Raw genomic sequence first — 87,214 nt, 5'->3', positions numbered from 1 at the left:
GACAGACCGCAGCGTCTGCATCGCAGGCAAGCCTGCTCCCACAGGGTTTGTGGCAACCCACAAAATTCAAACTTGGCAGGGAACATTGTGGGAGCGAGCTTGCTCGCGATGGCATCACTGCGGTTCACCTGTCAGACCGCAGCGTCTGCATCGCAGGCAAGCCTGCTCCCACAGGGTTTGTGGCAACCCACAAAATTCAAACTTGGCAGGGAACATTGTGGGAGTGAGCTTGCTCGCGATGGCATCACTGCGGTTCGCCTGACAGACCGCAGCGTCTGCATCGCAGGCAAGCCTGCTCCCACAGGGTTTGTGGCAACCCACAAAATTCAAACTTGGCAGGGAACATTGTGGGAGCGAGCCTGCTCGCGATGGCATCACTGCGGTTCGCCTGACAGACCGCAGCGCCTGCATCGCAGGCAAGCCAGCTCCCACAGGTCTTGTGTCGTACACAAAACCCGATGCTTGCAGGATCAAATTGTGGAGCGGGTTCTACTCCAGAATGGTTACAGGCATCCCGACTTCCAGTACGCCGTTACCATCGTTGACCAGATTCTGGCCAAACATGGTGCCGTTTTCCTGTTTGCGATAGGTCATCAGGGTCGCCAGCGGTTCACGCAGCTCATCACGCACGCCGGTCTGCGGATCGACAGTGGTCAGGATGCAGCGCGAGCAAGACTTGACCAGCCGAAACTCGACATCGCCTATACGGATGCGCTTCCAGCCATCTTCGGCAAAGGCTTCGCTGCCTTCGATCACCAGATTTGGCCGAAAGCGCAGCATATCCAGTGGTCGCCCGACCTTGTGCGAAATATCATCCAGCGATGCCTGACCAATCAGCAAGAGCGGGTAGCCATCGGCAAACGCGACCTTGTCATCATCACGGCCATAGCCCGCCTCGGTGGTGCGCGCCCGTTCCAGCGGCACATGCACCAGGCGTACCGGCTTTTCGACAAAGCGGCTCAGCCAGTCGGCGGCGGCATCCCCTGCATCCGGCACCCGCAAAGTGTCACGCCAGATGGTCACGCCCCGCAAATCGCTATCCACCTCAGGCACTGCCACGTCCAGCGCTTCAAAGCCTTGAGCATTCAAGGTCAGGCCACCCGCCGCATTCCAGAGCGCAGACAGCTGGCTCATTTTAGGGTCGGCACGCTGGGTCAGAAAACGCCCGCTGGCTTCATCCACCAGCATCCAGCGTCGGTCACCGACCAGCCCCAGCTTGTCCAGGCGGGCCTGAGGCAGGCTTTCACCCTTGGCGGATTTCAGTGGAAAACGATAAAGCGCGCTTAGACGCAGCATGACTCAGGCTCCCTGCTGGGTAAAAAAAGCCACAGTATACGAGCCGCTCACAGAAGCAAAGATGAAGGCTTTCAAGCAGACACCAGATCCAGCAACAGCCGTTGACGAACCACATCCACCAGCTTGTCGGGCTGGAATTTGGAGAGGAAATTGTCGCAACCGACCTTTTTCACCATTGAATCGTTGAAACTGCCGGACAACGAGGTGTGCAGCACCACATACAAGCTGCGCAAACGCGGGTCGTTGCGAATTTCAGTGGTCAGTCGATAGCCGTCCATTTCCGGCATTTCGGCATCAGTGAAAATCATCAGTAGTTTGTCGGTCATGACCACACCGGTATCGGCCCAAGCCTTGAGCATAGTCAATGCCTTGAGGCCATCACTGGCGATATGCATCTTGATCCCCAGCTGCGACAGGGTTTCACGCAGTTGCGCCAGGGCCACGCTGGAGTCATCGACCAGCAGCACTTCACGCCCGCGCACCTGCTCAAAGATCGGATCAGCCAGCTTCTCCCGAGAGACCTTGGCGTTGTACGGAACGATTTCAGCCAGGACTTTTTCCACGTCGATAATCTCGACCAGTTGTTCATCAACCTTGCTGATGGCAGTCAGGTAGTGATGACGCCCGGCACTGGCAGGCGGCGGCAGGATGGCCTCCCAGTTCATATTGACAATACGGTCGACGCCGCCCACCAGAAACGCCTGCACCGAGCGGTTGTACTCGGTCACGATAATGGTGCTGTCCGGGCCCGGTACCAAGGCACGCATGCCGATGGCCTGGGACAGATCGATCACCGGCAGGGTTTTGCCACGAAGATTGACCACGCCGCACACGTGAGGGTGGCGGTGTGGCATCAGGGTCAGTTTCGGCAGTTGCAGAACTTCCTGCACCTTGAACACGTTGATTGCGAATAACTGCCGACCTGCCAGGCGAAACATAAGAAGTTCCAGTCGGTTGGCACCGACCAGTTGTGTGCGCTGGTCTACCGTGTCGAGAATGCCGGCCATGAGTAACTCCTGAGGGTAGGTACTTGATGCCTGACCTTATCGGCCGGTTTCCCGGGAGCTTGATATCGGTTAGCCATCAAATACCAGCAGGTACTTATTGCCCCAGCAACGGCGAGCCCTGTGGCAAATGCACCTTCAAGGCGCCTTTGCGAACAGCGAATCGCAGGGTGTCACTTTCCAGCGGCTCACCATCAAGGTTGATCGACAACCCCTCGGCGGCCTTGATTTCGACCCAGGGCAAGCGCGCCCGGACAAACAGGTTGTCCAGCCCCCAGCCGTCTGTCATCAGGCTTTTCAGGGTGCCGACGATTTCCTGGGGCGCTGGCAGGATACTGATATCAAGCATGCCATCATCGATCAGCGCCTCGGGACACAACACTTGCCCGCCCCCAGCCTGGCGACCGTTGCCGATACCCAACGCCAGCAACTCGCCTTTCCAGTGGAAGTCCGGCCCCTGCAATTCGGCGTAGGCCGCATGTAATTCACTGAATCGTGACAGCCCGGTAAACAGGTAGGCAGCGCCGCCCAAGACCTTTTTCAGGTCTTCGGAGGTGTTGGCCGTCACCTGGCTGCCAAAGCCGCCGGTAGCCATATTCAAAAACAGCTGCCCCCCGGCCTCACCCAGATCAATCCTGCGCGCGGGTACGTCGAGCAAGGCCAGGGCCTCGGCCGGCTCCAGCGAAACGCCAGCGGCCCGGGCAAAATCATTGGCAGTCCCCAGCGGCAGTAGCACCAGGCTGGCTTCGGTGTCGGCCAGCGCCATGGCTTCGCAGATATCGCGCAAGGTGCCATCGCCACCGCCTGCAATCAGATGGGTGTAGCCGGCATCCAGCGCCTCCTGTACCAGCCGCTGAGCATCTCCGGCCTCCCAGGTCAGGCGCACGGCCAACTCCCAGCCTGCGGCACGCTGCTGCTCCACGGCCGCACGCACGTCTTCATTGAGCGCCTGCTTGCCGTGCAAAATCAAAAAAGCCTTACCTGCACTCATGTTCCATCCCTCGACATAATCGGTCTGACTGCTTGGACAACAGCCAGACCAGAAAGGCCCATTTGCTCAATAATTAACATCCACGGGTCGATCAAAAGCACAGAACCCGTCAGACTTCAGCGCCTGACCGCAATCCAATGATTCTAGAGGCGTTTCAAATGAGCACACTGGTCCCCTGCATCATCGCCGGTGGCGCGGGTACCCGGCTATGGCCAGTGTCGCGAGAGGCCATGCCCAAGCCTTTTATGTGCCTGGCCGACGGCGAGAGCCTGCTGCAAAAGACTTTTAGCCGCGCCATCGGCCTGGGTAATGTTGGCCATTTGCTGACCGTGACCAATCGCGACGTATTTTTTCGCACACTGGATGATTACCGCCCACTGAACGAATCAGCCGTCGAACTGGACTTTATCCTTGAGCCCTTTGCCCGCAACACCGCCGCGGCCATTGCCGCAGCAGCCTTGCAGGTGGCGCAACGTTATGGGGACGATGCGCAACTGCTGGTGCTGCCCGCCGACCACCTGATTACTGACATCAGCGCCTTTGGCCTGGCTGTCGACAGTGCCCGGCAACTGGCAGACCAGGGCTGGCTGGTGACCTTCGGTATTCTGCCAACCCGCGCCGAAACCGGCTTTGGCTATATCGAGAAAGGCCCGATGCTGAACAGTGACGGGTTTGAAGTGGCCCGGTTTGTCGAAAAGCCTGACGCCCTGACAGCCCAAAGCTACCTCGACGGTGGCCTGCATCTGTGGAACAGCGGCATGTTCTGCATGCGTGTCGACAGCGTGCTGCGTGAACTCAAGAGTCATGCGCCCCAAGTGCTGGCCGCGGTGAGTGAATGCCTTGAGCGCAGCCAGGTGTTCGAGGGCAAGCAGCAGCGCCATCTTGAACTGGACAGCCAGAGCTTTGCTCTGGTGCCCGATATTTCCATCGACTACGCGCTGATGGAGCACTCACACAAAGTCGCCGTGGTGCCCTGCCAGCTGGGCTGGAGCGATATCGGCTCATGGCAGGCGGTACGTGAATTGACCCTGGCAGACGCCAATGGCAACCAGAGCACTGGCGAAACGGTGCTGCACGATGTGTATAACTGCTATATCGACTCGCCCACGCGACTGGTGGGCGGGGTCGGCCTGAATGACCTGATTATTGTCGATACCCCGGACGCACTGCTGGTGGCCGATGCCAGGCGCACTCAGGATGTGAAATATATCGCCCAGGCGCTCAAGCTTCAGGGCCACGACGCCTATCGCCTGCACCGCACCGTGACTCGCCCGTGGGGAACTTACACCGTGCTCGAGGAGGGCCCGGGATTCAAGATCAAGCGCATTGTAGTCAAGCCCCGGGCGGCGCTGTCCCTGCAGGTTCATCAGCAACGCAGCGAACACTGGATCGTGGTCAGCGGCATGGCGCAGGTGACCAATGGTGAGCGTGATTTTGCCCTCGACACCAACGAGTCCACCTTTATCAAACCCGGCAGCCCTCATCGGCTGAGCAACTGCGGGGAGGTTGACCTGGTGATGATCGAAGTGCAAAGCGGCGAGTATGTGGGCGAAGACGATATCGTGCGCCTGAACGATATGTACGGACGGGCGCCTGTGGCATAAACCCTTTGGAACAGGGCACAAAACCTGTGGGAGCCGGGCTTGCCCGCTCCCACAATGTACCCTGCAAGGCTCGGATTTTGTGGGCAAGCCTGCACCCACAGATGGTCCGACACTTTTAACCCAGCACTTCACTCAACGGAATAAAGCCCACCCAGTCGCCTTCAACCAGGGTGTGCTCTTCGAGTACTTCCACCAGCCCCTCGGCCCAGGCAGCACTGCGCAAAACGCCCGAGCTCTGGTTTGGGTAGATCACTGCCCGCCCCTGCTCCAGGCGCCCACGCAAATACTCGCGGCGATTACCCGGCTTGGGCCAGACAAAGCCTGCCGGCACCTGGAACTTCAGCGGCTCGACCGCTTGCACGCCCTGAAGCCGTAGCAGATAAGGCCGCGCCAGCAGCGCGAAGGTCACCAGGGTCGACGCCGGATTACCCGGCAAACCTATCACCGGCACGCCGCGAAAATGCCCGCAGGTCAGGGGTTTGCCCGGCTTGATCGCCAGCTTCCACAGGGCCAGCTCGCCCTCTTCGCGCAGCGCAATACCCAAAAAGTCCGCTTCGCCCACCGATACGCCGCCGGTGGACAAAATCAGGTCAACCGCCCCCAGTTCACCCAGACGCTGGCGAGTTGCAGGCAAGTCATCGGGGAGGATCCCCGCATCCACTACTTCACAGCCCAGGCGCGTCAGCCAGCTGCATAGCAATACACGGTTACTGTTGTAGATCTGGCCCGGGCCCAACGACTGGCCCGGCTCGACCAGCTCATCGCCCGTCGATAACACCGCGACCTTGACCCGTCGCACCACTTGCAACGTGGCGCACCCCAGGGACGCTGCCAACCCCTGCTCAATCGGCCCCAAACGGGTGCCTGCTGACAGGACTACTTCACCAACGGTAGTTTCCTGCCCTTGAGGACGAATGTTCTGACCTACCTGCAAGGGCTGGGTAAAGACCACACGACCGTCGGCCTGTACCTCAGCGTTTTCCTGCATTTCCACACAGTCCGCACCCACCGGAACCGGGGCCCCGGTAAAAATCCGCGCACAGGTCCCGGGAGCCAGAGGCTCGGGGGCGGCGCCAGCAAAAATACGCTGACTGACCACCAGCGGCTCGCCCGACCAATCGGCCACATTCAATGCATAACCGTCCATGGCACTGTTGGGCCAGGGCGGCAGGTCAAGGCTTGAAACCAGATCATGGGCCAGTACCCGGCCTTCACTCGCAGCCAGCAGCACCTGCTCGCTCTCGCGAATCTGCGCGGCCTCAGCCAGCGCCAGCAGACGCGCCAACGCCACTTCCACTGGCATCAGCTCGCCCGTGCGGCCCGGCTTACCCACGGCTTTCACAGGCCGCTGCCTGCTTCAAATGGGCGACGAAGTTGCACGGACGATGACGGGAGTCCAGCTGCTCGGCCAGGATCCCGTCCCAACCGGTGCGTACCGCGTTGGTCGAACCCGGCAGGCAGCACACCAGCGTGCCATTGGCCAAACCGGCCAGGGCGCGCGATTGCACGGTCGAAGTACCAATATCGGCCACCGAAATCTGACGAAACAGTTCGCCAAAACCATCCACCTGCTTATCCAGCAGGCAACTCACCGCTTCAGGGGTGCTATCGCGAGCGGTAAACCCGGTGCCGCCGGTAATCAGCACCACCTGCACCTCATCCTCGGCAATCCAGGTCGCGACCTGGGCGCGAATCTTGTACAGGTCATCCTTGAGCAATACCCGCGCCGCCAGGTTGTGTCCGGCTACGCTCAGGCGATCGACAAAAACCTGGCCAGAGGTGTCGGTTTCCAGGGTCCGGGTGTCACTGACAGTCAGAACAGCGATATTCAAAGGTACGAAAGGTGCGTCAACCTTGGCTTTCATCGGCGAGGTCCAGTTGTAGGAGAAACAGCCCGGTGTTATATCACAGGCCTTCTTTTGCCTGGTTGCACGGAGTCCCTTATGAGCCTGATTCGATGCTCCATCTTGCTGCTGGCGGGCGGCCGCGGTCAGCGCATGGGCGGCCAGGACAAAGGCCTGGTGTTGTGGCGGGGCCAGCCGCTGATCGAGTACGTGCAACGGGTCGCTCGCCCGCTGACCGATGACCTGATCATTTCGTGCAATCGTAACCACGAGCGCTACGCAGCTTATGCCGACCAGTTGGTCAGTGATGGCAATGAAGATTTTGACGGGCCTCTGGCCGGAATCCGCGCCGGGCTGGCTGCGGCCAGACACCCACATGTGCTGGTGCTGCCCTGTGATGTGCCCAATATTGACCCTGAGTTGCTCGACGCCCTGCTTCGTGCCGCCAGCGAACACCCCGACCAGCCGGTAATGCTGCGCCACGGCGAGCATTGGGAACCGCTGCTGTGTGTGATCCCGAAGGCGTTGGCTGGCACCTTTGAAGCAGCCTGGCAGGCAGGTGAGCGTAGCCCGCGCAAAATCATGCTCCAGCTCAATGCACAGGCCTGCCAATGGGTTGAAAATGATCCGCGCCTGAGCAATTTCAATACGGCGGATTTACTGAAATAATCAGTGCCGGTGTCCGTCTGACACTATCAATGGAACTTGCAGACGCTGTAAACGTCTCAGGGTCAGTAATCCAAAACAGCACATTCACTTGTTGGAGATACACCATGACTCACCGGACTCTCGCCGCCCTGATGCTCGCTGCTGGCCTGGCCGCCATTGCCGGCTGCTCCTCGCCTTCGGTGATCACGCTGAACGACGGCCGCGAAATCCAGACAGTCGACGCGCCGAAGTACGACAGCGCGTCGGGTTTCTACCAGTTCAAACAATTGGACGGCAAAGAAACCCGCATCAACAAAGACCAGATTCGTACTGTTAAAGAGCTGTAAGCCCCAGGGTTTGCGCTTTAAAACAAAACCCGCCTTGTGCGGGTTTTGTTTTTTAAAAGCCGAAAGACACGCGATCAGAATCGATACGTCACTGAACCACCAAAGCCGTTGGCGCTGTTTTCATATTTGGCGTCGTAGGTCAGGCCCAATGCAGGCTGGTTCTCACGGACCTTGATCGGCTCTTCCTTAAGATAGGAATAGGCGACGTCGAAGGTCAGGTTATCTACTGGCGTCCAACCGGCCCCCACGCTGAAAACAGTTCGGTCGCCCGTAGGAATACGAACCGAGCGGTCAGTATTGTTGGTTGGAGTCTCATCCACCGAGAAACCGGTACGCAAAACCAGTTGTTTATTGACCCGGTACGCAGCGCCGATGGCGTGCGACCACGTGTCATGCCAGTGCTGTTCTTCGGTGATGGAATCCAGGCCAGCCAGTCCGATGGCCGCGTCGGACACACCCGAGTTGTTGACCGTAATTTTCTTTAACTGGCTCCAGCGGGTGTAGGTACTACCCGCGTAAAGAGTCCAGTCATCGTTGAGTTGGTGAGTGACGGAGAAGTCTACCGACGACGGCGTGGTGATGTTCAGCTTGGCGTCATAACGCTGTGGCCCACCATCTACCAGATCTGTGAGAAAGCCTGAGGCGCTAGTGTTGCCATTGAGGTGATAAACCACTTGCGAGTGATAAGTCACGCCAATGCGAGTGCTGTCCAGCGCCTGGACCAACAGGCCAGCATTGAAACCGGTGGCCGTGTCGTCACCCTTGATCTTGACGTTTTCCGTGCCCAGGCCAAACGCCGGCACTTTAGAGTCCAGCTCGCCGCTGATGCGGTTGAACGTCGGGCCGAAACCCACCGAAACCTTGTCGTTGAAGGCATAGCTGACCGTCGGCTGGACCGTGATGACCTGAACTTTGCTTTTATTACCAAAGCCGTTGCCCTGGAAGCTGTGTTCATAGTCGGTGACCAGACCAAACGGGGCATAAATGCCCAGGCCGAACGCCCAGTGTTCGTCGACCGGCGTCACCAGATAGCCAAACGGCACACCAATGCCGGGCACCATGTCGCCCTTGTTGGTACCTGGGTTATCGCCACCAAACTGGGAAGAACTGGCGTCCTTGATAGTGGATTTGGCATCAAGGTAGGTAGCACCGAAACTGGCTTCGTTGTGCTTGATGCGGGACATGCCGGCGGGGTTGCCATACACAGTACTGGCATCGTCGGCAGAAGAGGAGCGACCGGCAAAACCGGTGCCCATACTGCTGACACTTTGTTCGTTGAGGGCAAAACCACCGGCAAAAAGTTGAGTGGAGGCAAGGGCAATGGGTAGCGCCAGAGCGCTTTTGAGAAATTTTTTATTCATTATTAGAACTCGAATGATTGGCTAGCACCAAGCAAGCTATCAATCTTCGAGCGGAGTGTTTATGAAGAGTTTTTCATTTCTGACTTTACCCGACATTCATCGTATTTTCGACGACCTTAGGTTGTTTTAAACAACTTGTTCAGACTTTAAAACCCGATTCTGACTACCCGGTCTGAGGAGAAATACAACCGCTACCAGTCGAGCTGAAGCCGACTCTCGAAGAAACGTTCTTCGCCCGTCAACGGATCGGCAAAGCGCAAGCTCTGGGCCAGCAGTTTCAACGGATTGGCGTAGTCATCGACGGCGTCCTTGATCACATCCGGGTAGAACGGGTCATTGCAAATCCCCGCCCCCAATGCCGCCATATGCACCCGTAGCTGATGCTTTTTTCCGGTCACGGGGTACAACGCGTAACGCCATAACTCACCATTTTTCTCACAAATATCGACCAGGGTTTCCGTATTGCTGACCCCCGGGCCTTCTTTCATGCGAAAAAACGGCTCGCCCTCCACCAGACGGCTTTTATGCACCAGTGGCAGCTCAAGCTCAGGCAGTGCCCGGGCGATGGCCTCGTAGCGCTTGTCGATTTTGCGTGTGGGAAACAACGACTGATACGCCGAGCGACTTTGCGGGTTGGCCGAAAACAGCACCAGCCCTGCCGTGTGCCGGTCGATACGGTGCAGCGGCACCAGATGCGGGTTATCCAGGGTGCGGATCAAGCGGCGCAACAGCGTTTGCTCGACATACTCGCCGCCCGGGGTCACCGGCAGGAAATGCGGTTTGTCCGCCACCACCAGATGCTCATCGGCATACAAGATAGCCTCCTGTACCGGGATCGGCGTTTCATTGGGCACTTCGCGAAAGTAATGAATACGCAGGCCTTCCTTGTACGCCAGCTGCAGGCTGATCGGCAGACCCTCGGCATCCAACACCCGACCACGGGCGATTCGGTCAAGCCACTGCTCGCGACTGATGGTACTGAAGTGCTCGCAAAGGCAGTCGAACACCGTCAGCCACTTGCCTGGCGGCAGGTGCAAGGTGCTGGCTTGATGCTCGGCGGCGATAAAAGGCTGGGATGACATATAGAAACTCGGGCGCAAAGTGCAGCCGGTGATTATGCCGGTTTATCCGAGAAAATTGACCACCTGTTCAGTATCAAACGGCCAACCCAGCTCCTGGCCCGTATCGACCCGGCGCAAAACGGGAATACGTAAACCGTAGCTTTCAAACAAGGATTCGCTGTCGGCAATATCGACCAGTTCGACCATCAGCCCGTGCTCCACCAAAGGCATCACAACTGCCTCGGCCAATTCGCACAGGTGACAACCCAAGGTGCCGAACAATTGACATTCGGGAGGCATAAATAACGACCTGAGTAATAAAGTGTCCATCTTAAGAGCCTTGCCCAAGGACGTCGACCCACAGCAGATACCTGCAGTCAGTTGATTGATTTACCAATACAATCGCTCTGTTGCGCCGCTTACGACTACGCTTGACCCACATCAGCGACAGCCCTTCGTAATTGCCGGATGCTCGCGCCCCTTTTCACGACCCGCCAAGGAAGTCTTTCGTGTTTGCCAATCTGTTAATCATCCTTGCCTCGTCACTGGTGGTCATTGCGGTGTTCCGCCGTCTGAAGTTGCCACCGGTATTAGGCTATTTGTGTGTAGGCCTGTTCGTCGGCCCAACCGCACTGGACTGGATCAATGACAGCCCTAATCTGCCGGATCTGGCCGAAATGGGGGTGGTGTTTTTGCTGTTTTCCCTGGGGCTGGAGTTTTCACTGCCCAAGATGCTCAAGCTGCGCCGGGTGGTGTTTGGCCTGGGCAGCCTGCAAGTACTGTGTTCGGCAGTGGCGCTTGGCGGCCTGCTGTATGCGTTCGGCATGAGTTTTAACGGCGCCTTCCTGCTCGGTGCGGGGCTGGCCCTGTCGTCCACCGCAATCGTGAGCAAGGAGCTCACCAGCCTGGGGGAAATCTTCAGCCGACACGGCCAGAACGCCATCGGCGTGCTGCTGTTTCAGGACGTGGTTGCGGTGCTGTTGCTGACCCTGGTACCGGTCTTCGCCGGCAGCAGTGATCAGGCCTGGTATTGGGCGTTGCCGATTACCCTGGGCAAGACTGTCATCCTGTTTTTGGGGTTGCTGTTTGCCAGCCGCTTTCTGCTGCCGCGTCTGTTTCACGAAGTGGCCGCATCCCGTTCGGCCGAGCTGTTCGTGTTGCTGGCGCTGGTGATCGTCCTGCTCACTGCCTGGCTTACCCACCTGCTCGGTCTGTCACCTGCACTGGGGGCCTTTCTGGCCGGGATGCTGCTGGGCGAAAGCCACTACCGGCACCAGATTGAAGCCGATATCCGGCCCTTCCGGGACATCCTGCTGGGGCTGTTTTTCGTCAGTATCGGCATGCTGATCGACCTGCAGTTGTTTGTTCACGATGGTTTCCTGATTCTGGGCCTGACCCTGGCCTTGATGCTGGTCAAGGGCGCCGTGGTCGCAATCCTGGTCAAGTTGCGTGGCAGCGACGGGGAAACAGCCTGGCGCAGTGGCCTGGCACTGGCCCAGGGCGGCGAGTTCTGCTTTGCGCTGATGGCACAGATGCAGCTCAACTCGCTGATCCCACCCGAATTTGCTGCCTACCTGCTGGCCGCTACCTTCTGCTCGATGCTGTTGACGCCCCTGTTGTTGCGCGCCGCGCCGCGCATCGCCGCCAGCCTGCACCGCCAATCCTATGAGGAAGCGGAACTGGAAGAAATCGCCACGCAAAACGCCGAACTGCACGGTCACGTGGTGATGTGTGGCTATGGCCGCGTGGGTCAGTCCATCGGGCGTTTTCTGCGCAGTGAGCACAAGGATTTTGTTGCCCTGGACTACGACCCCGACCGTATCGAAGAAGCAGCAAACGCGGACAGCTGCGTGCATTACGGCGACGCCCGCCGGGGTGATTTGCTGAGGGCTGTAGGCCTGGATCGTGCGCGACTGCTGGTGATTGCCGTGGACAACACCGAAGTGGCCATGTGCGTGCTCAAAGAAGCCCGACTGATCACCCTCGAAGTGCCCATCCTGGTCAGAACCCGCGACGACAGTCAGCTAGCAGAGCTCAAGACCGCGGGGGCCACTGAGGTAGTGCCGGAATTGCTCGAGTCGAGCCTGATGCTCGCCTCCCATGCGCTGATTTTGCTGGGTCTGTCAGAAAAAACCGTGCAACGCCGGGTAGACCAGGTTCGCCACGACCGCTATCACTTGCTCGAAGGCTGTTTTGAAAATGAAGACTCGCGCGACGCAGCAACATCCCGCGAAAATGACTGATTTAAGGTAAGGTTTTACCCCTGATCTATACAAACTTCTCTGGTATCTACGTATGAAACGCTTTTGTAATACCAGAGAAGCGAGTGAACCTTCGCCGAAGGCCTACACTCGAACGTTTATCAAGCCACTAATGGAGTAAATCATGGCCCGTAAAACAGCAAAGAATGCTCAAGAAATCCTGATGGCCGATTTCCAGACCCTGGTACTCGACGCCGAAAAGCTGCTGGAACACACCGCGACCCTGGCCGGCGATCAGGCTGAAGAGCTGCGCGCCCAGATCAAGGACAGCCTGCTTAAAGCCCGCGAAACCCTGGAAGAAACCAAGGAGTCGTTAAAGGATCGCAGCCAGGCCGCCGTGGTGGCCACTGAAGATTACGTCCAGGCAAACCCTTGGCAATCCGTGGGCATTGCAGCTGGCGTAGGCTTTCTGATTGGCCTGCTGGCAACACGGCGCTGATATGACTGACGAATCCGGTTCCCCCCGTTCCTCACCGCGGCGCCTGGGTGCTGCGTTTCTGGGTCTGCTGCACAGCCATGTCGAACTGCTGGGCATCGAACTGCAAGAACAGAAGGCGCGCACGGTCAGCCTGTTGTTGTTTGCCGGGCTGGCACTGGTGTTCGGCCTGTTGCTGCTGATTGGGCTGTCGGGGCTGGTGATGATCCTGCTATGGGACAGTTACCGCATCCCCGGCATCATCGGGTTATGCGTGTTTTATACCCTGGCCGCGGTGTTCTGCGGGTTACGCCTTAAAGCTGCGGTGTTCGATGAGTCCTCTCCTTTCAACGCCACGCTCGAAGAGCTGGCCAAAGACCGCGAGCGTTTGCTGCCATGAGCCTGCCTGAATTGCCAAAAAATGCCTCACGCCAGGAACTGCGCAAAACCCTGATTCGTTTGCGCATGGAAATGCATCGCCAGGAGATTCGGCATGAATCGCAACAATTGCTGCAACCCCTGCAAAAAATGCGCGGGATGACCAGCAACTGGCAAGAAACCCTCGGCATCAAGCACGCGCCCCTGTGGGGTGTAGGGATTGTCACCCTGCTCGGTTTTCTGACCGGGCGTGGTGCAAAAAGCAAAAACGCTGAGGGTGCGTCTCGCTGGATCGGCTTGACCACTGGCTTGATACCGCTGATCAAGATGGTGATCCAGGCTTCGCGCAAGCCTTGAGGCGTAAGGACAACCCTTCTTCTGTGGGAGCGGGCTTGCTCGCGATGGTATCGCTGCGGTTTACCTGACAAACCGCGTCGATTGCATCGCAGGCAAGCCAGCTCCCACAGTGAAGTCTCTGATAATGCTTGAAATCTGCCCCCCACTTGCGCCATCCGTTCTGAAGCGAGAAGCTGCACTCTCAATCACTAACGGAGCACTGCGCCTTGGATTGGCAAACCCTGCTTAACCGCGAGCGTCTCGGCAAACCTCACCACAGCCCCGAAGAGCTGGGGCGCAGCCCTTTCCACAAGGACCACGACCGGATCATCTTCTCGGGCGCATTTCGCCGCCTGGGGCGCAAGACCCAGGTCCATCCGGTCAACAGCAACGACCATATCCATACTCGCCTCACCCACTCCCTCGAGGTCAGCTGCGTCGGTCGCTCACTGGGCATGCGCGTGGGCGAAACCATCCGCAGCGCCCTGCCGCAATGGTGCGACCCCGCAGATCTGGGCATGGTGGTGCAGTCGGCCTGTCTGGCCCATGACATTGGCAACCCGCCCTTTGGTCACTCCGGCGAAGATGCCATCCGCAACTGGTTTGAGCAATCAGCCAAGCGGGGCTGGCTGGATGACATGAGCGACGTTGAACGCAATGATTTCCTGAGCTTTGAAGGCAACGCCCAAGGTTTCCGCGTACTGACTCAGCTTGAGTACCATCAGTTCGATGGCGGCACACGCCTGACCCATGCCACCCTGGGCACCTTTCTCAAATACCCCTGGACGGCACGCCACGCCGACTCGCTTGGCTACAAAAAGCACAAGTTCGGCTGCTACCAGAGTGAATTGCACCTGCTCGAAGGTATCGCCCACAAGCTGGGCCTGCCACAGATAGAAGACCAGCGCTGGGCCCGTCACCCCCTGGTCTACCTGATGGAAGCCGCCGATGACATTTGCTATGCGCTGATCGATCTGGAAGACGGCCTGGAGATGGACCTGCTGCAGTACAGCGAAGTCGAGGCCCTGCTGTTAGGCCTGGTGGGCGATGATTTGCCAGAGACCTACCGCCTGCTCGGCCCCGATGACTCCCGGCGCCGCAAGCTGGCAATCCTGCGCGGCAAGGCAATCGAGCATCTGACCAACGCAGCAGCCCTGGCCTTTGTCGAGCAACAGGAGGCGCTGCTGGCAGGCACATTGCCAGGTGATCTGGTGGAGCATATGCACGGCCCTGCCAAACGCTGTGTGCTAGATGCCAAAGACATGGCACGCAAAAGAATCTTTCAGGACAAACGCAAAACCCTGCATGAAGTTGGGGCCTATACCACCCTGGAAATCCTGCTCAATGCTTTTTGCGGCGCAGCGCTGGAGCAACATGGTGGGAAAACGCCATCGTTCAAGAGTCGCCGCATCCTCGATTTGCTCGGCCATAACGCCCCGGATCCGCACTGGCCCCTGCATCGCTCGTTTATGCGCATCATCGACTTTATCGCTGGCATGACCGATAGCTATGCCACTGAAATGGCAAGAGCAATGACCGGCCACTCCACCCCCACCTGACAACCCTGCCCGCTCTTGTACAAAAGGGTGGGCATTAAAACCAAACACACTCCGCTATTGCCTGCCTGCACGCTCAGCCAACAATCATATATCAAATTAAAATCAGAGCACCCAACCCACCCAAACAAACATTATGTTGATTACAATCATCATTACGTAGGATTATTCCTAGAGCAAAGGAAACATACCACCCCCAACAATAAACCAATGTTTCGATACTGAATCAAATCACCTACAACCCAGGTATAACTCGTGAGTCCACGCCTTATTTAACGTAGGACAATTCCCATACTACGTTTGTAGGCTGCTCGCTTCGTGCTCCGACTCTTGCATCTGAGATAAGGTGCCAACTTTCTATGCAGCGCATTATAGGGAGTCAATATGAGCAGCGTTTTTATTGTCGATGACCACCCGGTTATCCGCCTGGCAATTCGTATGTTGTTAGAACATGAAGGTTATGAAATAGTCGGGGAATCTGACAACGGCGTAGATGCCATGCAAATGATCCGTGAGTGCGTGCCCGACCTCATAATTCTCGATATCAGTATTCCAAAACTCGATGGGCTGGAAGTGCTGGCACGCTTCAATGCAATGAATTCAACCCTTAAAACGCTGGTCCTTACAGCCCAGTCGCCAGCGCTTTTCGCCATGCGCTGCATGCAGTCCGGTGCTGCAGGGTATGTGTGCAAGCAAGAAGAGCTAAGTGAACTTGTCAGTGCAATAAAAGCTGTATTCTCTGGCTACAATTACTTTCCGAGCCAAGCATTGACTCCTGAAAAAAATGAAATTAGCTGCTTTTCTGAAATCGAGCTTTTCAAACAAGTCAACGACAGGGAGCTGATGGTTCTCAAATTGTTTGCACAAGGTAAAACAAACAAGGATATTGCCGCCGGCATGTTTCTCAGCAACAAAACCGTGAGCACTTACAAAAAGCGCCTCATGCAAAAACTAAAAGCCACGTCTCTGGTTGAACTTATCGAACTGGCCAAACGCAACGCCCTGGTGTGAGAAATAGGATGCCCACGCGGTTAAACAAGTATCTGTCACTGCTCGCAGGTTGTGTTCTGTGCACCTCGGTGCTAGCCGAACCCTCCCGCCCCGAAAGCTTTTCATTGCTCAGCCGCTCGGGCACCTATCATGTGGAAGTCCTGCTGGACGAAGCGCAGCGTTACTGGCTCCAGAACAAGCGCGAACTTCTGGTGGGCACCTCTACTGCCGATTACCCGCCTTTTGACATGACCGACAGCGGTCAGGACTACGAAGGGCTTACCGCCGATTACGTCGGCATCCTGGCCAAAGCCCTGGGTGTATCCATAAAGATCCAGCGCTTTGCATCCAGAGACGCAGCCATCAAAGCACTTGAAGAGGGGCACATCGACCTGCTTGGCACTTCCAATGGTTTTGAAGCCGCCAACCAGAAGCTGCTGCTTTCCGCGCCATACGCCATCGACCAACCTGTGCTGGTGACCCGTGAGGGTGAAACACGCTCGTTATCACAAGGCCTTGAGGGCCTGCGCCTGAGCATGGTGTACCACTACTTGCCCCTGAATGAGGTCAAGGCGCTCTACCCCAAGGCAATTATTCAATCCTACCCGTCCTATCAAAACGCCATAAATGCAGTGGCTTTCGATCAGGCCGATGTGTTTCTGGGGGACACTGTTTCGACCCATTACATGATCAACAAGGGGTACCTGAAAAACATCAAGATGGCCAACTTCGGCAAACACGAAGCCCATGGCTTCAGCTTTGCCGTGCATCGTGACAATGCGCAACTGCTCGATATCATCAACGCCGCCCTCAGGGCGGTCCCCCAGAGCGAACAGCAAAGCATCGCCAAGCGCTGGAGCGCGGGCAGCGACATTCTGCTCTCCGACCAAAAGCTGCAACTTACAGAGCGCGAAGAGCGCTGGCTGGCGCAACACCCTGTGGTCAGGGTGGCGGTCAGCGAAACCATGGCGCCACTGACTTTCTTTGACGCCTACGGTAATTTCAGGGGCATTACTGCCGACCTGCTGGAGATGATCCGCCTGCGTACCGGGCTGCGCTTCGAGATACAGCGCGTGCGCGGCCTAAATAAAATGATGCAGATGGTCAACCAGCACGAAACCGACATTATTGCAGCCATCAGCCCGACGGCCCCGCGACAAGGCACCCTGAGTTTCAGCCGCCCCTATCTCGTCAACTCGTTTGTCCTGCTCACCGCAAAGGGGCGCAAGGCACCCGCAAGTCTTGAACAACTGGCGGGGAAAAAACTGGCCCTGAGCCAAGGCAACCCGCTGACCGAATACCTGCGCAGCCAATACCCACAAATAACACTGGTCGAAACAGAGAGTATCTACCGTGCCACAGAACTGCTGGCAGAAGGCGAAGTGCAAGGAGCGGTCAATACGCTAGTCATTGCCAACTACTTGCTTGCCTCGCAAATGTTTCAGGACCGTTTGCAAATCAGCGCCACTATTGGCACCCAACCTGCCACGTTTTCCCTCGCCACTGCACGGGATGCCACCGAGTTGAGCTCAATCCTCAACAAGGCGCTGCTGAGCATTGCGCCTGATGAACTGGGCATCATCAACAGCCGCTGGCGCGGGTACGCCCCGGCATCCGATAGCTACTGGCGTAATTACCATCGCCTGATTTACCAGATCATCATTGGCACCAGTGTCTTACTGTTGCTGTCACTGATCTGGAACGCCTACATGCGCCGCCAGATCCGCCAACGGAAAAAGGCCGAACGAGCCCTCAGCGATCAGTTCGAATTTATGCGGGCAATGGTCAATGGCACGCCCCATCCCATTTATGTACGCGATCGCGCAGGCATTCTGCAAACCTGCAATGACAGCTACCTAAAAGCCTTCTCTGCCAGACGGGAGGAGGTAATCGGCAAAACGGTGATGCAAGCCTGTGGCCTTCTGAGCAACGAGTGCGAAGCCCATGACTACCAGGCCGACTACATGCGCGTCATGCGTGAGGGGACCCCGCTCATCCTTGATCGCCCGCTCAATATCGGCGGTAAAACCTTCACCATCTATCACTGGATACTTCCTTTTCGGGACTCACTGGGCGAAGTCCAGGGCATTATCGGCGGCTGGATCGATATCAGTGAACGCCGCCAGCTTCTGGATGAGTTGCGCACGGCCAAGGAACTGGCAGATGACGCCAACCGCGCCAAAAGCACCTTCCTGGCCACCATGAGCCATGAAATCCGCACCCCTATGAATGCCGTGATCGGTTTGCTGGAACTCACCCTCAAGCGCGCCGATCAGGGGCATCTTGACCGCCCGTCCATTGAGGTCGCCTATAACTCGGCCAACGACCTTCTGGAATTGATCGGCGATATTCTCGATATTGCCCGCATCGAGTCCGGTCGCCTGAACCTGTCACCAGAACGGGTCAACCTGCGCAATCTGGCAAATTCCGTGATCCGCGTATTTGATGGTCTGGCCAGACAAAAAAGCCTGACCCTCTCCCTGATATTCAAAGCAGAGGGCAGCACACCCGATGTTCTGATCGATCCGCTGCGCTTCAAGCAGATCCTGACCAATCTGGTGAGCAACGCAATCAAGTTCACCGCCCACGGGCAGGTTACGTTGGAGATGAACCTGCTGCCTGCCAGCTCGCCCAACCAGGCAGAGCTGCAACTGAGCGTCAAAGACACGGGCATAGGCATCAGTGAACGCGATCAGGCGCGCCTGTTTGAACCCTTCGCCCAGGCAGAAAACAGCGGGCAACTGGCCCTCAATGGTGCAGGTCTGGGCCTGGTGATCTGCCGCAGCCTTTGCGAAATGATGGGCGGTACCCTCGAACTGAGCAGCCAGGTAAACGTTGGTACCCTGGTTCAAGTAAACCTCAAGGTGCCAACCCTGGAGCCCTGCCCGAACACCGCCGCGCAAGAGCCTTCGATCGACCCTGCGGCGCAGCGGTTGAACGTGCTGGTAGTGGACGATCACCCTGCCAATCGCCTGTTGATGTGCCAGCAACTGGGCTATCTGGGTCATCGTTTTACCACCGAACATGATGGCGCCGCCGGCTTTAAAACCTGGAAAGAAGGCACATTCGACCTGGTCATTGCCGACTGCAACATGCCCGTCATGAACGGTTATGACCTGACCAGGGCCATACGCCAGCATGAACAGGAATCCAGCCTGCGGCCATGCACCGTGCTGGGGTTTACTGCCAATGCCCAGCCTGAAGAGCTCCAGCGTTGCAAACAGGCCGGCATGGACGACTGCCTGTTCAAACCCATCAGCCTGACCCTGTTGAGCCAGCGTCTCACGGCACTTGTGCCGCTGTACACCAGCCAGGACAACTTCAACCTTGAATCGCTCAACGCCCTTTCCGGAGGCAATAACGAACAGAAAAAGCGCTTGCTGGAAGAGCTGCTGCGCAGCAACAGCGATGACCTCAAAACACTGCTTGAACTACCCGATAACGGAGCGTTGCAACCATTTGCCGATATTGCCCACCGGATAAAAGGCGCGGCACGCATTGTAGGGGCCGACGAGCTGATCAAACATTGCGAAATCCTGGAGCAAGCCACTCCCTCCAATCTCATCCAGGCACGTGATGAAGTTCGAGCCTCCATGCAATCTCTGGAGCAGGCATTGGCCAGGCAGTTGCAAAAACTGGCAAGGGACACCTGAGCCACAAACCGTAAAACCGGCCAATGGCCGAGCAGGTTGGCTCGATTTCACTATGCTAAAAGCATCGGCACGTGAATCTATTGCGGAGTAACTGCTCATGCGCAATGTTGCGCAATCCCGGAACCGTCAACTCCCGCTGCATGTTCACATTAGTGCGATGTTTACATTTTTGTTGCTCCTGCTGGGTATTGTGCTGGGTGTTTTCAACTATCAGCAGACCACCCAGATTATTCTCGGCAGCAGCCAGAAGCTGTTCGGCTACCTGGAGCAGGATGTACAGCGCGACTTGCTCAATGCCTACCAACCCATACGGCATGCCCTGAACCTGCTGACCCTCAACCCTGCTGCCATAACCGATCAAACCGAACTTCGAATGGGGCTGCTGCAGCCTTTCGTGCAAACCCTCGAAGACAACCACAGCTTGTCAGCGCTGTTCCTGGGGGATGACAACGGTAACTTTTTTCTTGTAAGGCCTTTGCGCAATATGGCTTTACGGCTCCAGCTCCATGCACCACCACAGGCGAGCTACGAAGTGTGGTCCATACAGCGTTCAGCGCAACAGAGCAGCGTTGAATCAAAAAAACTGTATTTGGATGCTTCACTGAAACAGCTGGAACAAAAAAATATCACCAATGAAGTCTACGACCCTCGCACCCGTAAATGGTTTATCCCGGGGCACGCCGAAAACAATCAAACCACCACCAGCCCTTATCTGTTTTTTACCACTCACGAGGTCGGCACAACATTGGCCAAACGCAGCGCCGCCAACACGGTGATTGGTGCCGACGTAACCCTTTCTCAGCTGTCCGCCACCCTCGCCGGGCATCTGACAACGCCCAGCACGCAAATTGTTTTGTACGGGGCCGATGACCGGGCCATTGCCTACCCGGATTTCAGCAAGTTACTGACCGCCAAGGACCCTGCAAACCTGCCCAAAATATCCGAGTTAAGCCCGGCCCTGAGTCATCTGGTCAGCCAGGGAGCAGGCACCCGCAAGCGCCTGTACGACGGCGAGCGGCAATGGATCGTTTCACGGTTCGAAGTAGACGATGGTGGGGCCAATGGCATGCAATTAGCCATGATGGTCCCGGAGGACGAGTTGCTGGCCGATGCCTATCGGCTGAGATGGCAAGGTGCCCTGGTGACATTGGCGGCTCTGCTGCTGTGCCTGCCAATGGGCTGGGTAACCTCCCGACTACTGGTCAAGCCCTTGCAGGCACTGGTACGCGAAGCCGATGCCATTCGCCGGTTCGATTTCAACTATCCCCTCAGCCAGAAATCGATCGTGCTCGAAATCGACCAATTGGAAGAGTCCATGGGGCGCATGAAAGAAACCCTGGCCAGTTTTTTTGAAATCACCTCCAGCCTCTCGGCCCACACTCATTTTGAGCCCTTGTTGCAATCGGTTTTGCTGGAAACGATCAAGATTGCCCAGGCCCAGGCCGGCCTGATTTACCTGACCAAAAACGACAGTACCCAACTAGAGTTGAAGGGGCTGATCATCAATGGCCAGCCCCAGGACCTGACAACCCTGCCTCAGTCTGGCCTGGACCCTGAAAGCAACCAGAATCCGGAGTGGCTGCGAGGACTGCTCGAAGGCAGTGACAGTATCGCCCGCTCACTCGAGCTTGAGCAGGCGGGCGATTTGCAACCGGTGATACAGGCACTGGGCAGCCAGAGTATCCACCTGATCGGTATTCGCCTGCACAACCGCCATGGCGAAACCGTGGGTATTTTGCTGCTGGTGCTCAACGACAGTGGTTCAAGTGACGACCAGGACCACTTGCGGGCTGACCGGATTGCCTTTATTCAAGCCGTGTCCGGCACCGCCGCCGTGGCAATTGAGAGCCAACGCCTGCAAGAACGCCAAAAGCAACTGCTGGATGCCTTGATTCAACTGCTGGCTGGCGCCATCGACGCCAAAAGCCCGTACACCGCCAGCCATTGCCAGCGGGTGCCGACCCTCACCCTGATGCTGGCCCGGGCTGCGGCAGCCAATCAAAGGCCGGAATTTAAGCACTACGATCCTTCGCAAGAGCAGTGGGAGGCCCTGCGCATCGCAGCCTGGCTACATGACTGTGGCAAGGTCACAACACCCGAATATGTGGTCGACAAGGCCACCAAACTGGAAACCCTGTACGACCGCATTCACGAAATTCGCACCCGTTTCGAAGTGCTCAAGCGCGATGCCTGGGTCAACTACTGGCAGGCACTCGCCCTGGGTGGAGACGATCAACAACTGTCTCCGTTGCGCGATATCTGCCTGGCAGCGCTGGATGACGACTTCGCCTTTGTGGCGCAATGCAACTTGGGCGGCGAGGCTATGAAAGAGACTGACCTGGAGCGCTTGAGCGCCATTTCCCAGCGTACATGGACGCGAACACTGGACGATCGGCTGGGGGTGTCCTGGGAAGAAAACAAACGCCAGGCCACCCGCGAGGAAAACGACTTGCCGGTCACCGAGCATCTGCTGGCCGACAAACCCGAGCACCTGTTCCTTCGCCCGGAAGCCGACCTGATTGACCCTGATAACCCCTGGGGCTTCAAACTCGAGGTGCCGCAATACAAGTTCAACCGGGGTGAACTGTACAACCTGAGTACCCGACGCGGCACATTGACCAACGAGGAACGCTACATCATCAACAACCACATCGTGCAGACCATCCTGATGCTTAACAGCCTGCCCCTGCCCGCTTACCTGAGCAACATTGCCGAAATTGCGGGTGGTCATCATGAAAAAATGGACGGTACCGGCTATCCAAAACGCCTGAAACGCGAAGAGATGAGCCTGGAGTCACGGATGATGGCGATTGCCGATATTTTCGAAGCCTTGACCGCCTCGGACCGCCCCTATAAACGCAGCAAGACGTTAAGCGAAGCGCTGAGCATCATGGCCACCATGTGCCACGATGCTCATATCGACCCACAGCTGTTCGCGTTATTTATGCGCGAGCAGGTGTTTATGCAGTACGCCCGGCAGTTTCTCGACCCTGAACAAATCGACACGGTCGATATCGATGCGCTGCTGCTCAAGGCCGGGCTAACCGCCTAGCGAGTTTTCAGCACTCGCTCAGGCGCAAAAAGATCGCGGCGAGGGCTTCAATGCCCTGCTGGTCCTGCTCGCTGAAGCGCCCGATGCTCGGGCTGTCCAGATCGAGCACAGCAATCAGGCGGCCATCCTTGATCAACGGCACAACCAACTCACTGTTGGAAGCACTGTCGCAAGCGATATGCCCGGCAAATGCGTGAACATCATCAACCCGCTGTGTCTGCCTGCTCGCCGCCGCAGCCCCGCACACGCCACGGCCAAAAGGAATGCGCACGCAGGCAATCTGGCCCTGGAAAGGACCCAGCACCAGCTCTTCGTTGCGGTTGAGATAAAACCCTGCCCAGTTCAGATCATCGAGCTGGTGGTACAAAAACGCCGAGAATTGCGCAGCATTGGCAATAAAATCTCGCTCATCCGCCAGCAATGACTCCAGTTGCGCCTGCAACAGGGTGTAGCCGTCAAGACCAGCACCTGTGGCGTTTAAATCAATCATTCACTTGCTCCAACAATTTCAGACCTACCCAATAACGCGCGAACTGATAGGCGCAACGACCATTGCGGTTGCCGCGCCCGGTCGCCCAGCGCACGGCCAGAATATCCAGTGCCTCGTCACGCTGCCACTCTAAACCGGCTTTGCTGGCCAATACTTCTATCCAGTGCTCGACCACACTCAAGAAATGATCCTGAGTAAACGGATAGAAAGACAGCCAAAGGCCAAAGCGGTCGGACAAGGCGATCTTGTCTTCCACCGCCTCGTTAGGGTGCAATTCACCGTCGACGTTCTTCCAGTTCTCGTTGTCGCTTTCCTTTTCCGGCACCAGATGGCGACGGTTCGAGGTGGCGTAAAGCAGGACGTTATCCGGCGCTTGCTCCAGCGAACCATCCAGCACGCTCTTCAGCACCCGGTAATCACTTTCACCGGCCTCGAAAGACAAGTCATCGCAAAACAGCACAAAACGCTGAGGCAAACCCTGCAACTGCTCGACCACTCGCGGCAGGTCGGCCAAATGATCACGTTCAATCTCGATCAGGCGCAGCCCCGCACTGCCATACTCGGCCAGCAAGGCGCGAATAATTGAAGACTTGCCGGTACCTCGTGAACCCCAGAGCAGGGCATGGTTGGCAGGCAGACCGTCAAGAAACTGTTTAGTGTTGCGTCCCAGCTGATCACGCTGGTTATCAACGCCGATCAAGTCTGAAAGGCGCATCTCAAGGCTGACTTGCAACGGCATCAAATAGCCTGAGCGACCTTCGCGCTGCCACCGGGCAGCCAGGCACTGGTCCCACTCGATCGATTCGCGCTGCGCTGGCAGCAGGGGTTCAAGACGTGCAAGGACCGCTTCGGCCCGTTCCAGAAAGGCATCCAGTTTAGAATTCACAACATTTCCTCAGACTGATACACAGTGATGGCACATTGCTATTGCCAGAATTCGACAGCCATCTTCAAAATGACTTACCCGCAACACTGCAATTACCGCAGTCAGGCTGCCGATTGACGCTCGAATCGACTACTCTTGCACCCCGCAAGGAAATGGAAACAGGTGCAGCACCCCATGGAAACAAAACTCACCCATCGCCTGTCTTTCAAGCAAGCCAAGCTGACGGTGCTGGTTGGGCTGGTGCTCGGGGCCATGCTTAGCCTGCTGCAAATCGGCATCGATTATGCCAGTGAAAACGCCGCCATCAATCGCGAAATCCAATCGCTGCTCGAGATCAGCCATAACCCGGCATCGCGCATTGCCTACAACCTTGACTCCGAGCTGGCCCAGGAACTCCTGCAAGGCCTGTTGCGCTCACCTGCAATCATCGGTGCACAGCTGATCGACAGTGACGGCGGGGTCCTATCGGCGGTGCAGGACCAACCTGAAAGCGGGCGTTACCGGGCACTGAGCGATTTCCTGTTTGGCTCCAATCGCTCCTTTGACCAACGACTGTACTTCAACCACCTGCCTGAACTCAGCATGGGCGTCCTGCACCTTGAAGTAGACACCTACCCCTTCGGCAAGCGCTTTTTACAGCGGGCTGAAGTCACACTGCTGAGCGGTTTTATCCGCAGCATCATCCTGACCTTTATCCTGATGGGTCTGTTCTATGTGATGCTGACCAAGCCGTTGGTGCGGGTGATAAGCGAACTCAGCCACCGCAAACCCGGGAACCCCACCCAATCGAAGATGCAGTGCCCTCCCGGCCACGAAGATGATGAAATTGGCGTATTGGTCAACGCTGCAAACCAGCAGTTCGAGGCCATGGCCCGTGAAATGGAACACCGCCGGCGCGCCGAAAACAGCCTGACCGACTACCTGGCACAATTGGAAACCATTGTTTCGCAACGCACCCAAGAGCTGGAGGCCATCAACGATCAACTGCGCCACTCCAATGAAGAGCTTGAAGCTGCGCGCAGTACTGCCCTGGAAATGGCCCAGGCCCGCGCGGCATTTCTGGCCAATATGAGCCATGAGATCCGCACCCCGCTCAATGGCCTGCTGGGCATGCTGGCGCTGTGCCTGGACAGCCCGCTGAATGCCGAACAACACCAGCAACTGTCCATTGCCCACGACTCGGGCAAGGTACTGGTCGAACTGCTTAACGACATTCTCGACCTGTCCAAATTCGACGCAGGCCAACTGGAGCTTGAGCATATTGCCTTCGATCTGGGCACTCTCATCGAAGACACCGCCAACCTGCTGTCGCAGAACGCCGCGCCCAGCGTGGAGCTGACCTGCCTGATCGACCCGGATTTCCCGGCTCTTGTACTGGGCGACCCGACCCGGGTGCGCCAGATCGTCAGTAATCTGCTGTCCAACGCCCTGAAATTCACCCGGTTCGGGCGGGTGGATGTGCGCCTCAGTGCGCAAAACGATCAGGTGCGTATCGAAGTGTGCGACACCGGCATCGGCATCGCCCAGGAAGCTCAGGTGCGAATTTTCAGACCCTTTACCCAGGCCGGGGCCGGTATCACCCGCCAGTTCGGTGGCACCGGGCTGGGGCTGGCGCTGACCAACAGCCTGTGCGAAGTGATGCACGGGCGGCTGACCATCAGTTCGGAAGTCGGTTTTGGCAGCCAGTTCTGCGCCGAACTGCCCCTGCCCTGCCATACCCCGGCCATCAAGCAAAAGCCCCTGAGCGGGCGAGTTATTGTGGTGAGCGCCGCGAGCAGCGGATTGAGCGAACTGCTCGGGAGCTATTTGCCACTATGGGGGCTGGATTTCAAGCGCTACTCCCTGGATGACTCATTGGCCGGCACCGATCCGCACCTGCTGATCACCGACTGCCCCGAGTGCCTGTTTGGCCTGCGGCCTGCCATCAGCGCGCCGATCTTGCTGGTGACCGCCTATGGCAACTTTATGCCAAGCGATCAGGTCAATGCGCTGGCGCCGCTGCAACAGAAAGCCAGGCCGCTGTCGCGTTATGCGCTGTATAAAACCTTGCAGCACCTGCTGCTCAAGGATGATGACCTGCACCCTGACATTACCAGCGACAACACACCTGTTACACGCCGCGCACGGATCCTGTTGGTCGAGGATAACCCGGTCAACCAACTAGTGGCCAAGGGCATGTTGAGCAAACTGGGCTGTGATGTGGTGGTTGCGGGGCATGGCGGCGAAGCACTGAGCCAGCTGGAGCAGAAGACCTTTGACCTGGTGTTGATGGACTGCAACATGCCGGTGATGGATGGCTACGAGGCCACCCGGCAAATTCGCCATCGCGGGCGCTGGCCCAAGCTGCCCATCGTTGCCCTGACCGCCAATGCCATGCCCGAAGAGCGCGAACGCTGCCGCTCGGCGGGCATGAACGACTACCTGGCCAAACCGTTTCGGCGCGAAGAGCTGGCCGCCCTGATCGATACCTGGGTGCCGCAAAAAACTTGAATCATGGTGCGCGGTACATTCCTGTGGGAGCGGGCTTGCTCGCGATGGGATCAATGCGCTTATCCTGACAGGCTGCAGCGTCTGTATCGCAGGCAAGCCAGCTCCCACTGGCTTTGCGGTGCATACCAAAGCGGGTGATGCTATCGCGAGAAAGTCGAACCCTCACACCGCTGTTACCACAAAGTTTGGCCAGTATTTACAACAACGCTTCGATATCCGCCTTCAGCGCCTCGGGCTTGGTGGCCGGGGCATAGCGCTTGACGCTTGTGCCGTCGCCACTGATCAGGAACTTGGTGAAGTTCCACTTGATCCCCTGCGAACCCAACACCCCTGGTGCACGTTTCTTGAGCTGGACAAACAGCGGATGAGCCTGGGGGCCATTGACCTCGACCTTTTTGAACAGCGGGAAGGTCACGCCAAAATTCAACTCGCAGAATTCGGAGATGGCCGCTTCGTCACCCGGCTCCTGCTTGCCAAACTGATTGCACGGGAACCCCAGAATCACCAGCCCCTGGTCCCGATACTGCTGCCATAGCGCCTCAAGGCCCTTGTATTGCGGGGTAAAGCCGCACTTGCTGGCGGTATTGACCACCAGCACCGCCTTGCCCGCGAAGTCCGCCAGGGTTTTTGGCTCGCCGCCAAGCGTGATGCATGGGGTATCGAACAGGTTGTCGCTCATGACGGCGCCTCCAAAGGTCAGTTGCGGGGAACCAGGTCCAGGCACACCGAGTTGATGCAGTAGCGCAGCCCGGTCGGTGGCGGACCATCAGGGAACACGTGGCCCAGATGCGCATCACACTTGGCACAGACCACTTCGGTACGCACCATGCCGTGGCTCACGTCGCGGATCTCGACCATCGCACTGTCACCAATCGGCTGGTAAAAGCTCGGCCAGCCGCAGCCGGAATCAAATTTGGCGCTGGAATCGAACAGCGCCTCGTTGCAGCAAATGCAGTGATAAACACCGTCGGTTTTGGTGCCGTTGTATTTACCCGAAAACGGTCGCTCAGTGCCCTTGAGCCGGCACACGTTGTACTGCTCCGGATCGAGCATGGCCTTCCATTCGTCCAGGGTTTTGTTCAACTTTTCCATGGTTCTGCCTCTGCAACTGAAAAACCCCGACCAGTGGCTTTTCCAGGGGTCGGGTGGCACGTATGATTGCGCCTCGTTAAACGCCAGTCTGGCACCCGCTCTAGCTGCATTCAAACGGATTCTTGAAGCAAAGCGGTGTTAGCCACTGTGTGCAAACACAGAATTTCCCAGAGCTGTGGTCATTACATTGCCTGGATCGTTCATTTTCGGGATCACATCGCCATGCAGGTCAGCAAATCAAACAAGCTCGCCAACGTCTGTTATGACATTCGCGGCCCAGTGCTCAAGCACGCCAAACGCCTGGAGGAGGAAGGCCAGCGCATCCTCAAGCTGAATATCGGCAACCCGGCGCCCTTTGGTTTTGAAGCGCCGGACGAAATCCTCCAGGACGTGATCCGCAACCTGCCGACTGCCCAGGGCTACAGCGATTCCAAAGGCCTGTTCAGCGCGCGCAAGGCAGTGATGCAGTACTACCAGCAAAAGCAGGTAGAAGGTGTCGGTATTGAAGACATCTACCTGGGTAACGGTGTATCCGAGCTGATCGTGATGTCGCTGCAAGCCCTGCTCAACAATGGCGACGAAGTCCTGGTGCCAGCACCCGATTACCCGTTGTGGACCGCTGCCGTGACCCTGGCCGGTGGCCACCCGGTGCATTACCTGTGCGATGAGCAAGCCAACTGGTGGCCTGATCTTGAGGATATAAAAGCAAAGATCACCCCCAACACCAAGGCCATGGTCATCATCAACCCGAACAACCCGACGGGTGCGGTGTACTCCAAAGAAGTGCTGCTGGGCATGCTGGAAATTGCCCGCCAGCACAACCTGGTGGTGTTCTCGGACGAAATCTACGACAAGATCCTCTACGACGACGCCGTGCATATCTGCACCGCTTCGCTGGCTCCGGACGTGTTGTGCCTGACCTTCAACGGCCTGTCCAAGTCGTACCGGGTGGCGGGTTTCCGCTCGGGCTGGATTGCCATTTCCGGGCCCAAGCACAACGCCCAGGGTTACATTGAAGGCATCGACATGCTGGCCAACATGCGCCTGTGCGCCAACGTGCCCAGCCAGCATGCGATCCAGACTGCACTGGGCGGCTACCAGAGCATCAATGATCTGGTCCTGCCCAACGGCCGCTTGCTGGAACAGCGCAACCGCACCTGGGAGTTGCTCAACGATATTCCCGGCGTCAGCTGTGTAAAACCGATGGGCGCGCTGTATGCCTTCCCGCGCATCGACCCGAAAGTGTGCCCGATCCTCAACGACGAAAAATTCGTGCTCGACCTGCTGCTCTCGGAAAAACTGCTGGTGGTTCAAGGCACGGCATTCAACTGGCCATGGCCCGACCACTTCCGTGTCGTGACCCTGCCCCGCGTCGATGAGCTGGATATGGCCATTGGCAGAATCGGTAACTTCCTGAAGACCTACCGTCAGTAATTTCTGAGCATGCTGTGCGACCTATGAAAAGTCGCACAGCATGTGTCTGATGAAACATTCTTCACACATCTGCTTTCGCGCTCTGCGCCCTCGGTCAAAAATCCCTGATATCTCCAATAGCCCTTTATTTACTGGCTAGAGGTGGAACTTTTGGCAAAAAAAAGCGCTCCTTCTTATTAGGAAATGTCAGGCATGCAACTAGAATCAGGCTGTAGGACACAGTTTGAAATAGTCACTCGGTTGAATAGCCACAGATAGCACCTTATATACCCGCATACGGCAACACCCTTAAGACGAGGAGATTCTTACAACCATGATGCGCATTCTGCTGTTTTTGGCCACTAACCTGGCGGTCGTGCTGATTGCCAGCATCACCCTGAGCCTGTTCGGCTTTGACGGGTTCATGGCGGCCAACGGGGTTGATCTGAACCTCAGTCAGCTGTTGGTGTTCTGTGCGGTCTTTGGTTTTGCAGGGTCTTTGTTCTCGCTATTCATTTCCAAATGGATGGCGAAGATGAGCACCAGCACCCAGGTGATCACTCAACCTCGTACTCGTCATGAACAATGGTTGATGCAAACCGTTGAGCAATTGTCCCGCGAAGCCGGGATCAAAATGCCTGAAGTGGGGATTTTCCCTGCCTATGAGGCGAATGCCTTTGCCACAGGCTGGAACAAGAACGATGCACTGGTCGCTGTCAGCCAGGGTTTGCTCGAACGTTTTTCGCCCGATGAAGTAAAAGCGGTACTGGCCCACGAAATCGGTCACGTTGCCAACGGTGACATGGTGACCCTGGCGCTGGTACAGGGCGTGGTGAACACCTTTGTGATGTTCTTCGCCCGGATCATCGGCAACTTTGTCGACAAGGTGGTGTTCAAGAACGATGAAGGCCGCGGCATTGCGTACTACGTCGCGACCATCTTCGCCGAACTGGTCCTGGGCTTCCTGGCCAGTGCCATCGTGATGTGGTTCTCGCGCAAACGTGAGTTCCGCGCAGACGAAGCCGGTGCCCAGCTTGCCGGTACTGCAGCCATGATCAGCGCCCTGCAGCGCTTGCGCTCCGAACAGGGCCTGCCGGTGCACATGCCCGACACCATGGCGGCTTTCGGCATCAACGGCGGCCTCAAGCAAGGCCTGGCGCGGATGTTCATGAGCCATCCGCCTCTGGAAGAACGTATCGATGCACTGCGTCGTCGCGGCTAACCCCACGGCGAATACGAAAAAGGGCGACTGAAGTCGCCCTTTTTTGTGCCCGCGATTTCGCTCAGGCGGTTTTATTCAGGCGATATACCCGCTCCACCAGACGCGTCACGCCGCCCTTGAGGAACTTCCACTCCTGATCCAGCACATCCGGCTGTTCGATGATCTCCAGCGTCCAGACAGGCGCCAGCAAACTCTGCACCTCGGCATCCGGCACCGAGAACGGCGGGCCGTTCATTTGCGACTGATCATAATCGAGGGTGATCAACAGGCCCCGGCAGCCAGGCGCAAGAATCCGGTTCAGATGCCGGGTGTAGGCTGCGCGCATCTCGGGAGGGAATGCGATGGTTGCCGCACGGTCATACAGCCCCACGCAGGAAGCCACGTCGGCAGCCGTCAGGGCAAACACGTCACCGCACAGGATCGTCACAGGGCCCGCCTCGTACACCTTGAAGGCGCCCTGCTGGCGAATCTGTGGCTCGACCTGCTGTTCACTGAAAAACTGCTCCACGGCCGTCTGCGTCAACTCCACGCCCAGCACTTCATGCCCGTTGGCCGCCAACCAGCTCATATCCAGGCTTTTGCCGCATAACGGCACCAGCACACGGCCGCCCTCCCCCACCCCCAGTGTCGGCCAAAGGCGCTGAAGGTAAGGGTTGACCTGCGACAGGTGAAAGCCGATCTGATTGCGGTCCCAGCGGTCGTGCCAAAATTCGGGCTGCATGATTCACCTTTAAATTCGATAGATAAGTACTAAAACTTATATTGGATTTAGATCAATGATCGGGATGAAGATGACGCATCTTAACTTTGAGGACGTCTTTCATGTTCCCCAGCCTGTTTATTTCCCATGGTTCGCCAATGCTAGCACTGGAACCCGGTGACAGTGGCCCGGCGCTTGAGCGTCTGGCAGCCGAGTTGCCCCGGCCAAAAGCCATAGTGCTGGTATCCGCACACTGGGAAAGCCCAGACCTGCGAGTCACGAGCAACCCGGCCCCGCAAACCTGGCACGACTTTGGCGGCTTCCCCCCTGAGCTGTTTGCCGTGCAATACCCGGCTCCCGGCGAACCGGCATTGGCAGCCCGTATCGCGCAAATGCTGACGGAGCATGGCTTGCCGGCACAACTGGACGCCAAGCGGCCTTTTGACCATGGCGCCTGGGTGCCGTTGTCGTTGATGTACCCGGCAGCGGATATTCCGGTGGTGCAGGTTTCATTACCTAGCCAACTCGGCCCGGTTGCCCAGACCAAAGTGGGGCGTGCACTGGCTGCCTTGCGCAGCGAGGGAATCCTGATCATTGGCTCCGGCAGCATCACCCACAATCTGCGTGAGCTGGACTGGCACGCAGGGCCCGAGAGCATTGAACCCTGGGCCAAGGCCTTCCGTGACTGGATGATCGACAAGCTGGCTGCTGATGATGAGACGGCGCTGCACGACTACCGCAAGCAGGCGCCCTTTGCTGCCAAAAGTCATCCCAGCGATGAGCACCTGCTGCCGCTGTACTTTGCCCGTGGCGCAGGAGGGGCTTTCAGCATTGCCCACCAGGGCTGGACGATGGGCGCGTTGGGGATGGATATCTATAAATTCGGTTAAACCCGAGCCCGTAGTCGCTGCCGAGGAACGAAGGCTGCGAGCTTTTATTACGCCCCCCAAAGATCAAGAGCTCGCAGCCTTCGTTCCTCGGCAGCGACTACGGGCACTCTTGACAGATTGCAGGCAAAAAAAATCCCCGAACCAGTCGGGGATTTTTTTAGTGATCAATCATTGCAAGCAATGATTAATCTTCGCGGTAGCGACGCAGCTTGAGCTGCTTGCCAGCAACGCGAGTGTCTTTCAGTTTGGCCAGCAAACCTTCCAGACCGGCTTCCGGCAGTTCTACCAGGCTGAAGCTGTCACGCACCTGGATGCGACCGATAGCTTCACGAGCCAGGCCACCCTCGTTGAGGATAGCGCCCAGCAGGTTCTTGGCAGCGATACCGTCACGCGCACCCAGCGCGGTACGGCAACGAGCACGGCCTTCAGCCAATGGAACCGGAGCACGACGCTCACGATCACCACGCTCCGGACGGTCACCCGAACGCTCGGAACGCTCACGCGGTGCGCTGTTCGGCACCAGTGGACGATCGCGTTCGATGGCCGCCAGGGTCAGGGCCTGACCGTTGGTTGCCTTGCGCAGCAGAGCTGCGGCCAGGGCACGCGGGCTGCAACCGATATCAGCAATCAGGCGATCCAGCAGATCACCGTGAGTGGCTTCAGCGTCAGCAACCAGCGGCGTCAGGCTGTTGGTCAACTTCTTGATGCGAGCATCGAGAACAGCTTGAGCATCCGGCAGGCGGACTTCGGCAACTTTCTGACCGGTTACACGCTCGATCACTTGCAGCATGCGGCGCTCACGAGGAGTTACCAGCAGCAGTGCACGACCTTCGCGACCTGCACGGCCAGTACGGCCGATACGGTGAACGTAGGACTCTGGATCGTAAGGCATGTCAACGTTGAACACGTGAGTGATACGTGGAACGTCCAGACCACGAGCGGCTACGTCGGTCGCCACAACGATGTCCAGACGGCCATCCTTGAGGGAGTCGATTACGCGCTCACGTTGGTTCTGGGCAATGTCACCGTTCAGCGCAGCAGCTTTGTAGCCTTTGGCTTCAAGGGCGCTGGCCAGATCCAGAGTCGCTTGCTTGGTGCGGACGAACATGATCAGGGCGTCGAAATCTTCAACTTCCAGCAGGCTCAATACAGCCGAGGTCTTCTGGTCAGCGTGAACCAACAGGTGAGCCTGTTCGATCGCGGTAACGGTCTGAGTCTTGGTCTGGATCTTCACGTGTTGCGGATCGCGCAGATGGCGCTCAGCAATGGCACGGATCGACTGCGGCAAGGTAGCCGAGAACAATACGGTCTGACGGGTTGGCGGAAGAGCCTTGAAGATCACTTCAAGATCGTCCATGAAACCCAGTTTCAACATTTCGTCAGCTTCGTCCAGAACCAGGTGGTTCACGGTCGACAGCACTTTTTCGTCACGACGCAGGTGGTCGCACAGACGGCCCGGAGTGGCGACAACGATCTGTGCGCCATTACGGATTGCTTTCAGTTGTGGACCCATAGGGGCGCCGCCGTAAACGGCAACAACTGTTACACCAGGCATTTGCTTGGCGTAGGTTTCGAAAGCGGTTGCTACTTGCAGCGCCAACTCACGGGTTGGCGCCAGGATCAGGGCTTGCGGCTCGCGCTTAGCAGGATCGATGCGGTGCAGGATAGGCAGGGCAAATGCGGCGGTTTTACCCGTACCGGTTTGCGCCTGACCAATCATGTCGTGACCGGCCATAATGATCGGGATCGATTGCTGCTGAATAGCCGAAGGTTCTTCGTAGCCAGTCGCGATGACAGCTGCAAGAATGTTCGGATTAAGATTAAAAGCGGCGAAGCCGCCGGTTTCCTGGGTCATGGGTCTGCCTCTAAGTGCATCCGCAAAGACCCATGCTCCAAAGCTGCGCATGCCGTGTAAGACTCAAGAGTCGCCCTGGCTGCTTTGTCGGCGGGGATTTGCGAAAACGTTAAATGAATGGAGCGTTCAGGGGTTGTCCGCGAAACGGACGAGCAGCCGAAGCGTGCTTCGGGAAATGCGACACCTAAACGTGGCCCGGCTAAAGGCCGGCGCGCACTATACCGGATTTATCAAAAAAAAGAAGGGTTTTTTTGCGACACAATCGTCTGTGCCCCTCTGTAGACCGGGCTTTAACGATATTTTCGACCTGAAAAAATCATCAAATGCCTGGCCACTCTGGGGCAAAGGCTAAAACGTTTCATCCTTGGGTCTCAAGTCGCCGGGCGAATCGCCTTGATCAGCGACTCCAGCGAATAGCCCAACCGCGGCGCCAGAGCCTGCGCCCGCGCAGCCAGCGCGTCGATATCCAGGGTCTGCTCAAGATCGGCGGGCACCATCAGGATGACATTGCCTTCCTTGACCGGCAGCTCCCAGTAATGGCGGTGATACAAGCCGCGCAGCAAGGCTGCACCCAGCGGCTTGCCGTCATCGGTGGCCCACTGGTTGATGATCAGCCAGCCATTGGCTGCCAGCTTTTTCTGGCAGCTTTCGAGGAAGGTCCAGGCCAGGTGACCGGCAGCCGGGCCCAGGTCGTTATAAAGGTCGACGAAAATAAGGTCCGCAGGCTCGGCGCTGTCGAGCAGTTCGAGCGCGTCGCCAATACGGATATACAACCGCGGATCATCGTCCAGGCCCAGGTACTCGATGGCCAGGCGCGGCACATCAGGGCGCAGCTCAATGGCTTCAACATCTTCAAGAGGCAGAAACTTGAGGCAGGCCTGGGTCAGGGTTCCGGCCCCCAGCCCCAAAAACAGCGCGCTCTCAGGAGCGTCATGGCACAGCGCACCGATCAGCATGGCGCGGGTGTAGTCGTACTCCAGCCAGCTGGGATCGGCGGTGAACACGCAACTTTGCTCGATCGCATCGCCAAATTCGAGGAAACGGTAGTCAGCCACCTCCAGTACCCGAATCATGCCGAAGTCATCATGGACCTCGGCGAGCAGACGCTCTACGCGCTCCTCAGACATTTCCTCTCCTTGCCGCGCCCCGGTACTACCCGCAACGCCATAAAAAACCGCCACTCGATGCCGAGCGCAAAGGCGCGATTGTCGGCCATTGCGCCGCAACAGGTCACGCACTAATTGCTGCTAACATGGGCCACCCCCTATAAATACTAGAGTCTGCGATGAGCCCAATCTGGACCCCTGACAGCTGGCGCGCCCTGCCGATCCAGCAACAACCCCACTACCCTGACGCGGCGCACCTGCAACGCGTCGAGCAAAGCCTGGCCAGTTATCCGCCGCTGGTGTTTGCCGGGGAAGCCCGCGAATTGCGCCGACAGTTTGCCGAGGTGACTCAAGGTAGGGCGTTTCTGCTTCAGGGCGGCGATTGCGCTGAAAGTTTTGCAGAATTTTCAGCAGCCAAGATTCGCGACACCTTTAAGGTGCTGCTGCAAATGGCCATTGTCATGACCTTTGCGGCGGGCTGCCCGGTGGTCAAAGTCGGGCGCATGGCCGGGCAATTCGCCAAGCCGCGCTCGGCCAATGACGAAACCATCAACGGCGTGACGCTGCCGGCCTATCGCGGCGATATCGTCAACGGTATCGGTTTCGATGAAAAAAGCCGCGTTCCCGACCCGGAGCGTTTGCTGCAGTCCTACCACCAGTCCACCGCCACCCTGAACCTGCTGCGCGCCTTTGCCCAGGGCGGTTTTGCCGACCTGCATCAGGTGCACAAGTGGAACCTGGACTTTATCGCCAACTCGGCACTGGCTGAAAAATACAGCCAACTGGCGGACCGTATCGACGAAACCCTGGCCTTTATGCGTGCCTGCGGCATGGACAGCTCGCCGCAACTGCGTGAAACCAGCTTCTTTACTGCTCACGAAGCATTGCTGCTGAACTACGAGGAAGCCTTTGTACGCCGCGACAGCCTGACCAACGACTACTACGACTGCTCGGCGCACATGCTGTGGATCGGCGACCGCACACGGCAACTGGACGGCGCCCATGTCGAGTTCCTGCGCGGGGTCAACAACCCGATCGGGGTCAAGGTTGGCCCGAGCATGAACAACCAAGACCTGATCCGCCTGATCGACATCCTCAACCCGGACAACGACCCCGGTCGCCTCAACCTGATCGTGCGCATGGGCGCCGACAAGGTGGGCGATCACCTGCCGCAACTGATCCGCGCCGTAGAGGGTGAAGGCAAGCAAGTGCTGTGGAGCTGCGACCCGATGCACGCCAACACCATCAAGGCCAGCAGCGGCTACAAGACCCGTGATTTTGCGCAGATCCTGGGCGAGGTGAAGCAGTTCTTCCAGGTTCACGAGGCTGAAGGCAGCTACGCTGGCGGGATTCATATCGAGATGACCGGGCAGAACGTCACCGAGTGCATCGGCGGCGCCAACCCGATTACCGAAGACGGTCTGTCGGACCGCTACCACACCCACTGCGACCCGCGCATGAACGCTGATCAGTCGCTGGAACTGGCATTTTTGATTGCCGAAACGTTGAAGCAGGTCAAGCGCTGACACTTGCCAGATACACAAAACCTGTGGGTGCGGGCTTGCTCGCGATGCAGACGGCGCGGTGCATCTGAATGACCGCGGCAATACCATCGCGAGCAAGCCCGCTCCCACAGGTTATCGAGGCCAGCGCACTCACTTGTTAAACGGATCATCCCAAAAAGCCCGATGGCTTTCAGTCTCGATATCCGCCCTGCTCAACCCGAGATCCTTCAGCGCTGCATCACTGATCTGCCTCAGCTGCGCCCTTTCTCGCGAAAGCTGATACCAGCGGGAAACCCGGTTAATCCACACCATACCTGTTTGACCTTTCATCACTTGAGCCCTCCTGGGGTATGGCTCAAGTCTCTGCGCGGGCATAAGATCAATCCAACGAATGTTTCTTATGCGATACATCTGCGAGATTGATCAATGGCCGAATTTCCCAGTATCGACACCGACCTGCTGCGCACCTTTGCCGCCATTGCCGATCACGGCGGTTTTACTCGCGCTGCCGAAGTGGTCAATCGCACCCAGTCGGCGGTCAGTATGCAGATGAAGCGGCTGGAAGAGGACGTGCTCAAATGCGCGTTGTTTCAGCGCGAGGGGCGCAATGTCAGTCTGACCTCAGAGGGCGTAGTGCTGCTCGGCTACGCCCGGCGCATCCTCAAGCTGCACAGCGAAGTGTTCAACACCCTGCGCCAGCCGCAGATGGTGGGCACGGTCAAGATCGGCTCGCCGGATGACTACGTGATGCGCTTTTTACCCGGCGTGCTGTCGCGCTTTGCCCAGGACTACCCGCTGATCAACGTCGAGGTGCATTGCGAGCCATCGGCCCTGCTGCTGCAACGCAACGATCTTGATCTGACTATCGTCACCCGCAAACCCGGCACTGAAATGGGCCAGATTTTGCGTCAGGAGCGCTTTGTGTGGATGGTGGCTCAGGGCTTCGCCCCCCACGAACAAACGCCCTTGCCGCTGGCGATGTTCAATACCGATTGTTTTTGCCGGACCTGGGCCTGCAATGCCCTGGATATCCAGCAACGCGAATACCGGGTTGCCTACACCAGCGCCAGCCTGGCAGCGATCAATGCCGTGGTCAGCACCGGGCTGGCCGTGACCGCCCAGTTGCAAAGCCTGCTGACCCCGGACTTGCGCATCATCGGCGAGGCGGAGAACCTGCCGCAGCTGCCCTCCGCCAGTATTGTGCTGCTACGCAAACCCAACAGCGCATCGTCGCCGATCATCGAGTGTTTTGCCGAGTACATCGTCGAAGGCTTCAAGCTTTGATTGCCAGCAAGGCGGCGCACAGCAGCAAAAAGGCGCAGTACAAGCCCCGCAACAAACGTTCTGGCGTGGCATAGGCAAGCCTGACACCCCAACTGATACTCAGCAGGCCGCCGATAGCCATCGGGATCCCCATGCCCCAGTTGACCTCGCCATGGGCGGCATAGGTCACCAGGGTGACGCTGGTACTCGGTGCCGCCAGCGCCAGCGACAGGCCTTGAGCCACCAACTGGGTAGTCCCGAACACACTGGTCAGCACCGGCGCAGCCACCACCGCACCGCCCACACCGAAGAGCCCGCCAGTTGTGCCTGCAAGCACGCCCAGCAAGCCAAACCAGGGCCAGCCAAAACGCGAACCTGCCGTCGGCTGACCGGATGAACCATACAATTTGAACAAGTTGTAGAACGTAATCGCCAGCAAGAACCCGATAAACCCCCAGCGAATAAAGCGTTCATCCACACCCACTGCCAGCATTGCGCCCAGCCAGGCGAAGGAAAAACTCATCACCACCAGCGGCAAAGCCTGGCGCAGGTCAATCCTGTTGCGCTGGTTATAGCGATACAACGCCAGAAACACATTGGGCACGGACATCACCAGCGCAGTGCCTTGCGCCATTTGCTGATCAAGACCAAACCACAACCCCAGCACCGGGATTGCGATCAGGGCGCCACCAATCCCGAACAACCCGCCCAATGCCCCCAAAACGACGCCCAGCGCCCCATACATTGCAAAATCGATCAGCATTGCCGCCCCTCTTCGTGAGCCCCCATGCTAACCAGTCGTCGGCGCCGGGCAAAGCGCTGGACCGGGGCTTTTCGCAGGTAAAAAAAACCCGGCCATAAGGCCGGGCTTCTTGTTGTGCGGTTAACGCAAGGTTTAAACCTTGGCGCGGCCCTTGTAGGAGCCACCGTCACGGGTATCGATTTCGATCCAGTCGCCGATTTCAACGAAATCAGCAACGCTCAGCTCGGTACCGTTTTTCAGTTTGGCAGGCTTCATCACCTTGCCCGAAGTGTCGCCGCGAGCGGAACCTTCGGTGTAGTCAACCTGACGCACGATAGTGGTCGGCAGCTCTACGGAAACCAGACGGTCTTCGAAGAAGATCGCTTCGCAAACGTCGGTCATGCCTTCTTCAACGAATGGCAGAACGGCTTCGATGTCTTCAGCGTTCAGCTCGTACATGGTGTAGTCAGTGGTGTCCATGAACGTGTAGGTGTCGCCGCTGATGAAGGACAGGGTCGCTTCTTTGCGATCCAGGATCACGTCTTCCAGCTTGTCGTCAGCGCTGTATACGATTTCGGTCTTGTAGCCAGTCAGCAGGTTCTTCAGCTTGGTCTTCATGATTGCGCTGTTACGACCGGACTTGGTGAATTCAGCTTTCTGAACCAACCAAGGGTCGTTTTCGAGCTTGATGACTGTACCGGGTTTAAGCTCTTTACCAGTTTTCATTACGAATATCCGAATTTGGATTGAGATTTACAAAAATCTAGGTCGCGTATCATATCCAATTTCTATAAAACAGTACTAGCGCTTGCGCAAGATCGGCCTGTAATGACTGTTCCAGACACCAGCGTTCGGCGTGTGCGGTGATCTCGGGCCAGAGTTCCAGCACACAATTCCAGCTTTGCGCCATATCGGCGCCAGCATTCCAGGCATGCCAAAGCCCGGTAAATGCCTGGGCGGCCTGCGGTGATAGGCCTTTGGCATACAAATCGAGAAACGCATTGAGCTTGACCCAGTGCGCATCTTCTTCCTGCTCATAGATATGCCAAAGCAGCGGCCGCCCCGCCCATTGCGCCCGCACAAACGAGTCTTCACCGCGCACCGCGTTGAAATCACAGCTCCATAGCAGGTAGTCGTAGTCCTGCTGACGGACAAACGGTAGCGTCTGGACAGTCAGCCCCCCACGCTGCTCAATATCGCCCGGTGCCAACTGAGCCACCCCGAGCCAGCGCAACAGATCACCCATGATCCGCCCCTGAGGCACCAGCAGATGGGTCGGTACACTGCCTGCCGCCATTGCATCCAGCCAACTGGCCAGGCCGGTATTTTCATAAGCGAACAATGAGATCAGCCGCGCATTATTTGCCGGGAATACCCCTAACCCCTGCAAAAATGCCTGTTTGGCCTGGGGATCCTGCTCAAAGGCACGGCGACGCTGCAGCAGATCGGCCTCACGCAACAGGCCTCCGGTACCAGCATCAAAGCCCGGGAAGAAAAACATCCGTTTCAGGCCGTCGGGTCGCAGGGAGGGCAGACCGTGGCAGCCACGGACCCAGTCTTCCGCGCTCAGATACTCCAGATTGATCCACAGCGCCGGAGCCTGGCGGGCTTTCATCGCCTGCAAGTAACCTTCAGGCAACTTGCAGGCAAAAGCCTCGACCACCACATCGGCGACCTCGGCCGGTTGCCACTGTTGAGGCCACTGGCAAACCTCGACCCCCTGCTGCCATTGGCGCGCCGCAGCGGCATCCGCCTCGGGGCACAACGGCACAAATGCGCGCAAGTCATCGACCCACAGCCGCACGCTCTGCTGATGCTCGGCCACCAATTGCCGGGCCAGGCGCCAGGTCACACCAATGTCGCCGTAGTTATCGACCACACTGCAAAAAATATCCCAGGAGGCTTTCATTCCGGGCTCCAACATTCAAAGGGCTGATTGTCCGCATAATTGAACGCGTACAGAAGGTATAAGGCGGATAAATCTGCGCGGCACTCGTGCGACAATCGCCGCTTGTCTCTCTCAAGCCTCGACCCATGAACAAGACCGCCGTGCACCTGCTGATGCTGGAAAAGCTCGAAATCGACCTCGACGTGCTCCAGCGCGCAGCGCAAACCGCTTACGAAGCTGCCACCCACGCGGAAAACATCGCCGAGAACAAATACGACACCCTTGGCCTTGAAGCCTCGTATCTGGCTACGGGGCAGGCACGTCGAGTTGAGGAAATCCGTCAGGCGCTGAAAAACTGCCGGGCCATGCCCTTGGCACCGTACAACCCGGCGCAGGGCATTCAGCTCGGCGCACTGGTCAATCTGGAAGCCGAAAACGCTAGCGAGCAATGGCTGTTGCTTGCCCCGGATGCCGCTGGACTCAAACTCGACCACGACGGACAGACCGTCACCGTCATCACCCCGCGCTCACCGCTGGGTGCCGCCTTGCTGGGCAAGCAACTGGATGACGAAGTGCAGATCAATGTGGGCGGTGCGGTGCAGGTGTTCAGCGTTTGCGATATTCACTGAGCAACTTGTGGGAGCGGGCTTGCTCGCGATACAGACGACGCGGTCTATTTGAATGACCGAGGTGATGCTATCGCGAGCAAGCCCGCTCCCACACTAGTCGTTTTGTGTCTGGATTACTTGGCAGCAGCCATCATGCGGTTCACTTCGCTGCGCACCATATTGGCGTACTCCGGCGGCGACATGGCGTCCAGTTCCGAACGCACCCATTCAGCCCACTTGCCCTTGCGCTTGGCGCGCTCACCGAACAAACGCGCCGCTTCGCCTTTGGCCTTGCCCAGGTTGCTCTGCCAAAGGTCATACAAACGGGATTTTTCATCTTCAAGCGCTGCACGCTCTGCGAGAGGCTTGTTGGCGAGGTTGAAGCTCATGTGAATTTCCTGCGGCGTAAATTAGGTGACATCTTACACCCTACAAAGAAGTGTCTCAGTCTGGTTTTTGACTACGCTGTCAGCTCAGGCGCAAATCAGATGCAACTTTTTAGCATTGGGTTGACTCCATTACTTATCACCCCTTTAACCTGCAAGGAGTACCGCAATGGCTCGAAAAAATGCCGTACAAGCTGAAGATCAAATCAAGGATCAAGCGTTCAGCGAGCTGCAAGACCTGATTGCCGAATCTGAAAAGCTGCTCAAGGACAGCGTGTCCCTGGTCGGTGAAGAAGGCGAAACCCTGCGTGCGCAGGTAAGCCTCAAGCTCAAGCAGGCACTGGATTCAGTAACCAACGTGCGTGAGCGCACCAAGCCTGTAGTAGATGCCACTGAAAACTATATCGGTGGCCATCCGTGGCAGACCGTGGCCATCTCGGCCGGTTTTGGTCTGGTTGTAGGCCTGCTGCTGGGCCGTCGCAACTAAAGTCGGCTGCAACGGTTGCAAACAAAGCCCCTGGTGTTTATCGCCAGGGGCTTTGTGGTTTATAAATTAAAATTGCCGACATATTCAGTGACATTCTTCGCTGGCATTCTAATACTTCGTCGCATTCCCATGCCAACGAGACAGCCAATGTCCGCGTCTACTACTGCCACAAAGCCTCTTAGCACTGCCCTGATCCTGCTGATGGCCACCGCCACCGGCCTGGCGGTTGCCAGCAACTATTACGCCCAGCCCTTGCTGCACACCATCGCCCAGGAACTGGGCTTGAGCATGGGCAGCGCCGGTACCGTGGTCATCACCGCACAATTGAGCTACGGCGCAGGTCTGTTGCTACTGGTGCCTCTGGGCGATCTGTTCGAACAGCGCCGCCTGATCGTCACCATGACCGTGTTGAGTGCCCTGGGCCTGCTGCTAAGCGCGTTCGCACCTTCGCTAACGTGGCTGTTGATCGGCACGGCGATGACCGGGATGTTTTCGGTATCGGCACAGGTGCTGGTGCCGATGGCAGCCAGCCTGACCGACCCGCAAAGTCGCGGTCGAGTGGTAGGTACCCTGATGAGCGGCCTGTTACTGGGCATATTGCTGGCCCGTACCGTGGCGGGCGCGCTGTCGTCGGCAGGTGACTGGCGCACTATCTACCTGGTGGCCGCTGCCCTGATGCTGGTCAGTGCCATCTCACTGTTCTGCGCCCTGCCCAACCATCACCAGAGCGCAGGCCTGAGCTACCCGAAACTGCTGAAGTCGGTGTTCACCCTGTTTGTCGAAGAACCAGTGCTGCGCCTGCGTGCCCTGCTGGGCCTGCTGACCTTCTCGCTGTTCGCCCTGTTCTGGACACCTCTGGCTTTTTTGCTGGCAGTTCCACCTTATAGCTATTCGGACGCTGTCATCGGCCTGTTCGGCCTGGCGGGCGCTGTCGGTGCGGTGGCGGCAAACTGGGCCGGGCGCATGGCTGACCAAGGCAAGGGGCAACAGGCGACTACCGCCGGCCTGCTGATTCTGCTGGCCTGCTGGCTGCCTATGGCATTTGCCGGGCATTCATTGATAGCATTGCTGATCGGTGTACTGGCCCTGGATTTTGCCGTGCAACTGGTCCATGTCAGCAACCAGAATGCCGTGTTCAAGGTTCGCCCTGCCGCACGTAACCGTCTGAATGCCGGATATATCACCTGCTATTTCATTGGCGGCGCACTGGGTTCACTGGTGGGCGCACAAACCTATCCGACCTATGGCTGGGACGGCATCGTAGTCGTCGGCGCCGTGGTTGCGACGCTGGCATTGGCGGTGTGGGGCTACAGCCTGCAGCGCGAAAGCAAGTTGCAGCCCGTCGCCTGAGTCGCTATATGGCGCTTTTCATCGTAATGCGAACTCGCTAGCATGCGAAAAATGCCCTGACGATCCGAGACGCCATATGATCCCTAAAGAATCCCGTAATGAACTGGCCCTGGATACTTTTATCAAGGCGCACCCTGAACTGATCGAAGAAATGAAAGAGCTGAGCGCAGAGGACCGCCAGCAACAGATTTTGTGGGCCTTTGAAGACGAGGCCGAAAGCCGCGGCCTGGAAGCCTGGGAACTGGCCCTGGAACTGATCGCCCGCTCCCCTGAAGAGCTCAAGAGCATGCGCCTTGAAGTGCATCAGGAAGTCGCCGAAGCACTGGACATGAGCTGGGAAGAGTACTGCGGTTTCAACGAAATCGCCGTGTGAGCCAACCCGCTTTGCAAACAACGCCCGGTCGGTCACTCACCGGGCGTTTTTACATATAAGGGATCAGGACTTGTGGTGGGCAGCCATCAGTCTTTGAGCCATCAGCAAATGCATCTCCAGCTTGGGCAGATATTTTTCGGCAAACGCCTGCAACTCCGGTGACTCGGCGTTTTGGGCCTGCTCCTTGTACAACTCAATGGCCTGCTCATGGGTCTTGACCTGATTGGCCGCATAGGCTGCATCAAATGAATCCCCCTCCTGCACTTGCAGCATCAGCTTCCTTGCCCTGTCGAGTATCTGTTCGTCACTGGAAACCTGCAGGCCCAGACGGCTGGCAAGATCCTTCAAATCCCGATTGGCGTTGGTATGGTCCTTGATGGCCTCCACGGCATAGCTTTCTATGTCTGTCGAAGAGGTTTTACTGATCGCCATACGGCTGGTTTCGATCTCGGCAATGCCTGCGGCATGGGCATCATCAACAAAGTCTGCCGGACTGGCTGCGACTGCTGTGGCCGCCACGATCAGGGAACAGACCAGGGCACAACCTGCCACAAAGCGTTTGGGGCCAATCAGGTGTTTCATAACGTCCTCCAGAAAAAGGCAGGTTTATTCCCTGCACAGAATCTGAAGGCACGTAATGGCAAAGGTTTAGATCAAAGCGGTTTTTTCTGACGAGTGGCAACTAAAAGCACTTCAGCAAACCCTGAGCCATACTGTCCAGCAGCACTTGCCGCCAAACAGGAGAAGCCTTATGGACGCCTTCAGGGCCATGCTCGACAACTGGGAATCCAGATCCCAGGAATCCAGTGAGCGGGTTGAATACAGACTTGCGCTGCACAAGCGCGACCTGGTCAAAATCAAGGCTTTCGCCCAAGCCTACGGGCTGGATGAAGCCACCATCACTCAAAGCCTGATCCATTGCGCGCTTGAACAAGCAGAACAAGCCATGCCCTACGTGAAGGGTTCCGAGGTTATCCGCATTGAAGAAGGTGAAGAGATTTATGCCGATGCCGGCAAGACACCAGCCTTCGTTAAAGCAGAACAGGCTATCTCCAAAGCGCTGGATGTGAACAGTCCGTCTTGCGAATGATGTCGCACCTGCTTGCCCCAGGCGCACGCAAACAAAATTTCTCGGAAACGTCGATAGATAAAAAGCGAAACGTCGCACGAAACGACTGAAATAGAATCTCGATCCCCCTGTAGCCGCTGTCGAAGGAACGAGGCTGCGGCTACAGGTCATCTCGTAATCAACGCGCCGTAAACGGTAACTTGTCCAAAGCACAGTTATTCTTCAGCGTTGACGGCTCGACCATACGTAGAGGCACGCCGGTGGCCTCGTCAAAAATCTTCACCTGGCAAGAGTCAAAAGTCTCAGGGTTCTCGATAATGCCGCCCTTGATCACATAGCGGGCACCCGGGGCGAACTGGCTGACGAATTCGATCCTGCAGGAGCGGCCGGCATTGGCCGAGCCATCTACCACCAAATGCAATGGTTTTAACGCCTCTACCGAGATAGAACCTGCTGGTCGGGAGGTTTTGTCGCGTACAGCGAACAATTGCCGACCCGGTTTCACCGCCACTGTTCTGCCATATTTGCAGCCCACTGTCGGTGCTTCGGTCAGGGTCAGATAGTTGCGATAATTGCTCAAAGCGTCCATTTCACTGCGGATCTGCGCCTGAGGCGCGCCGGGAGGTGGCGTGTACTGCTGGACCTGTGCGCAGCCTGCGCTCAGTAACAACAGCATGCCAAGGGGGAGCAGCTTCATAATCGTCTAAATCCATTTAAGTTCGAAGTGGAGCACTCAATGGGACGGCCCATGCACTCGGTCGTCCTTGATGATTGCCAGGGCACGATAGTAACGCAGCTCGCTGCTTCTGCGGCTTTTCAGCCAGACCGCGTCGCCTGAGTCGCGGGCAAGTCCGCTCCCACAGGGTGCTTGGCAGTGAGCACTGCAAAAACCTGCGGGAGCAGGCTTGCTCGCGATGGCATCACTTCGATGCGCTTGCCAATCAATCCCTGTAATCCGGTGCAATCCGATCAAGCATTCGCACTAGCGCAGCCCAGGCCAGTTGCATGGCATCGGGGTCGTCCAGTTCGCCCTCCTCCAGCGGCCTGGCGGGGTCGTTGAACTGGCGCTCGGTGTACTCGCAAATATCAGCGGCTGGCAACACCAGCTCACCGGCAGCCATCGCGGCCAGCTGGATTTCGCAGGCCTTGTCCAGGTAATACATGCGCAAAAAGGCCTGGCTCACGGTTTCCCCGACGGTCAGCAAACCGTGGTTGCGCAGGATCAGCACGGGTTTGTCGCCGATGTCCTGCACCAGCCGCTGTTGCTCGCTCAGGTCCAGCGCCAGGCCCTCATAGTCGTGGTAGGCAACGCGGCCGTAGAACTCCATCGAGATCTGGTTCACTGGCAACAGGCCACACTGCAGTGCCGCCACCGCACACCCGGATCGGGTATGGGTGTGCAACACGCATTGAGCGTCTTCACGGGCGCCGTGTATGGCACTGTGAATCACAAAGCCGGCCGGGTTGACCGGGTACGGCGAGGGCTCCACGGCATGGCCTTGCAGGTCTATCTTGACCAGATTGGAGGCGGTGATTTCCTCAAACATCAGCCCGTAGGGGTTGATCAGAAAGTGATGCTCCGGCCCGGGGATTCGCACCGAGATATGGGTGAAGATCAAATCAGTCATGCGAAAGTGCGCGATCAGCCGATAACAGGCCGCCAATTGCTCACGTAATTGCCGTTCTACCGGGTTCATGTCCGTTCGCCCTCTGTGATTGTGCATGCTTGCAACCCCTGCCCCAACGCATCCCAGCCATTGAAGCCACGCCGTGCAATAAACACCAACTGGCTGACGTTGGCCATCGCTTCATCGGTGGCCGGCGAAAACTGGCTACGACTGCCCACATGCTGCAACCAATGCGCGGCGCTGCCCTGGGCCAGCACCACCAGCCCCTTGACCCGGAATACGTCGCTTGGCAAGGCCTGCAACCAGCCACGCAGGCGCTCCACATTAAGGGTCGCGGTTTGCTGCCATGTCCAGCTGCTGAACATCTCGCTGTGATCGTCGCTGGAAACGGGAGTCAGCGGTTTCGCCGAGCGAGGTTCAGGCTCCGAATCCAGCCAGAGCGCATCGGGCAGTTGGGCCTGCACGCTTTCGTGTATCCGCGTCCTGTGGCCCAGGGCGTCATGCAGGGCTTGCAACTGCCCGGCGTCGACCAGATCGGTCTTGTTCAGCAACAGCAAGTCGCCAGCCCCCACTTGCGCCCGGGCCAGACGGGCGTACTCGCCCTCCAGTTGCAAATGGCGGGTGGCGTCGACCACAGTGATCACCATGTCCAGTTGCATCTGGCTGCGCAATTGCGGGTAGGCCAGGGTTTGCACAATGCGCTGCGGATCGGACACACCACTGCACTCAATAACAATGCGCTCAAGCCGCGGCTGCATTTGCGCCATGGCAGTCAGTTGCGCCAGCAGGTCTTCTTGAACCGTGCAGCAGATGCAGCCGTTTTGCAGGCTGACCACTGCATCCGTGACCTCGGATACAATCGCCGCATCGATATTCAGCTCGCCAAAGTCATTGACGATCACCGCCAGCCGACGCCCCTGAGCACGCTGTACCATGCGATTGAGCAAGGTGGTTTTGCCCGCACCGAGAAAACCCGAAACTACGGTTACTGCGATCCGTGGCGTACTCATGTTGCTTTACCTTCTAGCACCGGTGGCTCGCCCTGCCAGACGGCCTTGATGCCTGCCGGGGCCAATGCCCCATGGCGGTCGTAAACCAGTTGCCCCTCGACAAAGGTCAGCAGCACATGGGTGCGGTGGATGTAGTTGCGTGCAGGCGCGGCGAACAGGTCACGGTCGATGACAATAAGGTCCGCCGACTTGCCGACCTCCAGGCTGCCGGTGCTGTGTTCCAGGCCCATGGCCACGGCACCGTTGCGAGTGACCACATTCAACGCCTGCTCCAGGCTGATCGGATCGCCGAAACAAGCCGGGTCGTCGTTCCACGGGTTCTGCCGGGTGACCATGGTTTCCAGCGCCAGCCACGGGTCAATCGATGCTACCGGCCAGTCGGTACCCATCACCGCAGTACCGCCAGCTTCCAGTACGCCCTTGAAGTCATAGATGCGCTTGAGCCGCTCCTGGCCATAGCCCGAACGGGCGCCACTGGCGAACGGGGTCGGATACCAGGCCGCCGGGGAAAACTCGGCGATCACGTTCAGTTCCTTGAAGCGCGGCAGGTTGCCCGGGTGCAGCAAGGTACTGTGCGCGCATTGATGGCGCACGCCGCTGAAACCGTTGCGACGACGGGCCTCGGCTACAGCATCGAGGAACACGTCAGAGGCGCCGTCCCCGGTACAGTGGGCGATCACCCGAATGCCTTTTTTGTCCATATCCACCACCATGTCGGTGATGTGCTCCGGGGTCAGGTTGAGCTTGCCGCGCCAGCTCGACTCTTGCGGCCAGGGGGTCAGCAGGTACGAAGACTTGGGCTCGACCGTGCCGTCGAAGTGAAACTTCACCGCATTGGCGCTGAGGCGGGCGCTGCGGTAATAGTGCCGCTCGCCGCTGAGCAGCTCCCAGCGACGACGCACCGGGAATATATCGTCCTGCCAACTGATGGCGGCTTCGATGCGCACCGTCAGCTCGCCGCTGTCGTCGAGTTCTTTCAAGGCCTGCAAGCGTTGCTCGCAAACGTGGACGTATTTACTGGAGGTCACGCCGCGGGAACTCTGAAAATGCACGCCGTCGCGGTAGGCACGACGCAACACGCTGACCGGGGTGGGCGGCATGGCAGCGTGGATCATGGCGTAGGCGCCGTCGATCATCAGGCCGGTGGGCTCGGCGGTCAGTTCATCACGCTCCAGATAGCCGTTGCGCGGGTCGGCGGTATGACGGTCGATACCGGCCAGTTGCAGCGCTTTGGAGTTGACCATCATGGTGCCCCACATGCGGTCGAGCAGCGCCACCGGGCGGTCCGGCATCACGCTGTCGAGCCATGCACGGCCCGGCGTCAGTCCGGCTTCGCGGAAGGTGTAACGGACCCAGTACTGCCCATAAATCCAGCCGTCACCGGGGTGGCTGTCGGCATAGGCGAGGATGCTTTCGCGCAGTTGCTCGGGGGTCGGGTCTTCGATCCCCACATCCAGGTCATCGCTGTAGCGCGGTGCCAGCGCCAGGTCCGGATGGGTGTGCATATCATGCAGGCCCGGCATGCAGAACGCGCCTTGCAGATCATGCAACAGGGTGTTCGGCCCCTTGAAGGCTTCAAGCTGGCCCAGGTTGGAGACACCGATCAACTTGCCGTCGCGGATCGCCACGGCCTCGGCCCACGGGTTTGCCGGATCCTGGGTGCAGATGCGACCGTTCGCGAGGATCAGATCGGCATAAAGCCCTTGCGTGGAGTGGGTCGAAGTGAAGTTGTCGGACTCAGCCATGTAAGCCACCTTTTAGGTCAGTGCAAAAGAAAGGTCTTGGGGGGACCGGGAAATTTTTATTGTTGTAACGGACAGCTCGCGCCTGGAGCTGCCGAGGGACAAGTTGGGCTAGTATTGTTGAACCAAGCGATACAACAATCGATTTTTTTTGGCCTGACTGTTCAATTTCAATCACCATTTTCCGGGATGATTTATGCGCTTTCCTTCGATGACAGCCCTTCGCGCCCTGGACGCGGTCGCACGCCTGGGCAGCGTGTCGGTCGCCGCACGCGAACTGAACCTGACCCGCAGTGCCATCAGCCACCAGATCAGCAAGCTGGAGGAGTGCGTCGGCTTTACCCTGACCGAGCGCATCGGTCGCGGCATTGGCCTCACCTACCAGGGCGAACGTTATGCGCGAGAGGTCCACGGGATTTTGCTCAACCTGCTCGATGCCGGTCAGGTGGTCGATGATCAGGAAATCAGCGGCCGCCTGTGCGTCAGTTGCGCACCGGGGTTCGCCACCTACTGGTTATGCCATCACCTTGGCGCATTTTTGCGCCAGTACCCGCAAGTGCAACTGCAACTGATTACCCCCCGCACGCCCGGTGAGATCAGCAACCCGAGTGCCGACCTGTTTATCGCCTACGGCATTGGCGACTGGCCGGAAGTGACCGTGGAAGAGATCGTGGCATTGCGTTTTTTCCCAGTGTGCAGCCCGCGCCTGATCAATGCCCTGAGCGGTCTGAAAAGCCCGCAGGAGCTCAGTGATTTCCCGTTGCTGCACATGACCGATTACTCGGACTGGCGGGTCTGGTTAACCGCCGCAGGCGCCTCGGGGGTCAACGCGGTCAGCGGCATCCTGTTCTCCGACGCACACTGCGCGCAGTCGGCGTGCATAGCCGGCCAGGGTATCGCCATCGGCGACAATCTGATCAGCGGTGATGCCTTGTCCAAAGGGCTGCTGGTACGTCCGTTCGATATCACCATCGACCTGCACCGCGGCTACTACCTGGTTGCCGACCCGCAAAAAGCCGAGCGCGCAGTGGTGCAGGCCTTCAGTAGCTGGGTCAAAACCCAATTGCAGTCCTCACACCAGACCTGGCAGGACACCCTGTAGAAGCCGCTTTCAACCCAGTATTGAGTAAAAAAACTAACCAATACGAGCAAAATAATTCCATTGATGTAGCGATATTTTTAACAATAATAAGCCTAAAGCCCCCTGCCGGATTTACCTCCGTCGCCGCACGCCCTGGGGCAATAAAAAGAGGAATTCCTATCGTGGCCAGCGGTCCTGCAATCCAGCTCAGCGCACAAGGCATCAGCCAGTATTACGGTCGTTTTGCAGCGCTGGACAACGTCAACCTTGACGTTCGCCAAGGCGAATTCCTGACCCTGCTGGGCCCTTCCGGCTCGGGCAAAACCACCTTGCTGATGATTCTGGCGGGCTTTCTCAGCCCCACCTCGGGCAAGCTGATGGAGCAAGGCGTCGATATCATCAAACGCAGTGCCGAGAAGCGGAACTACGGCATGGTGTTCCAGGGCTATGCGTTGTTCCCGCACATGAGCGTGGCCGATAACGTGGCCTACCCGCTGCGTATCCGCAAAGTCGCCGCCGAGGAGCGCCAGCGCCGGGTCAAGCACATTCTCGAAGTGGTCGGTCTGGGTGCACATATGCACAAAAAACCCGCCGAGCTGTCCGGCGGTCAGCAACAACGGGTAGCCATTGCCCGCGCGCTGGTGTTCGAGCCGGAACTGCTGCTGCTCGATGAGCCACTGTCGGCACTCGACAAAAACCTGCGCGAGCAGCTGCAGACCGAACTGCAGCGCATCCATCGTCAGGTTGGTACCAGCTTCGTTTTTGTCACCCACGATCAGAATGAAGCCTTGGCGCTGTCGTCGCGTATCGCGATCTTCAACCACGGCAAGCTGACCCAGGTTGATACGCCGGAGAACATCTACAACCGCCCGGACAGCCGTTTTGTCGCCGAATTCCTGGGCAAGATGAATCTGTTCCCGCTGCTGGACATGATCCGCAACGGCCCAACCGCCAGTGGCCGCTGCGGCACCAGCGTACTGCACGCCCTCGCGCCCTCCCCGCTGAGCGCACAACCGACCGTACTGGCCGTGCGCCCCGAGCATATGGAACTGCACAGCAACTGCCCGCAGCGCGATGGTTACAACGTGATACCCGCACAGCTCACCGACAAGGTTTACCAGGGTTCCAGCACGCATCTGGCGCTCAAGGTCGGCGACGACGCATTGCCCGTCAACCTCTCCGTCCCCGGCAATCACCCGGGTGCGCTGATGCCCAGCGGGGCGCCGGTCTGGCTGAGCTGGCCGGTGCAGCAAAGTTTCCTGCTACAGGCCTGATGCCTGCGATCAACGCGCAACAAAAAGCTCTCTCCCAATGACAACAAAAACGGCCCGTGTCCGCTGCGACGCCGCCGATTGAGGACTTGCCCATGAGCCAGGATCACCAACGCGACTGTATTGAAGTACTGATCGAAAAAGCCCGCAGTGGTCAGATCAACCGTCGCTCCTTTATGCAGGCCATGGGCCTGATGGCTGCGGTGCCGCTGGCCCTGCGCAGCGGCATCAGCTGGGCGGCCGACAAACCGCTGGTGGTGGTCAACTGGGGCGGCGATGCACTGACCGCGTTCCGCTCGGCATGGACCGAAACTTTCAGCAAAAACACCGGGATCCAGGTGCGTATCGACGGTGCCGGCCCGACCGAAGGCGCAATCCGCTCCCAACTGGCGAGCGGGCGCCCAAGCTGGGACGTGGTCGATATCGAGAGCTACAGCGCCATCGTGCTTGGCCGCGAAAAGATCCTGCAACCGCTGGACTACAACGTCATCAAGCGTGATCAGGTGGCCCCGGCACTGTCCTCCGATTTCGGTATTGCCAGCTATCAGTTCAGCTATGTCATGGCTTGGGACAGCAAGAAATTCGGTGAAAACGGGCCAAAAACCTGGGCTGATTTCTGGAATGTGGAGAAATTCCCAGGCAAGCGCACGCTGTACAAATGGATGAACGGCATGCTCGAAGCCGCTCTGCTGGCCGATGGCGTACCCGTCGATCAGTTGTATCCGCTGGATGTGGCGCGGGCTATGGCCAAGATCGACGAGATCAAGCCCCATGTGCTGTCGTTCTGGAGCTCGGGTGCCGAAAGCCAGCAACTGATGGTCGACGGCGAAGTGTCGGTGGGTGCCATCTGGCACACCCGCGCCAAACTGCTCGCCGAAGACACCGACAACCGCGTGCGCTGGAGCTTCGACAACGGCTTTATCAACTCCAGCAGTTGGTCCGTGTTGCAAGACAACCCGGCCGGTACGCAACCGGCCATGCAGTTTATTGAGTACGCATTGCAGCCTGAAGGCCAGCTCAAACTGTTCGAACTGCTGGGCAACGGCCCGTCCAACAGTGCCACCGAAAAACTGATGTCACCCCAGCAGCTGGAAGCCAACTGCGCGTCTGCCGAGAACCTGAAAAAGCAGATTTCCCTGAATGCCCAGTGGTACGCCGACAACTACTCGAAAGCCTTGGAAACCTACCTGACGCGGCTGTCCAAGTGAGCCATCGACCATGACCATGACCCTGACTTCAACCCTCAGCAAGCCCAAGCCCCGGTTCAGTTCGCCAGGCCTTGAGCGCGGTTTGCTGCTGTTTCCGCTGCCAGTATTGCTGCTGGTGTTTTATGTGCTGCCCTTTATTGGCGTGGTGGGTTGGAGCTTTACCCTGCCCACACCCGGCATCGAACAGTACGAACGCATCGCCACCGACCCGGCGATCCACGACATGCTCTGGCGCACACTGCGCCTGTGCATGACGGTAAGCTGCCTGGCATTGCTGATCGGCTATCTGCTGGCCTACTGCTGGATATTCAGCCCGCCGTTCTGGCAACGGGTGGTGGAAATCTGCATCTTTATCCCGTTCTGGATCTCGGTACTGGTACGTGCTTTTGGCTGGTTGATCGCGCTGCGCAGCAATGGCGTGCTCAATGAAGGCTTGTTGGGCATGGGCCTGATTGATCAACCGCTACAGCTGAGCCGCAATGAAATCGGCGTGGTCATCGGCATGCTCCACGTCATGATCCCGTATGCCGTATTCCCGCTGCTGTCGAGCATGCGTCAACTCGATCAGCGCATCCTCATGGCATCACGCGGCCTGGGTGCCGGTGCCTTGCGCACATTCTGGCAAGTGCTGCTGCCGCAGACCCTGCCAGGCATATTGGGTGCGTTCATCATGGTATTCGTATTCTGCCTGGGCTTCTTTATTACCCCGGTACTGCTGGGCGGCGGGCAGACGGTGATGATCGCCGAATACGTGTTCCTGCAAATGTTCCAGACCAGTAACTGGGGCCTGGGGGCAGCGCTGAGCGTGGTGTTGCTGGCACTGGTCAGTGCATTGATCTGGGTGCTGCTGAAAATCACCCGCGTGAACCGCCTGGTCGGCTGAGGTTACTTATGAATACCCATCGCACAAGCCTGAGTACGCGGCTACTGGCCGTCATCGCCATGGCCTTTATGCTGTTCCCGCTGCTGACGGTCATTCCGGTGTCCTTCACCAGCAAACGCTTCCTGTCGATGCCAGAGGGCAACTGGTCGCTGCGCCATTACGAAGCACTGGCCAGCAACCCCGACTGGCTGCATGCCATCAGCCAGAGCCTGACCATTGCCTTCGCCACCAGCGTGGTCGCCACCTTACTGGCCGCCAGCTTCAGCCTCGGCATCTGGTATATGCGCTCAAAACTGGCCACGGCCCTGATCGGTCTGGTGCTGTTGCCGATGGCGATCCCGCCGGTCATCTCGGCACTGGTGCTGTACTTTATGGAAACCAAACTAGGGCGCTTCGCCCCGGGCATGGGTTATGACACCTTGCCAGGCGTGGTCATTGCCCACGTCATCATGGTGGTACCGTATGGCGTGGTGACCATGCTGGTTGCCCTCAGCCAGATTGACCGGCGCATCGAACTGGCGTCACGCAACCTCGGTGCCAGCCTGATGCAAACCACCTTTATGGTGATCCTGCCCAACCTGAAACTGGGCATCGCCTCCACCGCATTGCTGGCGTTTGCCCTGTCGTGGGAAGAGGTCGCGGTGACGCTGTTTATCACCAGCGTCAACGTCGACACCCTGCCCAAACGAATCTGGAGCGGCTTGCGCGACAACGTCGACCCGAGTGTTGCGGCCATCTCCGTGGTACTGATATCACTGACCCTGCTGGTTCTGATTGGTCGACTGGTGTTTGCCCATCTGGCCGAAAAACGCGCGCAGAAACTGCTGCACTCGTAATGCCCGAACAGAAAATAGCCGATGGACTTATATGCAGTCGGCTATTTTTCTGGCTTTTTTTCAGATGATTGAATGTAGGCGGTGTGGGTTCTACGGCAATGCTTCGGCGATTTGAACAGGGCTTTCTCTGACTTTTCGTGGATGTGAAGTGTCGTACGGATTTCCTGATTATCTATCAGTAAGCTCACACCTCTGATCATCTGCACCTATGCCTTATGCAGGCTAAACACCTGCGTTCAGAGCATCAGACGAGCTGTAGTAAACGCGATACCTGCCAGTACAACGGCCGTGGCTACAAACCATTTGGTCTGGTTGTTGAACCCTTCAATAACGCAGGTTTTCAACTCAGCCATCGATACTCGGAGTTCGCCCAAGTCCGTTTTTGTGGCCATGTTTTTTTCAATACCGTCCAGTTTGGTCTCTACCCGTACGATCCGTTCGCGGATCTCGGGGAGCGCTTTTTCCAGTGCATCAACCCGGCTTTGCAATTTATCATCTCCTGGAGGGCCTGGCGGCGCTCCACTGCCTTGGTTATCGTGGCCACTTTTCTTTCTGTCGCCGCCCTGGCGTCCAGAGTGTTTTTCACTCAAATAAACCCGTTCAAACGGCTTGATCACAAACACACTCCTGACCCGACGTTGCAGTCATTGGACTCATTTGACACTCCGTCCAATGCATCGCGGGCATGCAGGCGCCTGAAAACACAATAATTACCGTACAACAGCACAGCGAATGGGCCGTTAAGTGCCTTGCTGGCCTTGAGCCTGGATGAATCCGGCATGCTCTCTTCTCCATTGATCGCATAGTGTGGAGAACGCTAACAGGGGCAACACTGCAGTTATGCCGGACAATCACGTAATTACTGAAGGATTTTTCCTTTTATTAAGATGGCACTCAACATATAACCTCCTCCTATCAGCTTGGTGCAGGACTGCGGAAAAAAGACCTATTAGCCCGCAGGCGAGGTGGGGGGACGATGGCCCGCGCCTGGGCATAAAGCACGTCACTACCCCGAAGCGAGTCAAAATTGCTATCCGATAGCCTTCACCTGAGAGCCCTGTAGCCTGTATGGATGGCTCTAAAGTGCGACCGCCTTCCATCAGCACTAGCTGGAATAACTCCGGTGCGCTCGGCGCCTTTGATGGTCAGCTCCCAGATGCTGGCTGCGCTGAAATACAGGGTATTGACCTCATCGTCGATAAGCTGGGCAGCAGCCTTGGACAGTTTGTCGTCGCCGATCGCTGCCCAGATCAGGATATGAGTGTCGAGCAATAACCTCATGCCTTGCCCTCAAACAGCCCCTCTATTTCAGCATCGAGAGTGCCCGAAGCCTCGGTGCTGAATGTCACCCCAGCGAGCATCCCGCGGCGCTTGGGGGCTGTAATAGGAACCAGCTTGGCCACTGGCACGCCTGCCTTGGCGATGATGATGATCTCCCCGCCCGCTGCCGCATCAACAAGCTGTGAAAACTGCGTTTTCGCTGCATGAATGTTATGGGTCTGCATGTCGCAACCTGCCGATGGTGGCCAGCACAACCAGATTAGTTCACGTCATGGACTAAGCAAAGGGGGCTTGAGTACTACCGCTGGCAGGCCGTACTGACTGGGTGGAAGCCTAAGAATTTGCGGGAGTGAGGGGGCGAGGGCTACGAATCCCAACTATCGAGCATTGAGGTATTGACGGGTAAGGCAATGAAGCACTCAAGCCCCATATTGGTCCCATATCGCCCTTTTTCAGACGCCAGAAACCACAAACCCCCGACTTTCTCTAGGAAAATCAGGGGTTTGCGTTTACTTAATGTGGCGGTGAAGGAGAGATTCGAACTCTCGATACAATTTCTTGTATACACACTTTCCAGGCGTGCTCCTTAAGCCACTCGGACACTTCACCGTATCTCTTCAAACAAGTTCTGTCTGTCGAGGCGCGCTAATGTAGTCGAAAGCTTTCGATATGACAAATGTTTTTTTCAGAATTTTCATGCGCTTACGAAAATAGTCCTTTTGGTGGTTGGCCCCAGTGGGGCGATTCTGCCAAATTCCGGCTCGTCAGCTTTGCCTGTTCCCCCTGAATCGCTGGCGGGCTGCCCTCTATATAGAAGGATGAGGCCAATAGCATGACTCACCAGTCAGTCATGGCCCTTTACCTGCGCCGTAGGGCTGGGTAACGTCTGCCCCACTTCATTACAAGGATTTGCGCCATGAGTGACTTGATTGCCTACCACCTGGAAGACGGTATCGCCACGCTGACCTTGAGCAATGGCAAGGTCAATGCCATTTCCCCGGATGTGATCACGGCCTTTAATGCCGCGCTGGATCAGGCCGAGCAGGATCGCGCTGTAGTCATGATTACCGGGCAGCCGGGCATTCTCTCCGGCGGTTATGACTTGAAGGTGATGACAGCCAGCCCCGAGCAAGCCATCGAGCTGGTTCGACAGGGCTCGACCCTGGCCCGGCGCATGCTGGCGCATCCGTTCCCGGTGGTGATCGCCTGCAGCGGCCATGCCGTGGCCAAGGGCGCTTTCCTGTTGCTGTCGGTGGATTACCGCATCGGCGTCGAAGGCCCGTTCAGCATCGGCCTGAATGAAGTTCAGATCGGTATGACCATGCACCACGCCGGTATCGAACTGGCCCGCGATCGTCTGCGCAAATCGGCCTTCCATCGCTCGGTGATCAACGGCGAAATGTTTAACCCGCTCACCGCGGTAGACGCAGGCTTCCTCGACAAGGTGGTCAAGCCTGAAGAGTTGCAGGCCGCAGCCCTTGAAGCGGCCCGTCAGTTGAAGAAGATCAATATGAAGGCCCACAAGAACACCAAGCTCAAGGTACGCAAAGCACTGCTGGAAACCCTCGACAAGGCGATCGAGGAAGATCGGCTGCATCCGCTCTAAATCGCGCCCCTGCAAGATCAATCCCGACTGCAACCTGCGGTCGGGATTTGCCCCGCCCTGCCCCCGCCATAAACATCCTTGAACACCTCTGGCCCGCCTCTCTGCACGCTCGCTGAAACAAATGCTAAAAATTCAGCTATCTCCTACTTGTATCGGGGTAATTGCTGAATACAGTGCACATCCGTACACTGCGCCATCCTTAGTTTTCGCGAGCCTGTAAATGCTACTTTCGATACGTATGTTGTTGATGTGTCTGCATTTTATGATCGCAGGCGTACTCGGTGTGCTGCTGGGTATGTGTCGTCCCTTCAACCCGGACAACAGCCGTTTGTGCGCGCGCCTGTATGCGTGGCCGTCCCGCTGGATCCTGGGCTACAAGCTCAAGACCGAAGTCGGCCCCTTGATGGACAAGCCACAAAGCTGCGTGGTCATCGCCAACCATCAGTCCAACTACGACCTGTTTGTGTTCGGTAATGTGGTGCCGCGCCGCACTGTTTGCATCGGCAAAAAGAGCCTGAAATGGGTGCCGCTGTTCGGTCAGTTGTTCTGGCTGGCGGGCAATGTGCTGATCGATCGGGGCAATGCCAAGAAAGCCCGTCAGTCGATGCTGACCACGACCCGCACCCTGCAAGAGAAGGACACGTCCATCTGGGTGTTCCCGGAGGGCACGCGTAATATGGGCAAGACACTGCTGGCGTTCAAAAAAGGCGCTTTTCAAATGGCCATCACGGCCGGGGTGCCGATTGTGCCGGTGTGCGTCAGCACTTATAGCCAGCATTTTCAGCTCAACCGCTGGCACAGTGCCGATATCCTGATTCGCTCCCTGCCAGCTATCCCGACCGCAGGCCTGACCCTGGATGATATCCCGCAGCTAATGGAGCAGTGCCATGAGCAGATGCGCGAATGCATCGAGGCCATGGACCGCGAACTGCTGAGCCAGCAAAACCGCAGGTTGCCGCCTGTGGCCGGAGGCAGCACTACCGCTTCGAACCCGAACCTCTGACTGTTTGTCGACTCAAAGTGGGGCAAGGCACGCTAAGCTGCATATTCGTGCCATAACCCTTTGAAGAAGAAGCGATTAGAACTATGGGGAGAGTTGTTGCTGCTGCGGTCTACAGCGCAGGCAAGAAAGTTACCAATATCACTCTGGACGAAGGTAGTGAGTGGGCCAAAAAGCCTGGTCACTTCGTCTGGATTGGTCTGGAGCAACCCGACGCGCAAGAGCTGACCAACTTGCAACGCCAGTTCAACCTGCATGAACTGGCCATCGAAGACGCACTTGAGCAACACAGCCGGCCCAAACTCGAAACCTTTGGCGACGCGCTGTTTATCGTGATTTATTCGCCAATTCGCCATGAAGGCCAATTGGAGTTTGTCGAAACCCATATCTTTGCCGGTAACGGCTATATCATCACCAGCCGCAATGGCCATTCGGCCTCATACAAGGCTGTGCGCCAGCGCTGTGAGGCGCGCCCGCTGCTGCTGGAGCATGGCGAGGACTTTGTGCTGTATGCCCTGCTCGACTTTGTCACAGAGAGCTACCAGCCGGTCAGCGAAGCGATCCACGCCGAAATCGAACAGCTCGAACAAAGCATCATGGGCAACGCCCTCAATGAGGCCGATATTGTGCATCTGCATGGCCTGCGCCGTGATGTGCTGCGCCTGCGCCGTTATGTGGCGCCCATGGTCGAGATCAGCGAAGAACTGCAGCGCCTGACGTTCCCCTTTATCGACAAGAACATGCGCCCGTATTTTCGCGATGTGCAGATTCACGTCACCCGCCAGATGGAAGACCTCACCAATCTGCGTGATATCGCCACCCAGACGATTGAAATTGTCGTGTTGCTGGAGTCGTCGCGCCAGAGCAACGTGCAACGCAAATTCGCTGCCTGGGCGGCCATTCTGGCCTTCCCCACTGCGGTGGCGGGCATTTACGGGATGAACTTCCAGAACATGCCGGAGTTGACCTGGCATTACGGTTACTTCGGCGTACTGGGGTTTATTGCGCTGGGGGTGACCGGCTTGTGGACCAGCTTCAAGCGGTCTGGCTGGTTGTAACCCTCACTGTGGGAGCGGGTTTGCTCGCGATGGTGAGCAGACAGATCTCGCCGCCTGTATCGCGAGCAAGCCCGCGCCCACAAATACCCTACACAATGCGAATCGGGTGTCAGACTGTTTGCGGCTTGTGCGACACGAAACGCATCATCCACTCGGCAACGGTGCGGCCATGATGGTCCTGATCCAGGCTAGCAATGCCGCTGGTGTAGACCTGCTGGCCCAAATGCTCCTGGCGCAGGTCAAGCAAGGCCCGCGAGTAGTCGTGGATAAACTCGGGGTGGCCCTGGAAACACAGTACCTGGTCATTAATGTGGTAGGCAGCAAACGGGCAGAAATCGCTGGACGCAATCACCGTAGCGTTGTCCGGCAAGGCTGTGACCTGATCCTGATGGCTGATCAATAGTGTCAGGTCTTCGACCACAGGGCTCATCCACGGCGCCCTGGCGGCAAGTTTGTACTGATGGGTGCCCACGCCCCAGCCCTGAGTGGCGCGCTCACTCTTGCCGCCCAGCAGCAGCGCCAGCAATTGATGGCCGAAGCACACGCCAAGCAGCTTGTCGCCACGTTCGTAGCGGCTCAGCAGGTAGGTTTTGAGGGTCTGGATCCAGGGATCGGTGCCAAACGAGTCGGCCTTGCTGCCGGTGACCAGGTAAGCATCGAAGGTCTGGTCATCAGTCGGGTACTCGCCCTGCATCACGTTAAAAACGCTGAACTGTGCCGCAATCGGCTGCGTGGAGAACAGGCGCACGAACATTTGCCCGTAGCCCTGATATTGATCAACAAACTCTGGACGCAGAATGTCGGTTTCCAGAATGCAGATGCGTAGCGACATAAAAGTACCTGGCACGATAAAGGCGAAAGTGATGATGACAACTCGTCAGAGCCTGCCTTGAAAGGGCATTTCATGGCAAGTACTCAACGTAGTAATTACCCTCCAGGCCCCGAAAACCGCAGACTTTTGTAGGACAAGGCAGTAAAGGACAAAGCGCTCTGACGAACGGTAGGTCGCTAAGAATATCGCCTCTCAAACAGCCCATTGCGTCTAGCTGCGGGGTGACAGGGCAAGGTCAAAAAACCTAATAGCGTTTTAGAAACTTACTGCACTTGGATGATGTGAAAGGGTTCTAAGCCTTATCTTATGAGGACTCTAAGGTTAAGCCTGTCGACAGGGCCGCTTTGTTTTCAAGGCGTGGAGCCCTGACGCAGGCATTGTCGTTCAGGAATAACAAAAAAAGGCAGATAGCCATGTTCAAATATACGAAAGTACGTCAGGCCGGACTTATCCTCTTTGCGACCACCTTGCTGCTGATCTTGCCGAACCTGACCAAGGTTATCGGCTAAAGACCCGCCAAAATGCCGAAGACGTGCAGCCCCTGCACGTCTTCGCGGAGCTGGGTACCCGGGGTAAAAAGCAAAACGGCCAGCCCTGAGGCCAGCCGCGAACTGATCAAACGCATTTCAGTTGAGCAGGCCACGCACCTCCTGCTTGACGCCCCAGCCTTCGATAATCCCGCCCAGCGGCACTACAACAGCCTCAAAGTCCTGCTCGAAATCACCGATGCCACCATAGGTGGCGTACATCACTTTGCTCAACTCCAGATTCCAGGCACCGTCATCACGCACGTTGATTTGCGCATTCAGGGATTCACCACAAAATTTGCCTGCAGCTCTGCGCGCCCGCTCCTCATCCGGGAAGATCGCGTAAAACTCGATGGGATGGATACGTGAAAAGTCAAAACCGCCTTCTTTCATGCGGCGCAGCACATAGCTGCTGAGGTCTTCTTGATGGGCTGTGCTCATGAAACGTCCTCCTCGCAATGGATAGACATTCAGCGCTTCCCTTTTGGCTGCAAAATGGCCGTGACAAGGGAAGAAATAAGCATGTAGCGAACAAGATCAGAGCCAGTCGAATACTTCGCTGGTCTGAATGCAGAGTAGCTCCACGGGGCGGCGTCTGCCAAGGGGGCCAGCCATGAATTTCAACAGGTTTTATGGTTTATCGGAAAACCCCGCGCCCGGTACCCGGACAGATGCGCTGTCCAGGACCCGGCTTGCACTGCTGTGGGTTACGGCTTTTCAGCGCGCTCTTTCAGCCCTTTGAGGGTATTGAAAGGGGCATCGACCACAAACTTGTTGGCCAACCAGGAAGGCACGCTACCACCCGGCTCGGTGTGTACCTGATAGGTCACTTCGGTGAGGTTGTCGCCTTTAGGTACCAGCTTCCAGAAGCCATTGACCTGGGCAACCCGCACAAAGCCCTTTTCTTCCGGAATATAGGTCGGCAGGCCTTTAAGTGTGCGGGTCAGGCTGCCATCGGCGCCCTGAGCAGAAGTTACCAGCAGTACCGAATCACGCGGGGTTACCGGCCACGGGGTTTTGAACTGGGTATAGGTCCAGCTCTGGTCGCCTTCATGCTTGAGCAATTTTTGCGACTGGCACTCATGGATCCAGGCACAAGCACTGGCCACGTCTTCCTGTAATTTGCTGATTTTGGCCAACGGCGCCTTGATGGTCGTCACGCCCTGATACGCCTTGTACTGGGACCCGGCCACTTCGCTCAGCGACACCTTGATGCCGTCCTGATCCTTGGCGACCTTCCAGTCTTCAGCCTGAGCCACGCCCACCAGCAGAGCGCTCAAACCACATACCAATGCCACTCGATGCAACGAACCCATTGTCTTATTCCTTATTGTTGAAGGTCTGTTCACTGGAGACCAACACACTATGCCGCGGTTACCTGTTCCCACCAGCCGATCAGGTTGATCGCTTCTTCCCGATTGCTGCCGCACACCTCGATATCGGCCTTGAAGTCGCCGCACACCGCAGGGCGTTGTGGCTGGCCGAACAAACCGCACAAGTAGTCGACAGAAAGATGCAGGCAGCGTTCCCCCGCAGGCTTGCCATTAGGCATGCCGGGCAGCGGTGTACTGATGGAAGGGGCTATGCAGCATGCGCCACAGCCTTCACGGCAATTCATGAAGTCAGCTCCTGATTCGGGGCAAAGTGTGTTGATGACAAGGGATAGTACTCGCTGGAACAGGTGTTTGAAATTGACCGTTCAGCAGAATGTGCTGATTAATGGCAGTGACTGAACAGTCAGTTTAGAAGCCCGTTTTTCAGCGCTCGGCACTTATTGTTTGAACTCGAAATCCAGCGCCGCACCTTCGATTTCATTACGTCGAAAATCATTGCGCAATTGCAGGTCCATTTCGTTGCTGAGCAAACGCCCGTTGAGCTGGAAAGGGCTTTCTTCGGCCGGCTTTTCGCCAAACATGTTGGGCAACAGCGGTTTGTGAGCCGGCATGGGGATTGTGCCCAAGGGCCGCAACTGCTTGACCATCTCGGGTGGCAGGCGCAAGTCGAGCTTCGCCGCGGGCAAACGCTTTTTGGCGATCTCATGGGCCGACTTTGATTTGGAGGCAATCGGCGCACGCGTTTTAACCGGTGCCTTTTTCTCGCTGGCTGCAGGCTTTGCAGGTGTTTGGACAGATTGCGTGGGCGCAGAAGTGGATGCAGGTTGCTCCGGGGCTGCTGTCGCAACCACCGCATTGAGCGCCCCTAAAACACCCATCAACACAAGACTCGCACAATACGTCGCTTTCATAACTCCCACAGCTTTATCGGTTCAGGTGCGTATGCTCGCGCTTTACGCACAGGCTAACAAGTTAATTATAGTCAATATGCCACCCCAGCTGTTGCCGAGCCACCGTACAGGCCTGCAGTTTCCTGGCAGAGCTGATTGGCAAGCATGCCAAGCGTCATCAGGGCCCGTTCGGCCTCGCGGTTCCAGGGCGTACCGCAGTTTAACCGGATGCAATGGTTGAACTGCTCGGTATTACTGAAAATCAGCCCCGGGGCGATACTGATGCCTTGTTGCAGCGCTCGCACATGCAGCTCCTGGGTATTGACCCGGCCCGGCAAGCTGACCCACAGGATAAAGCCTCCGCTGGGACGGGACATCTGCGTGCCTTCCGGAAAATGCTGTTGAACAGCCAACTGGAATGCACTGAGGTTTTTTCTGTATTCCTGGCGGATATAACGTAAATGGCGGTCGTAACCGCCATTTTCAAGGTAAGCAGCCACCCCCATCTGCGTCACGCTGCACGCCGAGTGAGTAGTGAAGGTTTGCAGACGCTGGATTTCCTGCTGGAACTTGCCCGCAATCATCCAGCCGATCCGCACACCGGGCGACAGGGTTTTGGAAAAGCTCGAGCAGTAGATCACCCGATCCAGCCGGTCATAGGCTTTCAGGGCCTTGGTACGTCCGACCTCGAACATCAGTTCGCCATAGATATCGTCTTCGACGATCTGGATATCAAAGTCCGAAGCCAGGCGCAGCAACTGCTTTTGCCGATCTTCGGGCATGGTCCCGCCCAGCGGATTGCTCAGGCGCGTGGTCAACACCAGGGCCTTGATCGACCATTGATTGGCGGCCAGTTGCAGGGCCTCAAGGCTCATGCCGGTGGCCGGGTCGCTGGGGATTTCGATGACTTTCAAACCCAGCAAGTCAGCCAGTTGCAGCAGACCGTAATAGGTCGGAGACTCCGCCGCAATCAGGTCGCCGGGGCGTGTCAGCACGCGCAGCGACATTTGCAGGGCATCGACGCAGCCGTGGGTGATGATGACTTCTGAAGGGTCAACTACAACGCCAGCATCACGCATGCGGATTGCTACCTGGCGGCGCAGAGGCTCAAAACCGGGGCTGAACATATAGCTGAATGCCCGCGGGCTGTGAAAGCGCGTGACCTTGGCCAGTTGCTGATGCAGCGCCCGTACTGGCAAGTAGTCGACACTGGGCACCGCCGCGCCCAGCGGGAATACGCCTTCACGACGGGACTCGACCAGAACTTGCTGAATAATGCTACTGCGGGTGACCAGGCCCGGGCGCTCAACACGGGCGATATCCGGGGTGGGAGCGGTCAGGGCCGGGGTTTGGTGCACATAGTAGCCGGACTGCGGTCGGGCCCGGATCAGGCCCTGGTCTTCCAGGTTGGCGTAAGCCTGCAACACCGTGGCATGGCTGACATTGAGCTGTGAACTCATCTTGCGCACCGAGGGCACACGCTCGCCCGGCTGATAAACGCCACGCCGGATATCCTCAGCCAACTGCTGAGCGATGCGTTGATAGAGCAAAAGATTGGTCATGGCGCGGCACTCGATGTTCAGGCTTTGTTTTTATGAGGAACAATACCGGAACAGTTTAGAAGTGTACGGGCACAGTTGTCACTTATCTAAGCCGTACACCCCGAGTGCGGGGGGAACTGTATGGGTGCGGATAATGCTGTTGTGGGAGCGAGGCTTGCCCGCGATGGCAGCAATGCGGTCCGTCTGGTACACCGAGCCGCTCCAATCGCGAGCAAGCCCGCTCCCACAGTGGATACATACCCGGTTTCAGCGCGCAGCGCCCAATTGGCCTTTTTCGTCAGAAAAGACGATTTCAACACGGCGGTTCTGCGCCCGGCCGCGTTCGCTGGCGTTTACATCCACCGGGTACTGGTCACCATAACCTTCCACCTGAATGCGTTTTTCGTCGATGCCCAGGTCGATCAGCACATCGGCCACTGCCTGGGCACGGGCCAGGGACAGCTTGAGGTTATCTTCCGAACCGCCAGTGCTGTCGGTGTAGCCCTCGATCCGCACAATGCGCTTGGGGTTCAATTGCAGGAACTGCACCAGCTTGAGCACCGTGCGGTTGGCCGAGTTTTTCAAGTCGGCTTCGCCGGTATCGAACAGCACGTCGCCCAGGGTCATGACCAGGCCACGGTCGGTCTGCGTAGTGGCCAGGCTGATGATTTGCTCTTCCAGCCATTGGCCCTGTTGCTGAACGCTCAACAGCTTGGCTTCACGCAAGGCCAGTTGCAGGCGCTGACGCTCCAGTTCGAGCTTGGCCGCACGCTCTTCGTTAAGCACCTGCTGGGTGTGTTCACGGGCGATTTCGCTATAGCGCTGACTCAAGTAGGCGTAGTGGGCAACATCTTCGCCGCTGCCCCAGTAGCTGGACAACCGGTCGGCACGGGCCAGGGATTCACCGGAGCGGATCACGTCCTTGGGCGCGATACGCAACACGTTGGTATCTTCCTTGACGGCCTGAAAGTCCGTACTGGCCTGCTGCAAGGCTTGTTCGCTGTTGTGATGACTGGCACAACCGGTCAGGCCGACAACCAGCACCCCCATAAAACCTGCTGATTTGAGGCTCATTGCGCCTCCGCCAGTTGTTTGCGCAAGCGCGCGATGCGGGTATTGAGCACGTTTAATTGTTCCTGGCTTTTTTGCGTCAGCACGCGCGCTTCGGCCAATCGGGCATCAAGCTCGGCCTGCTCGGCCTGCATGCGTGCGTCTTTGTAGGATTCATCTGCCATATCTGCCAGCGCCTGGGCCAGCTTGTCTTCGGCTTGCTTGAGCTCAGCCAGATCATCGGCTTTTGCACCCACTGCCTTGGCTTGCTCCAAGGCTTGTTCGGTCAAACGCAATTGTTCATTCGGCGCAGGATCGGCTGCACAACCCGCCAGAGCCAAAACGGCCAGGGCAGCGAAAAGAGGTCGAATTGTCACTAGGGATTCCTACTGTTTTGGGGCGCTGAGCGGTTGTTGCAACTGGGCTTTCCACCGCTCTAGATTGCGTTGCAATGCAGCCTCGGTCAGGCCGGAGGCGGGCAATTCTGTCATCTTTTTGGCGAGCTGTCCGCGCAACCACGGTTCATTGCAGGCCGAGTCATGGGAAACCGCCAAAAACAGCCCCGGCTGATCAATGGGCTGCGGATGCGCCAAAAGGTCATCGGCGATGCCCAGGGTTTGCGCTGTGGCCATACCAGAGTAGCGCCCGGCCAGGACGTACTCGGCCTGGCCAAGCAGCAACTTCTGAAAAGCCTGGGTCAGGCCGGGCTGGCGTTCCAGGGTCAGTTGGTGCTCGGCAAACTCGTTGAAGGTTTCGCTTAAACGGGCTTTTTCCGAGACTGCGCCCTTATGCCCGTGCAAGTCTGCGGGCGTTTCGTACACCAGGGTCGAATCTTTGCGCGTCCACACCAGGTAGTCGTTACGCACCAGCGGCGGGTGTATGTAGTCGAACGACGACAGCCCGCTGACCGTCAGCGGCGCATCGAGCAGCATGTCCATGCGCCCGGTGCGCACTTCGTCCTGCGCCTGGGCGCGCTTGCCGCCATACAGGACCTCAACCTTGACCCCCAACTCCTGGCCCGCCTGTTGTATCAGGTCGGCACTGGCGCCGATCAAATGCGCCGGGTCGCCAGGATCACGCCACAGATAAGGTGGCGCATCGGGGCTGCCAGTGACGATCAAGCGCTCACACTTGCCCGCCGCCTCGGACAGCAATGGCAAGAATGCCAAACCCACCAGCAGCCTGCTGATCTGACGTATATCCATATCCCCACGCTCCATCCGCACAATTGACAGGCATAAAAAAGCCCGGCTACCCGGGCCGTGAAGAATACGCAAGGCACTGAATGCCCCGCCCTTCCCCTCCGCCCCGATAACCGGGCCCTTTATAAGTGAAGCAACTGGATTAAACCAGCTTCTCCAGCTCAGGTACGGCTTCGAACAAGTCCGCAACCAGACCGTAATCGGCCACCTGGAAGATCGGTGCTTCTTCGTCCTTGTTGATCGCAACGATCACCTTGGAGTCTTTCATACCCGCCAAGTGCTGGATCGCGCCGGAAATACCGACCGCGATGTACAGCTGAGGCGCAACGATTTTGCCGGTCTGGCCGACCTGCATATCGTTGGGTACGAAACCTGCGTCCACTGCCGCGCGAGATGCGCCAACAGCAGCACCCAGCTTGTCAGCCAGGGTGTACAGCAGTTTGAAGTTGTCACCGTTCTGCATGCCACGGCCGCCAGAAACGACGATTTTGGCGGCAGTCAGCTCAGGACGGTCCGACTTGGCCAGTTCTTCGCCAACAAACGACGAAGTGCCTGCATCGTGAACCGCGGCAACAGCTTCAACGGCTGCCGAACCACCTTCTGCGGCTACCGGGTCGAAACCGGTGGCACGTACGGTGATCACTTTTACCGGTGCGGTGGACTGCACGGTAGCAATGGCGTTACCGGCATAGATCGGGCGGGTGAAGGTGTCAGCGCTGATGACCGAGATAATCTCGGAGATCTGGTCCACGTCCAGTTGCGCAGCAACGCGCGGCAGGATGTTTTTGCCGTTGGAAGTGGCAGCAGCCAGGATGTGGCTGTAACCAGCGCCCAGCTCGGCAACCAGTGGAGCAACGTTTTCCGGCAACTGATGGGCGTAAGCCGCATTGTCAGCAACCAGTACTTTAGCTACGCCAGCGATTTTTGCGGCAGCTTCAGCCACAGCGCCGATGCCCTGGCCTGCAACCAGAACATGGATGTCGCCACCGATTTTAGCGGCAGCGGCTACGGTGTTCAGCGTGGCTGGAGCCAGCGTTTTGCCGTCGTGTTCTGCGATTACCAAGATAGTCATGATTAGATTACCTTCGCTTCGTTTTTCAGTTTCTCGACCAGTTCAGCCACCGACTTGACCTTGATACCCGCGCTGCGTGCAGCTGGCGCTTCGACTTTCAGGGTTTTGTTGGTGGAAGCCGTGGAAACGCCCAGTGCATCTGGCGTCAGCACTTCAAGCGGCTTCTTCTTGGCTTTCATGATGTTTGGCAGGGACGCATAACGCGGCTCGTTCAAACGCAGGTCGGTGGTGATGATTGCCGGCAATTTCAGCGAAACAGTTTGCGCGCCGCCGTCAACCTCACGGGTCACGGCAACCTTGTCGCCTGCCACTTCCACTTTCGAAGCGAAGGTACCCTGACCGAAACCGGTCAGCGCAGCCAGCATCTGGCCAGTCTGGTTGTTGTCGCTGTCGATGGCCTGTTTGCCCAGGATTACCAGCTGTGGCTGTTCCTTGTCGACAACGGCCTTGAGCAGCTTGGCCACGGCCAGCGAGGTCAGGTCTTCGGCGGACTCGACGAGAATGGCGCGATCTGCACCCAGTGCCAGCGCGGTACGCAGCTGTTCCTGAGCAGTGGTCGGGCCGATGGAGACGACGACGATTTCAGTCGCAACACCTTTCTCTTTCAGGCGTACGGCTTCTTCCACAGCGATTTCGCAGAAGGGGTTCATCGACATCTTGACGTTGGCGAGGTCAACGCCGGAGTTATCCGCTTTGACGCGAACTTTAACGTTGTAATCGACCACTCGTTTGACAGCTACAAGAACCTTCATGGATTCCTCGTTACTCTCCGGTGAAAAGAAAGTCGCCTAGGCGAACCTGGCGGTTGATGCTCATCAGCACAAGGGCACCTCCAAAGATCGTTGCTTTGCTTATAGACGAGTACCGGCGATTCCCCGTGCGACCGTCTGTCCGATGTGACTAACAAGTCATCCACCGAAAGGACGTGTAAACTCCGCTCAAAAAATGGCAGGCTCCTACAGGCTTGTGCCTATGCCCTGTCTTTAGAGGTGCTCTTGAAACCAACAATCAGCCTACGGCGAGCGCAAAACCGCTCGTATCTTGACCGGAACGCCTTTTGCGGTCAATACAGCAAATGGGCCAGTTTTAAGCCGTGCGTCTTTGATTTATCTGGCTTTCAGCAGATTCAAACAAACGTTTGTATTGGACGCTGTTAGTGGTGTAGATATAATGCCCGCCCATATAGAGAGAGCGGTGCGTCATCCATTGCGTCTTCCACCTCGGGTCGAGGGAATAATGGATGAAGTGCCAAACCTCCAATTAGAAAAACACCGTTGAGCCTTGAGTAGGAGAGAACCTGTGGAACGCGAATACATGGAATTCGACGTGGTCATCGTCGGCGCCGGCCCTGCCGGTTTGTCCGCCGCCTGCCGCCTGAAGCAGAAGGCCGCCGAAGCCGGTAAAGAAATCAGCGTCTGCGTGGTTGAAAAAGGCTCCGAAGTCGGTGCTCATATTCTGTCCGGTGCGGTGTTTGAACCTCGCGCCCTGAACGAATTGTTCCCGGACTGGAAAGAACTGGGCGCTCCGCTCAACACTCCAGTGACCCGCGACGATATCTATGTACTGCGCAGTGACAGCACCGCGACCAAGGTGCCTGACCTGTTTGTGCCTAAAACCATGCACAACGAAGGCAACTACATCATCTCCCTGGGTAACCTGTGCCGCTGGCTGGCTCAGCAGGCCGAGAACCTGGGTGTAGAGATCTACCCCGGCTTTGCTGCTCAGGAAGTGCTGTTCGACGAAAACAATGTGGTGCGCGGGATCATTACCGGCGACCTGGGCGTTGACCGCGAGGGCAACCCCAAGGAAGGCCTGTATACCCCGGGCATGGAGTTGCGCGGCAAATACACCCTGTTCGCCGAAGGCTGCCGTGGCCACTTGGGCAAACAGCTGATCGAGCGTTTCAAACTCGACAGCGACGCCGACAGTCAGCACTACGGCATCGGCCTGAAAGAAATCTGGGAAATCGACCCGGCCAAGCATCAACCGGGCCTGGTGGTGCACACTGCAGGCTGGCCGCTGGACATTATCAGCAGCGAAAACACCGGCGGTTCGTTCCTGTACCACCTGGAAAACAATCAGGTGGTTGTCGGCCTGATCGTTGACCTGTCCTACAGCAACACCTTCCTGTCGCCGTTCGACGAGTTCCAGCGCCTCAAGCATCACCCGGTGCTCAAACAGTACCTGGAAGGCGGCAAGCGCATCAGCTACGGCGCCCGCGCCCTGGCTAAAGGCGGCCTGAACTCGCTGCCAAAAATGGTGTTCAACGGTGGCGCCCTGATCGGTTGCGACCTGGGCACCATGAACGTGGCCAAGATCAAGGGCAGCCACACAGCGATGAAGTCCGGCATGCTTGCAGCAGAAGCCGTGGCCGACTCGCTGCTGACTGGCTGCGAAGGCGGTGATGCACTCGACACTTACGTTGAAGCGTTCAAGGCCAGCTGGCTGTTTGACGAACTGTTTGCCAGCCGCAACTTCGGCCCGGCGATGCACAAGTTCGGCCCGATCATGGGTGCCGGCTTCAACTGGATGGATCAGAACATCTTCGGCGGCAAGCTGCCGTTTACCCTGCATGACACCAAGCCGGACTATGCGTGCCTCAAGCAGGCCAAAGACTGCAAGAAGATCGACTATCCGAAGCCGGACGGCAAACTGAGCTTCGACAAGCTGAGCTCGGTATTTATCTCCAGCACCAACCATGAAGAAGAACAGCCGTGCCACCTCAAGCTGCGTGATGCGAGCATCCCGATCAGCGTTAACCTGCCGCTCTACGACGAGCCTGCGCAGCGTTACTGCCCGGCGGGCGTATACGAAGTGATCACCCAGGAAAGCGGCGAGAAACGCTTCCAGATCAACTCGCAGAACTGTGTTCACTGCAAGACCTGTGACATCAAGGACCCATCGCAGAACATCACCTGGGTAACCCCGGAAGGTGGCGGCGGGCCGACTTACCCGAACATGTAAGTCAAAAAAGGCTCCTTCGGGAGCCTTTTTATTGTGTGGGCTTATACATCTACCCCTTGTGGGAGCGGGCTTGCTCGCGATTGCATCAGCGCAGTCGTCCAGACAGACCGCAGCGCCTGCATCGCGAGCAATCCCGCTGGCACAAAATCCGGCGCAGTTGCTAACACCCCACCCCTTCATGCCCCGGGCTGCGCTCAAAGTAGCGCTTGTACTCGCGACTGAACTGCGAAGTACTCTGATAGCCCACCCGCTCCGCCACCTGCGCCACACCCAGCCCTTCACTCAACAGCAACTGCTGCGCCCGCAACAGGCGCAGGCGCTTAAGGTACTGCACCGGCGAGAGCAAGGTGCTGCGCTTGAAATGCTCATGAAAGGTGGACGCGCTCATATTGGCGCAACGAGCCAGTGTTTCGACATTTAGCGGCTGCGCGAAGTGCTCGTGCAGGTAACTCAATGACGCCGCCACCCGGGCAAACTGCCCCTGCTGCTCGACCAGCGCCCGCAACACGCCTGCCTGCGGACCACGCAATGCCGCGAACAACACTTCGCGCAGCCGTGCCTGCCCCATGATCCGGCACTCCAGCGGGTCATGCAGGCAACGCAACAGACGCTCCACTGCCTGGCGCATATCATCATCCAGCACCGCCGAGGTCATCGACTCCGGGGTTTGTGCCACCGCACTGCGGTCAGGGGCCAGGCCCATGGCCAGCACCAGTTCCCCGAGTACGGCGCGATCAATGCTGATAGCAACACCCAGCAATGGCATCTCCTCTGAAGCGAAGGTTTCACACTCAAAAGGCACCGCCAGCGCCTGCACCAGATAATGCCCTGCGCCGTACTCCAGGGTGCGCTGACCCAGATAGGCCAACTTACTGCCCTGGGCGATCACCATTAGACTAGGCTCATAAATCTGCGGCATCCGGGCCACCACCCGACAGGCAGAAACCACCCGGACTTCAGGCAACAAGGTCGACACAAAACCGGTTTGTGTCGCCAGCGGTTCGATCAAAGACACCAGCGCGGCGTTCTCGTCACGGTGACGGGTCAAAAGCATGGAGAGAAGTTCACAAGAGGAATAGACAGCCGCATCTTCGCAGAATTGGTCAATAAAGCGACAGCCAGCCCGTCAATCCGGAGTATTAGGCATGACAGGCGGAGGAATCGTCATAGTCCTGAAAGACTTCCAAGCGCAAAATTGCGCCCTGTTCACAGTCAACGTTTCGCGAGGTTCTCATGTCCACTGTTACTTATAACGCTATCGGTTATGCCGCCCAGAATGCCAAGGCGCCACTGGCGCCCATGCAGTTCAACCGCCGCGCACCGCGACCGGACGACGTCTCGATCGAAGTGCTGTACTGCGGCGTTTGCCACTCCGACATTCACCAGGCTCGCAATGACTGGGGCTTCGCGACTTACCCGCTGATGCCGGGCCATGAAATCGTCGGCAAGGTGTCAGCCATTGGCGACAAAGTCACCAAGCATAAAGTCGGCGACATTGTCGGCGTGGGCTGCATGGTCGATTCATGCCGCACCTGCTCGGCTTGCAAGGAAGACCTGGAGCAATACTGCCTGGAAGGCATGACCCAGACCTACGCCAGCCCGGACCGCATTGATGGCACGCTGACCATGGGTGGCTACTCTAGCAATATGGTCGTCAGCGAGCACTTCGTACTGAGCATCCCGAAAAACCTCGACCCGGCCAGTGCTGCACCACTGTTGTGTGCCGGCATCACCACCTTTTCGCCACTGCAACACTACGGCGTAGAGCCGGGCGACAAGGTCGGCATTCTGGGCATGGGCGGCCTGGGCCATATGGGCATCAAGTTTGCCAAGGCCATGGGCGCTGAAGTGACCCTGTTCACCCGCTCCCAGGCCAAGGCCGAAGAAGCCTACCGTCAAGGTGCCGACCATGTGATCGTGTCCACCGATCCCGAGCAAATGAAAGCCGCGGCCGGTAGCTTCAACTTCCTGCTGGACACCATTCCGGTGCCGCACGACCTCAACCCGTACCTCGAAACCCTGGCGTTTGACGGCGTGCATATTCTGGTGGGTTTGATCGAACCGGTTGAGCCGGCACTGAACGCCTTCAACCTGGTGTTCAAGCGCCGTGTACTGGCCGGCTCGTTGATCGGTGGCATCGCCGAAACCCAGGAAATGCTCGATTTCAGCGCTGAACACGGGATTACCTGCGACATCGAAATGCTCGATATCAAAAATATCAACGAAGCCTTTGAACGCGTAATCAAAGGCGACGTGAAATACCGCTTTGTGATCGATATGAAAACCCTGAAAGCCTAAAGGCTGACAGAACGCTCAACGGCAGCCGGTTTTCTGGCTTCCCTTGAGCGACTTAAGGCTCCAGCCCGATCGGGAAAAATTCCCCACCGCTCCACACGCCCAGCCAACGCTGGCCGTCAACTTCGCGCACCACCGCCAGTTCGACCAATTGGTAGAACACATTGCGGTGAATCAGCGCTTCAAGATTGCGCCGCACATGCACGTAAGGCGCAGGCTCCTGGGTCTGCGGGTCAATGACGATACGCAGCGGATGTTCGCTGCCGGCACTGATCAACTCGTCGACATTGGTGGTAAAGCGCAGCACTTGCTGCTCCCCCTCACCCTCAACTTCCACGGCAACCGCGACAAAGGGTGCGTCATCAACCTTGATGCCGACCTTTTCTACCGGAGTGATCAAAAAATAATCATCGCCGTCGCGACGGATAATGGTCGAGAACAGCTTGACCATGGGTTTGCGGCCAATCGGCGTACCCATGTAGTACCAGGTGCCATCCCGGGCGATACGCATATCGATGTCGCCGCAAAACGCGGTATCCCACAAATGAACGGGCGGCAGGCCCTTGTCGGCCTTTGGGATTTGCGCCAACAAATTGCTGACGTCTACCGGTTCGCTCATGGTGCTCTCCTCGACTTATTCATCGCTCAAGCCTATCAAGCTGCGGGCGTACTTGGCGAGCGGCGGGCCGATCAAGTCGGCAGGTTTGTTGTCATGAAACGTCAGCAAACCGCCGCGACTGCGGATGGTGGCGGTATCGATCAAGTATTGGGTACTGGTCTCGATCAGCATCACCTGAATGACACCGCTGTCGATGCCCAGTCGGCTGATTTCTTCCTGATCGAGCCATTCGTCACTGTTGCCGATACGGTCGTCGGCCCGGGCAAAGCGGGTGTAGAGCAAATAATGCGCGCCAAAGCCCCGGGCTTCGGTCATCGCTTGCTCCAGCCCCAGGGGCGCTTTGGCGCGGCGCACCATCGGGAAGTATTCGACAAATCCGTTAAAGGCCTCTTCGGCCACTATATTGGGCCGCACGTAAGGGTCGCCGATGGGTGCAAACGGCCCTTGAGCGATATAGATAAAGGAATCGGGCTGGATGCGCAGCGAATTGCTGCGCCGGGTATTGCTGTGATCGAGAAGACCCGCGTCACTCATCTGGTAGCGCGCACCTTCACCCAGATCGCTGACCGTCATACATCCGCCCAGCGCCAAAAAAGCCAGCCACACAATCAGACCACGCATCCCGTTCTCCCGATGGCCGGTGACAGAAAACCGGCGAATAGTCGCGTAATGCAGATTGCGCGCCAGTTTGCGCAGAACACAGCTTACTTGCTAGGGCATTGTGGGAGCGGGCTTGCTCGCGATGGAATCAATGCGGTTTGCCTGACAGACCAGATCGCCTGCATCGCAGGCAAGCCAGCTGCAACAGGTTTTGCGGCGCTACCCACACCTGATTCCCTCACAAGACAGAATTAGCCGCCAATGATTTTCATCACCGTGGCACCACCGGAGAAAGCCACATCCTGCTTGTCACCCAGGGCTTTCATCAGCAAACCTTGCAGCGCTGGCAACGCCTGATGGCGCGGCTTGTTGAGCAGATCACCCACATAATGGCGATTGCTGGAAGACAGGCAACCGTGCAACCACCCTGTGGAAGACAGGCGCAGGCGCGAGCAAGTTCGGCAAAACGGCACGCTTTCGTTGGCAATTACGCCGAAATAACCGTGGCCCGGAATCTGGTAGCGCACCGCCGTGGCATCGATTGGCGCATCTGCCTGCTGATATTCATATCGCTCGCCAATCAACGACAGCAACTGTTGCAGGCTGACAAACTGCTGCAGGAAGGCATTACCGTCACTGGCCAGATGACCCATGCGCATCAGCTCGATAAAACGCAACTCGTAGCCGCGCTCAAGGCAGTAATCCAGCAGCGGCATGACCTGATCCAGGTTCTGCCCGCGCAAAGGCACCATATTGACCTTGATCTTGATTCCCGCTTCGCGGGCCTGCTGCATACCGTCGAGCACGGTAGGCAAATCGCCGCCACGGGCTATGCTGCGAAACGCCTGGGCATCGAGGGTATCGAGAGAGACGTTAAGACGGCGAATGCCCGCCTCCACCAGCAAGGGCAATTTGCGCGCAAGCAACTGGCCATTGGTTGTCAGGCTGATATCACTCAAGCCCAGCTGGCCGACTTCGCGCATAAAGGTTTCAAGCTTGGGGCTGACCAGCGGCTCGCCGCCGGTTATGCGCAGGCGTTCGATGCCCGCCGCTTCAATCAGATAGGCCACCCCACGCACCATGGCCTCGGCCGATAACTCATCCTGCGCCGCAACCAGCCGCTTGCCGTTGGGCACACAGTAAGTGCAGGCGTAGTTGCAAGCAGAGGTCAGACTGATACGCAAATTGCGAAAACGTCTGCCTTGGCGATCGACGATCATGGATCACTCCGGCGCGGGGAAAATGGGCCGCTGCAAAACCTGACTCATAAATCAGGTTTTTGCAAGACCCAAGCTTCAGTATAAGCCTCAAGACCATAAGCAAAGAAGGCGAATACCGGCCCTGATTACTCTACTGCCGGGGTGTCGGTGTCGCGCTTGCGCTTGTTGCCCATGCGCACGCCGATATCCATCAGGAACTGGAAGAAGCCTTCCTGATCTTCCAGCACATTGCTCCAGAACGGCGAGTGATACAGCGCCACCGCGCCGTGCACCAAGGCCCAGGCCGCGCAATAGTGGAAGTAAGGCGGCACGTCTTCGAGCTTGCCTTCACTGATGCGACCCTTGATCAACAGGGTCAGTCGCTCGAAGTTGGAGGCGCGGATCTTGTGCAGTTCTTCGACCAGTTCAGGTACCTGGTTGCCCTTGACCACCTTTTCTTCAAGGCGATCAAACAGCCGGTAGCGCTGCGGATCGCGCATGCGGAATTCAAAGTAGGCACGGGACAGCGCCTCCTTGTCTTTATCCACATCGGCGGAATGCAGCAGCTCGTTCAAATCACGCTCATAGTCGAGCATCAGGCGCAGGTAGATCTCGGCCTTGGACTTGAAATGCTTGTAGATCGTGCCTTTGCCGATACCCACGGCATCAGCAATCATCTCGACGGTGACACTGTCTTCACCCAGGTCGAGGAACAGCTTGAGCGCGGTATCGAGAATTTCTTGCTCGCGGCGACGAAACTCACGGACCTTACGGGGTTCTTTGTGCATAAGAAAAGGTCTGTTGGGGTCAAAATCGAAGCGGAGTATTATGCATTAGTCACGCTAAATTGCACGGATCATCCTGCATATCGTTGGGTTCAAACGTTTTACCCAAGGCAAAATGAGCACTCAAGCGAAGCTCGGGTATTCCAAATCTGTTTAAAAAACGATCAATCGTGACTGGCAGTTCGACAAAGCTGACCAATACTTAACATGTCGGCGCAACATCCCCCCCAAAGTGTTTCGCCGATCTAGGCAGCAACGGAATGTGTGCCTTTGTTTTACTCCTAATGGTCTTAACCCGGATTCCCCAGAGCCCGGGTTTTTTTTTGCCTGCCGATTTCAGAAGCATCACACACCAACTGTGGGAGCTGGCCTGCCTGCGATCGCACCAGCTCGGTTTGTATTGGAACCGCGTCGACTGCATCGCGAGCAAGCCCGCTCCCACATCAGAATGCTTGCGCAACCCGAGCCAGCGGGAACAGACGCTTGAAGTTCTCGGTAGTCTGCTCGGCGAAACGCTCGTAGGACTCACCGCGCAACATGGCCAGAAACTCAGCTACTTCACGTACGTACTGTGGCAGGTTCGGTTTGCCGCGATAGGGGATCGGGGCCAGGTAAGGTGAGTCGGTCTCCACCAGCAAGCGGTCTGCAGGCACTTGCCGGGCCACGTCGCGCAGGGCGTCGGCATTGCGGAAGGTGACGATACCCGACAGCGAGATGTAATAACCCATGTCCAGCGCCGCCTTGGCCATGTCCCAGTCTTCGGTAAAGCAGTGCAGTACTCCGGCCTGGGGCAATGCCGCTTCACGCAGCAGGGCCAGGGTATCGGCGCGGGCGCCACGGGTATGGATTACCACTGGCTTGCCGGTCTTTTCAGCGGCCTGCAGGTGCACCCGGAACGACAACTGCTGTAACTCGGCAGCTTCAGGCTCGTAGTGATAGTCCAGACCGGTTTCACCAATGGCCACCACCTGCGGGTGATTCAACTCGCCCAGCAACCAGTCCAGCGCCGGCGCTGCACCCGGCTGCACGTCCAGCGGGTGGACGCCCACCGAACAATCCACATCGGCATAGCGCTCGGTCAGGGCTTTGACATCGGCCGCATTGTCGGCGCTGACGCCGATACACAGAAAATGCCCCACACCCCGCTGACGCGCAGCCTCAAGGGCGGCGTCCAGCGAGCCGTCATGGGCGCTCAGATCAAGACGATCGAGATGACAATGGGAGTCAACCAGCATACAAAAAATACCTGTCTATCAATTCAATCAGATCAGCGCTGGCCGGGCAGGCCTGCCCATTGCACCAGTAGCGCTTCGATCAACAAATCACGGTTAAGGTTGGCCTTGTTCAACACCTTCTGGCGCTGGGCAAGAATCCAGTCCTGAATATCAAGCACCTTGCCCTGTGGGGTCTTCTGCGCCAGGTATTGCAGCACTTTGCGCATATCTTCAAGCCCCAGACCGTTTTCGTCCTGGGTCAGCTGATAACGCAGGATCAGGCTCGACCAATCGCAGAACCAGTCAAACAGCAATAGCAGCGGGATAGCTTTCCAGCTTTCAGTCAATTGACTGGCTGACAGCTCGCGCTTGAGCAGCTTCTTCACCCCCTCCACCACCGCAGCCCGCTGCTCGCGAACACCCTGGGCCTGCAACTTGACGGCCGCCAGTGGCGAACCTGCAGCCAGGGTCAGCAGTTCGGCACGCTCAGCATCACTGGCGTCGGGCAAGGCCCCGGCCAGCCACTCAAGGCTCAACGCCTCGCTCGGCAGCGGGCAGGCCTGCTGTACGCAACGACTGCGAATGGTCGGCAGCAGCCGACTGGACTGATGGCTGACCAATAGCAAGATGGTGTTGCCCGACGGCTCTTCAAGGCTCTTGAGCAAGGCGTTGGCAGCGTTGATATTCATCGACTCCACCGGCTCGACCAGCACCACCTTGCGCCCACCCAATTGGGCAGTCTGCACCACAAAGCTGACCAGATCGCGAACCTGATCGACCTTGATTGCCTTGTCCGCCTCTTCAGGCTCAAGAATGTAGTTATCGGGATGGCTGCCAGCCGCCAGCAATGAACAGGACTTGCATGCCCCACAGGCTTCAAGCCCCACCGGCTGCTTGCACAGCAGGCTGGCCATCAGGCGCTCGGCCAGCGCCCGCTTGCCAATGCCCGCAGGCCCGTGCAACAGATAGGCATGGGCATGCTGCGCCCGCCCGGCCATTTGCTGCCACAGGTTGTCTTGCCACGGATAGGCCTCAGCCACGGTGCATGCCCAACAGTTCTGGCAACAAGGCATCCAGTTGGCCCTGCACCTGTTGCAGGGTTTGTGCGGCATCAATCAGGCGATAACGCCCGGGCTCAGCCTTGGCGCGCTCCAGGTAGGTATTGCGCACCGCATCGAAGAAGGTGCGACCTTCCTGTTCAAAACGGTCCAGCCGACCCCGGGCACTGGCCCGGGCCATGCCGACTTCGATCGGCAAATCAAATACCAGGGTCAAATCAGGACGCAGCGCACCTTGCACAAAAGTTTCCAGGGCTGCGATACGCTCGTGAGACAAGCCCCGGCCACCGCCCTGATAGGCGTAGGTGGCATCTTGTTTCGGAATAGAGTCCAATGTAAACACCATGATATACTTCGTAATACCTTTATATGTAAACCGACTTGCTAACCGCCAGAACCCAATAGATCCGGGCCATTCAGGAGATTCACCGATGAGAAAGATCCTCGGCCTTGCCGCCAAAGCCCGCTCAGGGAAGGACACTGCAGCTGCCCTTCTTATGGCCCATCCAGAGGTAGCGACCTATGCGTTGGCTGATCCTTTGAAGGAAGGCTGCAAGGCGCTATTCGGCCTAACGGAAACAGAGACTTGGGATGATAACGCAAAAGAGGTAGTTCTTAGCTCTTGGGGCCGTTCACCTCGGCAACTGTTTCAACATGTAGGTACTGAGTGGATGCGGGAGCGTGATCCGTTGCACTGGTTGAAGCGTGCTGACCGCGAGATCAACCATCAACCTGTTATCTCATCCGCCACAGCCCCAGCCTGCAGGGAGACCCCGGCTTCCTCGAACATAACGGCTACCTTGAATAATCCCAACAGCCCCTTCACTCTCGCTACTCAAGCGATTTTTGGCCTTTCTGATTCACAGTTGAACGAAGCCAAACACATTGAGGACGAGCTGTGGGAGGCTACTCCTGCAGAGCTGGTAGAACACATCAAGGCACTGGTTCATCGGGACTTTCCTAATTTTGACACACAATACCAATCACATGTGAATGCTCACATGAATATTCAAAACACCAAACACAAATTTAAAAACGAAAAACAACTGACTGAGAACCTTAAACTCACCGCAGAAAAAAAAATCTACAAAAGCGAGATCAACCTTAGTGGCAAATCTTTAATTATCATCAAAGACATTCGATTCGAGAACGAAGCCGATTATATTCGTAAACTCGGCGGTGAGATTTGGCACATAATTCGCCCAAGCGCAAAAGCAGTTAACCCACACCCCTCAGAAAGCGGGATTGCCATCAAAGAGGGCGATCTGACCATTTACAACACAGGCACGCTCGATGAATACGAACGGGCAGTTAACGCTGCCTGGACGACCATCAAGTCCACTCTTTGACGCGGCCAAGCCTAATGAGTAAAACAATAAAACCATTAACACCACGAAGCGTGCATGGTCTATTCAAGCCAATTACTGAAAGCCCGTACGAATTGGTTACTACCCTTGACGGCTTTAATATTGAGTGCAGTTATCAAGGGCACCATTTTTGGGATGTAAACAAGCATATTTGCATAGCGATGCACCTTGTCATGACGATTTTCGCAAGGACTCATAGGCGCGGGGTAGTGTCATCACCTCGTGGTGGCATCAGTATTTTTTTTGATTTCGCTATAGAGTACAACAAGACTTGTTCAGAACCTTTTAAGCTTTGGCATTATGGGCAGATCACGCACAGCTTGTTTTCTCGATTCCGTAGTTGGGCAATTGAAAATGGGCATCCAGACTCGATAGCCAGCAATCTTGGATCAATGCTTCATGCTGCTGCAAACTTGGGACTTGATTTGCCTCAATTGAATTTGGGTGTGGGCCGAACCGAGGCGCGAAATCCGAAGGCAACCAGCCCCCTGATAGACGGCACGTATGATGCGGTTAAATACGCGCTTACAACGCATGTGAATAAACTTTACGAAAAAATTGAGTTTCGAAAACATGTCGAATCCGCTCATCCCTACACAATGGAAGAGGTTCTCGCTCCTGTTAACAGAAAATACTCGCGAGCTGAATTTTTCGAATGGGTACAAATGTGCCTCGACAACGAACTGCCGCTTCTAAATTTGCCAATTAGATGGCGCATCAAAGCTAGTAATGATGAAGAGCTCCAGGGCCTACTTCAAGGAAAACAGATCCGCTCGAAGATTATGAAGATCTACGAAGCCGAAGGCTCGCAATATAGTGTTGAAAATCCAAAGGATCATTTCCAAGCTAGATTATTCCACCATTGGAACCCAGATCCAGCAAGATTGGTAAAGACATTCCTTGAAAATGGCTTCCCAATGTATATTTCGAAGGAAGAGTTAGCCTCGAGATATACCTTTGAAGCCAATATGTCCTTAAAAACATGCAAAAACATTGTTGACGTTATACTGCTGCGCCTTACGCATTTTCGCCACAAAAAGTACCCCATCCAAGTCAGCAATACCGACGAATTTCTTAGAATGTACTATCCGTCTATCGTTGATATGGCCTGTATAGTAATGTTTATCATGCTGCAATCTAACTGGAACAAGGAAACCGTTCTTGCCATTGACTTTTTAAATCTTGAACACCCATTAACAGGTGCAGTGAAAGAAGCGGTAGCTGTCATTCAGTCAGAAAAAAACCGTTCGCAAGGGATCGGCAAGCCATTTTATGCCCCGAAGGAGATAATAGCAGTCAGCAGTAAAGTCGATGCATACTCCAGCTACAATCTTGTGAAGCTTGCGAACGAGTTATCAAAGCCATTAGCTGGATTGGCATTTGATGCCATTCCCTTCATTATGACCGAGGACGACCTCAATCAGTTGTTTCTGTGCATTAAGGAAAAGAAAAACTGGGGAATGAGAGGTGGAAGACATACATCAATTGCTTACAGCAAAGCGTTTAACCAAGGCGTGACCGAATTTTTGCGTGAGTATCCTATTTATGAGAAGGGCGAACGTTTAACCAAGACCTCTCAACTAACTAAACGATTGAGAGCTACTTGGGCGTATCAGCAACAGCAGGAGCACGGGGCGAGCCTGGGCCTGCTTGCGCTGCAAATGGGGCATGCGGATCTACTAGTAACAGATGAGCACTACACCAGCTCTCCAGAAGCCTTGAGAGCTGCTAAGCAACGACTACGCTCCGAGCTTGAAACGCTGTTGGATCTCTTCCGTCAAGGTCAATATCAGGGATTGCTCGGTTACGCTGAAGTTAAGGCAGTAGACCTACCTATGAAGGTTTTTCATATTCCAGGCATGGAGAAGGCACTTTGGGCTTGCATGAATCAACGTAACCCAACGTGGCCTGGAGCACGAAATTATGTGAAACCTGGCGAGCGCTGTTACAGCATCAGGAACTGCCTACATTGCAAGCAGTGCAACATCTTCGATGACTCCGCTCCATTCCTCATTCAGCGTCAGATCCACTTGGAGGAGATTTTGGACGACCCGCAAGAAGGTGAATCGGACTATAGCAACACCTTCAGCACGGAGCTCAAAATCATCAGCTCTATCTTGGACAATTGGGACGATCCAGAGCTAATCAGAGAGGCGTCTAGGTACCAACGGCGTAACTCCCCCCTGCTGCCCCGCGACCTTGAAATCCTGCAAGTTATTTTTGAAGAGGAGGACATGCAATGAATTATCCTCCTAAGGACTTCGACGCCCAATACTTAGCATCCATAAAAGCTGGAAATGGCGAAAAGTCGATTCCTGCAATGAGTCCCAGTACAGATCACCACACATTAGATGAATCCGCTGGCTCGACGGAGCACAGCATATCAGGTTACAGAGCGGCATCTGAATTTTCACTGAATGCATCAGAGGATCAGTTCGTGACTGCGAGGGACGATGAAGAGGACTTCGATGATGAAATACATGAAAAAGACAAAGAAATTGATTTCATCGAAGATGATGAACTTGAGGCCCAGCTTGCACTCGAAGAGCTGCTGAGAGATAGCGAGGAATTCAATGCTCCTATCCAGGATACTCTTGCTGAGCGCCTTCGACTCGACCCAGACGGCAATTTTCCCGTCTCCGCTTACTCACTCTACTGCGAAAACACTTGGGTGCTTTTCAAAGATGAATGGGGTATTGCAACTAAAATTTTGTTCAACCAGCCGAACGAGCACCGAGCAGCACTTAAAAAGGCACTAGCATGGCATTTTCTTCCCGAGAACTCGCCTTTTCATAATACCAGAAGTTACAGCACCTCCATATTCAACATTAAAGCTTTTTCGTTACTTTCACGCTATGTGCTAGAGCCGAACTTCCTTAGCGGGGATCCAGAATCGCTCCAAATTATAAATAGCAGAATGCTAGATGTGTCACTTGACAAGCTGAAGGATGAAGGCTACCAAAAGTTTTCCGAACTTTTCAGAATTTTAAAGACATGGAGCACACTGAGCTCTCAGAACCTCCTCCCTAAGAATCTGCACCTCGGCGTAGGCTTAGAGTGCATCAATACAACTGAGCGTCGAAAGCAAGTCGCGCATGCGTTTACCGGTAGACTTTCAAGCTGGATACCCTTTACCGAGTCAGAGCTAGGCAAGCTCCTTGATTATGCGTGCTTTTGGACAGAGAAAGCGCTGCCGTGTCTTTTGCGAGCTAATGCATTCATTATCGACAACAGGTTGGATGCTTATCGTAAGAAATGCGTTTCCAGAGGGAAGCCTGATCCATTAATCGAGCAAGAATTAAATATCGAGATCGAAGGCCGCACCGTCATGAAAACGACGTGCAAAGATGAAACCGTACTACGGAATGGCCGTCCAGAGCGGAGCGTCTCATATTGGTGGGCGAAGTCCTATGCCGACGGATTAGATCACGTAAGGAATGCCGTTTTTATTCTGATAGGTATTCTCACAGGCCTACGCGCCAGTGAAATTCGCATGATCAAATTTGACGATGTTTATGCGGATCGCGACGCCCCTAAAGATTATGTTCTGCGAGTGACTCGTTATAAGACGGCCAAAGATCCAAACTTCGGTGAGGTAGATGAACTACCCCTGCCCCATTTCCTTGCCCAGAGAATTCTAGAACTTAAAAATCTTCGAGTTATTACGACTTCTCAAGATAACCCTTACGTCTTCCGGTCAGGAAAATCATTCGGCCGCTCCCACCCGAAACAGTCAACCACTACAAAATCGATAGGCAAAATCATCAGCCAGATCGAACTGCATACGGGTGTCGATCGGATTCATGTCCATCGCTTCCGGAAGACGATTGCAGAGATCCTTATCAATCGCAATGAACGCAACATCGACATCATCCGCTTACTTTTTGGTCATAAAAGCTACACCATGACCCTTAAGTACATTGGCAGAAACCCGTATCTTGTCCGTACGGTGGCAACAGCAATCGAGCAGAATTATGCCGCCGAATTTGCCGACTTGATTACTGCGATTCAGACAGGCACCTCCTCCGGCCCTGGCGCTGAACGCCTGCTTGAACGCATCAACGCTAACAAAGGGGCATTTGAAGGAAGGCATCTAAGGCTCACCATTCTTACTTATGTGTCACATCTGCTGTCATCCGGACAGCCGTTGTTTATCCATCGAACGGCTGTTGGTAGCTTTTGTGTAAGTACACAAACCTATTCTTCGCCTAACCTCCCCCCTTGTCTTGTACATCGAAAAGGCAATGTACAAGGGCTTCCACCAAATCCATCGAGCTGCGATCCAAGCTGCGAGCACGCGGTGATCGTCCAAAAGGCCCAGCGTGCGATGGAAGACAACATTAAATTTTATACGAATATCCTTGAGAAAGGCGGTAATTCCCTTAGTGACAAATCCAGAAAGGCGATACTTGAAAAGATTTCCTCCAACACTAACCATCTCAACAAACTCAGCCAGCAAGCTGAATTAATACCAGCCTTAGAGGTTCATGTATGAGTAGTCAAGATACCCGGAATCGGCTGATCTCCCTCATCAAGGAGCATCAACTGGAACATGGGCTGACGAAAATCCAGATTGGAGTTCTTTCGGAGCGCGCCGGCATCACGCGTCAAGCTTTCAACCGCTTTTATAACGATCTCAAACCCTTCAGCCAAGGTCAATCGATTGCTCCTCTGCTAGTCGATGACACAGGAGCTACTCAAGACCTTCTTGCAAGGCGGGAACATGATCTAGACCAATTGCGAGCTGAAATTAAAGCGATGAAAATTCAGCATCCGAAAGACATCGAGTCTGCCATAAGTAGGCATCTGACTACGCTAATGAACAGTGACCTGATGATGTTCGAAGCCAAAGAGATGACTGCCACTCTTGAGAACCAGAGTAAGCATAATGAAATGCTCAAGCGTCAATTGTTGGGAGCGCAGGTAAAAAACACTAGACTAACGATTGATCTCGCTGCCCATCAAATATTATGCAGCAGCACTGCAACGCGCCCAGTCAAGAATGCCAAAAATTTCTTGGCGCTGACTATAAGCTTTGCTGATATGAACTTGAAAGGCAATGATTATGATGCCTTTGAACATGCTAAGGACAGGCAGTTAGATGCTCATATAAAAACCCTTAAAAAGTTTCCATCCCCTGAAAAAATAGAGATCCATATTTTTCAGGAGCGTTATATTTCCGCTTTCAAAAACTTCTGCAGCGGGCTTCCAGAAAAAGAAGGCATTCTTATAGTAGCGATTCAGGCACCGGTTTTTGCCCAAGCCGAACTTAAAGAACTGCTCCGTAAATTAATAGGATTTGCCTCCGTGACGTTGCACATTCCGTTCTCAAAATCCGTGGCATCTGCGGCTGCGTTCCAGAAATTCAATTTTAGAGAGGTTCCACCTCAAGAATTTGAAGAAGCGTCAAAAGCTCGCGTCCCTCAAATTGACTGGGGTTTTGACGGTATTCAAGTTTTCAGGGCCGAGTGATATGCTAAACATTAAGATACGACGCATGACGTACGTAAGCTCAATACTCAGTACAGAGGTTACGCATTACGTTCTCGTCGCTCACGTAAAGTCTAAGATTATTTTGGTTAGTATGGTCAATTACTACCTGCACTCGGTGACCCGCTCCTCAGAGCAAACTTCTAAACGATACGCCACCGTAATCGCTGCGTTTTATCGCTTCCTTTCTACTCAGAATAAATTTAGAAGCACCGACCCAGGCAACTATCACACCACTGTTTCCAATATTGACATTAAGAAATGGCAGATTGCTAGGAAAATCAAGAGAGTAAGTACTAACAGTTTGAAGCCTCATTCAGCCACTATTCTTGAAGATGCCACTATTGTATACACTTATTTTGCGTGGCTGATAAAACATGACTTTTCTACGCTAGTCAACGTTTCGTACAAAAACTGGATCGCAAACTTCAAGAGCGAATCCCTTTTGAACTATGTAAAGAAACGTGCAAAAGTCGTTCTTGACGTCGATCCGATTCGTGTTTTAGACAGACAATCCAGGCAAAAACGACACAAAAGTTTGATCACAGATGATGAGATTAAACTGCTAATTGCCTCCTATCCGGATACCGTCTATGCGACCCTTTTTTGCTTTGAGCTAGCCACTGCTCTCAGGCCTATGGAGCTTTGCGAATTTCCCTATGTGGGGAAGGGCCCTAATCGGCACATCATGCCGTATGACTCGATGGCCAAGGAGCAAAAAAAGTTTGAATACACACTGGTGGGGAAGGGAGGTAAGCCCCGTACTATCCACATCCCGGCGTATGCACTGTCCGACATTTATAAGAACTACACCGAGAAGGAATATCCAGCCCGCAAGAGAAAATTTAAGGAAAAATATGGTCGTCCTTGCTCTCCGGATGTTCTGTTTCTTACAAAAGCAGGGGTGCCTGTGACCGAGAAGATGATCTCGGATGCAACAACATATGCGGTGGAGCTTGCACACAAGCAGGATCAGTCGTTCCGTACGACGAACAATTTTTATCAGGCGCGTCATTGGTGGCCGACTATGATGATGATCCAACACCGAGGAAAGGATTTGCTCAATCCAATTTCCGATGTTTTAGATGCGGCATTCGCGCAGGTGCTGGTCAATCAGATGGGGCATGGTGATATTAGGACGACCTACAAGCACTACCTAGATTTTGCTCGGGTGCTGGTGATAACCCAGCAAGGTCGACTGAACGACATCATCACTGAGGAATTCAATATCCATCGACAGATCGAAGAGTTCGGTAAGATGTCTATTCAGCCTCCTGATGGAGTAGATGATGAAGCTTAATAAGTGACGGAATCTTTATGCTGGCTCCAGTCCGTTATTAAAAGTGTCGACTGCTCGAGGATCTCTGAAAAGATGACAGACGGCATGATGCCTTTGTTCTCTTCGGATTACCCAGCTCGAGCGGCCGCTTCGCATTGGCGAATGTCTGAGGTTGCGCCACACCTCCTCGAACGCATTTCGACGTAGTCAGTGGGCAGTCGATTCCCTGATGCTACTCGAGAATTGCTATGCACACTCCAATCTACCCAGACGACCTGAATCCAGAGAGTTTCAAAAGGTCAGCCAAGAAAATGCAGTGAGATTAGCCAGGCCAACAGCCAGTCGAACTTGCCGTTGCACGCGGGATATTTTACAAGGCGTTAGGCTATTGCGACCATCACGACGCGGTGATAGTTGCGGTAGCCATGGGGCACCTAAAGAGTTGAACAGCCCATCCATGTCCTGAGATATCTGGCGGCACGTAAAGCGAGCCGGGCCTCTAGGCCCGAATCACGACTTTGCATGGAGCGCGCGCTGAGCCTGAATACGCCCTACTCCCGATCTATGATCAGATTGTGACATCGGCGGCCGCGAAAACTGAGTGCAACACCTGACCTTTCCGGTACGGTGCTGCCCCTATGTCCTATTCCGAACTCAGCGTTGAAGAGCGCGCGATCATT

The 87,214-nt window shown here is 56.6% G+C and carries 83 protein-coding genes, 1 tRNA gene and 2 pseudogenes; 38 read left to right on the top strand and 48 right to left on the bottom strand.

What is annotated here, in order from left to right; genetic code table 11:
• Positions 1–227: pseudogene (locus ACZRMH_RS18380) on the top strand (hypothetical protein); the annotation flags it as partial.
• A gap of 262 nt (positions 228–489) precedes the next feature.
• On the opposite strand, the gene ACZRMH_RS18375 reads toward ACZRMH_RS18380, so the two are convergent.
• From ACZRMH_RS18375 to yegS, 3 genes are all read right to left on the bottom strand, one after another.
• Positions 490–1,296, bottom strand: coding sequence for an MOSC domain-containing protein (locus ACZRMH_RS18375; RefSeq protein ID WP_464014632.1), 807 nt, complete (start codon positions 1,294–1,296; stop codon positions 490–492).
• Positions 1,297–1,367: 71 nt separating this feature from the next.
• The gene (locus ACZRMH_RS18370) at positions 1,368–2,303 is read right to left on the bottom strand and encodes a chemotaxis protein CheV (RefSeq protein ID WP_464014631.1); all 936 of its coding nucleotides are present in this window, start codon (positions 2,301–2,303) and stop codon (positions 1,368–1,370) included.
• A gap of 94 nt (positions 2,304–2,397) precedes the next feature.
• Positions 2,398–3,291, bottom strand: a complete 894-nt coding sequence (gene yegS, locus ACZRMH_RS18365; RefSeq protein WP_464014630.1) for a lipid kinase YegS — start codon at positions 3,289–3,291, stop codon at positions 2,398–2,400.
• Positions 3,292–3,449: 158 nt separating this feature from the next.
• On the opposite strand from yegS, the gene ACZRMH_RS18360 reads away from it, so the two are divergent.
• Positions 3,450–4,895 carry a mannose-1-phosphate guanylyltransferase/mannose-6-phosphate isomerase gene (locus tag ACZRMH_RS18360; RefSeq protein ID WP_464014629.1) on the top strand — a complete coding sequence of 482 codons (1,446 nt, stop codon included), beginning with the start codon at positions 3,450–3,452 and terminating at the stop codon, positions 4,893–4,895.
• Between the two features lie 115 nt (positions 4,896–5,010).
• Here the strand turns inward: ACZRMH_RS18360 and ACZRMH_RS18355 are convergent, their stop codons facing one another.
• Both ACZRMH_RS18355 and moaB read right to left on the bottom strand, forming a co-directional pair.
• Positions 5,011–6,237: a molybdopterin molybdotransferase MoeA gene (locus ACZRMH_RS18355; protein WP_464014628.1), complete on the bottom strand. Its 1,227-nt coding sequence runs from the start codon at positions 6,235–6,237 to the stop codon at positions 5,011–5,013.
• Complete coding sequence (gene moaB, locus ACZRMH_RS18350; protein ID WP_464014627.1) at positions 6,221–6,760, bottom strand: molybdenum cofactor biosynthesis protein B; 540 nt, start codon at positions 6,758–6,760, stop codon at positions 6,221–6,223. Before moaB ends, ACZRMH_RS18355 begins: the two co-directional genes overlap by 17 nt.
• A 78-nt stretch (positions 6,761–6,838) precedes the next feature.
• On the opposite strand from moaB, the gene mobA reads away from it, so the two are divergent.
• The gene (gene mobA, locus ACZRMH_RS18345; RefSeq protein ID WP_464014626.1) at positions 6,839–7,408 is read left to right on the top strand and encodes a molybdenum cofactor guanylyltransferase MobA; all 570 of its coding nucleotides are present in this window, start codon (positions 6,839–6,841) and stop codon (positions 7,406–7,408) included.
• A 104-nt stretch (positions 7,409–7,512) separates the two neighbouring features.
• Entirely contained in the window at positions 7,513–7,734 is a 222-nt protein-coding gene (locus ACZRMH_RS18340) for a YgdI/YgdR family lipoprotein (RefSeq protein ID WP_464014625.1), read from the top strand.
• 74 nt (positions 7,735–7,808) lie between these two features.
• On the opposite strand, the gene ACZRMH_RS18335 is transcribed toward ACZRMH_RS18340, so the two are convergent.
• The 3 genes from ACZRMH_RS18335 to ACZRMH_RS18325 form a co-directional block, all read right to left on the bottom strand.
• Complete coding sequence (locus ACZRMH_RS18335; RefSeq protein WP_464014624.1) at positions 7,809–9,095, bottom strand: OmpP1/FadL family transporter; 1,287 nt, start codon at positions 9,093–9,095, stop codon at positions 7,809–7,811.
• Between the two features lie 191 nt (positions 9,096–9,286).
• The gene (locus ACZRMH_RS18330; protein ID WP_464014623.1) at positions 9,287–10,177 is read right to left on the bottom strand and encodes a pseudouridine synthase; all 891 of its coding nucleotides are present in this window, start codon (positions 10,175–10,177) and stop codon (positions 9,287–9,289) included.
• A gap of 42 nt (positions 10,178–10,219) precedes the next feature.
• Positions 10,220–10,456, bottom strand: a complete 237-nt coding sequence (locus ACZRMH_RS18325) for a glutaredoxin family protein (RefSeq protein ID WP_464014622.1) — start codon at positions 10,454–10,456, stop codon at positions 10,220–10,222.
• A 209-nt stretch (positions 10,457–10,665) separates the two neighbouring features.
• On the opposite strand from ACZRMH_RS18325, the gene ACZRMH_RS18320 reads away from it, so the two are divergent.
• From ACZRMH_RS18320 to ACZRMH_RS18285, 8 genes are all read left to right on the top strand, one after another.
• Positions 10,666–12,399: a cation:proton antiporter gene (locus ACZRMH_RS18320; RefSeq protein ID WP_464014621.1), complete on the top strand. Its 1,734-nt coding sequence runs from the start codon at positions 10,666–10,668 to the stop codon at positions 12,397–12,399.
• A gap of 142 nt (positions 12,400–12,541) precedes the next feature.
• Positions 12,542–12,856: an ElaB/YgaM/YqjD family protein gene (locus tag ACZRMH_RS18315; RefSeq protein WP_464014620.1), complete on the top strand. Its 315-nt coding sequence runs from the start codon at positions 12,542–12,544 to the stop codon at positions 12,854–12,856.
• Between the two features lies 1 nt (position 12,857).
• Entirely contained in the window at positions 12,858–13,232 is a 375-nt protein-coding gene (locus ACZRMH_RS18310; RefSeq protein ID WP_464014619.1) for a phage holin family protein, read from the top strand.
• Positions 13,229–13,567 (top strand): hypothetical protein, encoded by a 339-nt coding sequence (locus ACZRMH_RS18305; protein ID WP_133077855.1) that lies wholly within the window; start codon positions 13,229–13,231, stop codon positions 13,565–13,567. Before ACZRMH_RS18310 ends, ACZRMH_RS18305 begins: the two co-directional genes overlap by 4 nt.
• Positions 13,568–13,773: 206 nt before the next feature.
• Positions 13,774–15,105, top strand: coding sequence for a deoxyguanosinetriphosphate triphosphohydrolase (locus ACZRMH_RS18300; RefSeq protein ID WP_464014618.1), 1,332 nt, complete (start codon positions 13,774–13,776; stop codon positions 15,103–15,105).
• A 381-nt stretch (positions 15,106–15,486) separates the two neighbouring features.
• Entirely contained in the window at positions 15,487–16,113 is a 627-nt protein-coding gene (locus tag ACZRMH_RS18295) for a response regulator (RefSeq protein ID WP_464014617.1), read from the top strand.
• An 8-nt stretch (positions 16,114–16,121) separates the two neighbouring features.
• Entirely contained in the window at positions 16,122–19,745 is a 3,624-nt protein-coding gene (locus ACZRMH_RS18290) for a transporter substrate-binding domain-containing protein (RefSeq protein ID WP_464014616.1), read from the top strand.
• Between the two features lie 97 nt (positions 19,746–19,842).
• Positions 19,843–22,797, top strand: a complete 2,955-nt coding sequence (locus tag ACZRMH_RS18285) for an HD domain-containing phosphohydrolase (RefSeq protein WP_464014615.1) — start codon at positions 19,843–19,845, stop codon at positions 22,795–22,797.
• A gap of 7 nt (positions 22,798–22,804) precedes the next feature.
• On the opposite strand, the gene ACZRMH_RS18280 is transcribed toward ACZRMH_RS18285, so the two are convergent.
• Positions 22,805–23,287 carry a GAF domain-containing protein gene (locus ACZRMH_RS18280; protein WP_464014614.1) on the bottom strand — a complete coding sequence of 161 codons (483 nt, stop codon included), beginning with the start codon at positions 23,285–23,287 and terminating at the stop codon, positions 22,805–22,807.
• Positions 23,280–24,173: an ATP-binding protein gene (locus ACZRMH_RS18275; RefSeq protein ID WP_464014613.1), complete on the bottom strand. Its 894-nt coding sequence runs from the start codon at positions 24,171–24,173 to the stop codon at positions 23,280–23,282. Before ACZRMH_RS18275 ends, ACZRMH_RS18280 begins: the two co-directional genes overlap by 8 nt.
• A 174-nt stretch (positions 24,174–24,347) precedes the next feature.
• Between ACZRMH_RS18275 and ACZRMH_RS18270 the strand changes: the two genes are divergently transcribed.
• Entirely contained in the window at positions 24,348–26,663 is a 2,316-nt protein-coding gene (locus ACZRMH_RS18270) for a response regulator (RefSeq protein ID WP_464014612.1), read from the top strand.
• Between the two features lie 196 nt (positions 26,664–26,859).
• Here ACZRMH_RS18270 and ACZRMH_RS18265 read toward each other — a convergent pair whose 3' ends face one another.
• Together ACZRMH_RS18265 and msrB are read right to left on the bottom strand one after the other, a co-directional pair.
• Positions 26,860–27,342, bottom strand: coding sequence for a glutathione peroxidase (locus ACZRMH_RS18265; protein ID WP_464014611.1), 483 nt, complete (start codon positions 27,340–27,342; stop codon positions 26,860–26,862).
• Between the two features lie 17 nt (positions 27,343–27,359).
• Complete coding sequence (msrB, locus tag ACZRMH_RS18260; protein WP_464014610.1) at positions 27,360–27,755, bottom strand: peptide-methionine (R)-S-oxide reductase MsrB; 396 nt, start codon at positions 27,753–27,755, stop codon at positions 27,360–27,362.
• Positions 27,756–27,977: 222 nt separating this feature from the next.
• On the opposite strand from msrB, the gene ACZRMH_RS18255 reads away from it, so the two are divergent.
• Together ACZRMH_RS18255 and htpX are read left to right on the top strand one after the other, a co-directional pair.
• Positions 27,978–29,189: a pyridoxal phosphate-dependent aminotransferase gene (locus tag ACZRMH_RS18255; RefSeq protein ID WP_464014609.1), complete on the top strand. Its 1,212-nt coding sequence runs from the start codon at positions 27,978–27,980 to the stop codon at positions 29,187–29,189.
• Between the two features lie 313 nt (positions 29,190–29,502).
• Positions 29,503–30,390 (top strand): protease HtpX, encoded by an 888-nt coding sequence (gene htpX / locus ACZRMH_RS18250; RefSeq protein WP_003446575.1) that lies wholly within the window; start codon positions 29,503–29,505, stop codon positions 30,388–30,390.
• A gap of 61 nt (positions 30,391–30,451) precedes the next feature.
• Here htpX and ACZRMH_RS18245 read toward each other — a convergent pair whose 3' ends face one another.
• Positions 30,452–31,111 carry a thiopurine S-methyltransferase gene (locus ACZRMH_RS18245; RefSeq protein WP_464014608.1) on the bottom strand — a complete coding sequence of 220 codons (660 nt, stop codon included), beginning with the start codon at positions 31,109–31,111 and terminating at the stop codon, positions 30,452–30,454.
• A 101-nt stretch (positions 31,112–31,212) separates the two neighbouring features.
• On the opposite strand from ACZRMH_RS18245, the gene ACZRMH_RS18240 reads away from it, so the two are divergent.
• The gene (locus ACZRMH_RS18240) at positions 31,213–31,980 is read left to right on the top strand and encodes a DODA-type extradiol aromatic ring-opening family dioxygenase (RefSeq protein WP_464014607.1); all 768 of its coding nucleotides are present in this window, start codon (positions 31,213–31,215) and stop codon (positions 31,978–31,980) included.
• A 184-nt stretch (positions 31,981–32,164) separates the two neighbouring features.
• On the opposite strand, the gene ACZRMH_RS18235 is transcribed toward ACZRMH_RS18240, so the two are convergent.
• Positions 32,165–33,835, bottom strand: a complete 1,671-nt coding sequence (locus tag ACZRMH_RS18235; protein ID WP_464014606.1) for a DEAD/DEAH box helicase — start codon at positions 33,833–33,835, stop codon at positions 32,165–32,167.
• A gap of 371 nt (positions 33,836–34,206) precedes the next feature.
• Positions 34,207–34,962: a spermidine synthase gene (locus ACZRMH_RS18230; RefSeq protein WP_464014605.1), complete on the bottom strand. Its 756-nt coding sequence runs from the start codon at positions 34,960–34,962 to the stop codon at positions 34,207–34,209.
• Between the two features lie 158 nt (positions 34,963–35,120).
• On the opposite strand from ACZRMH_RS18230, the gene ACZRMH_RS18225 reads away from it, so the two are divergent.
• A complete protein-coding gene (locus ACZRMH_RS18225; protein ID WP_464014604.1) occupies positions 35,121–36,467 on the top strand; it encodes a class II 3-deoxy-7-phosphoheptulonate synthase in 1,347 nt (448 codons plus the stop codon).
• A gap of 129 nt (positions 36,468–36,596) precedes the next feature.
• Here ACZRMH_RS18225 and ACZRMH_RS18220 read toward each other — a convergent pair whose 3' ends face one another.
• Positions 36,597–36,776, bottom strand: a complete 180-nt coding sequence (locus ACZRMH_RS18220; protein WP_464014634.1) for a DUF1127 domain-containing protein — start codon at positions 36,774–36,776, stop codon at positions 36,597–36,599.
• A gap of 96 nt (positions 36,777–36,872) precedes the next feature.
• Between ACZRMH_RS18220 and ACZRMH_RS18215 the strand changes: the two genes are divergently transcribed.
• Positions 36,873–37,730, top strand: a complete 858-nt coding sequence (locus ACZRMH_RS18215) for a LysR substrate-binding domain-containing protein (RefSeq protein ID WP_464014603.1) — start codon at positions 36,873–36,875, stop codon at positions 37,728–37,730.
• On the opposite strand, the gene ACZRMH_RS18210 is transcribed toward ACZRMH_RS18215, so the two are convergent.
• The 3 genes from ACZRMH_RS18210 to earP form a co-directional block, all read right to left on the bottom strand.
• Positions 37,720–38,454, bottom strand: coding sequence for a sulfite exporter TauE/SafE family protein (locus tag ACZRMH_RS18210; RefSeq protein WP_464014633.1), 735 nt, complete (start codon positions 38,452–38,454; stop codon positions 37,720–37,722). The two genes, ACZRMH_RS18215 and ACZRMH_RS18210, sit on opposite strands and share 11 nt — an antisense overlap.
• A gap of 150 nt (positions 38,455–38,604) precedes the next feature.
• Positions 38,605–39,177 (bottom strand): elongation factor P, encoded by a 573-nt coding sequence (locus ACZRMH_RS18205; RefSeq protein ID WP_016780001.1) that lies wholly within the window; start codon positions 39,175–39,177, stop codon positions 38,605–38,607.
• Between the two features lie 49 nt (positions 39,178–39,226).
• Positions 39,227–40,360 carry an elongation factor P maturation arginine rhamnosyltransferase EarP gene (earP, locus tag ACZRMH_RS18200; protein WP_464014602.1) on the bottom strand — a complete coding sequence of 378 codons (1,134 nt, stop codon included), beginning with the start codon at positions 40,358–40,360 and terminating at the stop codon, positions 39,227–39,229.
• Between the two features lie 125 nt (positions 40,361–40,485).
• Here earP and ACZRMH_RS18195 point away from each other — a divergent pair, with 125 nt between their 5' ends.
• Positions 40,486–40,968, top strand: a complete 483-nt coding sequence (locus ACZRMH_RS18195; protein WP_464014601.1) for a GreA/GreB family elongation factor — start codon at positions 40,486–40,488, stop codon at positions 40,966–40,968.
• 113 nt (positions 40,969–41,081) lie between these two features.
• Here ACZRMH_RS18195 and ACZRMH_RS18190 read toward each other — a convergent pair whose 3' ends face one another.
• Positions 41,082–41,336: a hypothetical protein gene (locus ACZRMH_RS18190; protein WP_464014600.1), complete on the bottom strand. Its 255-nt coding sequence runs from the start codon at positions 41,334–41,336 to the stop codon at positions 41,082–41,084.
• Between the two features lie 166 nt (positions 41,337–41,502).
• Here ACZRMH_RS18190 and ACZRMH_RS18185 point away from each other — a divergent pair, with 166 nt between their 5' ends.
• The 3 genes from ACZRMH_RS18185 (at position 41,503) to ACZRMH_RS18175 (ending at position 43,543) form a co-directional block, all read left to right on the top strand.
• The gene (locus tag ACZRMH_RS18185) at positions 41,503–41,820 is read left to right on the top strand and encodes an ElaB/YgaM/YqjD family protein (RefSeq protein ID WP_464014599.1); all 318 of its coding nucleotides are present in this window, start codon (positions 41,503–41,505) and stop codon (positions 41,818–41,820) included.
• Positions 41,821–41,967: 147 nt separating this feature from the next.
• Entirely contained in the window at positions 41,968–43,170 is a 1,203-nt protein-coding gene (locus ACZRMH_RS18180; protein WP_464014598.1) for an MFS transporter, read from the top strand.
• Between the two features lie 76 nt (positions 43,171–43,246).
• Positions 43,247–43,543, top strand: coding sequence for a DUF6388 family protein (locus ACZRMH_RS18175; RefSeq protein WP_016779995.1), 297 nt, complete (start codon positions 43,247–43,249; stop codon positions 43,541–43,543).
• Positions 43,544–43,606: 63 nt separating this feature from the next.
• On the opposite strand, the gene ACZRMH_RS18170 is transcribed toward ACZRMH_RS18175, so the two are convergent.
• Complete coding sequence (locus ACZRMH_RS18170) at positions 43,607–44,125, bottom strand: DUF4142 domain-containing protein (protein WP_464014597.1); 519 nt, start codon at positions 44,123–44,125, stop codon at positions 43,607–43,609.
• A gap of 169 nt (positions 44,126–44,294) precedes the next feature.
• On the opposite strand from ACZRMH_RS18170, the gene ACZRMH_RS18165 reads away from it, so the two are divergent.
• Positions 44,295–44,633 (top strand): hypothetical protein, encoded by a 339-nt coding sequence (locus tag ACZRMH_RS18165; RefSeq protein ID WP_464014596.1) that lies wholly within the window; start codon positions 44,295–44,297, stop codon positions 44,631–44,633.
• 157 nt (positions 44,634–44,790) lie between these two features.
• Here the strand turns inward: ACZRMH_RS18165 and ACZRMH_RS18160 are convergent, their stop codons facing one another.
• The 4 genes from ACZRMH_RS18160 to ACZRMH_RS18145 form a co-directional block, all read right to left on the bottom strand.
• A complete protein-coding gene (locus ACZRMH_RS18160; protein WP_464014595.1) occupies positions 44,791–45,309 on the bottom strand; it encodes a hypothetical protein in 519 nt (172 codons plus the stop codon).
• A 244-nt stretch (positions 45,310–45,553) separates the two neighbouring features.
• Positions 45,554–46,309: a class II aldolase/adducin family protein gene (locus ACZRMH_RS18155; RefSeq protein ID WP_464014594.1), complete on the bottom strand. Its 756-nt coding sequence runs from the start codon at positions 46,307–46,309 to the stop codon at positions 45,554–45,556.
• Positions 46,306–47,250 carry a CobW family GTP-binding protein gene (locus ACZRMH_RS18150; RefSeq protein ID WP_464014593.1) on the bottom strand — a complete coding sequence of 315 codons (945 nt, stop codon included), beginning with the start codon at positions 47,248–47,250 and terminating at the stop codon, positions 46,306–46,308. Before ACZRMH_RS18150 ends, ACZRMH_RS18155 begins: the two co-directional genes overlap by 4 nt.
• Positions 47,247–48,995 (bottom strand): amidohydrolase, encoded by a 1,749-nt coding sequence (locus ACZRMH_RS18145; protein ID WP_464014592.1) that lies wholly within the window; start codon positions 48,993–48,995, stop codon positions 47,247–47,249. The genes ACZRMH_RS18150 and ACZRMH_RS18145 overlap by 4 nt, the downstream gene beginning before the upstream one ends.
• 193 nt (positions 48,996–49,188) lie before the next feature.
• Between ACZRMH_RS18145 and ACZRMH_RS18140 the strand changes: the two genes are divergently transcribed.
• The 5 genes from ACZRMH_RS18140 (at position 49,189) to ACZRMH_RS18120 (ending at position 54,271) form a co-directional block, all read left to right on the top strand.
• A complete protein-coding gene (locus tag ACZRMH_RS18140; RefSeq protein WP_464014591.1) occupies positions 49,189–50,094 on the top strand; it encodes a LysR substrate-binding domain-containing protein in 906 nt (301 codons plus the stop codon).
• A 161-nt stretch (positions 50,095–50,255) separates the two neighbouring features.
• Positions 50,256–51,347, top strand: a complete 1,092-nt coding sequence (locus ACZRMH_RS18135) for an ABC transporter ATP-binding protein (protein WP_464014590.1) — start codon at positions 50,256–50,258, stop codon at positions 51,345–51,347.
• A 92-nt stretch (positions 51,348–51,439) separates the two neighbouring features.
• Positions 51,440–52,552 carry an ABC transporter substrate-binding protein gene (locus ACZRMH_RS18130; RefSeq protein ID WP_464014589.1) on the top strand — a complete coding sequence of 371 codons (1,113 nt, stop codon included), beginning with the start codon at positions 51,440–51,442 and terminating at the stop codon, positions 52,550–52,552.
• A 10-nt stretch (positions 52,553–52,562) separates the two neighbouring features.
• Positions 52,563–53,435, top strand: a complete 873-nt coding sequence (locus ACZRMH_RS18125) for an ABC transporter permease (protein WP_464014588.1) — start codon at positions 52,563–52,565, stop codon at positions 53,433–53,435.
• An 8-nt stretch (positions 53,436–53,443) separates the two neighbouring features.
• Positions 53,444–54,271 (top strand): ABC transporter permease, encoded by an 828-nt coding sequence (locus tag ACZRMH_RS18120; protein ID WP_464014587.1) that lies wholly within the window; start codon positions 53,444–53,446, stop codon positions 54,269–54,271.
• 236 nt (positions 54,272–54,507) lie between these two features.
• Here the strand turns inward: ACZRMH_RS18120 and ACZRMH_RS18115 are convergent, their stop codons facing one another.
• The 4 genes from ACZRMH_RS18115 to ACZRMH_RS18100 all read right to left on the bottom strand — a co-directional run bounded on the left by ACZRMH_RS18115 (position 54,508) and on the right by ACZRMH_RS18100 (position 56,161).
• On the bottom strand, positions 54,508–54,888 hold the full coding sequence (locus ACZRMH_RS18115) for a hypothetical protein (RefSeq protein WP_464014586.1): 381 nt from the start codon (positions 54,886–54,888) through the stop codon (positions 54,508–54,510).
• A gap of 427 nt (positions 54,889–55,315) precedes the next feature.
• Positions 55,316–55,552: a type II toxin-antitoxin system VapC family toxin gene (locus ACZRMH_RS18110; protein ID WP_464014585.1), complete on the bottom strand. Its 237-nt coding sequence runs from the start codon at positions 55,550–55,552 to the stop codon at positions 55,316–55,318.
• Positions 55,549–55,776: a type II toxin-antitoxin system Phd/YefM family antitoxin gene (locus ACZRMH_RS18105; protein WP_464014584.1), complete on the bottom strand. Its 228-nt coding sequence runs from the start codon at positions 55,774–55,776 to the stop codon at positions 55,549–55,551. Before ACZRMH_RS18105 ends, ACZRMH_RS18110 begins: the two co-directional genes overlap by 4 nt.
• 295 nt (positions 55,777–56,071) lie before the next feature.
• A tRNA-Ser gene (locus tag ACZRMH_RS18100) sits at positions 56,072–56,161 on the bottom strand.
• Positions 56,162–56,468: 307 nt separating this feature from the next.
• On the opposite strand from ACZRMH_RS18100, the gene ACZRMH_RS18095 reads away from it, so the two are divergent.
• From ACZRMH_RS18095 to ACZRMH_RS18085, 3 genes are all read left to right on the top strand, one after another.
• Positions 56,469–57,158: a crotonase/enoyl-CoA hydratase family protein gene (locus ACZRMH_RS18095; RefSeq protein WP_464014583.1), complete on the top strand. Its 690-nt coding sequence runs from the start codon at positions 56,469–56,471 to the stop codon at positions 57,156–57,158.
• 220 nt (positions 57,159–57,378) lie between these two features.
• Positions 57,379–58,161, top strand: a complete 783-nt coding sequence (locus ACZRMH_RS18090) for a lysophospholipid acyltransferase family protein (RefSeq protein WP_464014582.1) — start codon at positions 57,379–57,381, stop codon at positions 58,159–58,161.
• Positions 58,162–58,244: 83 nt separating this feature from the next.
• Entirely contained in the window at positions 58,245–59,216 is a 972-nt protein-coding gene (locus ACZRMH_RS18085) for a magnesium and cobalt transport protein CorA (protein WP_464014581.1), read from the top strand.
• Positions 59,217–59,325: 109 nt separating this feature from the next.
• On the opposite strand, the gene ACZRMH_RS18080 is transcribed toward ACZRMH_RS18085, so the two are convergent.
• The 11 genes from ACZRMH_RS18080 to ACZRMH_RS18030 all read right to left on the bottom strand — a co-directional run bounded on the left by ACZRMH_RS18080 (position 59,326) and on the right by ACZRMH_RS18030 (position 68,416).
• On the bottom strand, positions 59,326–60,048 hold the full coding sequence (locus tag ACZRMH_RS18080) for an amidotransferase (protein ID WP_464014580.1): 723 nt from the start codon (positions 60,046–60,048) through the stop codon (positions 59,326–59,328).
• A 626-nt stretch (positions 60,049–60,674) separates the two neighbouring features.
• Entirely contained in the window at positions 60,675–61,016 is a 342-nt protein-coding gene (locus ACZRMH_RS18075) for a ribonuclease E inhibitor RraB (protein ID WP_060691140.1), read from the bottom strand.
• Between the two features lie 266 nt (positions 61,017–61,282).
• Positions 61,283–61,891 carry an START domain-containing protein gene (locus ACZRMH_RS18070; protein ID WP_464014579.1) on the bottom strand — a complete coding sequence of 203 codons (609 nt, stop codon included), beginning with the start codon at positions 61,889–61,891 and terminating at the stop codon, positions 61,283–61,285.
• 47 nt (positions 61,892–61,938) lie between these two features.
• Positions 61,939–62,193, bottom strand: a complete 255-nt coding sequence (locus tag ACZRMH_RS18065) for a YkgJ family cysteine cluster protein (protein WP_016779971.1) — start codon at positions 62,191–62,193, stop codon at positions 61,939–61,941.
• 153 nt (positions 62,194–62,346) lie between these two features.
• On the bottom strand, positions 62,347–62,820 hold the full coding sequence (locus ACZRMH_RS18060; protein ID WP_464014578.1) for a translation initiation factor 2: 474 nt from the start codon (positions 62,818–62,820) through the stop codon (positions 62,347–62,349).
• Positions 62,821–62,891: 71 nt separating this feature from the next.
• On the bottom strand, positions 62,892–64,361 hold the full coding sequence (locus ACZRMH_RS18055; protein WP_464014577.1) for an aminotransferase-like domain-containing protein: 1,470 nt from the start codon (positions 64,359–64,361) through the stop codon (positions 62,892–62,894).
• Between the two features lie 246 nt (positions 64,362–64,607).
• Positions 64,608–65,414, bottom strand: coding sequence for an OmpA family protein (locus tag ACZRMH_RS18050; protein WP_464014576.1), 807 nt, complete (start codon positions 65,412–65,414; stop codon positions 64,608–64,610).
• Positions 65,411–65,767 (bottom strand): DUF4398 domain-containing protein, encoded by a 357-nt coding sequence (locus tag ACZRMH_RS18045; protein WP_464014575.1) that lies wholly within the window; start codon positions 65,765–65,767, stop codon positions 65,411–65,413. The genes ACZRMH_RS18050 and ACZRMH_RS18045 overlap by 4 nt, the downstream gene beginning before the upstream one ends.
• Before the next feature lie 9 nt (positions 65,768–65,776).
• A complete protein-coding gene (locus ACZRMH_RS18040) occupies positions 65,777–66,595 on the bottom strand; it encodes a substrate-binding periplasmic protein (protein ID WP_464014574.1) in 819 nt (272 codons plus the stop codon).
• A 139-nt stretch (positions 66,596–66,734) separates the two neighbouring features.
• Positions 66,735–67,664, bottom strand: coding sequence for an electron transfer flavoprotein subunit alpha/FixB family protein (locus ACZRMH_RS18035; RefSeq protein WP_464014573.1), 930 nt, complete (start codon positions 67,662–67,664; stop codon positions 66,735–66,737).
• 2 nt (positions 67,665–67,666) lie between these two features.
• Positions 67,667–68,416 (bottom strand): electron transfer flavoprotein subunit beta/FixA family protein, encoded by a 750-nt coding sequence (locus ACZRMH_RS18030; protein ID WP_153327758.1) that lies wholly within the window; start codon positions 68,414–68,416, stop codon positions 67,667–67,669.
• A 547-nt stretch (positions 68,417–68,963) separates the two neighbouring features.
• Between ACZRMH_RS18030 and ACZRMH_RS18025 the strand changes: the two genes are divergently transcribed.
• Entirely contained in the window at positions 68,964–70,628 is a 1,665-nt protein-coding gene (locus tag ACZRMH_RS18025) for an electron transfer flavoprotein-ubiquinone oxidoreductase (protein ID WP_464014572.1), read from the top strand.
• Positions 70,629–70,788: 160 nt separating this feature from the next.
• Here ACZRMH_RS18025 and ACZRMH_RS18020 read toward each other — a convergent pair whose 3' ends face one another.
• Positions 70,789–71,682, bottom strand: coding sequence for an AraC family transcriptional regulator (locus ACZRMH_RS18020; protein ID WP_095003166.1), 894 nt, complete (start codon positions 71,680–71,682; stop codon positions 70,789–70,791).
• Positions 71,683–71,861: 179 nt separating this feature from the next.
• On the opposite strand from ACZRMH_RS18020, the gene ACZRMH_RS18015 reads away from it, so the two are divergent.
• Complete coding sequence (locus ACZRMH_RS18015) at positions 71,862–72,926, top strand: NAD(P)-dependent alcohol dehydrogenase (RefSeq protein WP_464014571.1); 1,065 nt, start codon at positions 71,862–71,864, stop codon at positions 72,924–72,926.
• 52 nt (positions 72,927–72,978) lie between these two features.
• Here the strand turns inward: ACZRMH_RS18015 and ACZRMH_RS18010 are convergent, their stop codons facing one another.
• The 7 genes and pseudogenes from ACZRMH_RS18010 to ACZRMH_RS17980 all read right to left on the bottom strand — a co-directional run.
• Positions 72,979–73,542 (bottom strand): DUF1285 domain-containing protein, encoded by a 564-nt coding sequence (locus ACZRMH_RS18010; RefSeq protein WP_464014570.1) that lies wholly within the window; start codon positions 73,540–73,542, stop codon positions 72,979–72,981.
• 15 nt (positions 73,543–73,557) lie between these two features.
• A complete protein-coding gene (locus ACZRMH_RS18005) occupies positions 73,558–74,163 on the bottom strand; it encodes a DUF4823 domain-containing protein (protein WP_464014569.1) in 606 nt (201 codons plus the stop codon).
• A gap of 230 nt (positions 74,164–74,393) precedes the next feature.
• On the bottom strand, positions 74,394–75,362 hold the full coding sequence (locus ACZRMH_RS18000; protein ID WP_464014568.1) for a GTP 3',8-cyclase MoaA: 969 nt from the start codon (positions 75,360–75,362) through the stop codon (positions 74,394–74,396).
• Positions 75,363–75,487: 125 nt separating this feature from the next.
• Positions 75,488–76,129 (bottom strand): TetR/AcrR family transcriptional regulator, encoded by a 642-nt coding sequence (locus tag ACZRMH_RS17995; RefSeq protein ID WP_019827947.1) that lies wholly within the window; start codon positions 76,127–76,129, stop codon positions 75,488–75,490.
• A gap of 440 nt (positions 76,130–76,569) precedes the next feature.
• Complete coding sequence (locus tag ACZRMH_RS17990) at positions 76,570–77,361, bottom strand: TatD family hydrolase (protein ID WP_464014567.1); 792 nt, start codon at positions 77,359–77,361, stop codon at positions 76,570–76,572.
• A 32-nt stretch (positions 77,362–77,393) separates the two neighbouring features.
• The gene (locus ACZRMH_RS17985) at positions 77,394–78,380 is read right to left on the bottom strand and encodes a DNA polymerase III subunit delta' (protein ID WP_464014566.1); all 987 of its coding nucleotides are present in this window, start codon (positions 78,378–78,380) and stop codon (positions 77,394–77,396) included.
• Positions 78,373–78,711: pseudogene (locus ACZRMH_RS17980) on the bottom strand (dTMP kinase); the annotation flags it as partial. The pseudogene ACZRMH_RS17980 and the gene ACZRMH_RS17985, both read right to left, overlap by 8 nt.
• 118 nt (positions 78,712–78,829) lie before the next feature.
• On the opposite strand from ACZRMH_RS17980, the gene ACZRMH_RS17975 reads away from it, so the two are divergent.
• The 5 genes from ACZRMH_RS17975 (at position 78,830) to ACZRMH_RS17955 (ending at position 86,555) form a co-directional block, all read left to right on the top strand.
• Positions 78,830–79,747, top strand: coding sequence for a deoxynucleotide monophosphate kinase family protein (locus ACZRMH_RS17975; RefSeq protein ID WP_401369060.1), 918 nt, complete (start codon positions 78,830–78,832; stop codon positions 79,745–79,747).
• Positions 79,748–79,761: 14 nt separating this feature from the next.
• The gene (locus ACZRMH_RS17970) at positions 79,762–82,008 is read left to right on the top strand and encodes a hypothetical protein (RefSeq protein WP_401369057.1); all 2,247 of its coding nucleotides are present in this window, start codon (positions 79,762–79,764) and stop codon (positions 82,006–82,008) included.
• Positions 82,005–84,260, top strand: coding sequence for a tyrosine-type recombinase/integrase (locus ACZRMH_RS17965; RefSeq protein ID WP_052750658.1), 2,256 nt, complete (start codon positions 82,005–82,007; stop codon positions 84,258–84,260). Before ACZRMH_RS17970 ends, ACZRMH_RS17965 begins: the two co-directional genes overlap by 4 nt.
• Positions 84,257–85,237: a hypothetical protein gene (locus ACZRMH_RS17960; RefSeq protein WP_401369052.1), complete on the top strand. Its 981-nt coding sequence runs from the start codon at positions 84,257–84,259 to the stop codon at positions 85,235–85,237. The genes ACZRMH_RS17965 and ACZRMH_RS17960 overlap by 4 nt, the downstream gene beginning before the upstream one ends.
• Positions 85,238–85,349: 112 nt before the next feature.
• A complete protein-coding gene (locus tag ACZRMH_RS17955; RefSeq protein WP_401369049.1) occupies positions 85,350–86,555 on the top strand; it encodes a hypothetical protein in 1,206 nt (401 codons plus the stop codon).
• Positions 86,556–87,214: the final 659 nt, after the last annotated feature.

It is taken from the genome of Pseudomonas sp. B414, assembly GCF_055408445.1.
Note: the sequence above shows the minus strand (reverse complement) of the source record. Positions and strands in the feature narration are given on the sequence as shown.

Bases quoted from the DNA above. Each gene is read 5' to 3' on its own strand.
- ACZRMH_RS18375 (WP_464014632.1), bottom strand. From the start codon at position 1,296: ATGCTGCGTCTAAGCGCGCTTTATCGTTTTCCACTGAAATCCGCCAAG.
- ACZRMH_RS18370 (WP_464014631.1), bottom strand. From the start codon at position 2,303: ATGGCCGGCATTCTCGACACGGTAGACCAGCGCACACAACTGGTCGGT.
- yegS (WP_464014630.1), bottom strand. From the start codon at position 3,291: ATGAGTGCAGGTAAGGCTTTTTTGATTTTGCACGGCAAGCAGGCGCTC.
- ACZRMH_RS18360 (WP_464014629.1), top strand. From the start codon at position 3,450: ATGAGCACACTGGTCCCCTGCATCATCGCCGGTGGCGCGGGTACCCGG.
- moaB (WP_464014627.1), bottom strand. From the start codon at position 6,760: ATGAAAGCCAAGGTTGACGCACCTTTCGTACCTTTGAATATCGCTGTT.
- mobA (WP_464014626.1), top strand. From the start codon at position 6,839: ATGAGCCTGATTCGATGCTCCATCTTGCTGCTGGCGGGCGGCCGCGGT.
- ACZRMH_RS18340 (WP_464014625.1), top strand. From the start codon at position 7,513: ATGACTCACCGGACTCTCGCCGCCCTGATGCTCGCTGCTGGCCTGGCC.
- ACZRMH_RS18335 (WP_464014624.1), bottom strand. From the start codon at position 9,095: ATGAATAAAAAATTTCTCAAAAGCGCTCTGGCGCTACCCATTGCCCTT.
- ACZRMH_RS18330 (WP_464014623.1), bottom strand. From the start codon at position 10,177: ATGTCATCCCAGCCTTTTATCGCCGCCGAGCATCAAGCCAGCACCTTG.
- ACZRMH_RS18325 (WP_464014622.1), bottom strand. From the start codon at position 10,456: ATGCCTCCCGAATGTCAATTGTTCGGCACCTTGGGTTGTCACCTGTGC.
- ACZRMH_RS18315 (WP_464014620.1), top strand. From the start codon at position 12,542: ATGGCCCGTAAAACAGCAAAGAATGCTCAAGAAATCCTGATGGCCGAT.
- ACZRMH_RS18310 (WP_464014619.1), top strand. From the start codon at position 12,858: ATGACTGACGAATCCGGTTCCCCCCGTTCCTCACCGCGGCGCCTGGGT.
- ACZRMH_RS18305 (WP_133077855.1), top strand. From the start codon at position 13,229: ATGAGCCTGCCTGAATTGCCAAAAAATGCCTCACGCCAGGAACTGCGC.
- ACZRMH_RS18295 (WP_464014617.1), top strand. From the start codon at position 15,487: ATGAGCAGCGTTTTTATTGTCGATGACCACCCGGTTATCCGCCTGGCA.
- ACZRMH_RS18290 (WP_464014616.1), top strand. From the start codon at position 16,122: ATGCCCACGCGGTTAAACAAGTATCTGTCACTGCTCGCAGGTTGTGTT.
- ACZRMH_RS18285 (WP_464014615.1), top strand. From the start codon at position 19,843: ATGCGCAATGTTGCGCAATCCCGGAACCGTCAACTCCCGCTGCATGTT.
- ACZRMH_RS18280 (WP_464014614.1), bottom strand. From the start codon at position 23,287: ATGATTGATTTAAACGCCACAGGTGCTGGTCTTGACGGCTACACCCTG.
- ACZRMH_RS18270 (WP_464014612.1), top strand. From the start codon at position 24,348: ATGGAAACAAAACTCACCCATCGCCTGTCTTTCAAGCAAGCCAAGCTG.
- ACZRMH_RS18265 (WP_464014611.1), bottom strand. From the start codon at position 27,342: ATGAGCGACAACCTGTTCGATACCCCATGCATCACGCTTGGCGGCGAG.
- msrB (WP_464014610.1), bottom strand. From the start codon at position 27,755: ATGGAAAAGTTGAACAAAACCCTGGACGAATGGAAGGCCATGCTCGAT.
- ACZRMH_RS18255 (WP_464014609.1), top strand. From the start codon at position 27,978: ATGCAGGTCAGCAAATCAAACAAGCTCGCCAACGTCTGTTATGACATT.
- htpX (WP_003446575.1), top strand. From the start codon at position 29,503: ATGATGCGCATTCTGCTGTTTTTGGCCACTAACCTGGCGGTCGTGCTG.
- ACZRMH_RS18245 (WP_464014608.1), bottom strand. From the start codon at position 31,111: ATGCAGCCCGAATTTTGGCACGACCGCTGGGACCGCAATCAGATCGGC.
- ACZRMH_RS18240 (WP_464014607.1), top strand. From the start codon at position 31,213: ATGTTCCCCAGCCTGTTTATTTCCCATGGTTCGCCAATGCTAGCACTG.
- ACZRMH_RS18235 (WP_464014606.1), bottom strand. From the start codon at position 33,835: ATGACCCAGGAAACCGGCGGCTTCGCCGCTTTTAATCTTAATCCGAAC.
- ACZRMH_RS18230 (WP_464014605.1), bottom strand. From the start codon at position 34,962: ATGTCTGAGGAGCGCGTAGAGCGTCTGCTCGCCGAGGTCCATGATGAC.
- ACZRMH_RS18225 (WP_464014604.1), top strand. From the start codon at position 35,121: ATGAGCCCAATCTGGACCCCTGACAGCTGGCGCGCCCTGCCGATCCAG.
- ACZRMH_RS18220 (WP_464014634.1), bottom strand. From the start codon at position 36,776: ATGAAAGGTCAAACAGGTATGGTGTGGATTAACCGGGTTTCCCGCTGG.
- ACZRMH_RS18215 (WP_464014603.1), top strand. From the start codon at position 36,873: ATGGCCGAATTTCCCAGTATCGACACCGACCTGCTGCGCACCTTTGCC.
- ACZRMH_RS18210 (WP_464014633.1), bottom strand. From the start codon at position 38,454: ATGTATGGGGCGCTGGGCGTCGTTTTGGGGGCATTGGGCGGGTTGTTC.
- ACZRMH_RS18205 (WP_016780001.1), bottom strand. From the start codon at position 39,177: ATGAAAACTGGTAAAGAGCTTAAACCCGGTACAGTCATCAAGCTCGAA.
- earP (WP_464014602.1), bottom strand. From the start codon at position 40,360: ATGAAAGCCTCCTGGGATATTTTTTGCAGTGTGGTCGATAACTACGGC.
- ACZRMH_RS18195 (WP_464014601.1), top strand. From the start codon at position 40,486: ATGAACAAGACCGCCGTGCACCTGCTGATGCTGGAAAAGCTCGAAATC.
- ACZRMH_RS18190 (WP_464014600.1), bottom strand. From the start codon at position 41,336: ATGAGCTTCAACCTCGCCAACAAGCCTCTCGCAGAGCGTGCAGCGCTT.
- ACZRMH_RS18185 (WP_464014599.1), top strand. From the start codon at position 41,503: ATGGCTCGAAAAAATGCCGTACAAGCTGAAGATCAAATCAAGGATCAA.
- ACZRMH_RS18180 (WP_464014598.1), top strand. From the start codon at position 41,968: ATGTCCGCGTCTACTACTGCCACAAAGCCTCTTAGCACTGCCCTGATC.
- ACZRMH_RS18175 (WP_016779995.1), top strand. From the start codon at position 43,247: ATGATCCCTAAAGAATCCCGTAATGAACTGGCCCTGGATACTTTTATC.
- ACZRMH_RS18170 (WP_464014597.1), bottom strand. From the start codon at position 44,125: ATGAAACACCTGATTGGCCCCAAACGCTTTGTGGCAGGTTGTGCCCTG.
- ACZRMH_RS18165 (WP_464014596.1), top strand. From the start codon at position 44,295: ATGGACGCCTTCAGGGCCATGCTCGACAACTGGGAATCCAGATCCCAG.
- ACZRMH_RS18160 (WP_464014595.1), bottom strand. From the start codon at position 45,309: ATGAAGCTGCTCCCCCTTGGCATGCTGTTGTTACTGAGCGCAGGCTGC.
- ACZRMH_RS18155 (WP_464014594.1), bottom strand. From the start codon at position 46,309: ATGAACCCGGTAGAACGGCAATTACGTGAGCAATTGGCGGCCTGTTAT.
- ACZRMH_RS18150 (WP_464014593.1), bottom strand. From the start codon at position 47,250: ATGAGTACGCCACGGATCGCAGTAACCGTAGTTTCGGGTTTTCTCGGT.
- ACZRMH_RS18145 (WP_464014592.1), bottom strand. From the start codon at position 48,995: ATGGCTGAGTCCGACAACTTCACTTCGACCCACTCCACGCAAGGGCTT.
- ACZRMH_RS18140 (WP_464014591.1), top strand. From the start codon at position 49,189: ATGCGCTTTCCTTCGATGACAGCCCTTCGCGCCCTGGACGCGGTCGCA.
- ACZRMH_RS18130 (WP_464014589.1), top strand. From the start codon at position 51,440: ATGAGCCAGGATCACCAACGCGACTGTATTGAAGTACTGATCGAAAAA.
- ACZRMH_RS18125 (WP_464014588.1), top strand. From the start codon at position 52,563: ATGACCATGACCCTGACTTCAACCCTCAGCAAGCCCAAGCCCCGGTTC.
- ACZRMH_RS18120 (WP_464014587.1), top strand. From the start codon at position 53,444: ATGAATACCCATCGCACAAGCCTGAGTACGCGGCTACTGGCCGTCATC.
- ACZRMH_RS18110 (WP_464014585.1), bottom strand. From the start codon at position 55,552: ATGAGGTTATTGCTCGACACTCATATCCTGATCTGGGCAGCGATCGGC.
- ACZRMH_RS18105 (WP_464014584.1), bottom strand. From the start codon at position 55,776: ATGCAGACCCATAACATTCATGCAGCGAAAACGCAGTTTTCACAGCTT.
- ACZRMH_RS18095 (WP_464014583.1), top strand. From the start codon at position 56,469: ATGAGTGACTTGATTGCCTACCACCTGGAAGACGGTATCGCCACGCTG.
- ACZRMH_RS18090 (WP_464014582.1), top strand. From the start codon at position 57,379: ATGCTACTTTCGATACGTATGTTGTTGATGTGTCTGCATTTTATGATC.
- ACZRMH_RS18085 (WP_464014581.1), top strand. From the start codon at position 58,245: ATGGGGAGAGTTGTTGCTGCTGCGGTCTACAGCGCAGGCAAGAAAGTT.
- ACZRMH_RS18080 (WP_464014580.1), bottom strand. From the start codon at position 60,048: ATGTCGCTACGCATCTGCATTCTGGAAACCGACATTCTGCGTCCAGAG.
- ACZRMH_RS18075 (WP_060691140.1), bottom strand. From the start codon at position 61,016: ATGAGCACAGCCCATCAAGAAGACCTCAGCAGCTATGTGCTGCGCCGC.
- ACZRMH_RS18070 (WP_464014579.1), bottom strand. From the start codon at position 61,891: ATGGGTTCGTTGCATCGAGTGGCATTGGTATGTGGTTTGAGCGCTCTG.
- ACZRMH_RS18065 (WP_016779971.1), bottom strand. From the start codon at position 62,193: ATGAATTGCCGTGAAGGCTGTGGCGCATGCTGCATAGCCCCTTCCATC.
- ACZRMH_RS18060 (WP_464014578.1), bottom strand. From the start codon at position 62,820: ATGAAAGCGACGTATTGTGCGAGTCTTGTGTTGATGGGTGTTTTAGGG.
- ACZRMH_RS18055 (WP_464014577.1), bottom strand. From the start codon at position 64,361: ATGACCAATCTTTTGCTCTATCAACGCATCGCTCAGCAGTTGGCTGAG.
- ACZRMH_RS18050 (WP_464014576.1), bottom strand. From the start codon at position 65,414: ATGAGCCTCAAATCAGCAGGTTTTATGGGGGTGCTGGTTGTCGGCCTG.
- ACZRMH_RS18040 (WP_464014574.1), bottom strand. From the start codon at position 66,595: ATGGATATACGTCAGATCAGCAGGCTGCTGGTGGGTTTGGCATTCTTG.
- ACZRMH_RS18035 (WP_464014573.1), bottom strand. From the start codon at position 67,664: ATGACTATCTTGGTAATCGCAGAACACGACGGCAAAACGCTGGCTCCA.
- ACZRMH_RS18030 (WP_153327758.1), bottom strand. From the start codon at position 68,416: ATGAAGGTTCTTGTAGCTGTCAAACGAGTGGTCGATTACAACGTTAAA.
- ACZRMH_RS18020 (WP_095003166.1), bottom strand. From the start codon at position 71,682: ATGCTTTTGACCCGTCACCGTGACGAGAACGCCGCGCTGGTGTCTTTG.
- ACZRMH_RS18015 (WP_464014571.1), top strand. From the start codon at position 71,862: ATGTCCACTGTTACTTATAACGCTATCGGTTATGCCGCCCAGAATGCC.
- ACZRMH_RS18010 (WP_464014570.1), bottom strand. From the start codon at position 73,542: ATGAGCGAACCGGTAGACGTCAGCAATTTGTTGGCGCAAATCCCAAAG.
- ACZRMH_RS18005 (WP_464014569.1), bottom strand. From the start codon at position 74,163: ATGCGTGGTCTGATTGTGTGGCTGGCTTTTTTGGCGCTGGGCGGATGT.
- ACZRMH_RS18000 (WP_464014568.1), bottom strand. From the start codon at position 75,362: ATGATCGTCGATCGCCAAGGCAGACGTTTTCGCAATTTGCGTATCAGT.
- ACZRMH_RS17995 (WP_019827947.1), bottom strand. From the start codon at position 76,129: ATGCACAAAGAACCCCGTAAGGTCCGTGAGTTTCGTCGCCGCGAGCAA.
- ACZRMH_RS17990 (WP_464014567.1), bottom strand. From the start codon at position 77,361: ATGCTGGTTGACTCCCATTGTCATCTCGATCGTCTTGATCTGAGCGCC.
- ACZRMH_RS17975 (WP_401369060.1), top strand. From the start codon at position 78,830: ATGAGAAAGATCCTCGGCCTTGCCGCCAAAGCCCGCTCAGGGAAGGAC.
- ACZRMH_RS17970 (WP_401369057.1), top strand. From the start codon at position 79,762: ATGAGTAAAACAATAAAACCATTAACACCACGAAGCGTGCATGGTCTA.
- ACZRMH_RS17965 (WP_052750658.1), top strand. From the start codon at position 82,005: ATGAATTATCCTCCTAAGGACTTCGACGCCCAATACTTAGCATCCATA.
- ACZRMH_RS17960 (WP_401369052.1), top strand. From the start codon at position 84,257: ATGAGTAGTCAAGATACCCGGAATCGGCTGATCTCCCTCATCAAGGAG.
- ACZRMH_RS17955 (WP_401369049.1), top strand. From the start codon at position 85,350: ATGGTCAATTACTACCTGCACTCGGTGACCCGCTCCTCAGAGCAAACT.